Below are 115,343 nucleotides of genomic sequence, written 5' to 3' on the forward strand. Positions count from 1 at the left end.
TCATTAATTCATTCGCTTTTTGAAGAAAGGCATCTGGTTTTTCATCTGCTTTATCAACAAATTGCATCAATGACTTATGACAAGGAAAAAGAATTCTATTGTGAGCCAAAACCATTCTTGAAGCGAATAGTACTAAATTGCTTATTGAGTGCTTTTCTAAATAAGTGTTTTCCTGTTCTAATGATTGAATTGCAAAGTAATTTCCATAAAGTAGCACTTGTGCATAAAAATCAATAAGATTCTTTGATCTATTGGTTTCTTGGTAAATAGGGATTTGTTTTACAACCTCTTCCACGCCCAATAATCTTGAATAGACAACAGTTGCACCCATAAAGGACGCTCTTGTTGGTTCGCTACCTTGTAATGCTGCTTTTACTAAAAAGTTATAGCTGATGATCTTCCCGTCTATATAACCCCCAGGATAATCACAAATTTCACGATTGTAGAAAAATAAGTTATTCTCTTTTTTCCGAATGTTAAATTCATCGTCTGTCACAACAAGATACACATCGATATCTGAGCTATCTTTTGCTGTTCCCTTAGCTATTGATCCAGCAACAATAATGGCTAGAAATTCTTCTTTGCTTTTTAATAAGTCGATCAATTTACTTATTGCTAACTGATGATGTTCTTTCATTGAGTATTTTCCTTTCATATCAGAAGAAACCTCTATGGACTTTTCTGTTTTTTTTATTTCCGCCAAAACGTTGAACAGTCTGCTTTATCTATAATATTAAACTCGATCATTTGCTCAAGTAATGTGAAATCAACCGGACTATCCCATTTGATACGAACCAGCTCCTTAGTGTGATCATAGCCAGATTGTACAATTTTGTAAGAAAAATGTATAATCCCTGCCTTTTCTGGGGCAACAGCCAAATGATGTTTGGCCACGCTAAAGCCAATTATAAATGTGCCATGATCGGTAAACATAGGCTGATTCCACGCAACTTTTGGTATTAAGGATGGAAATTTATTCGTTACCCAAGCCAAAACCTCTTCCGTTCGGGTCCGGTGCTGCGGGTTTTTAATCTGCGCTAAATATTCAGCAAAAACTTCCATGTTGTTGCCTCCTAAAATAAAATTATACTGTTGATAGTTAGTCTCAAAAGAAGTAGTTCTTAAAAAGATATCATTGCCCCATATTCATTAAATATTGAAGTCGGATTCCACGCAACTTCCCATGAATTATACTCTGGATCCATAAAATGTCCTGTTCTTCCCCCCCAGAATGCATCACTTGGCTCCTTAACGATCTTACCGCCCTTGTTCTTTACTTGATTAATAATCAGATCTACGTCTTTGATTTCATCCACATTAATCGAGAGGGTTACACCTTTAAACTGAATCGGAGCATCTGAAATTTCTAGTCCTGCATCCTTCAGTAATTCTTCCATTGGATAAATAGACAGTAAAACGCCTGAAGTCTTAAAAACGGCATAGTTATCTGAACTTATTTCTGTTTCGGTCCACCCTAAGCCTTGATAGAACTTTCTGAGTACTGGGACATTCTTTGCTCCGATTGTAATGAGGCTGACTCTAGCCGGAATCATATTAAAATTCCTACTTTCTTTATTCTTTTTCCTGCAAAAAATACAATGTAACCTTTTTCTAAATTATGAATTGCTCTTAATCTAATATACGGTTCTGCAACTCTTTTGTACAAATACAATGAAAACACCTCCAGATATATAAAAAAACACTAAAGCAATGAATGCTTTAGTGTCTTAAAGGAACAAGAATATGAATGGATAAGATGAACGATTATTGCTCCTCTGTTTCTTTTCATACTCCCACTCCTTCCAGTCGTTTTTCCATTAACTCTTATTATACATAATTTGGTCATAAACAACAGTAATTCATTTCTATCCTCAATTCTGCATACTCTCTAAAGATGATGCATAGGAGGTGGGTACGATCATTACAATAACTGGCCAGCAGACAGCCGTTGATACTTCCTCATGGTCTCCCATTGCAATCGAGATCTATGAGCTGAAAAAGAATAGCGCAGTCACCTACCCTTATCAATCCGTTCAGCACTTGCGGTTCGAAATGACACTCAGGGCTGCCATGATTGCCGCGGCTGATGCTTTAAGCAATAGCGGATTGAGGTTTGCAGACTTCGATAAGGCGCAATGCAACGAGCAGTTGTGGAATTTAACTGATCAAGGTGGATTCCAGATCAAGGACAACAGTACACCAGCTGAGGGTATCCGGGATATTTTCGCGAACGGCAGCAAATATGCTACCGAATGCTCGACCGCCACCGTCATTGTCATCTACAAGGGAGTGCTTGATTCAATCAGGGAAACCGATTTCAACCGCCTCTTCTCCGGATTGCTCTTGTACGACTGGCACATTGACGATAATTTGCGGCTGACCACACAAACCGGATCCAACAATTCTTACCCTGGTGACATTCTTTATTTCAACAATCCTGACTTCTCGCCTGATACGCCGGTGTGGCGTGGCGAGAATGTGGTCAAGATCGGGGATGACAGCTACTATGGACACCCATTCGGTATCGTACCAGCAACAACGATCATTTCCGGCTTAAACGAAAACCGACGTCCCGGCAGCAATCAATTGGCCTACCTCATGGATAATGTCACTCATCCAGGTTATTTGTATCTCTCGCAGTTTGCACCTGACTTGAGATCCGTTATTTTTGCAAGGATAGGCCTTCACAATTTCATTAAATAGAAGGAGTAGCTGACAGCTTATAATATAGGCGACAGCAATCGAGAGATCGATTCCTTAACTCGAATCCATCTCGCTCTGTGACTATACTCGTCCAGTGTAAGAAGCTTGCTATCTTCGATGTCCTTTTCGAATATGCGCGCCAGACGCCTTGAGAACTCCTTATCGTACAGGAACGCATTCACCTCAAAATTGAGCTTGAAGCTTCTCACATCTATGTTTGCTGTGCCAACTGATGAAATTTCTTCATCCACGACAATTGTTTTCGCATGGATAAACCCTTTGTTATAAATATATACCTTTGCCCCTGCCTTCAACATCTCACCAACATGAGATAATGTCGCCCAATATACAAAGAGATGATCTGGTTTATTAGGAACCATAAGGTTCACTTCAACACCAGACATACAAGCAATCCGCAGAGCATCCAACAGGCTAGCATCCGGGATAAAATAGGGCGTTTGGATCGACACAGATTTTTTCGCTGACAAAATCATTTTGATATAGCCGATTTTGATATTTTCCGTTTCCGAGTCGGGACCGCTGGACACAATCTGTATCCCAACCTTCCCCTTCGCTTCAGGCTGAGGATAGTATCCCGAGTCATACCCTATATCATGACCGGAAGCTTGATTCCAGTCTAGGATGAAACGTGTCTGCAGCGCAAATACAGCTGTCCCCTCAACTCTAATATGGGTATCCCGCCAATAGCCGAATTTCTTGCTCACTCCCACATATTCATCACCGACATTGAATCCACCTGTATAGCCAATTTTCCCGTCGATAACGACCATTTTCCGATGATTTCTGTAATTTAATCGGAGATTGATGAGACGGAAGCGAGACGGAAAGAAGATGGCGATTTCACCACCTGCATCAAGAAAATCCTTGAAGAAGCTTCTCGTCAATGCTCTTGAGCCCATTTCATCATAGAGGACTTTTACTTTAATACCACTCTTAGCCCTTTCGGTTAATGCCTCCATCAACCTCTTCCCCGTCGAATCCCTCTTGATTATGTAATATTGAACATGAATATGCTCCTTAGCTTCACGAATATCCTGATACAGCCGATTAAACTTCTCTTCTCCATCAATAAGCAGCTCAACCTGGTTATCTTCTGCATATACTGCGTGATTATTAATCGCATGCAAATAAATTAATTCCAAATTGTTCGTTGCGCTTTCATTTGTAGGATGGAATTGTCTTGAGAATAACAGATTATTTTGCTGCTCCGATAATTTACTCGTTTCGCTTTTCTTAAAATCTCGCCACCGGAATAACTTCGAACGGCTTAAGTTTTGCGCAAACAACAAATAGACCACAAATCCAAGAAGAGGGATAAAGAACAATACGAGTAACCATGCCCACGTGGTTCCGATGTCCCTTCTCTCTAGAAACACGATAGCTGCTGCAAAGATCATGTTAAGAACGAGAACAATGCTCAGTAGAACCTGAGTGATATCCATTTATGTATTCCTTCCTGTTCGTGCATTAAGTAACAACTAAAAACTGAACCTCACTATTATGACCCTATTGCTCCTGCGAGCCATTATAGATAATAACCGCATCAAACTCAACACCTTTCACTAAATATACTGGGATATAATGAATTTCTTTAATATAAAATACCGATTTCGATCTTTTTTATTGCCAAATAACTGTTTACTTAATATACTGTTTACATAACACACAGTTTAGAAGCCTATGGAGGAGTGAAAACATGAGTAAATTGGCCATTGATGTAAAAGGATTACGTAAAAAGTTCGGCAGCCATGTCGTGCTTAACGGTATTGATATCTCCGTACCGGTGGGCACTGTTTATGCCCTGCTTGGTCCAAACGGCGCTGGAAAGACAACGCTAATCCATATCCTGTCTACGTTGGTCGCCCCTGACGAAGGATCCGTAAAGGTAGCCGGTTACGATGTTGTTTCCGAAAAGAATAAGGTGAAACAATCCATTAGTCTTACTGGACAATTCGCCGCAGTCGATGAAATGCTCACAAGTGAAGAAAATCTACAAATGATTTGCAGACTTTCTGGACTCACTATTGCAGAATCCCGTACTCGAACAGACGAACTACTGAAGCACTTCGATCTAACCGCCGCAGCCAAAAAACTAGTCAAAACGTATTCAGGAGGGATGCGCCGCCGACTTGATCTCGCTATTAGTCTTGTTGTAAGTCGCCCAGTGTTATTCTTGGATGAGCCGACGACAGGTCTGGATACGATTAGCCGACGGGCCTTATGGGAAATCATCCTTCAGTTGAAGGCACAAGGGATAACCATATTTCTCACGACTCAGTATTTAGAAGAAGCGGATCAACTCGCTGATAGGATCGCAGTAATAAACGGCGGCCATGTCGTTGCGAGTGGAACAGCCAATGATTTGAAGTCAAAATTAGGTGGCGAAGTCATTGAACTGCACAATTCCAATGAAGAATTGATCGGAACGGTTTCTACGACTGGAACAATCCATGATATACGACTATCACTTAATGAGCTCGCCCTGAAATACCCGCAAGAGACACGTGTTAGCATTCGAAAACCGAGTTTAGATGATGTATTTCTTCTCCTGACATCGAAAAAATTGGAGGAATCCCTATCATGACAAATATAACCCCTCGAGCGTTCACTAAGTCCTCATCCTTTGGCTTAACGAATGCCGTGTTCATTGGACGCAGCATTCGTCTAAGCCTGCGCAATACCGAGGCATTGATTATGGCCATTATGCTTCCCGTCATGCTCATGCTACTGTTCACATACGTGTTTGGTGGGGCTATCGATCCAGGTGGAAACTATGTGAACTACGTTGTGCCCGGTATCATTCTACTCTGCGCCGGATTCGGCTCTGCCAGTACAGCGGTTGATGTCGCTCATGACATGACGAACGGAATCATTGATCGATTTCGGACAATGCCGATCCAAAGTCTAAGTGTTATTACAGGTCATGTCGTCGCAAGCCTTGCTCGTAACTCACTAGCAACTGCCGTTGTCATTGGTGTTGCATTTCTAGTTGGTTTTCGGCCCTCAGCCAATGCGATCGAATGGTTAGCCGCATTAGGGATCATTATCTTGTTTATCCTTACCTTCACCTGGCTATTTGCCGCCATCGGATTGGTCTCGGGTAGTCCTTCCGCCGCTAGCAGTTATGGGTTTGCATTGCTATTCCTGCCCTACCTATCCAGTGCCTTTGTTCCAACGGACACGATGCCGAATTGGTTGCAAGGCGTTGCGAACCACCAGCCGATCACACCAGTTATTGAAACGATCCGTGGACTACTTACGGGTACCCCGATCCATGATCAAGCGTGGTGGGCAATCGGTTGGTGCTCGTTCATCCTCCTTACATCCCTCATATGGTGCTTCATCGCATTTCAGAAGAAAGCAGGACGGAGATAACAGTTATCAAGATACCAAAAAGAACAGCGATTAGACAATTGTCTAACCGCTGTTCTTTTTATACGGCTATACTTTTCGGTATTTCACGCTGTATCCGACGATATAGGCTTCTTGTTAACAAGAAAGTATTCGATTCCGTCAAGAATCCGTTCCATTCCAAAATCGAAATCATTGCCGACCGTGTTATCACTCTCATTCTCGTCTGTGTATGCACCGGACATGATGACCGGGTGCAGATTTGGAAAGCGCTCCGGCTTAACTAATTGCTTGAGCGCCGCGCTATAGTCCAATCCACTAAAAGTACTGGGACTCCCACCAGCTATGATGGCCCTATCCATATCCCGTTGAATCAACCCGCAAGAGCGTGAGTAACTACTTAGAAGAAGCAGGATTGACATCTTTTCATAATCATTTAATGAAAATTTACGCATGATCCGGAGCACCCAATCAATCATTTGTAGATTATTCGGTGTAACCGGGACACTCATGATCGGGATATCTCCATACCAGGGATGAATCCGAAAAACATCGATGACAGCATGCACGTATTCTCGCATTTCTTCGCGCCAATCCGCGTCCTCCTTCTCGGGAGGTATAGAAATCTCACATGCAGCGTCCTGCATAAGCATAAGCAGGTCATCCTTGCTGGAAATGTACCTATATAGTGACATCGTGGTAAAGCCCAAGGAACCAGCAACCCGATTCATCGAGACAGCGGAAAGCCCTTCCTTATCCGCGATTGAGATTGCTGCCTCTACTATCTTTTTGATGCTCAGTTCGCCTTTTGGACCTCTTTTGGGTTGTTTACCCAACCCCCATCCGAGCTTTGCACCGTTAGGCAAATTATTCAATGCCTCGTGATCCAGGTGATCCTTATTTTGCATATATCCAAGTCCCCCATAGTTCTACGCCATGAATGAATCTTGTAGCTTTGTTTTAAACTAGCCTCTGTGTAAATTGTTTACCTGATATACAGTATACCATAAGAAGCTATCTTCTCTAATGGCACTTAAACATTTCCTAGCTGTCTCCTATGCTTCTTAACTCTACTCCACACCAGTAACCCGACCGCAGCTATGATCGCCATACTTATCAACGAAACTAGCCATCCCTTACTCAAATAGGTGTGATACTTCATCCAATAGATATGAATCCAGCGCCCCATGAAAATAAAGATAGCTGCCCAAAACATAGTAGCCAAAGCATTATAAATAAAAAACAGCTTAAATGAAAATTGATTTATCCCGCTTAGATAGGGCACGAAAACACGTACCCCAGTAATAAACTTGGATAAAAAGAATACCGGAATTCGATACTGCAATAGCATCCTCTCCGCTACCTTTAGTCTTTTGTCGGTAACACCGACGTACTTACCATATTTTATCAAAACTGAACTACCGACTTTAGAGCCAATATAATAGGCAATCGTTGCACCTATCATATTTCCCAGAACTGCAGAAATAAACAATGGAAGGAATGAAAACGTACCATTAGATACACCTATTCCAGCTATCGTAAGCGTTGTTTCAACAGGAAACGGAAGCCCAATCATCTCAAGCGTAAATACGACGAAAATACCGATATACCCGTATTGCTGAAGTAATTCCTGGATATGAGAATGAATGATGTCTCCCCCTGCTCTTCCCTATGTCAAAAGAGATCGTTACATGTCGTTTAAAGTCATTGTTGGTCTTGTTTCTATCATAGATGAAAATCAGAAAAGATAATAGACCTGAAAGCTAAAGTAACTTATCTACCTGGACAATCACATTTTCAAACCAGCGACCATTGATTGTAACGATTAGCTTCCATACCCCAGCCGTTGGCAACATCATACTTGAAGGAATACTCGCATCTGCTCCGTTGACTTTACCCGGGCTAAGATAACCATCGAACACACGTAGAAACTCATCCGTTGATTGCTTTGCAGCATATATCACTAAGTTTCCTTTCACTTCCTCACTCGTACCCCAGAAGTGCCACAAATACTTATTCCTCTTCGCTTCAATAAACCCCATGCCAATAAAACCTAGCTTCTCCTCGATCCCCGTCAATTGGGACATTTCTGATTTAAAGGATGGACTTAACTGCCAATCCCCATCTGGAACGTCCAAAACGATTTCTCCATTATTAGATCCGTCAATAAACATTTGAAAAGTCCATTTTCCAGCCAATGGGATCGCCATATCTGAAACAATTTGTGTTTGAGTGAACGTTGCCCCCGATGTACTGCGAAGCATACCGTACTCTTGCGCATTCGTCTCATTAATCGTAATTTCTGGAAGCTCCTCTATCGTTAAACCGGTTTGTTCATGAATCCCAACAATCCTTACCTTACGATCAAGCAATTCAGCGATCGGTTTGCTAATCATCCATCTAGCACCTGCACGCTTACCCGCAACTTGATCACCACCGGGGAAAACCTCCCACTGAACGACTCCATTGGAACGATACTCATTGTGTGCTGTCTTTGACGGATTCTCATGCTGAACAATTGATCGCTCGTTCCCTATTCCTGAACGGTCATACATGATAGTCACAACAATTAATGTCGTTAATAGTACTGCAGTTGATATCCTATATGATGTCCGTCTACTCCTCTGCCTTATCCGAACTGATTGACTAAAGGTATTCAATACTTTATTTGTTTTCTCGATGGACCACTGAGGACGATCAAATGGGGTTTGTGAAAGTTCATCATACCAGCTAGGCTTTGAGTCTTTACTCATATTCAAGCTCCTCCCGCTCAATCTTTAGAATAGTTTCCATTTTTGCACGGGCTCTGTGCAATCGAGATTTGATTGTTCCCTCCGATACTTTCAACAACTGAGCTATTTCTGAATAGGAAAGCTGGTAATGAGCATCCAGTATTAATACTTCTCTTAGCTTAACCGGTAACATCATAATCGATTTCCAGATTGACTTAATCCCCATCTGTTCTAATACTTCTTGTTCTGCGGATCTCTGATTTGCCTTGTGAGGATTAAAGCCCACCAAGATTACCCGCTTGATAAAGGAGGATTTCAGCCAATTGATTGAAGCATGACGAGCAATCGTCAATAGCCATGTTTTCGGTGAACTCCTGCTTTCAAAACGATGCAGATTTCGATATGCATTCAGGAAAACATCCTGTGTGATGTCATCCGCTGCGTCTCGATTCTTAACTAGCATAAAGGAATAATTCCATACATCGTTTCCATACTGGGTCATCAGCGCCTCTATAATAGAGTTGACGTTGTCATCCGTGATCTCGACGCTTTTCAAGTACTCCAAATGGATCACCTCGTTTAATTAGACAATCAAAGTAGGATTTTGTTCCATTTTCAACAAAGAAAAGAGCAAATTGCCCTAAGCAACTGCTCCTTCTCTTTGCGATGTTCAATTCTATTTGCGGATAATGACAACGTTAATTCACCTTAACTCATGATTGAGTAACAAACCGGTAAGCCATAAGAGCATACACCCTCGCAGCTTGAATAACTTCATCCATGGGTACGAATTCATCCGGAGCATGTGCCACATTAATGCTGCCAGGACCGTAAAGCACAGATGGTATACCTGCAGCTGACAGCAACTCTACCTCAGCATAGCCGTTAAAGCCCATCAATTCTGGCTTCTGACTCGTTGCATCTTGGATAGAGCTCGACAAGCGGCGAACGACTTCTTCCTCTTCAGGGATAGTCCACGTACTGAAGCTTTGTCTAACCACTAACTCTACCCCTATTTGCTCACTCTCATTGATCGAAGCGGTCAATTTCCGAATCTCTATTTCAGCCTCATCCATAGATTCAGAAGGCAGAACCTGCCGATCAAACTCTAGCTCGCAATAATCAGGTACTAGTGTCACGCCTACTCCACCCTGAATTTTGCCAACATTCACAGTCGGATATCGAAGATCAGGATCGCTATAATCCTTGGCTAAGCTATCATTATAAGAGCGTAATGCTTCAATATATCGACTCATCTTGTAAATGGCATTCTCCCCGTTGAAAGCAACACCGGTATGAGCACTCTTCCCATAGGTTCTAGCCGAGAACTCTATCGCTCCCTTTAATCGGTTACCGATCCGTAGGCTTGTGGGCTCTGATACATACGCCATCACACAATCCGCTAGTTTGTTGTCAGAGAGTAATGCTGTTGTTCCAAGGAAATTAACCTCTTCATCTATAACAGCAGTAAATATTAAGCCTCTTATGAATTTCGTTTTGCTTTCCACTAAGGCCTTAATGGCATAGATCATAGCTGCCAAACCGGCCTTCATATCGCAAGAGCCCAGACCATACAAGCGTCCATCTCGGATCTCAGCTGCCCAGGGGTCAGAGCTCCATAATTTCAAGTTCCCTACAGGTACAGTATCTGTATGACCATTAAATAAGATCTTTTCCGACTGCTCGCCTTCCAAAATAACAATAACATTAAACCGATCGCCATCAACTGGCTGTATTTCCACCTGACAGCCAAAAGATTGCAAAGTATGTGCGATGAGGTTGGCAACTGCCATCTCCCTGCCTGGAGGGTTCTCACTGTTCGTACGAACCAACGCTTGGAGAAATCCGATTAGTTCGGCCTCATCGATAGATTGAAGCAATTCGTTCTCTTCTCTAGTAAGCATGCTTATCTGCCTCACCCTCTATTAAATCTTTCCCAGCAACCATATGGCGGACAATCCCCCATCCCCCATATAACGGACAATTGTAACGTAATAAAAAAAGCCACCTAGCTAATAGGTATGGCTTCTAATCATTTCACTTCTAATAATCGACTTTAGAGACTTATTCCTCAAGCCGTAGCTTCACGGAATGAGCATGTGCCTGCAAGCCTTCGAATGTGGCAAGTGCCGCTATTTTATGCCCATTGGCTACCATATCCGAACGGCTATAGCTAACGAGGCTCATTTTCTTAATAAAATCGTCAACGGATAAGGGTGACGAGAATCGTGCTCTGCCGTTAGTCGGTAGCACATGGTTAGGACCAACGAAATAATCCCCAATCGCAACAGGACTGTTGTTGCCGACAAACACAGCGCCTGCATGCTTTACTTTACCCAAGTGTTCAAAGGGGTCCGCGATACATAATTGCAGATGCTCGGTTGCTAGCTCGTTGACAATATCGAACGCTTCTTCCAAACTCGTCGCGATACATATTGCGCTCCACTGCGAAATGGACTGAGCGGCAATTTCCTTGCGATCTAGCTGAGGTAGTTGATTGCGTACCTCTTCCTGCACTTTCTCAGCAATTTCATCTGATGTCGTAATCAAGATCGCAGATGCCAACGGATCGTGCTCAGCTTGTGCAAGTAAGTCTGCTGCAATGTACGCAGGGTTGGCCGTTTCATCAGCTAAGATTACAACCTCACTCGGTCCCGCTATCATATCGATATCGACAGTTCCGAACACTTCACGCTTGGCCGCCGCTACGAATGCATTGCCAGGTCCGGTTATTTTGTCAACTTTACCGATTGTTTCTGTGCCATAAGCTAATGCTGCTATCGCCTGAGCTCCACCGACTTTATACACTTCTGTAATGCCTAATTCGTGGGCAGCCACGAGTACCGCCGGATTGATGCGGCCATCCTTGCCCGGAGGTGTCGTCATGATAATCTCTTTCACACCCGCCGTTAGTGCTGGTATTGCGTTCATCATCACAGAAGAGGGATATGCAGCAGTGCCGCCAGGAACATAAATACCCACACGCTCCAATGGCCGAATCAGTTGTCCAAGTATCGTTCCAGTCTCGGAGGTAGTCATCCAAGATTGCCGCAGCTGTCTTTCATGATAGTCTCGGATATTCCCAATCGCACTGCGTATCGCATCTAGCAAATGTGCATCTATAGCGTGATAAGCTTGCTGGAATTCATCAGGTTGAACAGCCAATTGTATGAGCACGACGCTATCAAACTTCTCAGTCAACTCGTGTAGAGCCTGATCACCTTGCCGTTTCACCTGTTCAATAATACTCAACACGGCTTCCCTGCGATCTTGACCTAAAGCAGCCTCACTACGATTAACCTGTAATTCCTGTCGTTGCATTTTCTTAAGCATCATTCCACGCTCCTTCAAGCCAAGCTACCCATTCGACAATTTCTTCAATGACTTCTGGCGTTCTAATTCGGAAATGATTGCTCTCTTATATTCCAGAAATTCGATTGATAATTGGTCATTGAAATCCCTTGGCTTCGGAATCTCAATCGTTAATTCTTTGGCAATTTTACCTGGATGAGCGCTCATGATGTATACACGATCAGATAAATAAATCGCTTCGTCAACGTCATGTGTTACGAATAGAACACTACACTTTTCCTCAGACCATACCTTCATGACAAGGTCTTGCATTTCTCTACGGGTTTGAGCATCTAATGCCCCGAAAGGTTCGTCCATTAACAACAGCGAAGGATGGAATACTAAGGCCCGGGCAATCGCCACACGCTGCTGCATTCCCCCAGACAATTGAGCGGGGTAAGAATTTTCGAAGCCCTTAAGACCAACTAAATCGAGATAATGATAGGCTTTTTCCTTTTTTTGCGCCTTGCTTAATTCATCCACATTTTTCAAAGCAAAGGCAACATTCTCCCATGCATGCATCCACGGTAGCAGGCTGTATTGCTGGAACACGACTCCCCTGTCTTTACCTGCACCAACAATAGGATCGTTATGTAGCAGTAGCTCACCTTCTGTCTTAGGATCAAGACCTGCCACTAATCTGAGAAAGGTAGACTTCCCGCAACCGGATGGTCCAAGTAATGAAACAAACTCTCCCTTATGGATCGTCAGATTCACATTTTCCATAGCAGTAATTACTTTTTTATGACTAACAAAGGTTTTCGTCACATTCCTGGCAACTAACATCTCTTCCAGCTTGTTCTCATGTTCTTTGTTTGCTTGCATTGCTAATGTCCCTCCTTATCCCTTTGCTTTCTCGAGCGCTTTCCAAGGGAACATCTTTTTGTATACGAGTGAAAACAGCAAATCTGTAATCAAACCTAATAACCCAATGACCAGAATCCCCAGAACAATTCGATCGGTGGCTAGATAACGTTGTGCTTGCATAATTCGATAGCCTAGTCCTGAGTTAGCAGCTACCAATTCTGCGACGACGAGATAGGTCCACGCCCATCCCCAAGTGGTGCGGAATGTATCCATCATACCTGGAAGTGCAGCCTTAAATGTGATGTTCCTTAGCACTTCACCCTTGGTAAAGCCTAACGTCTGACCGACTTCAATTAATGATTTATTTACGGTTTTGCAATTATCTGCGATCATAATAACCTCTTGAAAGAAAACGCCCAGAAAAAGAATAAAAAACTTCTGAATGTCAGAAGCACCAAACCACAAAATCGACAAAGGAATGAAAGCAACTGCAGGCATGTAACGAATCAAGCCAATTAGTGGCTCCCAGATCGCCTGCCAAGTGCGGGACGTCGCAATCATCATCCCAATTGGAACCGCGAATACTGTAGAAATAAGGAAACCGAACGAAATCCGATAAAAGCTTGTTCCAACATCCTTAAAGAAAATGCCTTCTTTAATTTCTTCACCCAAAGCCTTAACGGTATCTCCAGGTGTAGGTAGGAATAGACTATCTACCATATTTGAATATGTAAAAATGGACCAAACTGCCAGCACGAGTAGGACACTGGATATCGAATAAATGGTATACCGCGACATGATCTGTCTCCTTTCCGAATCCACTCAACGCTATGCTTCAAGATCCCAGCTCAATAACATGCGAACGATAATACGCTACCGGATCATGAAGCATAGCAGGTGGAATATAACCTATCAAATCTAGTAATTCACAATTCTATTACTTTGTTGGAACAACTTTATTCAAATCAACCTCAGCTTTAAGTGCGCCTTGATCGATCAGAATCTGTTGGATGTTCTGAACTGTTTTCAATAGCTCGCCGGAATCCAGAAGCTGGCTCTGCTCTTCCGATGTGAAATATTTCAATCCATCTAGAATAACTGGAAGCTCCTCAACAGGAATACCACTTTCCTTAGCTACAATTGCGTTACCTGCATCTGGGTTAGCTTTCCAATATTCCATTGTTTCGTCCCATACTTGCTGCAGCTTTTGTTTCACTTCTGAATTTTTTTCTAAGAAGTCTGTGCGAACAACAGCAAGATCACTGATCAGCCCAGGTGCATTCTCACCAGAGTACAGCATTTTTGCTTCGCCTTTGCTTGTAATCGCTGAGATATATGGCTCGTATGTAACTGCAGCGTCTACTTTTTTGGCCAATAGCGCCATACCCGCATCAGAAGCTGGCATTAGTACAAAGGTAACCTCGTCAGCACTAATGTTGTTTTCTTTTAACGCTCTTCTAATAAGTAGATCGGAAGTTGTACCTTCCTCGAAAGCTACCTTCTTACCTTTCAATTGCTCAATGCTAGTGATGTCTTTCCCGCCAAGCACAGCATCCGCTTTATGAGATTCATCGAGGAATAGAACTCCACTCATCTTAATCCCATCAATCGCTGCTAGTTTAATAGCCGTATGCGTCGCAATATTCGAGACTTGAATAACGTCTGCAGCAAAAGCTGCATTCAGGTCTGCATCTTGGTTAAACATTTTGATTGTGACATCCAAGCCATGCTTCTTGAAAATCCCTGCTTGATCAGCAATCCACCAAGGACCATTCCCTACCCAAGGCTGTACGCCCATGCTTAAGGAGATAGGTTCAGATGAGGGCTCAGACGATGCTGAAGCAGAAGCTGTCGGGGATGACGTCGATGAAGATGACTTTTCCCCATTGTTATTAGAATTTGATCCGCACGCTGATAGCAATCCTACAGTAAGACATAGAACAGTAAACATAGCCCACTTCTTCATTCTCGACTACACTCCATCTCAATTCGTTTTTTTTCTAACATAAGAAATATTCATCCTGCAAGCCAACCAAGCACTCAACACTCATTAAGTTCAATCTAGGAAAATAAAAATAGAATGAGTTTCGAAAAAGGAAATAAAAACTCCCTGTTCAAAGCTTCATTCTATCAACAAATACCTATATTGAGCTTTGATCTATAGCTACATCATTATGAATGGAAGAGCAACTTGGCGAGTGATGTTGCTGACATCGATCAAAATTTACTTTGATGCTTTAGCTAACAAAAGGAATATCCTTATATAATATCCGTCAAATCGATACTCTTTGTCAATGACTTTTTCAATGAAACGATATAATAGATTTCACTAATCTAGAATGATCATTTTAGTCTTTGACCATAATGATACATAAAAGGAAAGAACACTTAGGGGGATATTAAGCGAATGAACCCAGAAGGGCAACCGAAGACCGGCTTTATGCAACTTATTAAGAAAGGAAATACTTCTTCTGGTGTTGCAGCATTAGGGAATACGATCATTGCCATTGCTAAGGGGTTAACAGCATCTGTAACCGGGAATGGGGCTATGTTCGCTTCAATGATGCATTCCATTGCGGATGCAATCAATCAAATGTTCGTGTTCTTCGGTAGCGTGTTAGCAGAGAAAAAGCCAACCAAACGTTTCCCCGTTGGATTTGGTCGTGTCATTAACATTTTCTGTATGATAGCGGTAATTGTAGTTACATTGATGGCATACGAAACGATTCGAGAAGGCATTCACTTAATTAAACATCCTGCTGCATCACATGGCTTCTGGTTAAATGTTTCCGTATTAGTCTTATCCATAATAATAGATGGATACGTTCTAGTTAAAGCAATGAAAGAAATCCTTAAGGAATCACGTGTTGAAGCGCAGGGTTCGGCGATTTTTTCCGCTGCTTTCCGTAACGTTAAACGTGCCGCCCCCCCTACTCGGCTCGTATTTTATGAAGACTTAGTTGCCACCCTCGGTGCTTTCTTAGCTCTTGTAGCGGTTGTATTCACGGCTTTTACCAATGCAAGCATACTGGATGGTATAATGACGATCTTAATCGGGCTATTAATGGTCTTAGTCGCCTTTAGAGTTGGATATGATAACATGGTTGGATTGATTGGTGTCTCCGCTCCACCGGATGTGGAGGATAAGGTGGCTAAGATTATTTTCTCTGAAAAGCTTGTGACTGACATTGTTCAATTACGGGTTCTGCAGGAGGGGCGTTATTACCATGTTGAAGGGCTAATTGAGTTAAAGCCTGGTATGACCTTAGCCGATGCGGATGATATCAAGTTCAGGATTCGTGATCACTTGCTGAATGACCCTGATATTACAGACGTTACATTAGGCATTGCGGAAGACGCCGGCGTTCAAGATTGGAAGCCACAAAAAAACGAGCTAACTCCTTAAAAGGGTTGCTCGTTTTGTTTGTTATATCCGATTCTGTTGGTACGAACCAATACGAGCCGAAGCGAATACCGCTTCATTGTTCCCACGCATGTTCTCGTACGCTTGAACGGCCGCTGTGGCCACTTCTATATCTTGGGCACTTGAGCCACCACTCACGCCGATACCGCCAACGATCCTACCTTCGTTCAAGAGCGGAATACCACCACCTAGAATAACTATTCGCCCTTCGTTAGTCGTATTGATGCCAAATGTCGGACCACCCGGTTGAGCGGATTGTGCAAGATTGGCTGTCGGCATCTGCATGGCAACGCTAGTCCAAGCCTTGTTCTGCGAAATAACGATACCCGCGATCTTGGCGTTGTCCATCCGGTGGAAGGCAATGAGGTTAGCACCTTCATCAACGATCGCGATATCGCATAAGAGCCCCATCTGTGTGGCTTTCTGCTCCGCGATCGCTAGTAACCGTTTGGCCGTTTCCAAAGTAAGCTTATTCAGTAGGAACACCCCTCTGCATAGCGTAATATCAGCAGGGTATGATCAGTCACCCAGAATGGTGAACGTCCTACATTAGAACTTAAATGTTCTCACAGACGCTTGCAGATCCTCGGCCATCTTAGCAAGGGTTTGAGAAGCCGCTGCCACCTCTTCCATCGAAGCGGTTTGTTGTTCTGCTGCTGCAGCAACCTCTTGAGTGCTTCCTGAAAAATCATTAGAGATAGCTTTCACGGACTCAATAGATTTAAGCACATCTTCTGAGCCTACATTTAATTGTTGTATGGCATTGGAAACCTCCTGAATTTGAGTGAACACTTCACTAACCGAATTTGAAATCGTTTCGAATGAATGTCCGGCTTGTTCAGTTAATCTTGTCCCTTCCTGGACGGAAGTGATCCCATCCTGCATCCCAACAATCGAAGCTTGTATGTCATCTCGTACCTCACGAATGATTTCGCTAATTTGCTCTGCTGCGTGACCCGATTGCTCTGCGAGCTTCCTGACCTCACCAGCGACAACTGCGAATCCACGCCCTTGTTCACCCGCTCTAGCGGCTTCAATAGCCGCATTAAGGGCTAGCAAATTCGTCTGTCTAGCGATATCTGTTATGACTGAAGTAATGTTTTCTATTTCTGCTGATTTATTACCTAGCTCATTAACCGTCTGTGAGGCTTTATTTGTTTTTTCTTCAATCTCATTCATCTGACCAATCGAGAGAGAAACAACCTGATTTCCATTTGCCGACGCTTGAACAGCATGATCAGATAGTGAGGATACCCGTTGAATAAGTGATGAAATTTGTGCAACACCTTCGGACATATCAGTGGCAATTTGCTGTGATTCATTCGTATTCACAACCTGCTGTTCTGCACCAGATGCAATTTCTTGAGCTGAGTTTGATATTTGCTCCGTAGCTCTGCTAGCTTCTTCTGCACTTGCTGTCAATTCTTCGGATGATGCTGCAACTTGCTCTGATGCCGATGCCACCTTGTGAATCAGCTCACGTAGATTTGTCGTCATGCTCTGAACATGTCTACCCAGCTCACCAATCTCATCTCTTCTATTAGATGCAAACGTAGAGTTCGTTAAATCTCCATCGGCTACACGCTTAACCTGCTCTGTAACTCTCTTAATAGGCTTAGCTATCGCACCACTTATATAGAAGGCGAATAATACGACAATGATTGATGCAATGATCATCACGATAATCATCTTCTGTTGCATCGCATTGGCGCTTTCCAGAATGAGATCCATACTGATGGTATAGTAGATTTCATAATTCGTTTCTTTAAGCGGTGCATAAGCGACTAAATACTCTTTCCCCTTATCTGTATAGGTTTTAGTTCCGACTGCTGTTTTACCTTTATTAATAATGGAGACATATTCAGCGTCGATTCCGGACTCGTCAATGGATTTACCTAGTATCTCTTTATTAGATGTGAGCTGAATGCGGTTCAAATTATCCACCAGCATAATATCTACACCCGTTGTTTGTTCTAGAACAAATGCTTGTAAGAGTTTCTCAAAATCTACAACACCGTAAATAATTCCGAGAACCTTGCCATTGTCACCTTGAATCGGAGAACTAACAACAATAACTCGATTCCCTGACCCTTTAGAGGTTAAAATATCGGAATAGGAGGATTGACCAAGCATTCCTTTCTGGAAGTATTCGCGATCATTAATATTGATCCCAATCACCCCTTCACTGGAAGCTCCTTCAATAATCCCACTCGCCCCAGCAAATATAACATCCTCATAGACATCTGATTGCTTCTTGATTTGTACTAAATACGGCGAAATGCGCTTGGGGTCAGTAGAGTGTGCGGTTTCAGTTGTTGCTGCTAACTTGATTTCATCCAACCGACGATTGAGCCAATCATCCATACCGACGGCTTTCGTTTCTACTAAACTTTGAGCCGTTTCCTTCTGCTTCTTAATCAATTCTTGTGAGTTTTGTTTGTAGGAAACCAAAGACGAAATCAATAATGGAACGAGAGCAACGATTAAGAACCAGATGACTAATTTTGCACGAATACTTTTCGATAATTTTCCCATAAATCCTCCAGGTGATATTTATTTTTTGGTACTAAAAAAATCCAACCGCTTCAGATTGGATTTCCCAAAAATGCGGCAGCTCGGCTGTCATAGGTTTCTCCTTAGACCCGTGGCTTTGCGTCCCAGTCTTTCGAGTTGGTTTGCCCTCATATTTAATTACATAATTCGACATAATGTGACAAAAATCACACTCCTTTTTATACCATTTCGCTTAACTCCATGCAACAGATTAAGAAATTATCATATTATTTTACTAATCCGCTAGGCAATCCAAATAAAAGCCAAAGTGTTATCACCACCTCTTTGGCTTTTATTGCAAGATTTAGTTGTTAATCGGAATTTCTTTTTCAAAAAACTTCTGGTATTGAGCTAAGGAAAACATTCTTAGATTTACAACAACAATAACATATGTTACTTTTAACCTATGTTATTTGTATAGAGGTGTGATTATTTATGTCAATCCAATTAGCAATATTAGGAATACTGAGCTGGAAACCCTCAACAGGATATGAACTAAAAAAAATGTTTGAGGATTCCTCCTTCATGTATTGGTCCGGTAATAATAATCAAATTTACAAAGCTTTAATGAATTTGGAAAATGAAGATTTTGTTACATGTGAAGTGGTCCATCAGGATAACTCTCCTTCAAAAAAAATATATACCCTAACAGAAGAAGGATCTAAAGAACTAACAATTTGGCTCTCATCATCACCAGAAGCTCCTGAGATAAAAAAAACCTTTTTAGTACAGTTTGCATGGTCCGATATGTTAAGTAATCAAGAATTAAGTGAGATACTTTCAAAATATGAATATGAAATCAAGCTGCAATTGATTATGCAGAAGGAGAAATATAGGCGTGCTCTTCATTCACCTAATAGAAGTACTAGGGAAAGCTTAATATGGGAGATGATTTCAGAAAACATTATTTCAACCTATAACAATGAACTTAATTGGGTCCATGAAACCCGTCAAAAGCTGTTTGAAAATGAAGTTATGGAGGAAAAAGACAAAATGAACTATCAAATTAGAGAAATAGAAAATAAAAAATATATTGAACTGATTTCTACCACTGAACCTCTAAACACAGAGAATGATGCACTAGATCTAATAGCTTTATGTTGGGAGCATGAGACAAATGCGCTTATGATACACTATGCAGCCTTATCAGAAGACTTCTTCAAACTTAAAACCAAATTAGCTGGAAATATGATTCAGAAATTTACAAACTACGGTATAAAAGCTGCTGCTATTATTCCTCAGGATACAATTCAAAAAGGCAGATTTAAAGAAATGGCCATGGAAACGAACAAAGGCAATCATTTTAGATTGTATGAAAGTAAAGAAGAAGCTGAAAAATGGCTTTTGAAATAGAAAGATGTCTGGATCAAAAGACCATCTCCCACTGATCCTCATGCATGGAAGCGAAACGAATTCGGCGATGTCGCTTCTCTTTCCAAAACCCACAATGTCTATGCCATCGACTTTATTGGAGAAGCAGGATTATCAGCGGCAAGCCGGCAAAGCTACGCAAGTGATGCATATGCTCTATTAAATTAGTGGGTAGCAAGATTTCTTCATCATCGTTATCCTAATTGGGAGAAGGTTTTACATTTGCATCACTTACGTTCAAACATTTTCAAACCACGAACGGCAAAAATGCCACTAATTCGTGATCAGTCACTTGATCAGTTAACCAAGCCAATTTTAATACTTTTTGGCGATTCTGATCAATTAACTGCTGCCTGATACGGGTCACCTAATTGTCAACCAAGCAGATAGAATACTAAATTTTTTGAAAAATAATGAGTTACATACTCGCCGATTAGGGTTCTCCACACCTTGATCGGCGGCTATTTTTTACTTGCAATTCTGTATCCATATCAAGACCCGGTTTGAATTCAACGATCAGCTTATTACAAAAAAGCCCAGCCATATTGTGTCTGAACTTTAGTCTATTAGGTAAATGCTGCCCCTTAAATTACTCCCTTATCAACAACACACAGCACTCCATATGTGTCGAATGCTTATTATTGATATATTGGAAGGGGGGGCATTCTAAGCCCCCAGCGACAACGGATTTTTGAAACTATTGTGGATTTCTATGCTGCTATCCTCAAATACCTCGACCTTGTGAATTAATCGATGAAACACTTCTCGAAGGATTTCTTCATCCGAAATTTCCAGTTGAGTAAAATGCTGAACTAATTGAGGCCTCACTCATTTTAACTGTCCGTCAACGCCTAACGCTGAACCGTTTGATTGCTTCCTCGGTCACTGGCTCGAAGAGGTTAACGAGGTTGCCGTCGGGATCGCGGAAAAGCACAGAACGGTTTCCCCACGGCATCGTGGTCGGTTCCTTTACCCAATCATCGACAATTGGCTTCAATCGCGCGTATTCGGCTTCGACATCGTCGACGCGGAACTCGATGATGACAGTGTGATTGTTGGCCGCCACTACGGAACCAGCGCCGAATAGTTGCGCCGTCTGGGAGTGGCCGATTGCCAGGGTGCAAGATGGCATTACGAATTCGGCAAAAACGGGCGCGGGGCGCTCCGCCGAAGCACCCATGACTTTCTCATAGAACTCGACGAGACGATCCACGTCGTCGGTAATGATGCGCACAGAAGCGAAATTCACAAGATATCATCCTTCCTATAATAAATGAAACAATACCGTATCATATCGTGGGCCAGAACCAGCGAAGCTTCCTTAATGGGCAAAGTTGCTGTGAAAAATAGATTGGCTATGTCCCCCAGCCGATGCAAGACGTACTTCGCATTTATCTTACCACTCCTTTACGATTACATACCCGATTATAAAACAACGCTACTGACAACGTTATGTCAGTAGCGTTTTAACATTTTTTGGGCTTCCTCACGAATCCAATTTCGGAATGATTCAGGTTCCAATACTATCACACCCGCTCCCCAGCCAAGCACCCATTGGAGCAATTCATCCAGTTGACGAACGCGTAAGACCACATGCAATCCATCTTGATGCTCTTCCATATCCTCCATGTAATGATAGTTCGATTCCTTCACCTTATCTGCGATGTCATGGTTAAATCGAAGGCGAACTCGCAAGTGGCGATCATCCGGAGGGGTGTACTCCCTTAAGTTAAAATGCGCCGGCAGTTCGAATCGTTCTTCCAGATCGATAAGTTCGGTCATTCGGGACAAACGGAAATGGCGAATGTCTTGGCGTAGATCGCAACGGGCCACGAGCATCCAAGATCCTTCAACGAGTACCAGACCATAGGGAGCGACGGTACGATCACTATGGTGATTCCCCTTGGAATCCCCAATCCCTTTCGAATAATGAAATCTGATCTTTCGTTCATCTAATATCGCTCGACGGATCTTTTCGAAATATTCCCTTTCTTTTGACAGCGCGACCCGTTTACCGGGAGTGAGCAAGCGCAGCGCCTTGCGCACACGAGAGGTCTCATTGCGAACGCTCTCCGATAGAATGGCCTCGATTTTCCTCCGAGCGGCTTGAGCTCTGACACAATACTCATCATCAAATCGTTGCTCGATAAAGTCCGTTCCTATAAGCAAGGTCACGGCTTCTTCTACCGTGAAACTGATCGGCGGCAGGAAATAGCCTTTCATCAAAGAATATCCTGTGCCTGGGGCACCTATAATCGGCACGCCCGCTTCACTAAGTGCCTGAATGTCACGATAGATGGTCCGCACACTGGTTTCGAATAGGTCCGCTAAATCTTCGCCCCGTACCACTTCTCTGCTTTGCAGCTCCAGAACGATAGCTAATAAACGGTCTGTTTTGTTCATTGGCTGCCCCCCTTGAAACTTAATGCTGTTCACCAAAAACTTGCCATCACTTGTGGTAAGGTTTACCGCGATTTACCTTAACTGCTCGTTTGTCTAATAATACACCTAAGTGTACAGAGACATTAAAATCAATGCATTTGAGCGATAGTTTCACATCTCATTTTCGAACCATCAATATTAAACACTCCACATGTGTGGAGTGCTTAGACAAATCACAAAGAACTAACCCTTCCCTAAACCTTCATTCGCTGAAGCCGAAGTGCATTTAACACAACGGATACGGAGCTGAGAGCCATTGCCGCTCCGGCAACCCAAGGAGCTAATAAGCCGATGGCTGCAATAGGAATACCAAGAGAATTGTAACCTAGCGCCCAGAATAGATTTTGCCGAATATTACTCATTGTTTTGCGGCTCATATAGATCGCATCTGGAATGCTATTCAAGTCACCACGCATTAAGGTAACGTCCGCTGCTTCCATAGCCACATCAGTTCCTGTTCCGATTGCCATTCCGATATCCGCCATTGCTAGTGCTGGAGCGTCATTAATGCCATCTCCAACCATCGCTACCTTTTTCCCTTGTGCCTGAAGCTTCTTTACTTCTTCCGCTTTACCTTCCGGAAGTACTTCTGCCAGAACTTCCTCGATGCCAACCTGCTTGGCGATCGCTTGAGCTGTACGCTCGTTATCTCCGGTTATCATAATAACCTCAATACCCATCTGCTTCAGTCTTGCGACCGCTTCTTTGGACGTTTCTTTAATCGTATCCGCAACTGCGACAAGGCCAGCATATTGACGGTCAACCGCAATCAGCATCGCCGTTTTCCCTTCTAGCTCCAGCTGGGTCATCTTATCCACAGCGTGTTCTACCTGTACATCATATTTCGCCATTAGCTTACGGGTACCCGCTAATATTTCTTTACCATCTACAACTGCGCGAACACCAAAGCCCGGAATCGCTTCAAATTGTTCAGTCGATGGGAGATCAATTCCTTTAGCAGCAATACCAATCACAATGGCTTCCGCAAGTGGATGCTCTGAGTCCTTCTCCGCAGCTCCAACTAAGCGAAGGAACGAACCCTCATCAATCTGCTCAACGATCACATCGGTAAGCTCTGGTTTCCCCTTCGTCACAGTACCGGTTTTGTCAAGAATGATCGCATCAATCTTATGGGTCGATTCCAAATGCTCCCCGCCCTTAAATAAAACACCTAACTCCGCTGCGCGACCCGATCCAGCCATAATCGACGTTGGTGTTGCAAGTCCAAGCGCACATGGGCAAGCAATAACGAGGATAGCAATAGCTATCTCCAATGCATGTGCGAAATCTCCTGGCGTGACCCAGAAATACCAGACAAGAAAGCCAACAATTGCAATCCCGACGACAATCGGAACGAAAATACCGGATATCACATCAGCTACCCGCTGAATAGGCGCTTTTGAGCCTTGAGCTTCTTCGACGACTTTAATGATTTGTGCTAACGCCGTTTCTTTACCAACTTTGGTAGCCCTTAATCTCAGCCTGCCATTTTTATTAATTGTCGCTCCAATGACGCTGTCTCCAGCTTTCTTCTCAACCGGTATACTTTCACCCGTTAACATCGATTCATCTACAGCAGATTGACCTTCGAGTACTTCTCCATCTACGGGAATCTTCTCACCTGGCTTAACGATCAATTCATCGCCGGTAAGAACTTCTTCCACTGGGATGATCATTTCCTGCCCCTCACGGATGACAAGTGCCGTCTTAGCCTGCAAGCCCATCAGCGTTTTGATCGCTTCAGATGTGCGCCCCTTAGCCAGTGACTCGAATAGCTTTCCAAGAAGGACGAGTGTAATAAGAACTGCACTTGTTTCGTAATACATCGCAGGACCATGGTGGACCATGCTTCCATCCGATGCCCATTCAATCGTTAGGTAAAGGCTGTAGAAGTAAGCAGCCGAAGTCCCAAGGGAGACAAGCACATCCATATTGGCGCTTTTGTTACGAAGTGCATTGAATGCCCCCATATAAAACTGTTTCCCGATATAAAACTGAACAGGAGTTGCCAATGCCAGTTGGAACCACGGATTCATGAACAGCTCTGGCATCCAGATCCATGATAAGAAGGAGAAATGACTGACCATGGACCATAGTAAAGGTAGAGATAGGATTGCGGATATAAGTAGCTTGCGCTTTTGCTGTGATATTGCTTTCTTACGGTGCTCCGCTTGGTCCAACTGCTCTTGCTTGAGAATAGCTTTATAGCCCAGTTTCTCAACTCTGGATTGGATGTCAGCTATCGTTAGCTCATCATCGTTAAATTCAACTCGAGCCGTCTCTAATGCAAAGTTAACAGTTGCACTCGACACTCCATCCATCTTGTTAAGTACTTTCTCAATCTTCGTTGCACAAGCGGCGCAGTACATACCAACTAACTGTAGATCGACGACTTCTTTGGTCGTTCCGTAGCCTAACTTCTGAACCTGCTGTTCCATCTTGGATACATCCACGACACCAGGATCATATTTGATCATAGCTCGCTCCATAGCAAAGTTCACATTAGCAGCTGTGACCCCTTCGAGCTTATTTAATCCTTTTTCAATCCGATTTGCGCATGCAGCACAGGTCATACCTGTAATTTGCAGTGAAGCTTGTTTTAATTCCTTATGACTTGTATCCATAACCTACACCTCGATTTATCGTTAATCTAGCTGATGGATTTACTTTCACCTACAACAACTAAATCCTAATCATTACCACACCTCAAATATACCCCCCCACCCTTTATTTTGTCAACAGTTACTTTACCCCCCCACCCTTTATTGGGGTGTAAAAGAGAAGGATTCTTTCGAATCCTCAACTTTCGTTATGACTCAAAGCCTCTCCATTCCCTTTAATTTATCGACCCTACTGACATAATCCTTATCTTTACTTTAACGTTTACTTCTGCCTTGGATAAGGCTTCTCCCCAATTGTCCTGTACCTTTTTCCATTGCTTGTATTCCTTAGCCCGCGCATACAACCCGAGTCCTATAGGATCGATTTTTGCTGTTTGAATTTTATTAAATAGCAGTTTGTATTGCGCCTCAAGCTCTTCCCCTATTTCTTTTTCAATTTTTTTGGCGTTTTTATCTAGATTGATTGGATATAGACGTTCACTTAATGTAACTCTCATATTTACCTTGATATCATAGCGGAATTTATTATCTTCGTATTTCACCTTTGTTTTTGTAGATATATCCGTTGCGGTTATGCTTAATTTATTTAGCTTATAGAAGCTATCTTCATTGTGGGAAGGCATTGTGAGCGTAATCGGGAATTCGCCAGAACGGTGCTCTCTTAATGTACTGAAGAGTTTATTCGCCAATGGATCAAGCATTAATGCGTAACGCCCATCTTCTTTAAGTAGAGCCGTACCCATCACTAGTAAATTCTTGTCTTTACGTACTTCCGAAATGCTCGGTGTTATTCCCTTATCATACATTTGCCTATGTAACTCTTGGATCGTTGTATTCACCGTAATATTCCTTTTATGAGACGTGCGGAGAAGCTCAGTTAAGTAAGTAGAGAGACGAGGCTTATCTTTGGGAGCGAAATTAATAAGATCGGAAACTTTGCCGTCAACTAGTACTACAGTAGGAAGAACTGTGTCTTTGTTGTCGCGGTAAAATACATCCATAAGCTGGAACCAATCTTTGTGTTCAAATATACGTTTACCAAGCAAGATCACCTGCACTTTGCCTCCCAAAGTAGAGGCAACCACACTGCGATCGAAATTCTCTCTCGCATTCCTCATCGTCATCGCACGAACTTCAAGCTCCTCCTCCTTCTTTTTGGCTTCTTTACTGAAGACAGGACTGGATAAGGAGTAAACAACATGATCTTCCTCGTCTACGTCGATTCCAACGAGTAATATGAATGTGACGTTTTCAACACTTAGACGATCCGTGCAACCTGTAAGGAATAACATCAGCACGAGCACGGTACAGCACAATGTACGTTTCATCGTGTATCTCCCTTATGGAATCTTATATAGACCTGAACATATGCCCATAAGAGCAATGGCAGCGCATAAGCAACACCAATTCCCATGCGACTCGACCATTTTTGCCATTCGTTCGCTTGATTCCATGAAGGATGTATGACAAATACCATTACGATGATCAGAACGGCAATTATCGCAACATAAGGACTATGATCCTGCTTCCGTACCATTTGGCTTACGCCAAACGCGGCCATGAACATAAAAGAAATCCATGAAGAAGATACCACGAATAAAAAGAAAGCCAAAAAGATCATGTCAAAACGTTCCAAAAAGCTGAATTCGATCATTTTTAATAAGCTGAGTAAGGGTTGATGGTAGCTTGTAATCTCATCCGGACTAAAAAATGCGAAACAAATAATAGTCGCCATGATATAAGCAAGTATCGTTATGGAATTAGCAATAATAACTCCTTGCGTTGCCTTTTCCTTGTACTTTAAGAAGGGATAGATTATCCATAACACTTCAAACCCGAGTATAGAATATATAGACGGTTCCACGCCTCGAATAACAGGCATAATCCCATCTTTAAACAACGGTAACAAATGAAGCCAATGACATTCCTTTAAGACAAACAAAAGAGTAAAAGGCATCCACGCCGTTAGGTAGAAGACTAGCTCATTATACCTTCCTAATATCCTCAATCCTTTGCCAGCTACCATATAAGTCGGAATAGCAAACAAGAACATGATGAGATAATCAGGGGTTTGCGGTAAGAACCATGCTTTAATATAGAGCATCGCCTTGATTTGTACTAGACAGCAAAAAATAGTGAAATACAATGTAATAGGTATTACGACAAGAAGGGATAACCATTTTCCAAAAAGACGTTTAAGCAGATCATATACCGTATCATCAGGGAAACGTTTAAACACTTGAATGATCAATAAGCAAGCGACTAGATTCAATAACCAACCGATAATGAGCGACATCCAGCCATCCGTTCCCGATGAGGCAGCTAACTCACCGGATAAGGACATTATCCCTGTGCCCACCTGAGCTCCATTAATAATGAAAATAAACTGCATTAGGCTGATTTCGTTCTTAGCATATTTCTTCATGGATTGCCCCCAGCACGCCGATTATCCTTTCCCCTTCTCGATTGGAGGGGGCTAGTGCTTTCCGGACGCTTGACCATCTTTGAGAGTGGAATCCGCACGAACGTATCCTTCATGTCACTCCAGCGGAAGGGTGCAAGCGGACTTCCATATGGCGTTCCGAGTGATTCTAAAGAAACAAGATGTGCAACTAATATCATCAAGCCGATAATAATTCCCACAATACCGAACATAAACGCAATGATCATCATCGGAAAGCGAAGTAACCGAATAGCCGTTCCCATATCATAGCTTGGGATAATAAAAGAGGCGATTGCGGTAGACGCAACTACAATGACCATAATATTACTAACAATCCCTGCCTGTACGGCTGTCTGTCCGATGATGATACCACCCACAATTCCGACCGTTTGTCCGACCGGCGCGGGTAGACGAATTCCTGATTCTCGCATCATTTCTAGCGTTATTTCCATTAACATCGCTTCAAGTAAGGGTGGAAAAGGAACACGCGTCCTTGATTCAGCAATCGACAAAAGCAGCTGCATAGGGATAACTTCATAATTAAATGAAATAAACGCAATGTAAGTAGCGGGTAATATTAAAGCGATAATGAATGCCAAATAACGCAGTAATCGAATAAACGAAGCAATCATCCAGCGGGTGCTGTAATCATCTATACTTTGGAAAAAGGTAATAAATGTAGCTGGAGCAACTAAGACACTTGGAGAGCAGTCCACAATAACAGCCATTCTCCCTTGAAGCAGCTGGGATACGGTCGAATCCGGTCGTTCAGTCAAGATAAACTGAGGAAAAGGTGAATAGGGATTATCCTCGATATATTCGACCAATTCTCCCGTGTTTATGATGGAATCAACATCTATTGCCGCCAGACGTGATTCAAGTACCTTCAACAAATCCGGATTCGCCACATCGGCCAAATACATGATCCAAACCTTTGTCTTACCCCTAACACCAATGGTAAGCTCTTTGATTTTCAATTCGCGATCCGGAAGATACCTTCGGATTAAAGCGATATTTTGCGTACCTGTTTCCAGAAAACCTTGATGTGCACCTTTAAGAGAAGTTTCGATTTGAGGATCCTCGATTGCCCGCTTAGGCCACCCCTTCGTATCTAGGAAGAAAGCATCCGGATTCCCATCTATAAGCAATACCGTATCTCCAGAAAGAATTGCACTTTCTAGATCGGCCCACTCTGTTCCTTTGCGGATATTGCCAACATTCGTATGAAACGGATGCTCATCTTTATTTACCGGGCCTTCACTTAGCAGTGGGTTAACAATATCATTGTTAATAACCTCGTTATCCGTTAGCGAATCTAAATACACAAGCGCGGCTTTTGTACCCGTGGCTTGGATCGTTAAGTGCCTGACAACCAAATCCGGAGTCAGCTGAAACTGCTTCTGGACTTCTTCCAATTTAGTAGATAATTCGTTCCCCATGTTGTTTCCTGATGATGACTTCTTATTAGATCGAGTTTGTACGGGTTGACGTGAGCCCAAAGAACGCGAGTTTCCAAATAATTTACGAAGAAGAAAAAATAACATGTGCATCCATCCCGATTTCTGTGACTTTCATATCTTTCTATAATGTGGCTACTTTTTCGAAATTTATCCAAGTCACTCGAGCCATTGAATACGCGAAATAGCCCCCCTGATCAAAAATGATCTGGAGGGCTCTAAGTCTAGGTTTAAGATTCTATTTAGGTTTTGCTCACAATTTTGAAGCTAAAATTCGGGTGACCCACTGCCCCATACACCCTAGAGGATAGAGCGAGCAACATTTCCGTACCGCGCGCGGAAGAAATATCTCCCAAATCGATAATACTCCTCCAACCGAACCATTCCTTTAGATAGCCCATGACTTTGCTTTTCGCATCTGTATCATTTCCACTTATAAAAAGATCATGCTGACCATCCGCGAGGCTTAGTGGATTCACCATTAATGTAGAGTTGACCGTATTCAGAGTTTTTACTACCTTTACTTCCGGAAAAGCGCGTTGAATCTGTTCCCCTAAACAATCGGTGTTAGCTACGGACAAGCTCAGTTCACCATTTAAGAAGTTAAGCGGAAGTGCAACATCAATCAAGATTTTACCTCGTAATGCATTGTGACCTGCTACAAGTAGGGCATCGAGCGATGCTGTGCCTGGAGTTGCATTGAAAATAAGCTCGCCATGCTCCGCAGCCTCCTGAAAGGAACCCACGCTTGCACGCTCACCTTGACCAAATTGCTCCAGCCATGTATTCAGTTTCTCCGGACTTCTTGCTCCCAATTTGACATCATGACCTAATTTAATAAGGGAACTACCAAGCGTTTGCCCTACATTACCCGAGCCAATAAAACCGATTTTCATCAACTTCATCTCCTCTTGTATACATACAGGTCTGTATAGTTTGGATTACATTGACAGTATACTTTACAGATCTGTATAATGTCAACAGGTGAGGTGACGTTTTCTATGAGCAAATCGATTGAAAAAAAATCAGCTGCACGAGAACAAATACTCGTAACTGCAAGTAAGTTGTTTTTTGAAAGAGGCTTCCATGCTGTCGGAGTCGATTTGATTGCATCTGAATCAGGAATTACGAAAATGACAATGTACAAGTACTTCCCATCCAAAGATCATTTAATTGTTACCATATTGCAGCGATCGGACGAGCTATATTGGGAATGGTTTGAGAACACCATTCAAGGAATAGCTGATCCAGAAGCTCAGCTCATCGCTATATTCGAAGCAGTCGCACGCCAGCATTCTTTATCCCCAATGTCGACCTTCTGTCTATATCAGGCCGTTGCCGTTGAATTCCCGTTTCCCGAACATATCGTTAACCAAGCAGCTGTTGAACATAAGCAATCTATTTTGGATCGATTGGTATCTATTTGCGAACAAGCTGGATCGAAATCATCCACCTCTCTTGCCCGGCAACTATTTGTCCTGTCGGAAGGTTTTTGTATATCCACTCGATTTATTGGTGCCAACAGCCCCTCAGCAGATACTGTTCAAGCCGCAATAACGCTAATCAAGTCTCACCATTAACTAGTGCTATGCCCCTCCCCTCACGGGAAGGGGCTCTCCCCCAATTTGCGGTTACTCCACTACTCGATCCCTAATCGTATGCCCTTGCTCTAATTCAACCTCAATACACTCGAACCCAACCTTATCCCCTCGCACGTGAAAATCGATAGGCTTATTACTTCCAATCACAATCATATTCCGTTCGTCAGACTCATGCGCTGCGGGTAGAGTAAATACTCTTATGAAGGTGTACGTTTCCTTGAGAGTTGTATGAATCGCGTTAATGAGTCGGTCATTTTTGATTTTCCCAAACAAATTCATCATAATAGCTCCACTGGAGTCCAGCTTATCCAACATCAATTCGAAAAATTCATGTGTTGTAAAGTGAAGTGGAGTTCCCTTGCTATTAAAGGCATCCAAAATAATGAAATCAAATTGATTGGATTGTTCATGACTGAGAATCTCACGCCCATCTCCGACAATGACATTATTGTGACGATAGCCAAAAAACTGTTTGCTTAGCTCCACAACCTTCCCGTCTAGCTCAGCAACAGTCATTTTTATGTCTGGATAATGCCCAGCAATTGTCCCAATGCCATGCCCAATAACAAAAGCCCTTTCGAATGAGGGATTAAGTAACTCCAATAAATGAAGCATCGCCCTTTGATACTGAAGCACGACGCGCTTCGTATCTTTTAAGTCCATCGCTCCTTGGATCGCCTCATCTGCAAACTGTAAGCAACGAAACTTTCCCAATTCCCCGTATAATTCTGTCGTTTCAATTACCCTAATCTCGTTAAACATGCTTAACTCTGTAGCTATTAAATGCAAGTCGACGACTCCTTTTTAATAAAAGAGAGCAGTATAGAACTGTTTAACGAGTTCTACACTGCTCATGATCATTATTCTTGCTCTAATCCTTGCTCTAGTTCTTGATCTTCTTCTTTCTCAGCCTGCTTAACGAACAATAAACTAACCGTAATGAGTACGAACGCAATTAAAGCTAAGAATGGGATTGTGATAAATCCAAGCCAATCGATGTAGTCAACATTACAAGGAACCCCATTGGTACACGGCTTAATTTCCTCAAAGCCCGGTACCTTCTGAACCATATAATGATAGAGAGAAATGATGCCACCAATAATCGAGAGCGGTAACACGTACTTCTTAATCGTTCTCTCCCCATGATAAGCCGCTATACCCAGAATAATGCTCAAGGGATACATGAATATTCTCTGGTACCAGCATAATTCACACGGGACATATCCAAGTACTTCACTAAAATATAAGCTTCCTAGTGTCGCAACAACAGCTACAAGCCATGCGAAATATAAGAGGTACTGTGAAGATGACGATTGTACCGGCTTCATATTATCCAACCAGCTCCTGCTCCAACACGGATTTAATCGTATTCATATCAAATGGATTTTCAATAATAATTCCATTAATCATAACGGTAGGAGTTTGATTAATCCGATATTTATCAATTAGCTTATTATCGATCTCAACCTCAGGTAACGTTATTTTATTTTTAATATCGTTTTGCAGTTGCTGCAAATCGATTGCTGGAGTGATTGTCTTAGCAAGCTCCATTATTTTCTCTTCGGTTATCCATGCGACATCATGATTCGCTGTTGGTTGAGCTTCAAACATCGCTTTATTAAATGACCAGAATGCATCTACATTTTGTGCAAGCACAGCTTCCCCGGCAATGGCTCCAAGCTGAGATTCTGCACCATGAAACAACGTATTAATGTATACCATCTTCAGTTTCCCCGTATCAATATACTGCTCTTTCAGCTCCGGATAAACGGTCTGAGTCCACTTCTTACATGAAGGACATTTGTAATCACCGAATTCAATTAGGGTAACTTTAGCATCTGCATTCCCGATTACAGGTTGATTTACGATAGAAGGCAATTCGCTAACGCGGGTAAGATCCTGTTCTTTATCCGTACTTGCTTTATTAATTAGAAAGATTGCAACTAGTAATACAATGAATATCCCCGTATACAGCACTAAAGTTTTACCTGGATTTTTTTTCTGAGTAGAGACTGATTTTCTTTTATTTCCGGATTTAGACAACTCTACAACCCCTTCTTATATTTATTATACTTTTTGTCCATTTTATCAAATCTCTGACTAGCAAGTATAGAACCCACTGTCGGGAACATGAGTAATCGGCCTACTAAATAGGTAACAGAAGCTGTTCCGTTCGCAATCAGATCAACCAAAGTAAATAGAATCGTAAGAGACATACCGATATAAATGACACCGTACCGTAGCACATACTTTTGCTTACCCAAATTTCGATTTTTTTCCCATTTCAAAGCAAATTGCTCCACGCTAACACACCAACATTCTATAAGGATTTGTGAATTCAAAGTTGTCCAAGCCTACAGTTCCTCATATATTATGTATCATCTTTCTGCGTTAATCAAATAGAGCCACCTTTCCCCCTTGTTAGAGGAAAGATGGCGTGCTTTCTCATTCATTTGATTCTTTTGTCACCTTAGGTGCATGTTCTTCACTTTGGATTAATTCCCGCGTGCCCGCTTTAAACTCCCTAAGAGTAGAGCCGATAGCTTTACCAAGTTGGGGTAGCTTAGATGGACCAAAAAACAATATAGCAATCAGAATAATGATTAATAATCCCGTTCCACCGATATTCAATGGCATTATTCACTCACACCCTTCTTCTCTTCAATCCTAATCCTATACACTAACAAATAGTGCAGTTACGTACATCAAGACAATACCAAGGGTCAGACTACCAAGATTAACCCACGAAACAGCTGGACTCCCACTCTTAGCAGCCTCGCGAATGATCATTTTACTAATTACAAAAATGACTTGAACAATTGCACCAGCTCCGATTCCAAAGAACAGAGCCGCTAACGTATCATTAAACACGAAGCCGCCTATCCAAGTTCCCATAATTGCAGGTCCGCCCCCAACAACCGCTAATCCCAGAAACGTTCTCCATCTCGGACTTTCCTTCAGAAGAGGGGCAGCAATACCCACACCTTCAGTGATGTTATGAAGTGTAAATCCAATAATTAAGAATGTTCCTAGAGCAGCTTCTCCCGCAGCGAAGGCGGCCCCGATTGCCAGCCCTTCACCCAGATTATGAAGCCCGATACCACCAGCGATTTTATAAGAAACTTGTTTACCACTCATCACACCTTTCTTATCGTTCACTTGGTCTAGTGCAAGTAAGAATAAGAAGCTGAGTAGTGCACCAAACCACACTAGCCCCGTACCCTGAAAGAGTCTTGGAGCTTCAGCTCCCAATTCAAGGCCCTCCTGAAACGTATCGATAACAAGGAAAAACAACAAGCCAACTGTTAGTGCAAGAACCCCTTGCATCCCTTTATCTGAGAATCTACGCAAAAACGGGAACCATAACAAGCCAAGACCAACGGGTACAACGCCAACATAAAACCCGATCAAAGCGAATTGTAGAAATCTGTTAGCATCCGGAACAGGTGTTGTGGCCGCAACTGCTACCTCTCCTGTAAAAATAAGTCCATTTGTCGTAATCAGCTTAATACTATACGGATCCCCTTCAACCCAACCATAAGGAATCGTAATTTGAGTCTGATTCAATCGATCAATTGTTGCACTCGGTTGGAAGCTGGCATTCCAAAATGCATCGTTAACGATCACTTGGGCAATCGTTACAGATTCCGGACCCGAGTTTAATACCTTCAGCGTAAAGCCTTCATCCGTAAGTGTAATTTTCTCTACATCCAACACTTCAATTGGAGCAACAGGGTCATCTTTGATTCCCGTTCCGAAGCTTGAGATCAAATACACAAGAATGGCTAGTAAGATCAAGGGGATAATCCCCCATATCCACACTATTTTCGATGGCTTACGTTTCATTGAAACTGCCGTTTCTCCAAGCATTTCTTATTCCTCCTCTCTTATGCTTTAGCTTCAAAGAATCCCAACCATCCAAGCTCCGCGAACTCACTTTGATGGGCATGAAACATATATTTACCAGGCTCGGGGAACACCATTTCCATAATTCCTCGCTGCCCCTGGCACTGCATGACCGTATCTGTAAGGACGGGTCTTGCGTCAGGATCAGCCCCAACTTCATAATATTTGAAGAAGTTTGCATGCAGATGAAAGGAATTGATGAGATCGAATTCTGTTAAATTGCTTAAGTAGATGCGAACAAGCTGCCCAACCTTGACCTGAATGGGTGCTGCCTGATAAGCAAAAGCATAGCCGTTAACCGTATAAATCTCATTCTCTCCGTCCAAATCCAGATCAAAGCCGTTCATAACCATACTTAGCTCATGAGCTGTCTGTCTTGGCTTTTTCGGATCGATAATAAAATTTCCGTATAAGCCTTTGTGAATATGTTTGGCAAGGGGTGGGATATGGCAATGGTAAATGTGCATGCCCGCAGGCTTGGCTTCAAACTCATACGTAAATTCTGTGCCGGATGGCACAGGTTCAATGCCGTCCATGTTCGTAGGATGAATACCATGAAAATGAATCGTATGTGGGTGCATGGATCCGTTCCAGAACTTAATACGAACAATATCTCCCTCCGTACATCGAATTGTTGGGCCTGGTATTGTTCCGTTAAAAGTCCATCCTGGAAATTTGATACCTTTGGCGATTTCGACTTCCGTGTCAATGGCGACAAGCTCATACTCCCTCACCGTGCGTCCATCTTCACGGGTACTCACTTTGCCGTAATCAAATTGGGTAAGAGCTAAGATTGCCGCTTCCAATCCCTTTGTTTTGTCAGTACCAGGATCGTATCCATGGGCCATCATTGCATGTTTTTGTTGCTGTAGCGTCGAATGTAGCTCGTGTTTATCCATGGCCTTTGCGGTTTTACTAAACCATGAGGTGGGATTCAAAAGACTACCACCGAAAATCCCCATTGCACCGACAGTTCCCCACTTCAGGACTTCCCGTCTAGACATAGGCCGTTTTGCATTAAACGACATGGACAATACCCTCTTTCTTTTTTAGATTAGGGAAAATAAGTTTACCTTGTGCAAAATAATGTATAAAAAAATATAGTGTGGTATAGGGACAAACTTTTGCACAAGGGCAAAAATAAAGATTAACCTAAATATATGTTGTTTTTGAAAATTTGTAAACTAAAAAATGTAAGCAATGAGTTGACAATCCTCACTCATCGGAATAATATATGAGCAAGTATTCATTTGTTTTCGGGAGATGATTATTTTGGTGGAGTATCGGGTTAAAGGACTATCCTGCGGGAATTGTGCCCTTGTTCTTGAGCATGAGATCCGTCAACTGGAGCATGGGCAGACAGCAACCCTAAGTTATAATAGTGGAAAATTGAAACTAGATGAACGAGTCGCCTTGGATAAGGTAAAGCAAATTCTGAAATCCGACCGCGCTTATATTGCCGTGCAAGGCAATCCGTCGCAAGATGAGCACGAGCATGGACATGAAGGGCACGAGCATGGGCATGACCACGAACATGGTAGCAATCACAATCATGAGCATGGAGACGAGCATGGACATGATCATGATCACGATCACAGTCACAGTCAGGGGACTAAACAGATTATCGGAACCCTAGTCGCATCTACGGTCATCTATTTAGGTGCGATATTCATGGAAGGTCAAGTCGCATCTTCTACTGTCATCCTGCTTTACTTGATCGCTACAGCGATGAGTGGCTACTCCACTTTCTGGAGAGGCCTCAAAAATATAGTGAAGCTCAAGTTCAACATCGACACCTTAATGACAATAGCATTAGTGGGTGCCATCTCCATCGGGGAATGGAAAGAAGCCACATTAGTTGCGATATTATTTGGTCTGAACGAGCTACTTGAAGGTCTCGGCATGGAAAAGGCTCGCCGTTCCATGGAGACACTGCTTAAAGTCGCTCCTAAGGAAGCGACAAGACTTGAAAATGGCAAAGAAACCATCGTTCCGATTGCATCCTTACAGGTTGGGGATACGGTTATCGTTAAGCCAGGCGAGAAGATTCCGTCGGATGGATCGGTATTGGCTGGTAAAAGCTCTGTCAACGAATCCGCAATAACGGGTGAATCCCTTCCTGTCGAGAAGGCTGAGAGTGAGCCGGTATTCGGGGGTAGTATTAATAATGAAGGCGTTCTTCATATCCGGATTGAAAAGGCGTATCAAGACTCTTCTCTTGCCAAAATTCTGCATCTTGTAGAAGAAGCCCAAGAAACGAAAACACCTACAGAGCTGTTCATCAATAAGTTTGCCAGGTATTACACTCCACTTATTATGATCATTGCAGCTCTTGTCATTGTGGTCCCTCCCCTGTTGCTAGGTGGAGATTGGAAGACATGGTTGTATCAAGGACTTGCAGTACTCATCGTAGGCTGCCCTTGCGCACTTATTTTATCTTCACCAATCGCTATAGTTGCCGGGATAACACGAAATGCTCGAAACGGTATTCTCATTAAAGGCGGCGTATTCCTTGAGCAGCTAGGTAAACTAAACACACTCGCATTTGACAAAACAGGTACGCTGACTAAGGGCGAACCTTATGTTGAGCAATCCGTTGTTTATGATGAACCGCGATTCTACGCTGTTGCAGGTGCTATTGAGAGTTCATCTACCCATCCCCTTGCAAAAGCCATCATGAAGGAGGTTGCGCTACGTGGAATTGAGATCAAGGCTGCAGACGACATTCAAGCTGTTTCCGGTCGAGGAGTCGAGGCAACGTATGAAGGCATTAAATATTGGCTTGGTAACGAGAAAGCGATGGAGCATCTCCATATCCCAAATGAAATTCGTACGACAATCGACCAACTGAAAGAGAGTGGCTTGACCCTCGTTCTCGTAGCAGATGAGACACAAGTATTAGGGATGTTCGGAATTACAGATGAAATCCGTGAGGAAAGTAAAGACGTCATTGCAGCTCTCCATAGGAATGGCATCCGTCATACGGTCATGTTAACGGGTGATCACCAAAAGACAGCTGAGAAAGTGGCTAGAGCTGTTGGCGTAACGGAATATTTCGGAAACCTGCTTCCAGAAGATAAAGTAGCCAAAGTGAAAGAGCTTGCTCATAACGGTGTTGTAGGTATGATCGGTGATGGGATTAATGACGCCCCTGCTCTTGCTTCCGCCCAGCTCGGTATCGCAATGGGTAAGGGAACGGACAGTGCGATTGAAACTGCAGATATCGTATTAATGCAGGACCACCTAGGCAAGCTTCCTGATGCGGTGAAGGTTGCGCGTCAGGTTAACCGAGTCATTCGCTTTAACATCAGTGTATCATTAGGTTTAAAGCTGATTGCCCTGCTGCTCACAATTCCAGGTTGGCTGACTTTGTGGGTGGCCATCCTGTCCGATATGGGAGCAACTATCTTCGTCACCTTAGTTAGTTTGACCGTTCTCATTCAACGCAAGACCTAATCGGATATTGAACAAACACACAAAAGACCTTAACCACGGCACAGTTATCAGCCGATGTTAAGGTCTTTGTCTATCAAAGCTCGCCCTTGGCGAAGGGTCCAAATATACACTTATAATTCCTTTGTCATAAACACACTATTAGGGTCCTCGATGTAATCCGCAAAGGGTAAAGAATTTTGAAAACCAAAGCTCTCGTAAAGTCTAATTGCAGGTTGGAAGGATTCCATAGATCCTGTCTCCAAGCTTAGCCTTAAGTAACCACGTCGTTTAGCTTCTTCAATAATGTGTGCAAGCAGCTGCCTTGCAGCACCCTTACGTAAATGTAAGGAAGAAGTCCGCATAGATTTAATCTCACCATGCTGACTATCAAGCTCCTTTAATGCTCCGCAGCCCATTAATTCATCCTGCTCCCATGCACTCCAGAACGTAATTTCTGGTTTTTTCAACCCTTCTAGATTTAAGGCATGCATACTTTCTGCTGGGGATTGTTGTTCCATACTCTGAAAATGCTCCCCCACTAATCTCACTACCTCAGGTCCAGTTAAATCGTCAACTTTAATTTCCATCTCAATTACTCCCCCTGCTTAAGCGTATAGGTATAGTAATCTTGTGTATGAACAGATTTGAAACCAACAGACTCATATAACCCTAAAGCATGGTCATTTTTCGTTTCGACTTCGAGGTGTACAGAATGACCTGCTGAGCTTTGATCTATTATGACTTGACGCAATACTTTTCTACCGATCCCTTTGCCCTGCTGCTCCGGCAAAATGCAAAAGCCGTATATCCACGCCTGTCCGTCCTTAACACTCACACGAATTTTTCCTATCGTTTCTCCGCCCACATTGATCATTAACATTTCTGTGTCATTTTCCTTATTGAACATGTTTTCCGTCTCTATTGCATCTGCTTCTTCTTCCCCGAATGCTTCAATAGACAATCGTATTCGCATGTCAAAATCAGCTGCTATTGCAGGTCGAAGTGTTACCCCTTCAACCTTAAGAATGGGCACTTCTTGCCACTCCATTTGATGCTCTGAAAATGCATATGCTGCGCCTTGTTTGAGCAGAAAGGCTTTTCCTCCATCCGATTTCGAAGGTGAGTTTAATAAAATTTTCTTGTATTCGTTTTGTTTCACTCTTTCCATTCCTTGTTGGAGCAGTTGCTGGAAATATCCGTTCCGCCGTTCACTTGGTTTAACCATACCACACACCTCAACTGTAGAACCAAAAGCATATAACCCTAGAAATGCGACTAGCTCGTCATTTTCATAATGAAGGAAATCTAGTTGATTAGATCCGCGGTCTTTAAGCATTTCCCAGTTGAGTTTCAGTTGGATAGGTTCGAAGCTTTCGCACTCTTTTTGCAATTGCTCAATAGCTATCAATTGTTGTTCCGTTAACATATTTGTCTCCTTTGCGCTTAACTGATTGATCCAGCGTTTGCTATTTACGGATTCTCACGAACAAAGATATTTAGATTATACTACTTAAGCCTACCTCGCAAATACAGCTCTAAAAAATATCATTCGAAATCCCCCATGATCATCTGATCCAATGTCGTACCTGCCAGAACCATGGGATATACATTCTCATCCTTTGAAACGACAAACTCAACAAGTACTGGTCCAGGGGTCTGAAGCGCTTCTTGCCAAATCAGTGATGCCTCTTCTTTATTCTTTGCCCTTAATCCCTTAATTCCATATGCTTCAGCAAGCTTTACAAAATCAGGACTACCAGCAAGATCGATATGGCTAAAGCGCCTTCCGTACATAAGCTCCTGCTGTTGTTTAACCATACCCAACACTTGATTGTTAAGCACGACGATTTTGACAGGAATATGATAAATAGCACAAATAGCCATCTCTTGTGCACACATTTGCATGCCCCCGTCACCGTTAATAGCAATAACAAGGCGGTTTGGATTACCTATCTGAGCACCTATCGCAGATGGGAAGCCGAAGCCCATTGTACCAAGCCCTCCTGAAGTAATCAGTGAGCGGGGATGCTTAAATTTGTAAAATTGTGCGACCCACATTTGGTGCTGACCTACATCTGTTGTAATTATTGCATTTCCTTCTGTTGTCTCACTGATCATTTCTAGCACATATTGAGGCTTGAGCTCCGTATCGGAATCTTTGTATCGCAAAGGATACATTGATTTGTTTTCCAGGACTTTTGTGATCCAGCTACCTGAAAGGGAAGGCTTTGCTTTTGTATTTGCATATTTTAAGACTGCTTTTATATCTCCGACACAGGCTATATCCGTTTTGATATTTTTTCCGATTTCAGCTGGATCAATATCAATGTGGGCAATTCGTTTGGCATTTGGAGCAAAACCATCCAGCTTCATCGTTACCCGGTCATCAAATCGTGATCCAATCGAAATAACCAGATCTGCATTTTGAATTGCCGTATTCGCCGCATAGGTACCATGATGACCCAACATTCCCAGCCACAGATCGTGATCGCTTGGAAATCCGGACAAACCAAGCAATGTCGTTGTCACTGGAATTCGGGTTATTTTTACGAACTCCATTAGCTCCTGAGATGCATCTGAATAGACAACCCCTCCTCCAGCAATAATGATCGGATTTTCTGATTCGGCAATAACTTGAGTTAATTTATCTATCTCCATTTGATCCAGATTCAGACTCGAATTGTAACCTGGTAAGTTCATTTGGTTAGTAGGTTGAAAAAGGATTGTATGATTAGAAACGTCTTTCGGGATGTCGATTAAAACCGGTCCTTTCCTTCCTGTGTTCGCAATATGAAATGCTTCATTTATCATTCTTGGAAGGTCATGTACGTCGCGAACTTGGTAGCTGTGTTTGGTTATCGACATTGTCATGCTAATGATATCTGCTTCCTGAAAGGCATCAGTTCCCGTAACTGTTGTTGGGACATTACCAGTAATGACTACGAGAGGTACAGAATCCATATGAGCAGTAGCAATTCCAGTGACTAGGTTTGTAGCACCAGGACCAGATGTGGCGATACAAACTCCCACCTTTCCTGTCGACCGGGCATAACCGTCCGCCGCATGGATCGCACCTTGCTCGTGTCGAGTCAAAATGTGTTTAAAATCTGGATTACTCACCATAGCATCATAGATGTAGAGAACATTTCCTCCTGGGTAACCAAATACACAATCAACACCCTCCGTCAGTAATGCACGTAATAGAATCTCCGATCCTGTACCTCTTTTTGATTTTTCCATTTGAAATGCCCCCTTAAATAGAAATATCCCCTTTCATCCTTAGGCGACAGCAAACTACTGCCATGCCTAGGGACGAAAGGGGTAAATTTTCGCGGTACCACCCTGTTTTACTGAAATTTTACGATTCCAGCCTCATGAGGTAAAGGAATTCCTTCACCTTCAGCACGGTAACGTGTGCCATTCCGTTTGAGTCTACTCACTACTCCCCAAGATAGAGATTAGGTTTCGCTTTCCATCAAATGCTCCGAGACGACATCATACAAAGTTTATGGCAAAGGTTGCAGCATTCCCTTTGCTCTCTGAACATAAGTGCTTTGTATTTTTTCTCTTCATCGCTTTTTTATAAAACACAAAAACCCTCTCATCCGTAGGCGACAGAAAACAACTGTCAACCTAGGGACGAAAGGGGTAAATTTTCGTGGTACCACCCTGATTTACTGAAACCTTACAGTTCCAGCCTCATGAAGTAAGGAAGCCTCCTTACCTCCAGCACGATATCGTGTGCCATTCCGTTTGAGTCTACTCACTGAACCCATGCTGGGTCAGTTTTCGAGCAAAAGCTCCGAGATGACATCATACAAGGATTATGGCAAAGGTTTCAGCATTCCCTTCGCTCTCTGAACATAAGTCCCATTGTATGTTTTTCTCTTCATCGCTTATCGCTTATATTTTTTATTGATAACATAATATCACAAAGATATGCGCTCATCCACCAGTAAATGACACTTCACCATTTTCTTATTACGAAGTGGATAACTTAAACAGAGACCGTTTCGCGTTCTCTCTGTAGTTGCACGTTTTCGCCTAGACCGAGTGCCCTAGCTGTTGAAGTATGAATTTCATCGATAAGCTCTGGGTTTTCCATTAATGACACGCCATAAGAAGGAATCATTTCTTTTAATTTCGGTTCCCACTCTTTAATATGCTGCGGGAAACATTTTTTTAATACCTTAAGCATGACGGAAACGGCAGTCGAAGCACCAGGAGAAGCGCCGAGCAATGCTGCTATCGAGCCATCAGCGGCACTAACAACTTCCGTACCGAATTGAAGTGTGCCCTTGCCACCTTCAACAGTATCTTTGATAACTTGCACGCGTTGGCCTGCTATCACGATATCCCAATCCTCGATTTTGGCGTTCGGAACAAACTCACGTAATTCTTCCATGCGTTTTTCCTTTGATAACATAACTTGCTGGATCAAGTATTTAGTCAACGGAATGTTTTTTGCACCTGACGCCAGCATAGTGATGACATTATTAGGCTTTACGGAAGTTATCAAATCAAACATTGAACCCGTTTTTAAGAACTTAGGCGAGAAACCCGCGAACGGTCCAAATAGCAATGATTTTTTGTTGTCGATAAATCTTGTGTCGAGATGCGGAACAGACATCGGTGGAGCACCAACCGAAGCTTTTCCGTATACTTTCGCATGATGCTGTTCTACAATATCCGGATTGTTACATACCATAAATAGTCCACTTACCGGAAATCCTCCAATACGCTTCCCTTCAGGAATACCGGATTTTTGCAGCAAATGTAGGCTTCCTCCGCCTGCACCGATGAAGACGAATTTGGCAGTATGGTGCTCGACAGAACCGTTATCGAGATTTCGTACTTTCAAATCCCACGAGCCGTCACTTGTACGTTTCATATTATCAACACTATGGTTGTAATTAATATCGACATTATTGCTCTTTAAGTGGTCAAACAACATACGGGATAAAGCGCCAAAGTTAACATCCGTCCCGGAATCAATCTTTGTCGCCGCAATAGGTTCATTTAAGGTTCGGTCTTTCAACATCAGCGGAATCCATTCCATCAGTTTTTCCGGGTTATCGGAAAATTCCATTCCTTGAAACAGCGGATTGTTTGAAAGAGCTTCAAACCTTTTTTTCAAAAACTTTACATTTTGTTCCCCATGTACGTAGCTCATATGAGGCAATGGCTTAATAAAGTCCTGCGGATTACGAATCAAATTGTTATTCACAAGATAAGACCAAAACTGTCTTGAATCCTGAAATTGTTCATTAACATTAATAGCTTTGCTAATATCTATGGATCCGTCCGGTTTTTCGACGGTGTAGTTAAGCTCGCACAGTGCAGCATGTCCGGTTCCCGCATTGTTCCATTCATTAGAACTTTCCTCGCCTGCGCTTGCGAGCTTTTCGAACACTGTAATTTTCCAGTCCGGTACTAATTCTTTAAGAAGTGCCCCCAAAGTAGCACTCATGATTCCGGCACCAATTAAGATAACGTCTGTTTTAGTTTGTCTGTTGCTCATTTTTTACCGTCCTTATACCCTAAAATTTGCAAAAAAAAAATGTAGTTGCTCCTGCTTAGGCGCTACAGCAAGCCAGCGAGCGACATAATCATACAACTTTTCTGGATCAAATAAACCTATCATCTTAGTGTATCACTATTATCTATTGTTTATAATATAAATTTGCTATATAGATGATAGATATAAGTTATTAGAAAGCTTATTCTCACTGTACAGGTGTATTTTGGACATAAAAAACACCCTTTACGCAATTTGATGCGATCAGGGCGTTTTTGATTTGAAAAATAAGTTCTATTCCTTCGTTTAACCTACGAGTCTCTCACATGCGACCATTGCTATTTCTTCTTACGCTTCGATGTCATGCCATCAGGAACGATCGATTTGATAGGTATAGTTAGGTTGAATCGGTCATTATCAAGAGAGACCTCTCCCGAGTCACTTGGATTAGATCCAGTGTTGCTTGTGGGAAGGCTACCGACATCTCCAAATATAATTGTACCTTCGTTTCTTACAATAAGAATACTACCGATATGACAATCCATGAAATGATCAACTTCCTTTGATTTATTTCTACAATGTCGGTACATGCTATTATTTTATGTGAAGAACGTAGCTTCGGCATTGGCTTTTCCCATAGTAATAATAGCCCTATCTTCACCGAGACTGGAACTAACCAAAGGAAATACCGCCATTAGCATCGGCCATGGCGGTATCTCGTATGTATGATAATTCGTCGAAATAATCAGTCTCAAGACCGAGCGAACTTTCGTTCTGGCGAACCTATTGGGTAATGGGAACGTCAAGTACTATTTATAAGGAAGACAAAGGTATTTCTTATAAATTTGGTAAATCGAAAGGGAGAAAAATATGACTGCCAATCAAACTTCTTCAGCATCATCCTTACTGAGCAACCGATTCGTACAAGCGATTTTGATGTCCACGTTGTTTCTGCAGATCGGGATATGGGTGCGAAATATTGCCATCCTGTTTTATGTCAAAGAAATGACTAATGACGATGCATTCGCAGTATCGCTTATCTCGGTCGCGGAGTTCGCGCCGATCTTCGTCTTTTCGTTTATTGGAGGGACATTCGCAGACCGCTGGCGACCAAAAATGACAATGGTGTGGTGCGACCTATTGAGCGCATTATCCATTCTCGCAGTGCTTTACGCCATGGTAAACGGTTCTTGGAAAGCAGTATTTTTTGCAACGTTAGCATCGGCAATATTATCTCAATTTTCACAGCCCGCCGGTATGAAGCTATTTAAGATGCACGTACCTGAGCATTTCGTACAAAAGGGTATGGCGATGTACCAAACGTTGTTTGCTGTATTTATGATTTTCGGTCCAGTTGTCGGCACGTTTGTTTATCAGAGCTATGGCATAAAGACCGCTATCGGCATAATGGGCGTAGCCTTTCTCTTGTCTGCTGCTTCTCTGGCCTTCCTACCACGCGACCGCAAAAATGACGACGAGAAACAAAAAACGCAATTGTTGGAAGACATTAAGGCAGGCTTCCGCTACGTATGGTCCAGCATCATACTCCGTAAACTCGGCGGAGGGTTCATTGCTGCAGGGCTCGGTCTCGGCCTTATTCAACCGATGGGCATCTTCCTCATTACAGAGCAGCTTGGGAAACCAGAAGGTTATTTACAGTGGTTCCTATTAATCAACGGAATAGCGATGATTATCGGCGGTGTGCTCGCGATGAGCTTATCGAGCAAAGTATCTCCACAAAAACTACTGGCGTTCGGTATGGCTGTCGACAGCTTGACCATGATCGCTATCGAGTTCTCAACGGATTATTGGTTCACGTTGGGTCTACAATTCATTAGCGGATTCGTACTGCCTTGTATTCAGATCGGGATCAATACAATGATTTTGCAAAATACGGAGGAATCGTTCATCGGCCGAGTGAACGGCATTCTGAATCCGCTATTCATAGGTTCAATGGTCGTTACGATGACGCTATCCGGCGCGATCAAAAACGCGATATCACTCGCACCGATGTACGTAATCGCAGGTTTATTTTTCATAATCGGTGTGGCGGTTCTCGCCCCTCTGTTTAAGTTAAAGAGCGGCATTCAGCATGGAGAAGAGAAAGCAGCAGGATAACAAGCTGTTAACCTATTTACATTATTCGCAACTTAGCGCCGCGGAATTTTAGCCATATGCTTCTCAATCGCTCCATCAAAAGGGAAGCCTTTCCGCGCTATAAGTTGCTGTAAACCTCTGAGCTCCTGCCAAACTCTGTCGATCAGATCTGAAGGATATGAGAACTTGATTGAATGGACGGCGAACTCATCCTCGTCTACAACAATCCATTCTCCATTTTTATAAATAAGATCGATATCCAAATCTACAAATGATACCGTGCTCCCGTCCATCTGTGCGGGTTTACAAATATTACAGTAGTACTGTGTAATCCTACCGTCGACGATATCCGCACTTACCGTAAACCAAGAATCAAAGGAGAAAAACTCAATTGTCCAGTTATCTATCGTAAAGATTTTACCTTTGGTATAATGTTGCAGCTCACGTCCATAATGACCTAGAACAAAGACATACCCTTCTGTCTTCTCAAGAAGTGTAGTATTCCATTCATAATGACGATGATTACCGTACTTCAATGCTTGTATGCTTATCTGCTCGTTGTTCATTGCCTTACCCCTTTATCAGTACCATTAGATTTACGCAATTGGGGTACCATTCTCGACAAGCTCATCAGGTTTTAAGAGCACTACGTCACCCTCTTCGGGAGTACCACCAATGACAAGCACCTCTGATTTATAACCTGCGATACGTCTAGCTGGAAAGTTTATTACGGCAACAACTTGCCGACCAATAAGTTGTTTTGGAGTATACCTTTGTGTGATTTGCGCCGAAGAGCTCTTAATACCTAGCGCTCCAAAATCGATTTCTAATTTTATAGCCGGCTTTCGAGCTTCTGGAAAAGGTTCTGCTTTAATTACTGTACCCACACGAATATCTAATTTCATAAAATCCTCAATTGTTACCACGAATGTTACCTCCAAGCACCTTAAGATTGATTTTTATTTTGAGGAGCATCAATATAAATTCTCATCAAAAAACAACAGGCTGTAATTGAATTGTACCAGAAGCTTGCTATCGCCGAAAAAGAAAGTGCAAATCCAAATATCAAAAAAGTTAATCATGCTGAGTTAATGAGTAAATTAAGGGGCCGTATACCGGCGGCATTAACTCTTCTTAGCCCGTTTGATGAATCAATCTCATTGTTAGCGCATTCTCCCCATCGCGATCATTTTTTATGTTGTACTATTAGATAGTGTAGAGATTCGCAGAGTTCAGCATGCAAATAGAAAGTATGATTTCTTGCTTTAGTTTCATGTCCTGCTCTATGTTCATCAAACAAAAAAGGAGCTTTCATGAAGCAAGCTCCTCTTTCGTTTGATGTGAGAAAATTCGCTACGACAACAAGTCATTTGGAAGACTCGGCGGACGGTGTTGCGGTAGAAACTGGACTTGGCGATGGTGTTATTTCCTCACGTTTAACGAGATGATAAGCAAAAAAACCAACGGCAGCAAAGCACAGTAGAAATACAATGATCATCTGCTTTTTGGTCATTAACATCCCCCATTCTCGTACGGATATACGTTTAAATGACGTACACCATCGTTTATTTTATTCTAGCTTAACCCAATCCATCACACCGTTTGAATCAGAATTCCAGACATCAATCGCTCACCTTGACGAGCATTTTACCGAGATTCTTACCTTGGAACAATTGTAGGAATGCCTCAATCACGTTGTCGAAACCATCTACAACTGTTTCTTCAACCTTCAATTTACCCTCTGTTAGCCATTTTCCAAGCTCCTGAAGCCCTTCAGACTGTCGAGCTGCATAATCACTGAGAACGAATCCTTTAATTAGAGAACGGGTCTTGATCAATCTAGTCTGAATACGTGGGCCGACGTCCCCGTCTGTACTGTTGTAGGAGGAAATAGCTCCACAGAGTGGAATACGTGCATAATCATTCAGTAAGCTCATCACAGCGTCTGAAATCACTCCACCCACATTGTCAAAATAGACATCGACACCCTTCGGGCATGCTTCTTGCAATGCCTGACCTAAGTTTCTCGTGGTTTTATAATTAATCGCCGCATCAAAACCAAGCTCTCTCTTCAAAAAGTCGCATTTATCATCAGAGCCTGCGATTCCAACAACACGCCCCCCTTTGATTTTGGCAATCTGTCCAACAAACATCCCTACGGAGCCCGCTGCCCCAGACACGACGACCGTCTCTCCTTCTTTCGGCTGGCCGATATCAAGTAAACCAAAGTAAGCTGTGAGGCCTGTCAAACCAAGAACACTTAAGTAAGCCGATACAGGAGCAATCGAATCATCGATCTTAGTTACTGTTTTTGCATCCACTGTATTGTATAGCTGCCAGCCCAGCATACCGATAATTTTGTCACCAGCTTTGAACAGCTCCGATTTCGATTCCACAATTTCTCCGACAAGTCCACCTGCTATAACCTCATTAAGCTGGTAAGGTGGAATATAAGATTTGGCATCGCTCATTCTTCCACGCATATAAGGATCCACCGATAAGTACAAAGTACGCACAACAACTTGTCCCTCTTGCGCATTAACCATAGGTACATCTCTAAACTCGAAATTTTGCTGTGTTGGCATCCCTACAGGGCGAGAAGACAACAGGACTTGTCTATTATTTGGCTGATTCATATGTTCACTTCTCCAATCTATTTTTAGTCGCTCTAAAACTCACGTATTACCCTCGAAAAAAATGGGTTTCTGGACATCTTATAACTTGTCCAAGAAACCCTGAAAAATACTCATCTGTTCCTCTACTGGATTAGCTTAACATTGGATGAATAGACACAAAAAATGGTGATGCAGGTCAGGGATTACCCCCTCCTGCATCACCACTTCTACGTTCTTATACCGTCTTACACATGAAAGTCTTGGCCAGAACGAACTTCTTTCACATGCCCTGCACGGATTACGAAATCACCGAAGTGCTCGCCTTCCTGACGTTCCTTTGAATATTGGTTAATAATCGGCTGCAATGACTTCAGAATCTCATCTTCACCGATGTTTTCTTTGTATAGCTTGTTAAGACGATTACCGGCAAAGCCGCCACCCAAGTACATATTGTACTTGCCAGGTGCTTTCCCAATGAACGCGATCTCTGCTAACGATGGACGGGCACAACCATTCGGACAGCCGGTCATACGAATCGTAATTTCTTCATCGCGAAGGCCCGCTTCCTCCAGCATGGGCTCCACCTTATCCAGGAACGAAGGGAGGTAACGCTCTGATTCAGCCATTGCCATCCCACAGGTCGGGAAAGCTACGCAAGCCATGGAATTTCTGCGCAACGCGGATAACTGAATCCCGTCAGTCAGGCCGTGCGCTTGCATCAATTCCTCAATCTTTTTCTTCTTCTGACTGCTAATGTTACCGATGATTAAGTTCTGGTTTGCCGTCAGGCGGAAATCCCCGGTATGCACCTTAGCGATTTCCCGTAAACCTGTCATCAGAAGATTGTCGTCTTCATCTTTAATTCTACCGTTCTGGATAAAGAGGGTATAATGCCATTTGCCATTGTCCCCTTTCACCCATCCATAACGATCACCATTATGATCGAAATGGTACGTTCGCGCCGCTTCAAGCTTCCAGCCTAATCGAGTGTTTAGCTCATTGCTAAACCATTCAATACCGCGATCATCGATCGTATACTTAAACCGAGCATGCTTACGTACGGAACGATCACCATAATCGCGTTGAATCGTAACCGTCTTCTCGGCTACATCGACAACTTGCTCTGGTGTACAGAACCCAATGACTTGAGACACTTGTGGATATGTCTTCGTATCGCCATGCGTCATTCCCATACCGCCGCCTACCGTAACGTTAAAGCCAACTAAGCGACCCTCTTCAATAATGGCAATATACCCTAAATCCTGGGAAAATACATCAACATCATTAGAAGGAGGAATAGCCATCCCGATCTTAAACTTACGAGGTAAGTAAACATGTCCGTAGATCGGCTCTTGCTCCTCGGAGCTGTCTACGAGCTTCTCCCCGTCAAGCCAAATCTCGTGATAAGCTCTCGTTTGCGGATCTAGGTGCGTACTAATACGACTTGCCCATCCGTAAACCTCTGCATGAATATCCGACTGATAAGGATTCGGGTTACACATTACGTTACGGTTAACATCACCACAAGCGGCAAGCGTGCTTAACATGGCATCGTTTACTTCACGAATCGTATTCTTCAGGTTCCATTTAATGACACCGTGTAGCTGGAAAGACTGACGAGTCGTTAGACGAATCGTACCACTGCCGTATTTGTGTGCGATTCTATCCATCATTAGCCATTGATCAGATGTAACTACTCCGCCAGCAGCACGCACACGAAGCATGAACTGATACGCAGGCTCTAGCTTTTGCTTATTCCGCTCATTACGCAAATCCCGATCATCCTGCATGTAGCTACCATGAAACTTCATCAAACGATTTTCGTCTTCGGGGATAGAAGAAGTGATTACACCTTTAAGAGTCTCTTCAAGGGTACCCCGCAAATAGTTGGTTCGGCGTTTAATATCTTCTACATCGCTATGTGGTGCACTATTGGGGGATAGTAGATTATTTTCTGACATTTCGATAGTCTCCTCTCGTAATCATTGGGATCAAGGCTTAGTATACATCCCGCTGATAACGTTTTTGCTGTTGCATAACACTCAAATACTCTGCTGCCGCTTCTGGGCTTAAGCCGCCTTCTTGTTCGAGAATCGCAAGTAATGTCGTTTGGACGTCATGTGCCATTTTCTTCTCGTCACCGCAGACATACACATGAGCGCCTTCCTGTAGCCATTCATATAACTCACGGCTATTTTCCTGCATCCGGTGCTGTACGTATACTTTCTTATCTGTATCGCGGGAGAAGGCGACATCCATCTTCGTCAGAACACCATCCCCAAGCCAACGCTGCCACTCAATCTGATAGAGGAAGTCAGTAATGAAATGCTGATCACCGTAGAAGAGCCATGATTTCCCTGGTGCTTGAGTCTCTTCTCGCTCTCCCATGAAAGCCCTGAATGGTGCAACACCCGTACCAGGTCCAATCATTATGATCGGAGTTTCAGGATTTTCAGGAAGCTTGAAGTTCATGTTCTGTTGAATATACACAGGCAGCTTATCACCGGCAACTACGCGGTCAGCAAGATGAACTGAGCAAACACCGTAACGGTTTCTTCCGTGGGCTTCGTACCGCACGGAACGAACCGTCGCATGCACTTCATCCGGAAATGCCTTCGAGCTACTGGAGATCGAGTATAAACGTGCTGGCAGCTTCCGCAAGAGCGATACGAAATCATTTGCAGGCACACCCTTTAAGGCGTAATCCTGTACCAGATCCAACAAATCCCGTCCATTAATATATGATCTTAGCTCCTGTTCGCGTCCTGCTACGAGTAGCTCATTCAAGCCCGCGTTCGCAGTCAGCTTAGCTAATTGCTCAATCAACGGCTTAGTCAGCACAGTGATTTCATAATAACGAAGTAATGCCTCCTGCAAAGAACCTTTATCACCATTCTTATTGAGAGTCACAAGCTCAGTCGTCGACCAGCCCATGGCATCAATGATTTCTTCGACAAGTCGAGGGTGATTTTCTGGGTAAATACCTAGGCTGTCACCTGGCTCGTATTGTAGATTAGAGCCTTCAAGAGAAATTTCAATGTGGCGCGTTTCACGGTCTGAGCCACGGCCATTCAAACTCAAGTTCTCCAGAACCTCAGCTTGGAATGGATTCGTCCGAGAGTATTCAGATTCCGTTTCGTTAACATCCGTCGCATTCACACCACTAACAACAGTCGCCGCTACGGACGCTACACTAAGGGAGCCAATCACTTGTTTAAACCATTCCGCGGCAGAATCGTCATAATCCACATCACAATCGATACGTGGACTAATACGTTTAGCTCCTAGTTCTTCTAAGCGCTTATCAAAATCTTTGCCTGTTTGGCAATAAAACTCGTAGGAGGTATCTCCAAGCGCGAGCACGGAAAAGTTTAATGTGTCTAATTTAGGTGCTCTCTTACTATGAAGAAACTCATAGAAAGTGATGGCATTATCCGGCGCATCTCCCTCTCCATGAGTACTCACTAAAATAAGCAGGTTTTGGACTGTCTTAAGGCTATTCGGCTTGAAGTCTCCCATAGCGGAGAGCGATACCTTAAGTCCTTTAGCTTCGAGCTCTTTGGTCAATTTTTTGGCGAGTCTATTACAGTTACCCGTCTGTGATCCGAAAAGCACGGTCACTTCCTTTGGTGCTGCTTGTACAGTTGCTGCCACATCCGCAAGCGGTGTTGCGCTAGATGTTACCGGAGACTTTGCTCCTTGAAGGGCAGTTAAATACCCACTCAGCCAAATTCGTTGTGAATCTGCCAGACTAGGTAGAAGGCGATTAAGTAGCTCAATTTGTTCCTGATTAAAAGGACTGTTTGTGACTTGAAGTTCCAACGATATCCACCCCACGATTAATTCGTTCATTCCGCATACCTAGAAGTTAATACCCAGTATTCATGTATCATTAATTTATTCGCTCTATTGAACCTACCATAGCAGACGTTTAGGGTCAATTAGAATGATCTTATAGGTTTAATCAGTTATATTGATAATGGAGTAATACCTGTGCAATTAGCACCAAAAAATGTGCGATTAACCCTATTATCCAATTAAAAGCGTTCAACTTTGAAAAATAGGTGCTCGTGGGATATGATTAATTAACAATTGTAGGATTCTATTGGGAGTGATGAACATGTTATTTTTACGAAACGAAACCTTTAGAGGCTATATCCGCATGTACCCTATTACAACATTAATACTTATAATCAACCTATTGATTATGATCACAGACACTCTGATTATGAACGATGAGTTGACGATCCGAGGGATGTTCTATATAGAGCCCGTGTTTAATCGATATGGACTAAGCGAGCCTTGGAGGTACATTACCTCCATCTTCCTACATGCGGGTTGGGAGCACTTATTGTTCAATAGCTTCTCTATTTTGGTATTCGCGCCTCCATTGGAACGAATATTAGGACATTTTCGATATGTATTCTTTTACTTAGCGGCAGGTGTTGCAGGTAACATCTTAACCACTGTCGTCCAAGCAGGCTCAGAATATGGATCTGTTGGTGCTTCGGGAGCCATTTATGGTGTCTTTGGTGCATTCTTGTATCTTGCGGTGTTCCGCATGTCAAGCTTAGACGATGCGACTCGCAAAACAATTTTTAGTCTCATCCTATTTGGACTTGTCTATTCCTTCATTGCTCCAAACATTAATATTTGGGCTCACTTAGGCGGCGCTATTGCAGGGTTTGCGATGATGAGCTTGGTCGCTCTACGAAAAAAATAAGCCATGACAATAAGAAAAAAACCGCTTATCGCGGTTGATTTCATTGGTATTTCCACGAAATAATATTATTAATAATAGGACATTGTAATGCCGTAATTCCTGAATCAGCAGGATTCAACGGTTTTATTTTGACAAGCGTACATGTCGCTGTATCAAATGAGGCTGAAGATGAAATTTCAAAGGGGTGTAATCCACCTACACCTGGATCAAAGGTAATGATGATGGAAGTAGCCCAACTCGGACGACTGCTCCAAGCCTGTTGCAATTCGATAAATTTACTGCAGCAGGTTGACCCTCCACCGCTACCACCTGATTTGGGAGGTTTCCCTGGATTTGAAGGCTTGCCAGGCTTAGGCGGTTTTTTCGGAGGCATATAATCACCTCCTTTCATCTTAATCCTCTATTATATCAGTCGAGTGCAATATGGCTTGTACGATTGTCTGCTAGTCTCGCAAATATCTAAAGTTCCTCCTTCATCAACCAAACAAGTAGATGTCCGTTATACACTTGAATAGATGTTACTTCAAACCCTGATCTCTCCGCCAGAACCGAACATTTCATCTGAGTCAAGGTTAAGAATCCAATTCTGATCGGATTGAATCGTTTCTTCCCATTGCTGCTTACGTAAATCGATCTCGTTGTTAAATTTAGACGAGGTGTTCTCTATGAGACGAATAGGTACGCCTTTGAGCATATTTAAGATCACTTCAACGGTATTGTCATTGCTACCATCATCAATAATAACGGCCTGATCGATATATTTGCGATGTTCCTCTAGCACTTAAGTTAAATAGCGACCGGACTCGTTCTTGACGACCATGCTCAAGGTCAGTGTTGGTCGATTAAAAATAATAGTAGGAAATAAAGGCTCACTCTTAGCCTCAATTGAATATTCCATTATTACTTCCTTGCCGATCTCAGCAAGAAATTCGTCCGCGCCTTTAAGATCTGAATCCCGATAAATGTGATAAGCCGGATAATGGGTATCTCAGAAATAATGTCTTTTTCCGCCGCAAGTAGTTGATCTACTGTACCGGGATGCAGCAGTACATCGGAATCAATTAACAGAATATAGTCATACTTGAATTCGATCGCTTTGCTTATCAAGCTATTTTTGAAGTCTGCGACCTTCCAAATCAGCTGTTCGTTCCAATAATGTGTCGTTTCATTACGAGCGTAGTCATCCTGCTGCCCTGAATTCTCAATCAAAATATAATTAACGGGATTAACAATTTGGGCAAATTGCTGGAGAAGCGCACTTGAAGTTGATTCTTGATTATCGTCAATAAAGCAATATCCAAACTCCACACCCCACATTAAGAATATTTACTATGGAGTTGTCGAGTTGAGTCCTTCAACTTGAATAGATAATGATAATCACTTCTGTTATCCATAAAATGTCCATTTGCGCACATCTGACGACGATATGTATATTGATAATAGGATTTAATAATTTGTTAGTCAGGGGGTTAATCCGATGCTAGATGCTGACTACCACCATCTGGATCACGTCAAGGAACAGCAAAAATCAAAGAAGACATTATGGATTACCTTAATATTGACCTTATTCTTTACTGTCGTTGAGGTGATCGGCGGTTTACTCTCACAATCACTAGCCTTATTATCCGATTCCGCACATATGATATCCGATGTTCTTGCCTTAGGACTAAGCATGTTCGCCATTTTCATGGCCACACGCAAACCCAACAATCACTATACATTCGGATATTTAAGGTTTGAGATCATCGCTTCCTTTCTTAATGGACTGACGCTCATTGTCATAGCCGTATGGATATTTTTTGAAGGAATTAAGAGAATGATCCACCCTCAAGAGGTGGACTTGAAGCTGATGCTGATCATCGCCGTAATCGGACTAATCGTTAATATCACGTTAACTTACGTACTATCACGCAGCATGAAGGAAGAAGAGAATCTAAATGTGAAGAGTGCTCTTTGGCACTTTATCGGGGATCTCCTAAGCTCTATTGGTGTCATTGTTTCTGCAATCTTAATCCATTACACTGGTTTGCAAATCTTAGATCCCTTGATCAGTATGGTGATCGGAGCAATCATCTGTATCGGTGGGTCAAGAATTGTACGCGAAGCGTATCTCATCCTTATGGAATCCGTACCGCCACAATTCGATTTAGATGAGATTCGCCAAGACATCGGAACAATCGAAGGTGTTGAGGACGTTCATGAGATGCATCTATGGGCAATATCAACCCAGCACTATTCGTTAACCGCTCATGTTTTCATTCGAGCCGACATCCAACCGTTCTGCGTCATTCTAGCTGTCAACGAAGTGCTTAAGAACAAATACAAGATCGCCCATTCCACAATCCAAATCGAGCACGCCACCATCCATGACCATGGAGAGTATGGCAAAAAGTTTTTACTTACTCATAGCTAATAGGAATAAACCATGGGTAGCAGTTAAAATGACTGTTACCCATGGTTTAATTAATCGCATTAATCGTTTATCAAATCCGCTTCATGCTCATTTTCTGATTCTTAATGTACAGTTGCCGTCGTATTGTATCGATAAGCGATAATCTTACATTACTGATCTCTAGGAAGAAGGAATGAGATGAAAAAATTATCCCTCCCCCTCATCATCCTACTCGTAATCTTCGCAGTCGTGTACTTTCAATCGTCCCCCGCAGAGGTAGCCGCACAGACCAAGTTCCAAGACGAGTCCGTGCAGATGATCGTTTCATCGAATCAGCCTACCGCCTCCAGTATGCATGAAAACTCCTTTGCGCTGACTCTAAAGGACACATCGGGTAATCCGATCCAGCATGCTGATCTTCAAGCAACTCTAGTTATGCCGAACATGTATTGCGGAATCATTCCTACTGAAATTGTTGAAGATGAGCCCGGAACGTACCAAGTGAAGGGTATACCTGTCATGCAAGGCAAGTGGGAGGTACAAATTACACTAAAAACAACGAGTAAGCTCATCCATGTCAAGCATCCCTTTATTGCCGATTAATTAATGCTATTAAATAAATTCACCACAACCAGGGGTGAATGGACGGAATCCATCCGTTCGCGACAAAGCCTTTCATCAGCGATAAAATCCCCATCATATAGGCCATCGTCGCGCCGACCGTTCTCATCCCTTTTCTCCATTTTTTCTGAATCCCACTTGCAAAGAGGCCCGTCAACAGTAATATCGGGAAGGTGGCTAACCCAAAAACGAACATAATGAGAATCCCATCGGTCCAAGATCCAGTAGCAGCGGCATTCATCTGCATCGCATAGGTGAGTCCGCACGGAAGGAAACCGAGCATTAAGCCTGTCATATAAATACCGGTTAGCTCGTATTGTTCTCTGATACGGGCAATTTTCTTACTCCAATACCGATTTCCGGGGAGAAGATTATGAGGAATAGGTAACGTGTAACGAAAGTAGGTCCACAACAGAATAAGAATTCCCCCAACAATACTTGCAATGCTCTGAACGCCGACAAACCCACCCGCTACATTTAGGAATGAACCCGCGAAACCCATAAATCCACCGATCAACGAATAGGTTGTCACCCTTCCTGCATTGTAGCTAAGCACGGACTTCAGTGGGGATTTCTTCGCATTAAGTGCAAAGGAGGATGCTATCCCACCGCACATGATCAAACAATGAGGAGCTCCTGCAATACCCGCTAAGGCCACAATAACTAAAGAATTCCCAGAAATCATTCGCTAGCGCCCCCTTCTCTTACCCCCGACGCTTGCCGTTCCTCTGGAGTCTTAACGCATTCGTAACGACGGTGATAGAGCTCGCTGCCATTCCAACGCAAGCGACTCGTGGATCTAAATATCCTAGGGCAGCAAAGGGAACAGCAATAAAGTTATAGACGACAGCAATACCTAAGTTTTGTTTAATATTTCTCATCGTTGTTCGACTGATCGCTATCGCTTCCAGTACGCTAGATAAACGATCATTGACGAGAATGATATCTCCAACTTCCTTCGCAGAGTTCACCCCACCCCCCATCGCAATGCCGATGTTCGCAGCGGACAAAGCCGCTGTGTCGTTATTGCCATCACCGATCACAGCGACAATACGCCCCTGACTACGCAGATCTCGTACCGTACCCAGCTTCTGTTCGGGGCTCATCCCCGCATGCACTTGCTCAATTCCCGCTTCATCGGCTATCTTGCTGGCGGGTAGCGGCTGATCTCCCGTTACCATCCATACCTCTGCCTGAGATTTCAACCTTCGAACGACTTCAGAAGCATCCTCCCTAAGTGGATCACTTAAAATGAACCATCCTGCTAATTGTGAATTGATCGAGATATAGAGAATTGTTCTACCAACTTCTTCAGAAATAGGTGCGGCCTTCTCTGTCATCTGAATACGTTCCGAACGTAGCCATTTCAGGTGGCCAACGCGAATGATTTTCCCTTCCACTTGCCCAGACATTCCGTTACCGGGGATTTCCAATACATTCGAGGATTCCGGTAAAATCAATCGGTGTCTTTCCGCTGCTTGGAGTATCGCTTGTGCCAGTAAGTGCGAGGAATGCTGTTCGATAGAGGCGGCCATACGAAGCAAGTACGTATCCGATACTCCTAGTGAACAGATGGTCGTCAGCTTAGGTTTGCCTTCTGTTAACGTCCCTGTTTTGTCGAGCAGCACGTGATCAATAAGGTGGAGCTCCTCCAGAGCTCGGCCGTCTTTGAACAAAATGCCTGATCGTGCAGATTGTGCGGTTGCGATGAGGATAGAAACAGGCGTAGCAAGGCCTAAGGCACAAGGACAGGCGACTAGAAGCACAGATAAAGCGTAGCTGATCGCCTTTTCCGAGGCTCCTTCATTCCCCGGAAGATACCATGCCAGAAATGTACCCAAAGCACATAGGATCATGAACGGGACGAAATAGGCTGCAACACGATCTACTTTGCGTGCAATCACGGGTTTGTTGCTTTGTGATTCCTCAACCATCGCGATCATCCGAGATAGACGCGAGCCTTGCCTGTCGCTGCTCGCTTTAATATGAAGCTTCCCATTCAAGCACCGTGTTCCGCTGTACACCTGATCTCTAATCGACCGCACTACAGGCAAGCTTTCACCCGTCAGTAGGGATTCATCGATTTCCGATATTCCGAAAACAACAATTCCGTCTGCTGAAATCCACTCGCCTGCTTGAACGCATACAATTTCACCTTGTATTAACTCTTCTGCCGGTATCCATACCTCTACATTCCCTCGAATGACACGAACGAGGCGGATCTGGAGATCATACAGCTCGTTAAGATCCTTTAGGGCCTTCCCCTTCGCGATTGATTCAAGCAGCTTTCCAAGCAAGATAACCGTCAAGATCATAGCAATTGCATCGAAATATAGAGCGATATGAGGGATATGCCCCCCATGGTGATTTCCGCGGAAAATCTGATAATGACTATAAAAATAAGCAGCTGTAGTGCTTATGACAATCAATACATCCATATTGGCACTTCGTTGCTTTAATGCCTGATAAGCGCCAAGGAAAAACGGATATCCGATATAAAATTGCAAGATCGTCGCGATTAGCCATTGAAAATAAGGATTAACAAAGAAAGGGGGGACATACACGAATGAGGAAAGGATCGGAAAATGCATAAACATCCCCCAGAGGAGAGGGATGGAGAGGACGAGTGCTGCTATGAATCGAATCAGATAGTTCCGGATTTCCGCATCATTAGCTGCTCTCGGCTGAAGTCCCTTTTCAATTCCATAGCCTAATTGTTCGATCTTCCGACAAATATCGGATTCACTAACCGATTTAGGCTCTAATTGAACTGACGCTTGAGCAGTTGCCAGATTAACTGAGACCCCAAGAACACCTTCGACACGCCCTACGGCCTTCTCAATCCTCGAGGAGCATGCAGCACAAGTCATACCTGTGATATACAATCGTATCGTTTGCAAGACTATCCCTCTTCTCACACATCGGACTTAAACGGATTTCGCTTGTCCTCTAATCTATGTGTAGGGATAATCATTCAGAATTAGTTCTGGAAGTAACCTTGTTCGTAAGCGTATCGCGTTAATTGAACCCGGTTATCCAAATGCAGCTTTTGCAAAATATTTTTGAGATGGTTCTTCACCGTATGCTCGGAAATATCCAGCTTGTCCGAAATATCGCGATTGGATAAACCCTTTGCTACCCATCTTAATATTTCCTGCTCCCGTGGAGTTAGCGGACTGTTATCTGACTTAGGCGCCTCCTTCTGAGCGAATTCCAACAAGATACGTTGGGCTAGTTCTCTCGAGAAAGGTGCTTGATCATAAATAACAGCTCTTAAATACTCATGCCAGGTCGAAGGGTTTAAGTTCTTAAGTAAATACCCTTGCGCGCCCTTCTTCAATGCTTCGAACAAATGTGTAATATCGTCTGACACGGTTACCATAACGATTTTAACGTAGGGATATCGAGACTTAATTTCTTTAGTCGCCTCAAGTCCACCCATGTCCTTCATATTAATATCCATAAGAATAAGATCCGGCATCCATTTCTCTGTGAGTTGAATGGCTTCTATTCCACTTGTTCCCTCTGCGACAATGTCGAAAATCGGGTCAGAGCTGAGAATGGTTCTAATCCCTTCTCTAGCGTGAATATGGTCGTCAACGATTACAACACGGATAGATGAGTTCATAGTTATGTCACCCCGTTATTTCGATTTGTTTATAAGGCTGCTTCCAGTAGTGTCTTAATTTGTTCCTTATCGGTCAATTCACCTAATTTGATCTGCCGGAGCTTTCCTGAATGATCGATGATAAAGGTCGCGGGTAGCCCAACTAACTGATACGCTTCTGAGATTGTGCCCGTTACATCAATAATAACGGGAAAGGAAATGTCATGAGCTTTCAGAAACTCGTTTACTGTGCCTCTTGATTCTCCCACATTTACGGATACAAGTTCAAAATCGATTTCATTGGATTGATACATTTCTTCAATGAGGGGCATTTCCTCTACACAAGGATGGCACCAAGAGGCCCAGAAGTTAAGAAATACAACTTGATCTTCATAGCCACGAAGAGTAACAGACTGTCCCACAGTATTCGTTGCCGTAAAATCTGGTGGAGCAGCTCCGATACGAATCGAGCTTGTTTCCTGATGTGTATCCGCTTGTTGATCCGCCACAAACACCCATACTAATGCGACGACGGAGAGGATGGCTATTAATGTACTTAGGATGCTTCTTCTCGTCCAGCTTCCCGGCTTCATTGCAGTGCCTCATGGAATGCGGCATGAAGAGCTTGAGCACCAAATTTCATCCGGTAGTTGTCGACTGTACCTTCTCCTCTGTTAACCCCATTATTAAGAAAAATGACGTAGTCTGCAACCTCTTCCGCTACCTGCAGCTGATGAGTCGAGAAAATAACCGCATGTCCTTCTTGTTTAATCCCCTTGACTAATTGTACGAACTCATTCATCCAGAAAGGATCTAGTCCATTCGTCGGCTCGTCCATGATCAAGAGAGGAGGCTTAGCTAGAATCGCTTGAGCAAACAATAAGCGTTGGCGCATTCCCTTGGAGAACGTATGGACTTTGTTGTTTTTCTTATGTTCTAACCCCACCAAAGTTAGCACTTCAACGATACGTTGCTTCGGTACACATCTAAGTGCTGCCCAGAAGGATAACGCTTCATATGCGGTCAACCCGTTGCTGAATTGGTAATCATCAGGCATATAGCCGATTTGCTTGGCAAAATTCGCTCTATCTTTTCCCCACTGCATTCCATTAATTTGAATATTTCCATGAGTAGGCTGCATAATACCCGCAATCATTCGCAAGATCGTGCTTTTCCCTGCACCGTTCCCTCCACACAACGCAAGAACTTGACCAGAGGCGATGGATAAGTCGATATTATCGACAATTTGCTGCCCTTTGATTGATTTGCTTACTCCTGAAACCTTAACGATAGTGTCATCCATGAGAGCGCCCTCTTTCCCATTTCCAATAAACGAGGCCCATAGATATGCCAATCCAAGCTATGCACACTCCTAGGAATAAGAGCGTTCCGCTAGGCTGGTGGATCCAGCTTACCCATTGATAATATTCCGGACCTAAGATGGAGCCTCCTCCAAGCTTTATGACGACGAATAATCGAACTAGCTCGGCCGGGTTAAAGAAGGTTAGCACAACTAATATCGGCTTAATCCATAAATAAGGAAGATTATCTAATATGGAGATCAGAATGGTTGGCCAGCCTATAATGAAGAAGAACCATATCGAGACACTGATCGTCAACGCTTGCCATCGATTTCGTGATAACGAACCCACGATCAAGGATATGGATAGAAATAATAGCACGAGCCCGACTGAGAACGATAGAAAGAGGATGTAAGTATTTAGATCAAAGCTGGTGCCCGTGAGCACGCTTGCGATCCCCATCAGTCCGTAGCCGAACCCAACTATCGTTACTAACACGACTGATAATCCTAAGTATTTACCAATGACGAATGACATCGTTCCTAGAGGATAAGTAGATAATAATTGCCAGCTCCCCTCCTCCTTCTCTGACGTTAACGAGAAAGAGCCTAAGAACAGAGTCATCAAGGGCAATAAGTATAAAATCAAACTTAGCATGGAGCCTGTAATTCCCGAATAGCCTTGAACGATATTTTGCGAGTTTATGAGCAACAAGCTAAGGCTGAATATCGAAAATAGAGCGAGGTAAGAGTAGGCCCACGGATTTCGAAAGCCGATCTTAATCTCTCTTCGCGCGACTTGCAACAAATCTCTCATCGTTACATCCCCATATCATTCTTTTTGTCGCCGTCCATCTCGCTATGCATGTTCTCCTCGTTATGCTCGTCCATATCACCCATCTTCATCATATCCCGATTCTGCTCCCATGTATGGGAAGACAAATCCTCTGAGCTCATCAGCTTACCTACACCTTGCTCTGCAATGAAGGCTTCAGCGGACTTCTTGTCCTTAAAGCTAATAATTCCGTAAGCCATCGGTGTACGTAATGAAGCATCATACACATAAGAAGCTTTCTTATATTCAATCCAATCCTTATCGTTATAGTCGCGGACGTAGTCCATTCCGATGTTATCTGCTCCATTTGATGACTTCCATTTGTTCATGCAGCCAATATCATCGAATTTGAGCGTTTTACCATCCTTTGTTGTCAATTGCGTCGCATAGGCATCATCCTTCACCTGCATTTTACAATTCGCGCAAATATCAACCTCTTCGTTGATCGGAACCGCCTCATACTTCTTTCCACCGCAGCCCGCTAATACCGTAATCGCCATTAAGATTACCAATGCCATTGTCCATTTTCTCATTGTTTTCTTACCCCCAAGAATAGAATGATGAAGATTGATACAAATAGTAGAAGAGCTCCAACAAGACCGATCCATACACTTGATCCAGTGGATAGATTAGCGTTGTCGTCAATGCTTGAAGCTTGACTCATCAAGGGTGAGTGATCCTTAGCCCAGCTTTCCTGATCATCCGAGAACATACTACTTAAGAACGTCATGCCTGGCGATTGGAAAAAGATCTGGTACGCAGATGTCTTCGAGATAAGCTGTTGATAGAAAGGGTTGATGGTATAAGCCATATCGCTTGTTCCGTTCTTGTCCACGTCTAACCCTTGAAAGGCGTCCCAATAGTTACCGTCCATCCGATTCCCACTGCTATCCAATGCCTCTGCTTCGATTACATTGGATATAAAACGATTGTTGTTCAATTCATTTCCTTCAGATTCAAGAAATTGAATTCCCATGAAATTACGTAGGATTGAATTATCTCTAAGCTGATTGTTTGAGGATTGCTCTACATAGATCCCCACTCGATTACCTTCAACAATATTGCTCTTAATTACCGAGGTCTGAACATCGAACAACAGAATCCCCTGAGAGTTCACGTTCTCGCTCTGCTTACGAAAGGAGTTCCCGGATACAAGGGCATCCTTCACACCCATGACCATCGCTCCAGTGACGTTAAATTCACCTACATTACCGACCAATGTTGTGCCTTTGGTATACATCGAATGAAAGCCATATCGTGATCGATAGAGTTTGTTACCTTCTACGTTTACACGATCGCTATTCTCCAAGTAGATTCCATCACGCATGTCGTATATTTCGTTGGCTTCTATACGATTATCATGGGAGTTATACAGATCGATCCCATTCTGCTTCTTAGCCATGCTTGTTTTCTTGTCTTTCTTAGTCTTAAACCACGTGATCGTATTCTCTTTAAACAGTCCCCTATCCGCGTCTCGAACTAGAATTCCGAAGCCACGAGTTTCTATCGTCATCTGTTCAATGACAGCCCCATCTGCAGTAACGAGTATGGCAGATGATTCACCTGAAGGGCTGTGCTGTATAGAGAATTGACTTAGTTCAACCTGTTCGGAACGTATTTCTATAGCAGGTTGATTACTTTCATTACGTACGCTGACAGCTGCTCCACCTATAATCGTAAGCGGCTTGTTGATGATAGCAGGACCTTCATACTCTCCCGCGGGAAGCTTGATTACATCTCCCGATTTGGCCGCATCAATGATCTGCTGTAAGTGTTCAGCTCCGGCATTCCTATTTGCCGCCGAGATAGAGTCTTGTATTACGATCGTAGAATAAGTAAGTAATAGCAGTCCGCAGCAGAGGAAACGAGCAATTGAGTGGCGAATCATTCGACCACATCCAGCTCTTTCTTCTTAGTGATATGGACATCATCATGATAGAGATGGATAAACACCTCATATTGGGCTGCTGCCTTAAATGTGTAGGAGGTCTCATATTTCCCTCCACCAAGGTTGTCTAGATCGATAATCTCCGCTGGGATATTGAATGCGCGAACCTCAAATTGCACTTCCGTGTTCTCTGCGTTAATTAATCCAGTTACATTAGCTCCAAGCTTGATTTCTTGACCCGCTTGAGGAGGAGCTGGTACGGTAACCAGTTCAACGGAAACATCCTTGGGGTCTTCTCCAGCTTGATTAGTGGAGGTTCCACAAGCAGTCATAATAATCATGAATACACTAAGCAATAACAGTAGATTCCACTTTGAGATTTTCATTAGATCACTCCGACTCGTTAATATGTATCTTCCTAACTACTATATCTCGCCAATGATTAACAAAAAATGACTCTAAGGGGCTATTATGAGCTTGATATTTGACTATTTTGTGTAGAGTTGTGTCCATCTAAATAAGGAAAAGGACACCTGTTTGGGTGCCCTCTTGCCGTCATTATTTTTAATTGGACTCAACTACATATGAGCAACTCCGGACTGAGGCTTCTTCGTGGATGCGAGTCTACTCGCTCCAACGAACATCGCCGTAATCAAACCAATTCCCCCGACACAAATGCTAAGGATAAAACCATGATTGATTGCGGTGCCGAGCGACTCTTGTAGGAACTTACGGATTTGCGGATCAAGCTTGTCAGCTCCTCGCATTAATAGCTCCGGATTAGCTAGCGTGCTTATTTTATCCGCTGGAATTCCGACCTTAGTGGCACCATCCGCAATTAAAGTCGTCAAATTATTATTCACGATGGTAGCCATAATAGATGCGCCCAATACGCCGCCGATATTGCGCCAGAAGCCAACGATGGAAGAGCTGACCCCCATGTATTTGGGATCAACATTTGCAGCTATTGCGCTCTGAGCGACACTCATCAAAGGACCAACCGCACCAAAGCCAAGTATGATCATTAATAAAATCATATAACCACTAGAAGCCTCGCTGCTGACTACGTACAGCAAGCAGGAAACCACGATAGACATGAGCATTGAGACCACCATCAACGTGCGAAAAGCAAACTTGGACTGCAAGAAGCCAAACAATACAGCCCCAGCTATTAAGGAAGCCATCATGGGCGTTAAAGTTCCATTGGAGTTAGAGTGTCCCAGCACTCCAACCGTAAAGCTAGGCAAATAAGTAATCGCTGAAAACATGAGCACACCTTGACAGAAGCAGAGTATGCTTGTTCCAAGAACCATCTTGTTCTTAAAAATCCGCAGCGGAAGCACAGGTTCGGCAGCACGCAACTCGACCCGAAAGAACAGAGTACCCATGATAACAGCTGTAGCAAACAGGCTAATGATCTGCCAAGAACTCCAAGCGTAATCCTTGCCCCCCCATTCCAGTGCAAGCATTAAGGATACTGTTGTAATGATTAGCAATACTGTACCGATATAATCAATTTTTGGTTTACTTTCCGAACGAGTTTCCTTTAACGCAATCATAAGAACAATCATCGACGCCAGACCGATCGGAACGTTAACATAGAAGTTCCATCTCCAACCGAGATGATCCGCAATAAAACTACCTAATTGGGGGCCAGCAACAGAAGAAAGACCGAAGATTGCTCCGAACACGCCAGCCATTTTCGCTGCATCCTTCGGATCCTTGAATATCGTGTAAATAATTGTGAAGCTGATCGGGAATAACGCACCTGAGCCAATGCCCTGAATAACGCGGAAGAAAATGAGCTGATCCACGCTTTGAGCCACTCCGCATAACGCTGACCCGACTAGAAATAATCCGATTCCGATTAAGTAGAACAGCTTTCTACCGAAGATATCCGACATTTTACCGAACACGAGCATCGTACTTGTAGCCGCTAACATATAGGCCGTAAACACCCAGCTTATTTTATCAAACACATTAAAGTCTTCACTTAACTTACTTATACACGATGCAACAATCGTATTGTCTAATGAAGACATCAGCAATCCAAGAGCCATTGCTATGACAATAAGACCTTTTTTTGAGCCTGTTCCCGTCATTCTATTTCCTCTTCTCTTGTTCTAATTGTTCCATCTGCACTAACCCCTCAGCGATCGCCTCCAAATTGGCACGATATCCTTTAAGTCCGATTTGAATACAAATGATTTTCGTCAGAGGCAGATAGTCCTTCTCGTGTTCAAACAGATCATTTAATCGGTCTAAATTCATTTGAAATGCCCTTTGTGCCTCGTGAAGCCAAGCGATGACCTTGTCATATCCGACATACTCCCCAAAGAAAAGCCTCATTAAGAAATCAGACTTGAAGGAATCATTCTCCACAGGGCTAAGCATGTAGGCGTTAAACTTGGCTCTACCGAACTCAGTGATCGTATAGACGTTCTTATTCGGTTTTCCTTCCTGCTGGACGTTCTCCTTCGTGATGAGCTCCTCCTGCTCCATCCGACTGAGAGTGGGATAGATCGTCCCATAGCTTGATTGATAAAAATAATTAAACAATCCTTCCAACGATTGTTTAATTTCATAACCGGATGACGACTTCTTCATAAGCATCCCTAAGATCACATCTTGGCTGTTCATTCCCAATTCCCCCGATAGGTTGCAACTTCTTACATAGGTGTGTACCATTGTTTTCCATGAATAATATATCAGTCCGATATATATCGAGTCAATATATTTTTCGCCTAATAAATAGGTTTTAAAAGAAAAAAATGGTGACACAGGAAAAGAAACTCCTGCACCACCACATTTGATTGGGTCAATTGCTCAGCTCTTCGCATTTTCTATCTCAACTACAGTTACTTTTTCTTCGGGCTCGTCATCAACGATGCCTTTGGTTGAATTCCGGAACTCCCGTAACGTATCACCGAAAGCCCGGCCTAATTGTGGCAGCTTGGCAGGACCAAATACAATTAACGCGATGGCTAATATAATAATTAACCCTGAAATGCCGATATTGTTAAACATTGCAGCACCTCCCTCCTCGACGAATTTCACTTGAATGCATATAGAAAGGTAAGCCTGCAGCGCTGGAAGTCCTCATCGATTAGGTCGGACGAACAGAAAGAATCGTCCTCCTGCGATGATACCTCGACGAGATGAATGCGCTGATTTCAAATAACACAATGAGAGGCACCGTAACCGAAAGATGGGAAACGAAATCCGGAGGTGAAATTAACGTACCTAGGACAGCTAGCCCCACATAAGCGTATTTCCGAATATGTTTTAGCTTCTCCGGCGTAAGCATTCCAATCCGCGTTAGAAACATCATCACAAGCGGCATCTCAAAGGCAATTCCCATCGGTAACAGAAAGCTGACCAGGAACGAAACATAGTGCTGTATCCCGTAAACCTCTGAAGCTCCGAGACCTTGATTAAGCTGAACCATAAATCGAATCATCATCGGCAGAGCAACGGTATAGCCGAAGCCAACACCTGATAGGAACAACAAGAGTGACATTGGCACATAGAGTAATGTCGATTTCGCTTCCGTGTCTGTCATACCTGGCCGGGCAAAAGCCCAGAGATGGTAAAACAGCATCGGCAACGTCAACACAACTCCAACGAGTAGCGCACACTTCATATACACGACGAGACCGTCTGAAAATGCAAAAACGCTCCATTCCACCCGTACTGAACCTAAATGTTCTTTAATATAGGTCAATATCGAGGATGAAAGATATAAACCGAAGCTTAGCGAGACAATGAAAAAAGCACCAACGTACATGAGACGCTTGCGGAGCTCCGACAGGTGGACGACGAGGTCACGATCAACAACCTCAGAACCTTTTGCCTTGCTGTCAACGATATCCTCCGTCATATAGATCTCTCCTTTACCAGTAGCATCGAAAAAAGATATAAGAAAAGCATTTCCCTGATAATGGATTTTCATCCAAACAAAAAAACTTCCCCAACAAAAGTTGGAGAAGCCGTAGTCCGATTAACTAATTATGTTCAATTACCCGACATTCATTTTGTAACCTACCCACTCATGATGACGATAAGGTAGAAAGTTGATTTTAAAGTCAGAGCTTACTCGTTCAAAGCGCTCCTTCACTAGCCTATCAACGATAACTGAGCCGCTTGACATATTCGCATATTCAACTGCGCTCTCTATAGCTTCCCCATAATATAAGCTGTTTAGGGGGACTTCCAGACCGGTTTGGAAGCCATACACAGATCCTATGCTGATCCCGACGCCACATTGAAAGCTCATATCAATTCCATCTCTAATCAAAGACGGGTTAATAATCTTCGTTATGGCATTAAAAATTTGTAGCCCGCACATGCAGCTGTAGCTCCCCGCATCCGGCTCTGAGATCGGGAATGTTGCAGTAACGGAATGATGATTCGCTTCAATAAGCGTTCCTCCCCAGCCGGACACGATCTCTGAGATAACGGTTATAAATCGGACGATGCCAACTTGGGTTAATTCAAGATCTTGGTCATGATTCTGCTTCTCGCTGCTTAATGTCTGTGCTGTCAAATTCAAGACGATATATTGGTCTTCCGTAGGGGGCAACTCAAGTTCTGTTGTCTTCATTTCAACGAGGAGCTTTGATTTCTCCATAATATGCTCGTAAGTGGCTTTAACGGTTTCAGCATAGTGCATAAGACACCTCCCAAGAGATTATTATTGATAAATTCAAACAAAAAAAACCCATAACCTACCGTGCATACGCACAAGCGCACTGATAGTTAAGGGCCTTAAATAAACACAAAGACCCCTTGAAAGGGTCTGAAGGATTCCAAAAAAGTGAGATACAGACCCATCTACTGCTGACGAGGTTAGCTGACGGACTCGGGTAAGATGGTACCCTACATTCCCAATGAATGATTCGCCCCTAATAAACTGGTTCCCCCGCTTCTCAACCTAAGTAGATCGAGAATTAAGCGTAATTTAATACTAAGCGCATAATAATGTATTGTCAAACAAACCTCACATGACTTACTAAACATGTATGTTGACTAAGTTAGGATGAAAAGCTAAAATTATAAGGTAATATGAAATTTTAAAAATCCGCTACGAAGTGACCTATCGCTTAGCGGAAGAGCAAAGGATTTTCTTTCTCTTCCGCTATTATTTTTATTCTTACAAGACAGAAAGGTGTTCGATGATGACCACAGATTACCGTATCCTTCTTTACTACAAATATGTACCTATCGATGACCCAGAAGCCTTTACTGCAGAGCATCTGCAATTTTGCAAAGACCTTGACGTTAAAGGAAGAATCCTTATTGCCAGTGAAGGCATTAATGGAACTCTCTCTGGCACAATAGAGCAAACGAACAAGTATATGGAGGTTATGCACGCCAACCCTCTATTTCATGACCTTCTCTTTAAGATCGACGAATCCAGCGGACATGCTTTTAAGAAGCTATTCGTACGACATAAGCAAGAGCTCGTCACATTGCGCTATGACACTAAACTAAACCCGCATGTCGATGGTGGTGGAAGACTGACGCCTAAGCAGTTCCATGAGGTGATGCAACGAGATGACGTCCTCATCCTTGATGGAAGAAGCGATTACGAATATGATCTCGGTCATTTCCGCAATGCGATCAAGCCAGATCTGGAAACGTTCCGCGAATTCCCAGAATGGATTCGTAACAATCTTGCCGAGCATAAAGATAAACAAATTCTAACGTATTGTACCGGTGGAATCCGCTGTGAAATGCTAACCGCCGTCCTTAAAAATGAAGGCTTCCAGGATGTCTATCAGTTGGATGGAGGCATCGTCACCTATGGTCAAGACCCCGAGGTTCAAGGTCGTGGCTTTGACGGAAATTGTTATGTGTTCGATGAACGCGTCTCTGTACGGATAAATCAAACCAATGAACATATCCTCGTTGGCGAATGTCACCATTGCGGTACGAAAACGGATCGCTATATTAACTGTAAGGACGATACTTGTCATGACCAGCATCTAGTATGCGACGAATGCGAAACGACTAAAAATGGGTATTGTTCCACCGAATGCGAGAGTCATGATCTTGTACTTCAGTCCTCAAATCATTAGTCGTTATCTGGAGGTCTTATAATGAAAGATGATTTGGACTTATCCACTCGCCACAAAATCATGCAAATGCTAAAAACTTCAGGAGAGCATACGGCCAAAGACCTCACTGACAAGCTTGGAATTACCGGCATGGCTGTCAGACGCCACATCTCTATCCTGGAACGGGACGGCTTAATCGATTCTACAACGGTCAAACTTCCGATGGGAAGACCTGCAGCAGTTTATCGCTTGACGGATCAAGCCGATGATTATTTTCCGAAAAAGTATCACTCGGTGGCGCTCGACCTGTTAGCTGAGCTAGAAGGTCAAGCTGGTGAACCGATGGTGAATCAACTGTTCGATCTTCGCCAAGCTACCTTACTCCAAAGGTACGAAAGTAAGATGGCGAATATGAATTTAGAGCACAAAGTTGCTGCCCTGTCCGAGATCCAGAACGATAACGGCTATATGGCAACTTGGGAAAAAAATAGCGAACAAGATTATACGTTGACCGAGTACAATTGTCCGATCGCTAAGGTCGCCAATAAGTATAACCATGCGTGTAGCTGTGAATTAAAGCTATTCGAGTCACTGCTTGGCGCTGAGGTCAGCCGTACCGATTGCCTGGCCAAAGGGGACAAAAAATGTGTGTATCATATCCGTTCCCAACAAGCATAAAAAAACGCTTCTTTCCTCAAGCTAATTGGAAAGAAGCGTTTTTGTTTTGGGTGCAAGTGATTGTCTGATTGTCAGCTTTCTAAGTGTTTCGCGTTGATTCGAAAGGGACTGCCGATAAAAATCAGCATTCAAGCTTACCTCGATTAGCGCTCTCTTCGTCGCATCGATGGCTAGCCCTTCATCTTCAAGGATGAAATAGGCTACCTGATAGCTAAAGGTTTCAAGCCTTCGTAAGATCTCAACTTTGTAATCCAGATTCACGATAGGACATTCTTTACGATTGAACATCGATATTCAGCAAGCGTAAATTTTTCATCTGCTCTTCAGAATTCGAGGCCGGACCTTCATAGGTTGCCTGACCTTTATACAAGACAGTCCCTGTCGCTGTGTCTAGAACCGCAAGCTGCGGAATCGAATCTTTGCGAAGTAGCACGTAAACTCGGTTTTGACTCAACCTTAAGGATCCAATGTCATCCGCTCCAAGCTGCTGTGCGGATAGGGAAGTGATTCCCTCGAGCTTCTGATCCAATGATAAATCGTAGCGTGACAAAGTTATGGCATTCGTATTATTTCTCAAGTTAGATAGAATGTTACCATTAAGTGTAAAGTCATTTGAATCATCTTCGAGCTTGTTCTTATTTTTATAAATTAGTAGTTCGTTCAGCTTGCCTGTCTTATAGGAATAGGAGAATAAGTCCTCGGATACAGAATCTAGTCTATAGCTATTGGAGGATTCTTTCGTTCTCCGATCCTTGCGAACGCTTAATACAACAAACTCTCCTGGCTTTGAACGTATTTCATTCGTAATGGCAAATAAATTAAGCTCCTCGTTCTCACCACTCCTAATTCCATGGTTTAACATCTCATTTCGAATCAACTGGCCACTTTTCAAGTCAACAACGTAGTCGTGTAACTCAGAAGAGGCTTCTACGTGCTGACGGACTAAGAGGTGAATTTGATCATCAACCCTCTGAACGTCTAAGATATCAATCCAAGAATAGTTAGCTTCATCACTAATATCAACCCTATACTGAGTAACATTTCCTGTCTTCTCGTTCAATAAGTCTATTTTCAAGTTCGCGTCCAACATGGAGTTATTGTTACGATGTACGATCCCTTCCGCATAGATTAGCCATTCCTCGTCTTTGTAGAAGCTGTCCATTAAACCTTTTCCTCTCATGAAATTGCGATGTTCCTTCTTTAATGCCTTCATGTCCGAATCCCTAAATTTCCAGGATTGATTATTGAAGAGAGATTTAGCAAACTCTGATCTGTCTTTTCTGTAGATACTCCCATCTGTGTCCACAGTTAAAGATTCCCACAACATCCTACCGCCATAAGATCCGCTCAACTTCACCATTTGGGCTTCATCGGGATTGCCTTCCAACGTACTTAGCTTATATTCAGGCAAACGGTCCATCGCACCGTTCACGTAGTAGGCACCGATTCCAACAACAATAAATACACCCAGTATTACCGAAAGCAAATAACGTTTCATTACTACTCTCTCCTCCCTTCTTACACTGCTATTTTTTTACTCAGCAATCGGAAGCCGAGCCATACAGAAGCTGCCAATAATACTGCGCAGATCCCAAATACGATTCCGAATATTTCTTCTGGATAGAGATACGCATTTGATCTATCGATTCCAAGCGAGAGCAGCGGAAAGACGACAGCGAACACGCAGACAAATACATAGAGCGCGGCATATACAATACCAACCATACGATAACTTCTTTCGATCAATATAGCTGTGAAGATGATGATTAAAGCCATGATACCTAGCCCATAGCTGAAGACAAATTGATCAAATGCTCTTGGAATTAATTCCTTGAATGCCTGATTTGCCGCAATCACGTCAGAAAAGTGTGAAGATTGGATGCGATCTGCTGGGACGATCATGTTGAATATTAATTTCTCAATAACGAGCAGCAAGAGCTGAAACGCAACTAGACTGAAAACGAACGTAAGAATAGCTGTAAGCTTAGCTAAATAAATATGTCTTCGTGCAGTGGGTAGCATAAGTAACCGATAGATGAACGTATTCCGTCCAAACCAATCTCGGTACCAGATCAGAAATACATAGAGGGAAAGCACGGCGATACTCACTAGAATTGGAATAATAAACCAAAATTGTATACTGAACACTATCTCGTGAAACGATATTTGAGAAAATAAACTTTCAGGAAATTGTTTTGCTGTTTCTCTATCCATAGACAACTTACTGTTCACTTGCCAGATCAAAGCACTGATTTGAAAGATCATCGTGATCCCCATTAAGCTGCCAAGGACATAGCGGAATCTATGAATCTCCATATGTACAAGCTTTAAGTAGCGATTCATGAACGATACACCTCCCTCATGACATCAACGATGGACTTCCCTTCTGCACTGCGAACCTCTTCACAGTTAAACTCGCGGACGATCGTCCCCTTTTGCATAATGACTGCTTTATCGATGAGTTGTTCGATTTCTCCAATTTCATGTGTCGTGAGAAGAACGCCACGATCCTCGATTAAGTGACTGGAGAATACCTCCGCGATCAGTTCTCGACTAAATAGATCGATTCCAGAGAACGGCTCATCCATGAGCACATATTCCGTTTTTTGCGCGAGACCCAGCACCAAATTGTATTTAGCAGCAGTCCCTTTGGACATATTCCCGATTTTCTCTAACGCATCAAGCTGAAAGAAATCCATTAATTCTTCAGCTCTGCTTGGTTCCCAATTCGTATAGAAATCAGCCATAAATTGCAGCCCTTCAGCTAATTTCATTCCTAAAGGCATCGTCAGGTGATCCGGAATAAAAGCTACTTTCTCATAAGTGAGCTTATCCAATGGTTGTCCATCAACTAGAATCTGTCCCTTCTTAATCGGCGACAGGCCCATTATCGATTTTAATATTGTAGATTTACCAGCCCCGTTAATTCCGATTAAGCAAGTAATTTGACCTTTCTCAGCGGTAAAGGAGACATCCTTCAACACATGACGGCGAAGATAGCTTTTGCTCATGTTTTTGACTTCAATCATACTTGTCTCCCCCTGCATCCGATCTAATTTCCGTCGATCTTTCCTCTACATACTTAACCTTTACCAGATCAAGAAGCTCTTCAACTGGAATATCGATCTTGCGAACCGATGCGACGAACGCATCAACCGCTACCTCCAGAAGCTCCGATCGGATTGTATGTAGAATACTGGCATCACTTGTAATTCGACTTGGAGAATTCCCTTCCGTAACGATCAATTGCTGTTCCTCCATCTCTTTATAAGCTCTCTGCGCCGTATTTGGATTTATTTTGAGCAAAGCTCCTAGCTCCCTCCGTGAAGGAATGACTTGACCCGCTCCTAGCTTGCTGGTAACGATTTGCTCTTTGAAATGTTGTACCACTTGCAGATAGACGGGGTCTCGATTGTTGAAAGTGACCTCATCCCAACCATCACCTGTTTTCATTCCTCAACCTCACTTTCGAGTGTGTGTATTATTTAGTTCATACACTCAATGTGTATTATCCCCGTAATACGCTGCCTTGTCAACCACATCCAATAATATGTCATAAATCGGTTTTTTTTCTATTTAAGAGATAAAGTATTTTGTTCAGGCATAAAAGAAATTTTAATTTGCTAATGTTTAGTGTATAATCTACAATCATTAAGTATAAAAATGCATGTTTTAACTTGCAAAATGCAAATTAATTGAAGGAGTGTTATGAAATAGTGACAACTATTACTGCAGAACAATCTACAGCGGCCAAGCAATATGTTCAAACGGTATATGAAGCCGTAATCAAACGCAATCCCCACGAGAGTGAATTCCACCAAGCCGTTAAAGAAATTCTGGACTCCCTCACACCTGTATTTGCAAAGCACCCGAAGTATATGGAGCATGGTATACTAGAACGTCTTGTAGAACCTGAGCGCGTTGTCTATTTCCGAGTTCCATGGGTTGATGACAAAGGTAAAACTCAAGTTAACCGGGGTTTCCGTGTACAATTCAACAGTGCAATCGGTCCTTATAAAGGCGGTCTTCGCTTCCATCCTTCCGTTAATGCAAGTATCATCAAATTCCTTGGATTTGAACAAATCTTCAAAAACTCCTTAACTGGCTTACCAATTGGTGGCGGTAAAGGTGGATCCGACTTTGATCCTAAAGGCAAATCCGACAACGAAATTATGAAATTCACACAAAGCTTTATGACTGAATTATACAAATATATCGGGCCAGACGAAGATGTACCTGCTGGTGATATCGGCGTAGGAGCTCGTGAAATTGGTTATATGTTTGGGCAATACAAACGCATCAGAGGCGGACATCAAGCTGGCGTACTTACAGGTAAAGGCATCATCTACGGTGGAAGCCTTACTCGTACAGAAGCAACTGGCTACGGTTGTGTTTACTTCGTAAATGAAATGCTTGAATCCAAAGGCTTAAGCTTCGAAGGAAGCACAGTTGTCGTATCCGGATCCGGTAACGTATCTATCTACGCGATTGACAAAGCTAGCCAATTAGGCGCTAAAGTTGTTGCTTGTAGCGATTCTAATGGTTATATTTATGATCCTAATGGAATCAACCTCAACACAGTTAAACGTTTGAAAGAAGTAGAACGCAAACGGATTAGCGAATATGTGATTGAGCATCCATCTGCTGTATACACTGAAGGCTGCGCTGGTATTTGGTCCATTCCTTGTGATATCGCTCTTCCTTGCGCAACACAAAATGAGATTAACGAAGAAGCTGCGAAGCTACTCGTTTCCAATGGTGTTAAAGCTGTCGGCGAAGGAGCAAACATGCCTTCTACTTTGGAAGCTATCGAAGTGTTCCTGAATAAGCAAGTATTGTTCGGACCAGCTAAAGCTGCCAATGCTGGTGGTGTTGCGGTTTCCGCTCTTGAAATGTCCCAAAACAGCATGAGAATGTCTTGGACTTTCGAAGAAGTTGACGCTAAGCTTCACAGCATTATGAAAAACATTTATCAAAACAGCGTAAGAGCAGCTGAAGTATACGGCAATCCGGGTAACCTTGTTGTTGGTGCTAATATCGCTGGTTTCAAACGTGTTGCTGATGCTATGTTAGCTCACGGTATCGTATAAGATATCTCTTATATTATGAGATCCTATAGAAATACAAAAAAAGCAAAGCCTTTTCAGGGCTTTGCTTTTTTGTAACTTCCATAACTATTTCTTTGTTATTTTAGACGGATTATTGACTTTGTATAGGATTTCTTTGTTAAATTTCTTATCCACGACTTTCCCCTCGAATTCAATCGAGTCGCCTTCTTCTAAACCGATAGCCTTAAGCGTATTGCTATATCCACACCAAGCATCACCAATGACAAGCGAAAGCTCACCAGTGATGACAACTTCTTCGAGAAGAATGACTTCATCATCCCGATCCGAGAAAGGATTAGGCTTTGTCGCAAATTCCTTGACCTTAGCTGTAAACTTTACCTTCTCAAGAGGTAATTCAAGCTTTTCTTTTTTCTCCTTTTTCTCTTTGGGCTCCTTCGGCTTTTTCGGAGCAGCTTTATCTACTGCTGTCTTTTCCTTCACCTTAGATTCCTTCTTAGTTGCTTCTACTTCAGTAATTAATCCTTCGCCGTCTTCCACACCTTCAATTTCCATGCTCATTTGTTCCTTGCCGAAGCCGCCACCTTGCATCTCTTTCAAGAAAGAGGGGTGAATACACGTTAATTTCCCATCTTCAAACTCAACAACAAGCACATTTAGATTTTTGTATTCTTCGTAGCCTTTAATTGTAACCAAGCTTTGCGATGACGCAGTCTTATACCAGAATTGTTTCTTGGGTGACTTCGCGAACAATCCCCAGCTTCTCCCTTTGTCGGCGTATTCTTCTTCACTCGTGAACGTTATGTACTCTCCCTTAGGAGCGTAATATTTAATGACATTCATTTTCGTCGCTTCCACTTTCCCACTCCTTCTACATAGATCAGCTTTGATTATGTACTTCATAAGCTAGTCCATTCCTTACTTGATAGTATAACGAAAGAGCGCAATTATACAACTTGCTATTCTAGAGATGATGATTCAGGAAATCCTGAATTCGATCTAAGGCCTCATCTAATTGTACCTGTGACGACGCATAAGAACAACGGATAAACCCTTCGCCGACTGAACCGAATACTAGCCCAGGTACCGTAACAACCTTAGCTTCCTGCAGTAGCCTTTGAGCGAAACGTTCTGAGCTCAAGCCAGTATGTGCAATCGACGGAAATGCGTAGAAGGACCCTAGCGGCTCGTGACAAGGCAATCCAATCTGTCTTAAGCCATGGACGAATGCTCTTCGCCGTTGGTTATAGGACGCAATCATGAGATCCTTCTCCTCCATCCCCACCTGGAGCGAAGCAAGTGCCGCTACCTGGCTAATATTCGGCGCGCACATGACGGTATACTGGTGAATCTTAAGCATCGCTGAGATGAGTTCGCGGTGACCGCAGGCGTATCCGACTCTCCATCCTGTCATGGCAAAAGCTTTAGAAAATCCACTGATGAGCAACGTTCTGTCCTTCATACCTGGGAGTGAAGCAAAGCTGACATGCTTATCCCCACTATAAGTCAACTCTGCATATATCTCATCCGAGATGACAATGAGGTTCCTTTCCTCGACAAGCTTAGCAATAGGAAGCCAGTCGTCATAGGTCATAATTGCTCCCGTCGGATTGTTTGGATAACATAATACAACTACCTTGGAACGACTAGTTAGCTTCTCTCTCAGTGCCTCCGCCGTGAGTTTAAATTGATCGTGAGCACAGGTTTCCACAGCTACCGGCTTACCTCCACTTAGATACACAATCGGGGAATACGAAATATAGCAAGGCTCAGGAATAAGGATTTCATCCCCTTCCGTAATTAGCGCCCGAAATGCAAGATCGAGCGCTTCACTGCTCCCTACTGTAACGAGCACTTCATTTGAGGGCTCGTAGGCGACCTCGAATTGGGTATGAAAATATTCCGCGATCGCTTCCCGAAGCTCTGGAATTCCCGAATTAGAAGTATACGATGTTCGCCCCTTCTCCAAGGCGACATTACAAGCATCTCTTACGATTTGTGGAGTGACAAAATCCGGCTCACCCACACCAAGAGAGATCACATCTTTCATTCCCGAGGTGTAATCAAAGAACTTGCGAATGCCGGAAGGCGGCATAGCGAGAACTTGCGGTGATAATAGCTCTTTAAAGCTCGGTTGATTCATTTTTCTTCCTCCTTTTTTTAAAAACAAAAAAACCCGTCCTCAAGGGACGAGTTTTTACCCGTGTTACCACCCTAGTTCCGCTTCTCAGAAAGAAACGGCACTCTACAACGTATCCAACAATACGTGTTCCCGCTAACGCTGGAAATGCGGCAGAGCCTACTGAAATTCAGCCTGCGTCTCGGAGATGGCTTTCAGTTAATGCCTAATCGTTGGTTTTCACCTAGCCCAACTCTCTGTAGATCAGATCCATAACTTACTCTTTCTCTTCATCGACTTTTAATCCTACCTATTAAGTTGAAGTAATTATACTCACATCTCTTCGAGAAATCAATACATTTTCTATTCACTCCCGTCTCTCTTTAACGAGCAACTCTCTGGATAAATAGGAACAAACTTGCTCATACTGCATACAATCAATTTGAATAAGGAGGCTTTGTATATGAGCGTAGAGGAAAATACACTCTCTGTCGTCGCATTAGGTGGCGTAAATGAAATCGGTAAAAATATGTATGTGATTCAATATGCTGACGATATTATTGTGATCGATTGCGGCTCCAAGTTTCCCGATGAAAGCCTTCCGGGCATCGACGTTATCGTCCCTGATATCACTTATTTGCTTGAAAATCAGGATAAAGTCAGAGCCTTGATTGTCACCCACGGACACGAGGATCATATCGGGGGGATTCCTTATATCTTTAAGCAATTAACAATGCCGATATATGGAACACGACTCACGCTTGGTCTGATCGAAGGCAAATTGAAAGAGCATGGTCTGCTTACGAATGCGCAATTGAATCCGATCCAAGCTGACTCCAAGATCACTTTAGGTACCCTGTCTATTAGCTTCTTTAGAACAAATCATAGTATCCCAGATTGCTTAGGAGTCGCCCTTCATACCCCCGAAGGTACCGTAGTACATACAGGAGATTTCAAATTTGATTTAACACCGGTTAATGAGCAATACCCCGACATACATAAGATGGCCGAACTCGGTACGAATGGGGTATTAGTGCTATTATCCGAAAGTACGAATGCAGAACGACCTGGCTTTACCCCTTCCGAACGGCTAGTAGGCGATCATATTGAAGAAGCCTTTACCAAAACTACGCAGAAAATTTTTCTGTCAACCTTCGCATCCAACGTCCACCGCTTACAGCAGGTTATCGATGCCGCACTAAAAACAAAGCGTAAAATCGCCTTGTTGGGAAGAAGTATGGTGAATGTCGTTCATATTGCCTATTCGTTAGGCTATTTGAGATTGCCCGAGGGAATGTTGATTGAAGCCTCTGAAGTGAATAAATACGCTCCACATGAGATCGTTGTCCTCTGCACCGGAAGTCAAGGAGAGCCTATGGCGGCACTTTCCCGCTTAGCCCGATCGGACCATAGGCAGGTTGAAATCTTGCGCGGTGACACGGTCATTATTGCAGCTACACCCATACCAGGAAATGAACGTAATGTTGCTCGAATCGTGGATAATCTATATGAACTGGGAGCTAAAGTGATTTATGGGTCCGGTACGGTAACAGGTATGCATGTTTCCGGACATGCCAGTCAAGAAGAGTTAAAGCTAATGTTGACGTTAATGAAACCGAAATACTTCATCCCCATTCACGGTGAATATCGGATGCTTCACCAGCATCGCTTATTGGCGGAAGCTGTTGGTGTGGCTACGGAGGACATTTTCATTGTCAAAAATGGAGACGTCGTCGATATTAATAGCCAGGTGGCTCGCCAATACCGTAAGGTGCCGAGCGGTAATACCCTTGTAGATGGCTTGGGGGTAGGCGATGTCGGAAATGTCGTATTACGAGATCGCAAGCATTTGTCCGAGGACGGCATTCTTATAATCGTCGTTACACTGAGCCGAACAGATGGTAAAATTCTGTCCGGCCCAGATACGATCTCAAGAGGCTTTGTATATGTTCGTGAATCGGAAGGGTTAATCGAAGAAGTTAATCGAATTACGGTCACCACGATCAACAAATTACTGGAAGACAATACCGTAAACTCCTGGAGCATTTATAAACAAACGATCAAAGAATCAGTTGGGAGATTTCTATTCATGCAAACGAAACGAAGACCGATGATTCTTCCGATTATTATTCAACTCTAAGTCAATCTTAGCTTAGCAAATAAACGCTGCAGTCCGCTCCATGCGACTGCAGCGTTTTTCGTTTTCCCCTTGCTCATTACATGCGTACCCGCTCCCCATCCAAGATCGGCTCGCTCGACTCCACAATCACCTGCTCTTGCTCGAACAAGCCTTCGCTGATCGATGTAGTGCCCTCACTGGCGTCGGAAACCGTAACCTTTCTCCGCACCGCATAGAAAGCATTACCCAGTGGCCCTTTGCGCTCCTCAATCGTAAAGACATAAGTACCTTCACTGTCCTTCCGGATTGCTGTGCTGGCTAGGTGCAAGGTGCCTTCTTGCCCCATCTTCACAAGGTTCAGCTCGGCCTTCTCTCCTCCCTGAAGCGCCTTATCCTTAAGACTAACAGTCAACAGCATTGCACCTGCATCCACGGGATCTCCCTTCGATAAGACTGCTCCATTGTCCAAGGCAGCGGCTTTTTCCATCTTTGCAATGTGCCCTTGGATCATTCGACTATCCTTATCGACTATTCTAACCTCGACAGCCTCTCCTAAGTTAAGGCTGCTCCCGATTCCATCAGGAACCTGAAGAACCAACTGAAACCCTTCTTGCTTACTCGCAAGACGAATATCCGGAACACCTGTTGTCGGACCAGACAAGCCTTCTTTTGCACCGACAGCCATCACAATCGCATCGTATGGAGCCGTCAGCGTCTGGTTAACCAACAGCTTTTCCTGCCCATACGCAATGTGCTGTTGCTGGAGGTCAATGTCTATTTTCGTGCTTTCCAACGCCGCTTTTACGTTCAATTTCGCCGCCGCGTCTTCACCTTGTGCAGCTTCAATATATTCGTACTGCAGCTTTTCAATAGTTAGCTTGAGTTTCTTCAGCGCTGCTTTCTCGTCCTCGATTTGCTGCCTAGCCTCCATACTGTCATACCTCACAAGTGCTTGTCCTTTATGCACAGTAGCTCCTTCATGAACGAGCACTTCTTTAATCGTCCACCCCACCGGACCTGTTAAGTCCCTTTCCTCCGATGGCTTGATAAAGCCGCTCCCCCGATAGGTCTGAGTATATTTACCTGCCCCAACTTCTACAGTTGCTACCTTCGGCAATGTTAATGCCAGCATTGTGTTACCTAATAACGTACAAGTGATAATAACAGCTACAAACAAGCCAGCAATCCATTTGATCTTGCGTTTCCGTCTAGCCTCTCTTTCTTCATCCATATGAATCATCACGTTCATTCCTCCCTCCCCCTCTCTAGCCTTTAATCCCGGAGAGCTGAACTCCTTCAATGAAATAAGATTCCGCATATAAGTACAGCAGCACCATCGGAGTCATATAAAGTACGGAAGCAGCGAAAATGACTCCACGCGCTTCCGTGCCAATCTGAGACAAATACAGCGACAATGGCTGCTTAAATGCATCTTGTAAGAAAATGAGCGGCTGCTCGACCATATTCCAATAATCGACGAATAGCAGAACGATTAACGCAGCGAGACCCGGTTTTACAAGCGGAATAATGATTCGGAAAAAAATCATGAAATGACCCGCTCCGTCGATTTTAGCCGCTTCGACTAATGCGTATGGAATATGCAGCATAAATTGCCGCAGCATGAATACTCCGAAGGCGCTGAAGATACCAGGCAGAATAATCGCTGCCGTTGTATTCATCAGTCCGAGCTTATCCACGATAATGTAGTTGGGAACCAGCGTAACCTGAAAGGGCATCAGCATCGTCAAGAGATAAACCATGAATAACGGATCTCTCCCCCGGAAACGAAGCTTCGCAAAGGCGTACGCCGCCAGCGAGGCGACGAGAGTTTGTCCCGCAATAATCGGTATAACCATCCCCACAGAGTTCCAGAACATCAATAGAAATTTCGGATTCCAAATTAGCACCTGCGCATATTGATCAAAGGTCAGCCAATCCGGAATGAGCTTCAGGTTTACGAAGGCTTCTTTTCCCCCGGTGGCTACATCCGTCATTTTCCCGATCAAATCATAATTAAAGCTAATTTCCTGTTCCGTCGTAAGCGAATTTGTGATCGTGATCAGGATAGGAGCCATGACCACAATAGCGATCACTCCTAGTAGTACAGTTAATCCTAACGTGGGAAGCTGTTTTGTTCGACTCATATGCTCTTCCCCTTTACTCCATAAATGCCTGAAACCGACGCTCTGCCGTGAGCAGAACGGACACCAGAATCAGGATACTAACCACCATCAGCGTGGCGGCGGCTGTCAGCTTCTGAATATCTAAAGAAAAAAACATATTGTTCATATAGTGCTGCAGCGTATAGATCCGGTCGTATGGATATTCGCCAGCTAGAAGGTACGTCTCTCTGAAAATCTTAAACGAATTAATAATTGAAATGAGAATAACAAAGATCATCGTAGGCGTTAAATAAACAAGAGTGACATGGAACAGCTGTTTAAGCTTCCCCGCGCCTTCAATCCGTGCCGTTTCATAAAAAGTGCTCGGAATGGCTTGCAAGCCAGCAAGAAACAGAATCATGTTATATCCAATATTTTTCCAAATGTAAACAAGGATTAGCACACCCATGGACCCATCTGACTGCATCCAATCGATTCTTCCCCAGCCGAAGCCTTGCATCCATGCGTTTAAGCTGCCATTCCAATCGAAGAAAATTTGCCAGACCATGACAATCGAAGCAACGGGTATAACTAGCGGTAAAATAAAGGCAGTTTGCAGCCAATTCCGCAAAAACAAGCGCCTGTTTAGGAAAATGGCCAGCAGTAGCGACAATACGATGAGCAAGGGTACACTTACACCTGTGAACAGCAGCGAATTCTCCGCCGCTTTACGGAAAGACCCGCTGCCAAGAAGCGCAGAATAATTGTCAAAGCCGACGAATTTCCCGCCAATTGTACGGTCCGTGAATGAATATACAATTCCCATCCCGAACGGGATAACGAAAAATAGGATAAAGCCCGCCGCGCTAGGAGCCAGAAAGAACAGTGCGGCCACACCGTCCCTTCTAAGCCAAGCCGTAAATCGAAGCTTATTCATTCAGATAGGTCATAACCTTGTTCTGAATAAGCTTCGCGACTTCCTGCGCCGTTTTCTGACCGCTAAAGAAAGCTTTGCATTCCTTGGTTACGATTTCCTCAATCTTGGACTTCTGAAAGGTGCCCGGATGCACAGCTTCAGTCAAATAGCTCTCCAGCTGCTGTAACAGCTGTTTATCTACTGGGAACGACTGTCCCTGAAGTGGACCTTCCTCGTACGTTTTAAAGGTTCCATCGCTGAGCAGCTTTTGTACTTGCTTCTCGTAAACCTTTTTGTTGATGGGAAATCCAGCACGCTCGGGGCTAATCTGCAGCTCCTCCGACATTAAGAACTGAAGAAATTCCCATGCTTCCTCTTTCACAGCAGACTTCTCGTTGATCCCAATCGTCTTGTAGGTGTAGAAATAACCTCCGGCCTTCGTGCCTTCCGCTTGCGGTTTTGCGTATAGCTTCGCTTGCTCGCCGAATTCCTTCAATGAAACGAGATAATCCCAAGACGAATTAATATTACGAGGGGCAAAATACGTATCAAACCGCCCTTCGGCGATGATGCCGTCCTCTTTCATTGTCTTCACCTGCTGCATCATATCGGTAAAAGCCGCCGTATCAAAGCTGGCCTTCCTATTCTCTTCATCCACGAACCGGGTATGGTTTTCCTTGACCATCTCACCAAGCAGATATTCAGGAGAGGTGCCCAGTGCGCTAGTGTAGGGCCCTTTCTGAGCAAGCTGCTTGGTCGTTTCCGCGAGCTTTTCCCAGGTCCAGGTTTTATCGTCAATGGGGACGCCGGCTTGCTTAATCGCCGCTTCATCGCCAAGTAGAACGTTCAAGAAGAAATTTAAAGGTATCCCATACAGTCCACCACTAGTTTGGCTATTTTCCAAAATGTTATTGAAATATTCGCCGTTCTTAAATGATGGGTCCTGCTTCAGCTTATCGCTAAGATCGGCAAGCAAATGCTGACCCACATACTTCTCGGAAGGCAGCATGTCCAGCAGAAGGATGTCAGGTCCTTTGCCTGACAGCATCGCCGCATTCGTCGATGTTACGTACTTCTCTAGTTCAGCCTCCGTGTGAGCATCATCAGCCTGCACATCATGCAGCTCAATCGTAATATTCGGATGCTTCGCTTCATACTTCTTCTTGGCTTCCTTAAACGTATCATCAGGCCAAAAGGTAGAAAACACGATAGTGGCTTTCTCACCCTTAGAAGGCGAATTTCCTGGCGCTTTTGCCTGTTCCGTGGACACGGCTCCTCCCGTTTTCCCTGTCTCAGGAGCGTTCGTCCCCTCCACCGCATTATTCCCCCCACCGTTGCCGCTGCTACAAGCCGTCAAGCCGATTAAGCTCACACTCAAGCAAAGACCCATCCAAAATTTCGTTATCTTCATTTTGTTCACCATTCCTTTTTTGTAATTGTAACTATCCTACCTCTACAATCTAATCCATGAATGTCGCCAGAACTTCATCGACTTGTCAACAAGATGTGTCCGAATATAGAGGGGCAAGATCACAAAAAAAAGAACCGAGAGGCACGAACGACTCTCGATTCCTTATGCAAATTTATTCAAACTCAATAATCAAGCTCTGATTACCCATAGGCGCGACAACTGCGGGACCCGACTGTAGCGGCACCTCCCGTGCGTATGGCTTCGAGCCGCTCAGGAGCAGCTTTCCGTTATCTGGACTCCATACCAGCTGGGAAGGAACAATTCCGCGATAGAGCGACTTCTTGTTAAGGATGTTATTCCCGTACATGACTGCGGCATAAACGGTATCCGCCCCCTGTGTATAGGCGATGTATTTTCGGTCTGGGGACAGCCTGAAAGCATCTATTTGCTCCAACAGAACCGAGAGTGCTGCATTTCGTCGATCATAACCATACAAAGTGCCTTCGGGCCCCGCAAATGCGATTTGGTCCTCATGAATCCATTCCACCCAGCCGTCAGGGCTGATGGCATGCTCGTATTGACTCGTGAATTCGCTTCCCTTCATGCCTCCAAACACGACATAGTATTGGTCGAAGGACCTCTTCACGATAACAGCGCTTTGACCGTCATCGGCAATGTGCACTGCTGTAATGATATCCTTCTCCTGCCAATCCCGAATGGAGTACTCTTTTGTTTGTCCGCGAGCGATATCATAGACACAGATGCTTACTTCGCCATTCGTATCATTTCGTAAAGTATAGGCGAGGAATCTGCTATTACTCGCCCAGGCCGCCCGCAGCGACCGGATTTGCTCGTAGGTAATCATCGCAATGTCCGTCTCCTGCTGATCAGACATGGAGACAAGCTTAAGAGAGTATGCATCCTTCCCCTTTTCCTCTGTTAGTGTAGAGAGATAACGGCCATCAGGTGACAGCGTTGCAAACCCGGCCAGTTTATCCGCCTTGCTTAGCTTAAGACGGGTTTCATAGGGATAGTCTATACGCTCGAAACTTGGCGCACGACTTTGTTCACCGAACAAGCCAAGAATCGTCTTCCGATCGATCCAGCCTAGTACATTCACGTCTTCCCCTGATTTGTCCAATAATCGATAGATCGTCTTAACCCCAAACAATTCATTCTCATCGCCGGAGATAAGCTCTTCCTCCGAATCCGGGATAATAAAGGTTTCGGATCGGGATTGCCTCATGCAGCCCGCCAAAACGACAGTTATTATGACAATTAAGATGAGCAGCGTTGCCATTCGTTTCTGTTTCATAGGCTTATCGCTCCCTCGCCTCATTCGTATAAGGAATGTTGATATACACGTTGATTTGCTCAAGCTCGCTGGCAATACGAATGCTGCCTTTGTGCTCCTCCACAATCTCCTTGCTAATCCCAAGGCCCAATCCGATGCTATCCGCTTCTTTAGAATGGAGATCCGCCCGGTAGAAGGGTTCGAAAATTCTAGCCAAATGATCGGGGCTAATTGTTTCCCCTTGATTCGAGAAGGTGAATCCGATGCTACCCGAATCGCGCCTAGCTTGCACGTGAATTTCCGAATGGGCATAGCCATATTTAATGGCATTATCCAACAGGTTGATGAAGAGCTGCCGAAGCTTGTCCGCATGTCCAAGGACAAGAAGACCGTCCTCGACCTCGTAGTGAATCGTTTTCCTGTATCTTTGCGCTTTAATCGTCATCGTTTCACATACGTCTCGAAGAATTCGGCCTGAATCTGTAAGTACGAGCGATTCACTACCTTCCGTTTCCATCGAACGTTCGAGCAGCTTCAATACCATATCATGTAGTCGTTTGCTTTCATCAATGATATGGTTCATGCCTTTATCGAAAAAAATTGGATCTTTCTCCCCGTTTTTTCGTATGATCTCGGCGTAGCCCATAATTGTGGTTAGAGGAGTCTTCAGCTCATGGGTAACATTATCGTAAAATTGCTTTCGCGTCAGATTTAATTGCTCAAGCCGGTCCCTATCCTTCTCGATTTTAGTAAACTGGCTCCGGATCTTCTCGATCATACTGCTGAAATTAGTAGCTAGCCTGCCAATCTCATCCTTACGTCTGAAGGTAATGCGAAGATCCAGATTTCCGTTCATGACCTCTGTTGAGGCTTTGGTCAATTTGATTAAGGGAACAGTGATGTGTCGGGACAGTAGATATGAAAATAAGAAGGCAGCCGCAAACACGGCCAACGCGATCGTAATATTCGTTCGCTGAATATGATTGCTTTGCTCGTATAGCAGAGTGAAATCTTTAACGAAACGCATAATTCCAACCTTGGCGCCATCGACAACGACTGGATATGAATAATGTACCGAAGCCTGTCCATCCGGATACGAAAGCGTATATGCCGTCTTGCCCTCTATCGCCTGCTTCAAATCATCTCCTGCTGTGGCGAAGAGCGTTATATCCGAGGAATAAAGCAATTCGCCGTCCAAAGAATACATCCCGATCTCGCTGGATGTGTCATATTGTAAATCCTTGACCATTTCTTCGGCAATTTGTCCGAAATATACCTCGTCGTTGGCAAAATGGTGAATCATGAACGATTGGCGCACATAAGCAGTGCTATTTTTTTTGAGCCCGATCAGATTATCGTTAATGATTTTATGGTTGCTCGATTCAATATTCTTAGTCACCATTACATTCAGAATGAGGAAAAAAACAGAGAAGATCAAGAAGAACCCGACAATCAGCTTCGCTCTGATCGTATGAATCATCATGAATCCACCTGTTTTTGAAATTTGTAACCGATGCTGAATACGGTGATGATCTGATCGCTTATGTCCAGCTTTTTGCGCAAGCGTTGAATATGGGTATCCACTGTTCTTGTATCTCCGAAATAATCGTAGCCCCATACGCTATCCAACAATTCCGTACGGGTGAAAATTTTACCTCTATATTGATAAAGCATGATGAGCAAGTCGAATTCCTTAGGCGTCAGCTCGACCACTTCACCGTTTTTGTGGACGACCCTATCATTTCTATGAATCTCAATCTCTTTAAAACGAATAATAGCCTCTTCTGTATCATCGCCGCTTCGGTTCGCTTGAGCTACTCGCCTTAGTATTGTTCGTATTCTGGCGAAGACCTCTCGCAGATCGAACGGCTTCGTAATGTAATCATCCGCCCCGAATTCTAAGCCTAAAATCTTATCCGTGATATCAGACTTCGCCGTAATCATCATAATCGGAATATTGTAATCCGCAGTAACTCTCTTGCAAATATCCAAACCGTTTATATCTGGTAGCATCCAGTCAAGTAATAGCAAATCGGGTTTGAATAGCTCGATAGCCTTCAACCCCTCGGTTCCTGTATGGGCTATTTTCACAAGATAGCCTTCCGTAATCAAACCGTACTCCAGCAAATCCGCAATCGCCGCCTCATCCTCGATGATGAGAATTTTTGCTTTTTCCATTTGCCGCTCCTTTAGTTATTGCATATCCGTATGATACCTTTGCGACAGTCTTGGAGTCCACTACTATGATGCTCCGAATAATCGTATGTTAAGCCATACACAATCGCTGAACACTACCTAGTTATAACGCAATGACGTTGCGACAATGTCTACAACTTGTAAAATTTTTGTGTCCAAGTATAAACGTCCGGATCAACCTCCAAAACATGTGTACTAAGCCAAGAGGTTATCCTGCCAAGAAAGCAGCAATTGACCAAAGACGAAAAAAAGTTGATATAGGAATAGACCCTCCTGCACCAACTTTTTTTGTTTTGGGACAGCCTCTCAAACATAACCTGAGCTTTTACGTGGAATATCTTTCATTTGGTCGTCTAAGCCTCTTAATCATCTCAGGAAGCGCTACACCCATTATGACCAATAGCACACCCATCCATTGGAGCATACTCACATGCTCATGCAGAACGATTGAAGACAGCATGACGGCAACGGGCAACTCAGAAGCCCCAAGAATTCCGGTCATCCCCTCACCGATGTGAGGAACTCCGATCGCGAACAGAACGGGCGGTAAGAAAGCTCCGAAAGTGCCAAGCATCAAGCCGAACAGAAGCAGGTCTCCCCCTAGAAGTCCGTTGAACAGAAAATAGGGTGGGAACAAAATAAACACAAGGAGCATCCCTCCGGTGATCATCCAACCACTACGATATGCCGGATGAACTGAAGGTACCGCCTTCCCGCTTATTAGAATGAACAGCGTATAGCTCACGGCAGAGAGTAAGCCTAGAAGAACACCCGTCCAATTAAACTTAGATAAGCCCTGCTCTGCTATTCCTGCCGCAAGCAAAGTACCCCCGAATAATACAGCTAGCGTAAGTAGCATGATGCCATTCGGTCTTTTACGTTGGCTTATAGCGTGAATAAGTACCCCCATCCATGTAAATTGGAACAGCAGAATAATTGCCAAGGAGTTCGATATATAACGAAGTGATTCGTAATACAAAAGTCCTGTAATGGCTGTTGGTGTTCCAGCTGCCATGAGGAAAAGTTTTTGCTTCCATGTTAATTTCGAGGAAGCTGCAACTTGGGTGGCTCCCTCAGCTGAAGCTGAATTCACTTGAACTTTACGTCTTTCTCTCCACTTCGTTAGCAGCACCAGCCCCCACACGAGTATAAATCCGACGAAGAGCTGGCTACCGACAACTTCACCTAGTGTATAACCTTTACCATAAGCTTTAACGACAATGGTTGACAGAATACCGTAGCACATCGCACCCAATAATACGGATAATAAATATTTCATCTCTATGTTGTCCTCCCTTAACGTTCGCAATCGATCGTAGAAATCAAAAAACTTCCTAACCAGGAATACAGAATCATCTAAACATGATCCCATATTCGTAGTTAGGAAGTTAAGGCTTCCTGTAGATACCCCCACCCTAATGTCGTGAGGTTATACGAACGAGTTATATGAATGATTAAAACGCGACATTTTGAATATTACAGTGCGATCCGATTTAAGTCAATGGGTAATGCTCCTTATTGCTGTTAGCATTTATTTCTTTAACGCTTGAGCAAGTAGTGATGCGTAGAACTCAGATCCCTCTTTTTTGAGATGTACACCGTCTTTGTAAAAAAATGAATCTTTACCTTTGCTTGCAGAGAACCAGTCTACTAAAGTGGCATTGCTGTATTCTGCTGCTACTTTAGACAACGTAGAGTTCACGTTATTTTGCCACTTTCTCGGAACCCGTGTATTGACAATAAGGATCTGCTTCACCTCACTTAGGGAGTCGAGCAACTTATGCAGTTGCTTCGAATCGAAAGACCCGTTCGTACCCAATTCAATAATGATACGATCGTCCAGCTTGCCATTCGCTTTAAGAGTGTCGACCACTACTTGTGCTTGTGAAATCTGTCGACCTATTTTTCCATCTATTAAGATTCCAGGAAGAAGCTCCTCTAGATAGGGCGCTGCGTCAAGAATGACCGAATCCCCAATCGCCGTAACCCCTTCTCCTGCTCCTATCTTCTTGATTTTATCGTCTGTTATATTGGGTTGCTTGTTTATAGGCGGTGCTTTTACTTTCTTGACTGGATGATCAGGCTTTATCGCAGGCTTCGATAAATCGATTTCGATTTCCGTTTCAACAGGAGTAAACACTTGAACAGCAGCTGATTGATTCGTGCTTCCGTGGACTGACATGGCCAATAGAATGACCGGAATGAGTGTTGCAAAGAATAACATACGCCATTGAAATCGAGGTTTTGATCTCATCCCGCTCCAAGTTCTACTCCATGCTCCGTTTCGAATCGGTTGCTCGATAAGCTTATAAGATAGCGTCGCTAATACAATGCTTGCTCCAAGCTGGATAAGGATCCGAAACATATTGAACCCGTCCGTGTTAACCGTTGAGCTAGTCAGCACGATAACCGGATAATGCCAAATATAAATACTATAGGAACGCTCTCCAAGCCAGCGCAGCGGGCTACAACCCAATATTTTGGCTAGTTGACTAGCTGGATGTGCAAGGACGGCGATCAATATTGCAGAGAGAATGGACAGGAGTAACAATCCCCCATAGTATAGGAAATTTCCATATTCACTCGTGCGTCCAATCATGACCAGAATCGAAACGAGACTTATCGTTCCGATCCAATCCATAAGATTGCGTGAATTGCGAGCTACATTCGCAGTTAAGCTCTGGCTAGGCCAAGCGATGGCAAGAGCGGCACCTATAAGTAAGGCGAACACTCTTGTATCCGTACCATAATAAACGCGACTTGGATCGCTACCCGGTTCATAGATCAGCGCCATCGAAATAACCGATATTACAGCTCCAGCTAACATGAACAAGATCAATTTGCCGCGTTGCCGAACAAATTTCAGCCCAAGTACGAGAACAATAGGCCATAGGATGTAAAATTGTTCCTCAATGGCTAACGACCAAAGATGCCCTATCGGTGATGAGGGTCCAAAGCTTTCGAAATATGAAACCTTGTGGAAGATTAGCCACCAGTTGTTAAAGTACAACATGGCTGATACGAAGTCACCTTGTAATCCTAACAATCGCGATCGATCGATTAATAACAGCCATACGAATACGCACGCTAACATGACCAACATGGCAGGTAATAACCTTCGCGCTCGTCTGATCCAGAAATCCTTGAGGTCTATCTTCCTATCTCTTCTCCACTTCGCGACGATTTGATCCGTGATCAGGTAACCTGAAAGCACGAAGAAAACCCCAACACCTAACAGTCCTCCAGGCAACCAATTTCGATTAAGATGGTACGCGATTACGGCTAATACGGATAACGCGCGTAGGCCATCTAGGCCAGGCATATAGCGCCCGCTCCGATTGAATTTCTCAGGCATAGGGGTTCCCCCAACCAGATTGATCTGAGTATGTACTCTTGATGTGTTTCATGCTGTCCATTCCTTTAACTCAAGAAGTCTGATTGCTTGCATAGGGTAGACGTAAAGGGCAAACTTAAAGTTTTGTATAATACTAATTATTTATGAAAAATTGAACAATAGCTTGGACTTCCAACACAAGCACGGGCAAATTTGTACTCCATTTCGCTATTCCATCAAATCATATTCCATCAAATAATAAGAAAGACCGTCAGCATAACCTGACGGCCTCAAGCATTAACCCAATTTTATTCCACCGTTAGACTCATTTCTGTACTTCTGGATGAGCTGTTTTCATTGGTGATTTCAGCCTGATATTGATAGATGCCTGGTAATTTCCCTTTTATTACTGTTGTAGCGGACTGCGCATTCGGTGTATTGGCTGTCAATTGCTGCGTATCAATCAGCACCCCGTTCTCATACAACCGATAACTCGTGCCATTCGTCCCCCACCACATATTCATAGTAACGGTATAATCCCCCTTACGACCCCAATTGTTGTTCGACAATTCCGGTTTACCTGGAGAAGCATCCGTTACTGTGACTGTAAGTGGATCACAATTGGTCGTTCCAACGGAATTAATAAGCTCGCAAGTGTAACTATAAGCACCGTTCTCTTTACCTGATACCGATTTAATCGATGTCTGTGGATCGGGAGAATGATCGGATAGATTCTTGGTTTCGATTAACGCTCCATTTTCATATAGCTTATAAACAGTGCCATTATTCCCCCACCACATATTCATACTCACATGGTACTCACCATCATGTAACCCCGTCTCAAACCCATTATCATGTGATAAAAGTGGCTTTCCTGGCTTAGAAGCAAGCTCGTTACCTGGTGCAATATAAGTGATGAGCGGAACAACGGTTTCTGCACTTCGCTCACCAATCGAATTCGAGGCCGTTACCAGAAAACGATACTCACCGAAGGAAGTAAACGGAACCTGAACTTCGAATGCGACCTCCCCGTCTGACAACTGCGTCTGTGTGACTAGTGTATCTAAGTTATCCAGCCAACCGTTACCATTTTGATCATTCCACACTTGGATCTTTGTACCTTGAGTAACACTTCCTGTAATCGTATAGGAATGTTCAAGCGTTGTTGACGATGCTACCGGATTAGTAACTACAGGCGGTGACATAACGGGTTCCCTTAAGTGAAGACCTACATAACGGTAAGGGAGATCAGCATTAGTAAGTGAGAATTGAGGCAACCTTTCCAGACTTGTCCAACGGTAAGGATCCGCTGCTGGTCCTCTTATCAACCCTTTTGGACGAACCTCTACAATCATTTGAGCCCTCAGAGCACCCATATCCGCTTGAACGATGGCGATTCCTGGTTTAAGTCCCCTTATCGTCCCATTAGTATCTAGTGATAGGATATCAGCTTGCTCGGTACTCCAAGTAACAGGCAACGAAGGCATACGATAATTCCCCGTGTCCGTCAGTTCTGTAACCGTTAAGCTATCCTCTCCGTCGATGCTTAAGACGATATGCGCTCTATCCAATGAAATAGCTACTGGGTTTGAATCATCAGGCATTTTGTAGCGGAACTGCAGCTCTACAAGACCGATCTCAAGATTAACGCCAATAGGCTTCAAGAAATAAATATCCGTATCCGTTAATGTTTGACCACGAAATGCTGACAAATCGATATCAAAAGTTTCTAACTTTCCGTCATAAGCAACATCATAAGAATTGTAAAAGGGTTGTCTCGCATCCCATGAGCGCATGTAGAAACTAGACGATTGATTGACAGGTTCAGGATCTACGTTTGCAGTATAGCCAAGCTTGCCAATCAAATGAACTTCCGCAGCGTCTGGAATTTCCATCGCGATACGACCATTCACTCCTAAACCGGTATCACTACCGCTGAATACAATCGGATGATTATAGATCAGTCCGTCTTCCATTTGCACTGACGATGGTCGTCTAGCCCCTCCATATGGCGTCGATGTACCGAATGGGAACGAGGCATACGTAGGTTCGATCGTCCAAGCTCCTTGCTCCGCATAGGTCTGAATCAGATCCTGGTAGATATACTCGTCTCCGATAACATGGACGTAAGCTCGGGCTAAGTACTCGTTCGTCACCAGAGTGATCGCTGCTGTTCCTGTGCCTAAAGCCTCGATATGACCTTGATTTGAAATAGTCACCAAATCCGGTCGATCACTGTAGAAGTGTGCATCCACTCCTGGCACCCATGCTTCGCGGCTGCCGTCACTGTATACCTTCTGAACTGTAAGCACATCTGAGGTACCCACTTGAACAGTTTTATTCACTTGGACAAAGTCCAAATGACTGACCTCTCTCTGTGGCGCCTCATCTTCATAAACAAGCTTAAACTCGGTAAGATCAACTTTTCCATAAGTAATATTCGTAACCGAATTGTTTCTAACATTTACGTCGATTCTGATTTTTTGGCCCACATAGGCGGATAAATCCGCTTCGATCGACGTTCCTGTTCCCGTTACTGACAAATCCTTCTGAACTACAAATATATTTCCTGCGCCGCCCTCCCTATAGGCATCGAATATTACCGAGTTGTATGTCCCTGGTGGGGTCCCTTCAGGGTATCGGAAGGTCGCAATTGCCTTCACCTTGGATTTATTCGGAACGAGTATCGAATCAACAGAGGCACTCACCTGCTCTCCCGATTGAAGGGGCTCATAGCGATAGACATTGCTGTAAGATTGCCCGTCTTCCGATACAACCTCTTGCATCGCAGCCGCCGTACCATAAGCGCTACCTGTGCCTAAAGCAAACGGATGCCAACCGTTAGCCAAAGACCATGTGCTCCATGTTGCCTGCCCCACTCGTGGCAACAACGATTGCCCCAATGACTGCTTGACCGCGATCTCCATTGTCGCGCTAATCTGGCCTACCCTTGCCGTAATGGTCGCCGTACCAGGGGCTAGAGCTGACAGCTGACCATTAGAGGATATAGCTGCAATAGCTTCATCGCTACTGGACCATAGGGGTGCATCAGACATTTCATCCTGATAGAAATAGAAGCCTTCCGGTGTAATGCCAGTAACGTCCAAAGCGTAATGGGAACCCACCGTCACATCCAGCTTCCTAGCTTGCATGGACTCGAGCTTTTGCTTCTGAAGGGTCTCACCCGATTGACGAACGACAAGCCGACTAAGCTCAGTGGTATAACTGCCGCTTCTATCCAAACCCAATGCCCCTTCTTCTCCATTGAAGAATACGAGTGTTTGAGGCCCAGTTGTCGTAATAACCAGATTTCCATCTTGATCCGGATACACGATACGGTCGTTCGTTACATCATATCTGGGCTGTCCATCCGGAAAGCTTACCGTGTCCGTCATACCTTCAGGAAACGTTATAAACAGGAATGAATCATTCGCGTTCACCTGCTTGCCGCTTCTAGAATACAGATGAACTCCTGCCTTATCCGCCAAGTTACGATATAACTGAACAGAAGATATGGAGGGAGAGCTAATCCAAATATCACTACCTTCAGCATGATCTTTGTATGCAGCGGTTGCTAATTGTCCGGTACGTCCGAATACCTTAGCCCCTTCGGATTGTAATGCCGAGAATAAGGGAATTGGAACACTTCTTGATCCACCCAAAGCTGACCCTGGTTCTATGCCTTGCAACAGTGGCTCAAGCGCAGAATCAATAGCCTCTATTGTATACGTTTGCGGTTCAGCTTCAGTAATCGGAATGCCGATGACTTCTTCCATCTGAGTTGCCGATCGAGTATCTAGACCCTCTAAATCCCTTTTCCAATAACCCGAAGCATAGAACCAGACCAGCGTCTTTCCCGTACGTTTCCATAGCTCCAGAGAGCTTCTCTGCGAATCGTTCAAAGCATATGCATTGGCGAATAAATACAGCTTATACTGATCTGCCCTTCCTTCAAGCACATCCGACATCAACACGATATCATACGGAGCACCTGCCTGGGATAGCTCGTCTCGTATGAGTCGAAGTCTTTCGTTCACGTGAGAGGATGAGGATGATTGTATCATCTGGGAGAATTCGTCCACGACAAGCGCGATTTCCGCACCTGATTGTCTTGGTAATTGAATGGAACCCTCTGCTAGCTGATTCATTAAACGAATTTCGTTTATCATACGAGCATTGTTAAAGCCGCCATAGCCTGTATCATCATACCAATGCTGGCCATATGATTTCGTCAGCGTCAATCCGAAGTTTCTCCATAACAGAGCAATCGAACCTTCCACATCGTCCGATAATGGAGGAGCGCCATGTGTATCCGTACCTATGTGCGTCGCATAATCATCTTCTGCGACATACAGCTTGCCATGTAGTCTGGCCGAATCCATTGCTCCGTGAACGCTAGAGAACCCGTCGGATAGATTACGATGTGTATAATCCAGAGGTGAATAGATCAAGTCGATATCCGGACTCTCTAACAACGCCTCAAGATCAAGCTCACCTGATATAGGCCCAAATTGACCAAAGGCCATCGTATAGCCACTATAGACGGACATGAGCTTATTACGTCCGGCTTCTTCTTTGACAACACTAGACAGGTCGACAATGAATTTCGAAAGCTGTCCATTCTGATATTGGACGTAATCGATTGCTGATCGATTCATATTCGGATTCAAAAAGGGGTCCCCGTTTGCCTTAGACGGAATGGATGCGCTTTCAAAAGTGACATTGTCTTCTCCCCAAGCAGCGCGTAGCTTCTCAACATCCCCTTCATAGGCTTTCTTTAACCACTCCCGAAAAGTCGCTACATTGCTCAAGCCGTGATCAAAGTCACGATTAGCCCAAGTATCAACATTAAACCATTCTCCAGTGCTACCGCCGCTTAGCATGTATCCCAGAATATGGTCGCCAACAGGACTAGATTCATATCGCCGGATCTGTTCTCTTAGGAACAATTCTGCACGATTTTTCCATTCCATAGAAGCTGTGGAATTTACACCCCAGCTCGAGCCTTTATCCCCGTTTACTTCCGCACTATTATTACGGTCGAAACCAAATGGCGTATCCGAACCCAGCCAGAGGATCGGAAGGAAATAGGCATTTGGATCAGTCTCTATGATTTTCTCCATCTCGGGTAACCATACTTCAAGCGTAGGGTATCCAGTCGTCAGTCGTGGCTGATAAATATGAATACCCGCTTTCTTAGCCGATTTAGTCATTTGTGGGTACCACTCCCACTGAAACCAAGCAACCAGTGGACGTGGATTTCCATTCAAGTGAAGTGTAGGTATACCCTCTAGATTTTCAACAGTTGCGGACTCAACAGCTTCAAATTCCCCATGTGTGGGTGTCACCTGCTCTGCATAAGCCCGATTCGTATCTGGCGCTATTATGATTACGCTTGTCAAAAGCATACAAAAGCAGAGCAATCCGGATAATAACCGATTCATCTTCCTACCTCCACAATGTCAAATAGCTATCCTTTAATAGAGCCAGCAGTCATCCCCTCAATAAAATAACGAGAGAAGAGCAAATAGACGAGCATGGATGGAATCGTTACAATGGTTAAACCCGCCAACAGAACACCATAATTGGTATTATACTGGGATTGAAAGTTAAGCAAGCCTAGCGGCAATGTTTTTAACCGATCTTCCGATATCGTAATCAACGCCCAGAAGAACTCGCTCCAAACCCCTACGAAGCTCATGATGGAGACAACTGCGAGAACAGGAACAATGAGCGGAAGATCGATCGACCAGAATATACGTAACAACCCGGCTCCATCTATTTTTGCTGCCTCTTCCATCTCTTTGGGCAGGGTATCGACGAAATTCTTAATCAAATAGATGGCCATTCCAATCCCTCCGCCTACATACGCCAGGATTAAACCCTGATGTGTATTCAGCAGATCGAATTGGCGAAGCATCAGGAATACAGGAATAGTCGTCATCTCAGAGGTTATCATCAACGTAGCTAGAAATAAAAAGAACAGGATCTGATACCCCGGCGGTTTCCATTTGCCTAACGCATACGCGGCAAGCGTTACGACGATTAATTGAATAAGCAGTGTAGCGCCTGTAACCGTTACACTGTTCAGAAAGTAGACAGATACTTTACCAATATGGAATGCATCTGCGTAATTCATCCATTGTAACTTTCCTGTAGGCCATAACCGTGTAGGAAACAACATAATGTCTTTAGTCGATCTCAGTGAATTCAAGATCATATAAAGCATAGGATACAGAATAATTAAAGTAATTAACGACAACAACACATAGTTACTCCACTGCGCTAGTCTGTTTCTGGACATCTTCATCCCTCTCGATTCGCCATTAGTTTTCTACTAATCAACGTCAGCACAAGGATGATGATGAACAATAGAATTCCCATGGTAATAGCTTCGCCGAATTTGAAGGACAGGAACGCCCTCCGATAAACCATAATTCCAAGCACCGTCGTACTGTCGCCCGGTCCGCCTCCCGTCATCATATAGATGAGGTCGAACGCTTTAAGACCACCGATTAACGATAAAATGAAATTCACTTCCGTTATACCCGTTAATAATGGGCGAAAGATATTCCACATCATCCTGGTTTTTCCGGCACCATCGATTTTAGCACTCTCTATGACTTCCTTAGGGATAGTCAACATAGCCACGATGTAGAACGTAACCGTCAGACCAATATATTTCCACGTATTGACTGCCATGATCATATTCATTGCCGTACTGGGATCACCCAGCCATCCCCTGGCAAAGGAGCCGAGCCCCAGCTTGTGTAACCATTCGTTCACCATGCCGAAATTCGGGGAAAGCATATTGACCCAGAGGAGGGATACGACCGCCCCAGGCAAGATGACCGGAGTATAGATGGCCACCCGCAGTAATTTTTTCCAACGCTCTGACACGAGAGAATAGATAAAAAATGCAATTAGAAATCCAAGGACAGTTTGTGCGACTGTTGTTATAAAAGCGAATTTAAGCGTACGTCCAGTCGATTCCCAGAAGTGGATATCGCTCCATATCGTTTCGTAATTTCTCCATCCGACCCATCTGAATGCTGCATTGAAGCCATTCCAATCGGTAAAGCTTCTTACGATGCTGGTCGTTACCGGATAGAGAAAGAAGGCTACGAATAACAACAAAGCCGGTAATAAGAATAAGTAAGACATCAGTGTTTTACGTTCTGTCATGTGGATCTCCTCGTCACAAACGTGAGACTGGCAATATGGATGACCTCACCAGTCTCTGACGTTTGGAAATGTAAGACTATTGTTTACCTGAATTTATAGCATTGCGATGATCCTTCTCCATCTTCTCTGCAGTGCTTTTCACATCTGCATCACTCTTGAGCAAATACTCGGCAAAGCTTGCTTGTAATAGCTTAGCTAGTTCTCCTGGATTGTAGCTTAGTTGTTGTTTAGGATAATCTGAAGCGCTAGATGCAACTTGATCGATCAGCGTATCAATAGTCTCGTTTCCGGTCTTCAGATCCTTCAAAACAGGCATGGATTGCGTTGACTCCGCCCAGAGCTTCTGATTTTCCTGGCTAGTCAAGTATTTCAAGAAAGTAACCGATTCTTCTGGATGTTTGCTCGCCTTCAGCACGAAGAATCCATCTGCGGTAAGCGGAGCTTGAGCTTTCATACCTTCGGGAGCAGGGAACAAGAAGGCTCCCAGTTCATCATCGATTTGAGGCTGAAGCGCAGAGATCTGATTGTTGTTTCCTAACACCATAGCTGCTTTTTTGCTAAGTAGTAGATTAGAAACCTCGTCTCCACCAACCGCGAAAGAATCCTTACCGAAATACCCCTGATTAAACCATTTTTTCGTAAACTCCATAGCTGCGAGATATTCAGGTGAAGAATAGCTTTCCTCGCCCTTTAACCAATCCCCAGTCGCTGTTCCGTTACGGTAGAAGTTCATACCTGCGAATGAATCCTTAAGAATATCGAGATTTCCATCCTTACCGCTGGCAGCAAGTGGAATGATATTCTTCGAGGCTAATGTCGACATGATCATTTCGAATTGCTCCAACGTTTGCGGAATTTGTAACTGGTTATCTTCGAATATCTTTTTGTTATAAATGACGACCTGGAAGGAGAGCTTAAACGGAATATTGGAAACATACGGCTTCTCTGGACTTACAATACTTGTTGCTAGCAGATCGTTACGAACAAATGAATTTTTCCAAGCCTCATCTTTGTTCAGATATTCATCTAGAGGAAGTGCTGCATCGACCTCATTGACGAACGGTGCCATCCAGTGTGTCCATCCGAACGAGATGTCTGGCTCTTGCTTTGAAGCTACTTTGGTTTGTAGAACCTCGATGACCTTATCCCATGGGACGATTTCAGGTTTAATTTTAATATTCGGATTCGCTGCTTCAAAATTTTTGATCGTTTCGTTCATCTTATCTTCGAACTCGGGCCAAATATAGAGAAATTTAAGTGTTACCTGCTCCGTTGAACTGTTCGACGCTGATGCCGCTGGCTCCGTTGCATTCGTTGCAACTGGTGATTCCGTGGCACCTGTTTCTTTATTTCCAGACCCACAAGCTGCTAGCATTAAGATTAGAGCTGCACAAATCGACCAGACTCCCCAGACCTTAGTCATCTTTTTCATTTTCTTTGCTCCCCTTATTCAAATTAGTTTATTTTCAATGTTTACACATTAAAAAACTTACCGTGATGACGTACTCCAATTTCCTCCGTTTATACGTTCATGGACGCTACCATCAGGCAATTCAATACGTGCGGGTATACCTTCCGGACTACATAACGTGAGGTTAAAATATCCATTATCCTCTTTGCGCCAAGCGACCTGCACATCACCTACGGGTGTTGCCACCGTGCCCTCTGCCCAAGTGAGGCTACCTGTAATCGGCTTAATAAGAATTCCGCGGTAACCGTTATCAGCTGGCTGTACTCCGAGAATTTGATTCGTAAATTCATAGATCGGAACAGCTCCCCAGCCATGGCAGTCGCTTCTTTGCGATACCGGATCCTCGACCCAAGTCGTTAATCCCTGCGCGGCAAGCTTTCTCCAGATGTCCCACAGCTCGAAGGATCGTTCATATCTCCCCGTCTTCTCTAAAGAACGGAACAAGAAAAACGACATCGCGTACGAGACAGTAGGCAAGTGTTGATTGAGCAGCATGCGATCCATCAGCTGGCTTGCTTCTTCTCCCTCGATCGTTTCAGAAAGCACCCCCCAGATTTGTGCATGCTGAGAATATAATCCTGTACCTGGACCATCCTCAAACATTCGTTCCTCCTCAGACCAGCAATGCTGCCGAACTGCACTCTTAATGATTTCGGAACGGGATATGTATTCCTCCGCTGTGGAGTGACGCCCGACCTGTAGGTTAAGATCCGCTGCCGTCTGAAGAGCACTTACATAAATAAGACTATAATAAGTTAGAGGACCGCTCTCATTCGCTGTGGGTATACCTTGACTATGACGCCATTCCTCTACCCAATCCACGAAGGACCATACTTCCGCAGGTAATTTACCGACCAGACCATTCTCAATGACTTGAGCATCAAACCAACCCAAGATCGCATCAATCGTTGATAAATATTTGCGAACAAGCGACAGGTCTCCGAAATAGCGATAATGGTCTGCAACCATCATGATCCAGTACACAGAAAAGCCAGGAATAACTTGCGGATACAGAGATGGATAGCGACTCTGAATCATGCCGTCCGGCATAAGTGAGCTATGAAAGTCGAAAATGGCTTTCCTGGCGAGTCGGTCATCCGCACTAAGCTGGAATGTAAAAAGGGCCTGCAGACGAGTATCCATAATATATTGAAGCTGCTCGTAATAGGGACAATCTTCGTACGTTTCGTGCATGCACCTTTTCAGTGTGTTGATGCTGATATCCCATAAGGGAGTGAATGATTCGTCAGAGCATTGGAACGTAGCTTTCACTTTCAAGGGGTAACCCGTCTCCCGATAGTTGAAGCGGTGCAGACGAAGCTCTTGCTCCTGTGCTTCAATCGTCAGTTTGACGTATCGGAACGTACGAAACTCGAAAGGTTCATAACATTCCAGCTGACCCCGCTCAACATTCCCTACCCCTGCTGCAACATAGAGATCTTTCTCCCCATATAGTTGACGACCATTGGGATCATCGCGAATATCTTTGTTTCTCCTGATCGTCGATTCCGGCTCCTTCTCATAGCACTCTGAGCATAGAATCTCAATATTTGCAGCCTTTCCTCCAGAAATCTCTAGAGTTAAATAACCTGTCAGCAATTCCCCAGCATCAAGCTCAACCACGAACTTTTCTCCGGGTGCAACGACCCAGAACTGCGATTCTGTTGGATTGCTTAACAAATGGAACACAGGCTCGGCCTTTGACGAGCTTATGCGTTTAACGCCCACAAATCCTCTCTCATGTTCATACAAGGCTGGAATCGTCCTTGGAGCAAGTGGCCACGGGGTTAATTGTCCGAATAGGGGATCCATGATATTCGAGACAATAACGGACGGCTTCCATCCCATTGCGACATCTTGATTCCGCTGCCATCCGAACGGTAGCTTCTCACCGTCCACACGCTCTGTTCCACCAACGTAGAGAGTTTCCTGCTCGCCCGATTCAAATCGAATTGCATGATCTACTAAACATTCCCACTGTTCATCACTAGAAAGGCAAATGGTTGCGTTACCATTTTGTTGCGTTAAAATACCTTCGAATAAGAGAGCGCCCTTGTTTGATCTCCAAACCGATGCGGGTCCTCCATCTCCTAGGCGGAATGGTTCACAGGGGGTGTAATGAACAACCTTGACCGCCAATGTATTTAGTCCAGTAACTAGCAGATTCGTCAAGTCAACCGTTTCATAATAATGAGTAAACCGGTCTCCCTTAGAAGGGCCAACACTCGCTGACACGCCGTTTAGATATAACCGATAACGGCTGTCAGCGGATATGTGAGACACAAGCTTAGCGGATTCAATATCCGTTACGGTGAAGCTTCTACGAAAATAAACAATTTCATGTTTTCCTTCGATCAGAGTTGTCGGTTCTCCCGAACTCCATATCCATTTGGCTTGCCATTCTGATCTGTTGCTCATGTATTTCCTCCGGCTGCTATAGTAAAGGGCCTGTGCTTTCGTTTACTTGCAGTGTACAATTAACCATTTGCCTTACAGTATCCTCCTTCCCATTAATCAAATCAATCAGCAGTTCCGCTGATAACTCCCCTAATTGGTAACGGGGGTGTGCTACCGTCGTCATTCTTGGATAGCTGTGCTTAGCAATGTCGTTCCCGTCTACACCGATAATAGATATCTCCTCCGGGATCTTAATCCTCATCCGATGAGCTGCCTGAAGTGCTCCTACAGCTAATACATCATTAGCAGCGAAGATAGCTGTTGGCCTTGGAATGGCTCGGAGTAAGGAATACGCGGCCTCTTCTGCCACCCGGACATCTTCCTTCTCAATAAGTGCGACGTGATCCGTGTTAAGCTGAATCCCCTTATTCGCTTGAGCATCTCTGTAAGCTCGAAAACGATCAATCCAAACATTCGCATCCCTATTCAAGTTCAAGTGCGCAATGACTTCGTGTCCTAATTCGTGGAGATGCTCCATCGCCAAAGTTCCTGCCATATAGTTATCGATCAGAATCGATGGAAGTAACGTCTGCTTAGGGAAAGGATCCACGAGCACGAACGGAACAGTTTGCTTTCGGTTCTCATTAATCTCTTCTAGTTCTCTGAACAGCTGCTCTTGCAGAGCAATAGAGTCGAACTCTAGAGAGGTAAAGATCATACCATCCACTCGTTGCTCCAATAATAGGTTGACATTACTCTTAGCACTCTCATAGTCCATGGCGTTGCAAATAATAATACTCTTCCCAAGCTGCCTTGCTTTGGTCTCTACTCCTAGAATGAATTCTGAAAAGTAAGGATTAGCAATATTGGACAGCAGTACCCCAATAATATTCGTACGATTGGTCACCAGACTTCGCGCAATATTGTTAGGAGAGTAATTTAATTGCTTGATCGCACGTTCTACTTTCAAACGAGTCCTTTCCTTAACGGATTGAGGATAGTTAATTACTCGCGAGACCGTGATCGGAGCAACTCCTGCCAATTGTGCTACATCTTTTAAGGTTACCATTTGTCTTCTCCATTCAAAATGGTTGCGTTACCATTTCAATATAAACAATTAATTTGGAAAATTCAAGTCCCTTTATTCGAAAATATTTTTTTCCTCCTCTCACCCGATTAAAAGCTCGGCTAGTAAGCGAAGAAACCGCCCGACTAGTCTTCGGACGGTCCCCGGAAAAACGGCGCAGGGATTGTTGAACCCGTCTTGCGCCTCGGTGTCTAATGGTTATTTGCCGTTGATTGCTCTAAACTCCTCAAGCATCTCTTGCATAGCTTTGTCATAAGTTTTGCATATCCGCATACGCATTCAGTTTAATCGGATAACTTAGCATATAGGATTTCAAATTGTGTGGCGGAGTTGGCGCATAAGCGAATGCCTTACTCGTCCATTGTCTAGGAGCAAAATAGTCAATCAGACCGTAGTAAGATGCTCCTTTACCATCAGCTGTCGTCTTTCCCGTACTAATCGCTGCTTAATCGTTCTCAGTATAGATCAATATAGCATCTCTAAGAAACATAGCTACTCCGGGCTGATCCTTATCGTAATAAGAGGTGAACCGTTCGTCCTCCACGTACATTTGAGCAACACCAGCATGAGCTTCTTTGCTATAGCTTGCCCAGTAGAAGCTTAACCATTGACGGTGAAGATGTGCGGCTTTCTGTGCGAGATCACCAGCCGAATCTCCTGTCACGAAAGCTTCCGCCAACACGTTGTGAATTTCGGCAGCTAATTGTTCGACTTCCGCGTATTGCTTCTCCGTCATGCCTTTAATTTTATCATTCGATTGATCGATTTGATCCGCACCGTACTTCGCTCGGATTTCTTCACCGTATTGCTTCTCATTGTCCGCGATTAGCTGCTTTTTGAAGCCTTCGAACCTTTGTTCATCGCTCATCGATTGACTTCCCTCTCTCTGTAATAATGTCAAATCAATATTGGCGATAAGTGTGTCTAGCTGCTCCCGTTTCTCAAGTAGCTTAACGCGATGCTCCCTAAGGGCAATATCCGCATCAAAGGCTGGGGAAGTCAACAAAGCTTTAATGTCCTCCAAGCCTACGCCAAGTTCACGATAGAACAGGATCTGCTGCAACTGATTAACCTCTTTCTGCCCATAGATTCGATACCCTGACGAATTGATTCTAGCCGGCTTTAGAATGCCAATTTCATCATAGTACCTGAGCGTTCGAGTACTTACGCCTGCCAGAAGGCCAAGCTTCTGTACTGTATATTCCATGTTTGTGCCTCCTGACAAAATAAGCGTACTCCTTTCCGCAACGTCAATGTCAAGCGCAAGTTCATTTTACAGCTTTAATAACAGAGGAAACGATGTAATCCTCGATGTTAACTCCCTCAACCCAATCCTTGATAAACACTCTCGACTCGTCTTTAGGTTCGATAGCAATGTCCTTAAACCCACTATTTATCAACATTTGTTCAATCTCTCCGATGGAGGATGCACCTGAGACACAGCTGGCCAGGGCATCCATATCTTGTTTGATAAGTTCTGGTAGCACAGCAGTCGTAACAACATCCGAAATAGCCAATCTACCTCCAACCTTTAATATCCGATAAGCTTCATTGAATACTTGCTGCTTATCTGGTGAGAGATTAATTACACAGTTGGAGATAATGACATGAACACTTTGATCAGCGATAGGCAGGTGCTCAATTTCCCCTAAACGGAACTCCGTATTCTGATATCCACTTTTTAAGGCATTTCCACGAGCTTTGCTTATCATTTCTGGAGTCATATCCACCCCAATAACCTTTCCGGTCTCTCCAACCTGCCTCGAAGCCAAGAAACTATCGAAACCGCCGCCGCTGCCAAGATCCACAACAACTTCTCCTCGCTGAAGAGAGGCAATTGCTTGCGGATTCCCACAACCAAGTCCAAGGTTCGCTCCTACCGGCACAACAGTTAACTCTTCTTCCGAATAACCAAGCTTTGAAGACATCTGATCAACAGAAGGGGATGACTCCTTACAGCAGATTACTGGTTCACAACAGCTATCTGATGATGTATCCTGCAAAGCAATTTTCTTGTAACGATTCCTGACGTGCTGACGAATTTCATCATTTTCTACTTCGTTCATCATTTATTCGCTCCTTATGTCCTCTTTACGGAAAATACAGCACAATTCCGGTGACAGCAATCTATTTACTTCCTTATCATTAAGCTGGTAGTAGCTCCAAGTTCCTCTCGTTTCACGCAAAATGAACCCGGCATCCAGTAAAATCTTCAGATGATACGAAAGCTTGGATTGAGGCATGTCGATCCATTCGCATAGATCGCATACACAAACACTCCCTCGCTGAGTAAGCTCGTACATGATTTGTAGACGTTTCTCGTCCGCGAGTGCCTTGAACTTTTTTTCGTATATCGTGAAATCAACTGTTTCCGTTGGCTGACTATACATGGGAAGATCTTTGACCATATTTATACTGCTCCTTTTGCACAATAACTTTGGATAATTTGATTAATAAATCAAATTATTTTGATTTAACAATGATAGCATATCAAATTTGAATAAATCAAGATTAAATCAATTTTTTTCGATGAATAGTAAACGTAGGCTCAGAGAAGCATTCTTCCCAGGACAGACAGCTACACCCTAAGCTTTTTGATAAAATAGCTTTCATCTTCAAGATTTGTTCCATTTGCTTATCAAGGTCCTCTTGCTTCTTTATCGCCATCATTCTCCAGCGCTCTGAGGGTGGAATATTAGAATCAAAGCCATCCATTAGCTGTTTAATTTCATCGATCTGAAATCCAGCGCTCTGGGCTAATTTAATCGTATCCATGCGACTAAGGATATCATCCGAGAAGCATCTTCTCCCCTTAATCCGCTCAGGTGAAGGGATTAGTCCAATCTGCTCATAATAACGAATGGCTGAGGTTGCCACTCCGCATCTCTCTGCTACTTCCCCAATAGATAACATGATGCTCCCCCTTGACTTAAAGTTAACTTGAAGTTGTATGGTGGAGATAAGTATAACGAATCATGAGCGTACTGACCACTAGGGGGGCTATTAGAGAAATATGTTATTCACTGCGTTTATCGTTTTTATCGTCACCTTAGTCTTCGTCATTTGGCAGCCCAAAGGTTTGAATATAGGCTGGTCTGCATGTGGGGGTGCTGTCATTGCTCTTCTGTGCGGAGTCGTTAACTTTAACGATGTTTGGGATGTCACACACATCGTCTGGAATGCAACGCTAGCCTTTGTCGCAGTGATCTTGATCTCGCTTATTCTGGACGAGATTGGATTCTTTGAATGGGCTGCCCTTCATATGGCACGATTCGCCAAAGGAAACGGACTGTTGATGTTCTTATATGTCATTTTACTCGGTGCTGCGGTCGCTGCATTGTTCGCTAATGATGGTGCTGCATTAATCTTAACCCCAATCGTTCTTGCCATGGTTCGTGCGTTAAAATTTGATTCCAGAATGATTCTCCCCTTCGTCATGGCTAGTGGATTCATCTCAGATACAGCATCTCTTCCACTCGTTGTCAGCAACTTGGTTAATATCGTGTCTTCAGACTTTTTCGATATTGGATTTGTACAATATGCTTCTCGTATGGTTGTTCCCACACTATTTGCCATTGCTTCAAGCCTGTTAGTCCTCTATCTGATGTTCCGCAAGAGCATTCCTAAGCAATATGACTTAAGTCAATTGAAACAACCAAGCGAAGCGATAAAAGACATTCGTTTATTCCGATTATCTTGGGTTATTCTTTCGATGCTTCTGATTGCTTATTTAGCAAGTGAATGGATCAGCATTCCCGTATCTATCCTTGCTGGAGCAGCCGCTATTGTGTTCCTGCTTCTCGCCAGACGAAGTCAAGAAATTCATACTTGGAAGCTGGTCAAAGGTGCTCCTTGGTCGGTTGTTTCATTCTCGATTGGGATGTATGTCATCGTCTACGGATTGCGCAATGTAGGATTAACTGACAGGCTGAGTACGATCTTCGATTGGGTCGGTGATCAAGGCCTCTTCATCGCAACTATTGGCTCAGGTTTTATCGCAGCTATACTCTCTTCGCTTATGAACAACATGCCTACAGTCATGATTGATGCTCTAGCTATTCAAGCGACGGGATCATCCGGAGTCGTTCGGGAAGCTTTCATCTACGCCAACGTCATCGGATCGGACTTGGGACCGAAAATAACGCCAATTGGCTCATTAGCAACACTGCTATGGCTCCACGTGTTGTCCACGAAAGGTGTCAAAATCAGTTGGGGCTATTATTTTAAGATCGGTATTGTACTCACAGTTCCGGTATTGTTCATCACTCTTACCAGCCTCTATTTCTGGTTGAGAATCATTGGTTAACCTTAATCCATCCCTAAAGGAGCGTCATTCAATATGGCTAAACCACTCATTTATTTTCTATGTACAGGCAATTCTTGTCGGAGTCAGATGGCGGATGGCTTCATGAATGCATTTGGTGAATACAAGTATGAAGTGAAAAGCGCTGGCTTAGAAGCTCATGGACTGAATCCTCGCGCAGTGAAGGTAATGACTGAGGTCGGTATCGACATCTCCAATAACCTCTCCAATGTTATTGACGCAAATACTTTGAATCGCTCAGCTTATGTTATAACCCTTTGCGGTCACGCCGATGAGCACTGCCCCGTCATCTCTAATCCTAATGTGATCAAATTACACTGGGGGTTCGACGACCCCGCCAAAGCAACCGGTACAGAAGAAGAAATCATGGAACAATTCCGAGCTGTGCGTAATTCCATTAAAACAAAAATTGAGGATTTTATTCTGGATGGCCACTAATCAAACAAAGGAAATGCACCCAATAGCAACTGGGGGCATTCCCTTTGGTCTCTAATGCTAAAATGTTAATGCTGTAATTGATGAACATCTACCTTGTTACCTTCTAAATGCTGCTCAAACATATCAATGATGAAGAGAAATCTCTCTGCTTCACGAAATACATGATCCGCAAGCAAGGGATGAATAATGCTCTTAATCCGGCAAGCATTAATCAGATCGCGAGCGGTTTGTTTAAAGTCCCGCAATGATTTCACAGACACTCGATTGTCATCAAGGAATTGATCAAGCAGCGGAACCGTCTGGGATTGCGGCTTCATATGCTCCAAATCTTGAGCTTGAAACAATAGCTTATCAAAATCATCACTAAAGCCCCGCGCTTGTTCAACAAGCTGTCTCTCGGATGGATCTAGAAGATGGCTAATAAATTTAGCGTGATCCGCCATAATCTTCAGGAAAAATACATTTTCAGTAATGATCGCATCGGGGAGTGGCTCTAGCTTCCCCGAATTAAGCTCCTCTAGGCGATTCCTGAAGTAAAAGGCTTCCCGACTGGTATGATCCACTAGCAAAGGAAAGTTATTCGCCCCAGGTAGTTGACATCGCAAAATGAGACCTAATATTTTCCTCTTAAATACCCATATATGAGAAGTTGCGGTATGAACCTCTGAATTAAAATGTTGAATGGTCCGAGGGTCTGTATTTGTATTAAAGCCATTTGCTTTATTCTCAATTGCTTCAAATAAGGCATAAAACTGATTAGCCTCATTTATTAATTGGGTATCCTCACAACGAAATCCTAGCTTAAGAAATAAAGAATGCTCCTTCATAATCCGCGACCAGAATCTAACTTCATCCAACGAACGCGCCACAAATTCAATAGACACATCGCTTCCCCTTTCACCTTAACATCAATAACACAACATATGTGCTAAGGCTTCGATGGGTGATCGCCTATTCCAATTGAGACTTAACGGTCCGTCGGCTTTGCTTACACCTTAACTGGCATTAACTGCTCCTCCGTGTGTTCTTTTGTTTTTCTCAAGAAGTAGATGAGGGTCAATGCCAGGAAGACGATCAAATAAGCAGCTAAACGGGCCACTTGATGCCACATGTCGCTGTAATCGCCGCTGTTGATGACATCCCTGAAGCCACGAATACTATAGGTCATCGGAAGCAAAGGATTCATCGCTTTAGCCCAGCCGGGAAGTAGTTCAAGCGGGAATGTTCCTGCACTTGAAGCTAGCTGGAAGATCATAAGTAACAGCACGACAAACCGCCCGGGTAAATCCAACCATGTCACAATTGCCTGAATAATAAACATAAAGGTGAAGCCCACCAGCACCGTATACATATAGAACAGGGGGATACTCTGGACCTTCATCCCGAGTAGAAACACAAGAATCGTAACCGCAACTAGCGATTGAGCCAAACTGATTAAACCAAAGGTTAACGTTTTACTTATAAAGAGTGGAATTCCCCTTGCCCCATCGACAATCGTGCTGCGAGCCGAAACAATCGTCGTAAACACGAGAGCCCCTGCAAATAAAGCCATGGAAATAAAGTAAGGTGCAATGCCGTTCCCATACAGCGACACTTTTCGCTCATTATTCGAAACGATCGTAACAGGCTGTGCGAGCATGCTTATCATCTCATCATTGGCTTTCACAGAAGACTTCTCTGCGGCGTCTTTTAATTTGCTAGCCAGTTCATGAGTCCCATCGACCAGCTTAACAACACCATCCACTAGCGGTACTGCACCACTGTTTAATTGTGTCGCTCCATTCGCTACCTTCTTGATCCCATCTGCCATTTGCCCCACGCCGGTATGTAGCTGCGAAGCTCCTCCATTGACTTGACTAGCTCCTTGAGCTAGCTTGCTACTGCCGCTCACGATCTGAGTAAAGCTGGTATTAAATTGCTTTAAGCCTGTCGTTAGTTGCTTCTGACCCGCTTGTAAATCTGACACCCCTTGAAATAACTGACTTTGGCCTGAGCTTAAGGCTTGACTGCCTGCCTGTAATTTCTGTTGCCCTGTAACAACAGCTTTACTGCCCGTTAGTAGTTTTTTTTGCCCCGTTAACAATGCCTTGGTTCCCTTCGACACTTCTTGGCTAGCCGCTAACAGCTTCTGTAATTCTGGATCAGCAGCGAGATCGGCATTGGAATCCATCACTTTTTTCAAGCCTGCTGCAACCTGAGCGCTTCCAGTGGATAGCCCGTCGTTTGCCGAAACAGATGCTTCTAACCCGCTTTGAAGCTGCTCCAAGCCTGATACCGAGCTCTTTAGACCTGCAGTTAATTGGTCCGCCCCCTCTTTGGTAGATTGTATCCCAGAGCGCAAAACCGTTGACCCTTGCTCCGCCTTCAATGCCCCCTCCTGAAGCTTTAACCCCGCTGCTGACAGCTTCTGAGCTCCCGCTGATAAATCAGATGCCGCAGATTTCACTTGCGAAGCTCCTGATCCTACCTTAGTTGCACCATCCAAAAGCAAACTAACCTTGCTATTGATTTGATTAGCCCCACTTGCGAGATCACTAATGCCTCCCTTAAGCTTGGTAACTCCATCTCCTAGCTGGATAGCCCCCTTGTTCAAGTCCAACGCCCCATCACTTGCCGTGCTTAACCCGCTAGATAACGCTTCGAATTGCTTATAGATACTGCGGGAATAGGTTTCCGTCATATTTTGTGAAAGCTTATCCTTTAGCTCCCTAGTTGCATTCTCACTGATCTGCCCAGCCACGTAGTTATAATAACTATTCGATTCAAAAATAATTTCCGCTTGCTTTGGATGCTCACTTGTCAATGAAGCCGCTTCCTCTGAGAAGTTAACCGGAATGGTGAGTGATGCATAGTAATGGTTGCCCTTCATCCCTTGCTCCGCTTCATCTGCACTGACGAAATCCCATTCGAAACTGGTATTTTTTTTCAATTCCTCCACGAATTCTTGACCAACATTCAACGCTTTACCATCAGCGGTTGCACCTTGATCCAGGTTCACCACTGCAACTGGAAGAGAGCTCAGTTGGCCATACGGATCCCACGCCCCCTTGATCAAGAAACCGCTATATAACGAGGGAATTAAAGCAACCGCGACAAAGGAGATCACAAGCATCGGTTGCTTGACAAAAGAGTTAAAGGCTTGCTTAAACACTTGAAATGGCTGCATATCGTACCTCCACCGATCTAATGAATTCGATTAACATTCTGGTCTGCAGGAACCTCTTCAGGTAATCGTTTCGATGCGCTTGGAACGCCACGTTGCTTGACATGAACCTCGTCTGAGGTATAAATGATAATGGTCACTTGGCCGCCATATACAACACTCCGAATAAGGATCGGTTGGTCGTACTTGTTCTGAAAAACAAAGTCAGGACCGTACCAGCTTACAGTGGCATCGCGTCCAGGAGGGACATAGGGAACACTTCTGCTATGGGAGTAGCGCTTGATGATCTGAAGCCCGGCCCTGTCGACTGCATTAAACAGTGTCGATGAGATTTGGCATATCCCACCACCAATCCCCTCAGCCACTTCCCCCTTCACGATGACTTTTGCTCGTAAATAACCTTTGCTCGTTGTACGTTCACCAACAATCCCATTAAACGAGAAGGATTCTCCGGGAAACACATATTGATTGTTGATCGCTTGGGCAGCGAGGTTAATATTTTTCGAGCGGTTCTTATTGCGAGAATTAAAGTAAGTCGTATATTGACCAATCTTCTTTTCCCTAATCGAAGTAAGAAGCTCACTATCTACCTTCGGATGAATGATTTGCTGTGGAGCCTCTATGTTAGAGGCTGTCCCCTCGACTATAAATTTGTAAACCTGATCCATGAATGCGCGACGATCCAACTCGCTCCCCATTTGCTCAGGTATGATTCCCTCATATTCGTTAAGACCCGCATTGATTGGAGCATGATAGAGGCGCCCATACACCTCATCGATGAGCTTATTTAGCTTAGTTTCATTGGTGAACGGCAAGCCCACATATGGAAGTATGTAATCGGAACGCTTTATGTTGACTATGGGTTGACCCTGCTCCGCAATGACTAGGCTATCTGGATGAAAAGCTTGTTGAATTAACATAACGATACTGACGATCCAATTCAGTCCCAAAAGTCCTGACCTCCATTCATGAATGGTTCATAATAAGTCCAACAAACTATAATATCCCCCAATTCATTACATAATTATTTGTCTCGTTGCCGAGAATAAAATAACTGAAATGGAGGGAAACAGGATGAAACAATTCAAAAAGGGAATAGCTCTGCTCATGGCGCTAACGATCTTTTCCATACTTCTGCAGCCAAGTTTCCCCGTCATCGCCGCTAAACCCGCTGAAGCATCCCCCACGTCCCAATTAACTATCTTGGTTCGCTCTAGCCAAACTGCCTTGATGTTCAGTAAGCTCGAAATCTCCAATCCGAAAATCACCAAAGCAATACTCAATGCCAAAAAGGAAGCCACTAACGAAGCTTCCTTGTTTACAGATATAGAGGTTTCTTTCATGCACGGTCAACAACTATCACATTATCGCATGGAAAAGTCGGGAGAACTATGGGATGAGGCAGCCTCTCAATCACTAATTGTCCCCCCAGCAATTACGGAATCCTTACTGAAATACACAGAGGCTTTGCGTAAGAGTCACTATGGGAAGCTGACAAAATGGGAAGATGCTAGGCGCTTAGTCGCTCGTAAAAGCATCTTTTCCATAACCGATTTGGAAACCGGTCTTTCCTTCAAGGTTCAACGCCGCGCGGGGAGTAGTCATGCAGATGTGCAGCCGATTACGAAAGAGGATTCGAAAATCATGTCACAAATATATGGTGGGCATTGGAGCTGGAAACGCAAAGCGATTCTTGTTCAATCTGGTGGAAAACGGATTGCTGCATCGATGAATGGCATGCCACATGGCGGAGATGGCATTCCGGATAATGGTTTCTCGGGTCATTTCTGCGTCCATTTCTTAGATAGCACATCCCATCGATCCACAGCCCCCGATCCCGCACACCAATTGATGGTTTATAAAGCGACGGGAAATCTCAGACCTTATCTCGATTCTGCTTCCCCAATGCTCTTGGCGGAGAGCTTCATTGAGGCGATGAATCAACAGGATGTGGAAATGCTACAGCAAATTGCAAATGGCATGACAAAAGAGAGACTCTCCTATTTCGTCACCGAATTGGGGTCTCTCTCATCCATTCGAATTCATCTCCCTAAGAAGTTAAAGCAAATCAATCCTTCAGGGTGGAATGAAAGCTTAACGACAGACCTTAACTTGCCCATTAAGGTTCATAAGAACAGTCAACCGGATCGAAATACGCATTACAGGTTTATTTTCAAGCGTGAATCTAACAAGTCACCTTGGAATATTGATGACTTAGAAACAAAAGGTGCAACGAATCACTCCAGCTTAATTCCATAAATTTTACCACCGCGAGAAGCCACGACAGCATAATTGTTAAATATCGCAGGGGATGATTCAATGTTAGTTCCAATGTTCAAGCTCCCCAACACTTTTCCATTACTCGCTGAAATAACAGAGACACTGCCTACAGAATTTGCCTGGATGAGATAGGCTTTGCCCGTGTTATCATATACGTCCACAGGAGATGACCACGCATAATTCGCCATCGGAAGTGTCCAAACTTCCTTTCCTGTCGCCTTATCTAATGCCACCATTAACCCTCCGCTGAAGGTGCCAACCCTTGCAATCGTAAAAATAACGAGCTTTGCGATTTCCTTCTTACCCATTACGGGTGTCGCCAATAATCCACCATTCACAGGATGTTCGCCCAATAAGGAAAAGCTCGCGTATTTGTTCTGCCAAACAATCGCGCCCGTTAATCCATTGATTTTCCGTATGAAGGAGTTGCCTTTCGTACCTTGCTTGTCTACTTCAGTTCCGGTATATAAATAGGGTACGCCGCCTTCCGTTTCAAGTACAATAGTCGCATCCGTGTCGTCAACAGGTGAAAGCGCCCATTCCGAAGAGTACGTCTTTAAGTTCAATGCTTGTATACTGCCGCCATTGTCCGCGAAATAGGCTAGGTCTTTATGAATAGCTAAGGAATTCTCAATACCTTGATATTTGTTGCCGGAGATTTTATAACGGTACTTGCTAATAACAGGATCAATCTTGATCGATTTGCGGGCTGGATCGAAGACGGTATTCAGCTTCAAATGATAGACGATTCCATTCTCACCACCGACAATTAGCGTGTCATTCAACCGATTAAACATCGCCGAGCTGTCGAAAGCCCCCCACGTCCGATACGCAAATGGATCCTTACCGTTCACACGAAGAAGTCTCTTCTGATCTGTTAAGCTATATAGATTAAATCCAATCGTACCATTCTCAGGAATCCCTTCTCCCACGTATAAGAGAGGGTATCCTCGAGCATCAACCGATACACTCCCTTTAATAGGATTTCCGACCTTAATTGGGCTACGTGTTTCCTCTCCGGTTTCCAATTCCATAAAGTACACATAACCATCGAGTGAAGCGTAGATCACTTCCGTAAAATCAGGCTTCGTGAGAAATTTTGCTTTGACATTCATCGTTCGTAGCACTTCAGGAGCCCACTTTACGATAGCGGGTTGTCCGGTCCAGCCTGCACCGCCGCCCCACGAGCTCGACTTTGTTTTTTTCTCCCAAACAATCTTTGGCTTAAACGTCTTCATATCTGTCGTTCCATAGGAGGGCGCGCTACGTTCGTTCGTACCTCGAAAGGTCAGTATCCCTTCTACTTCGGTATAGGGTTCAGGGAATGTCTGTGGCTCAGTCGGCATTGACTTCCACTGATTGGAAATAAGACTTCCGGCTTGGGCGATTTCCTGGTACAAACAGACTAAAATGAGTGCTAGAATAAGAGTCTTTATTCCACGGGACATCTCTATTAATTCCCTCCACCTTCAGGATAAATAGATTGTACCCACTAGGTTTAGAGAAGCTTGTCAAACGATCAGCGAGTATTACAGGAATATTTGTCACATCTACAGATATCCCATCGGAACCCCTCATTTTACAGGAGATACCTCTTAAACCGCACAAAAATACCGCCTCTCGGCGGTATTCGTGATCTAACATATTCGGAAGTTAGGCTTATTAAAGAGCAGCTACTTTTTTCGTCCTCCCTTGAGGAAGCTCTGGCAGCTCGTTCACAGAAACAACAGCATCCGTCTTTTTCTTTGGCTTCTTCCAGTGGTTCTCACTTCCTGGCAGATCGTCAAACCAAGATGCATGGTCAGGACAATCCAGTATCATAAATTTTCCATATTGATCCTCTCTGGACTGATGATACTTCAAATAGGCTTTCCCATTTTCAATCGCAAG

At 43.7% G+C, this 115,343-nt stretch carries 106 protein-coding genes, 3 riboswitches and 2 other annotated features (2 of these 111 cut by a window edge); of the genes, 19 read left to right on the top strand and 87 right to left on the bottom strand.

Going from position 1 to position 115,343, the window contains the following annotated elements; all coding sequences use genetic code 11:
• The 3 genes in view from M1K58_RS06940 to M1K58_RS06950 are tightly spaced (at most 59 nt apart) and all read right to left on the bottom strand, a layout consistent with a single transcriptional unit that may run on beyond the window.
• Positions 1-703: the 5' portion of a nucleotidyltransferase domain-containing protein gene (locus M1K58_RS06940; protein WP_256757921.1), read on the bottom strand. Its footprint begins 152 nt before the window's first position; 703 of the gene's 855 nt are visible here — the first part of the coding sequence; it begins with the start codon at positions 701-703; its stop codon lies beyond the left edge, outside the window.
• Positions 691-1,062, bottom strand: a complete 372-nt coding sequence (locus tag M1K58_RS06945) for an iron chaperone (RefSeq protein WP_256757922.1) — start codon at positions 1,060-1,062, stop codon at positions 691-693. The genes M1K58_RS06940 and M1K58_RS06945 overlap by 13 nt, the downstream gene beginning before the upstream one ends.
• 59 nt (positions 1,063-1,121) lie before the next feature.
• On the bottom strand, positions 1,122-1,553 hold the full coding sequence (locus M1K58_RS06950) for a VOC family protein (RefSeq protein ID WP_256757923.1): 432 nt from the start codon (positions 1,551-1,553) through the stop codon (positions 1,122-1,124).
• Positions 1,554-1,908: 355 nt separating this feature from the next.
• On the opposite strand from M1K58_RS06950, the gene M1K58_RS06955 reads away from it, so the two are divergent.
• Positions 1,909-2,703 (top strand): protein-glutamine gamma-glutamyltransferase, encoded by a 795-nt coding sequence (locus M1K58_RS06955; protein WP_256757924.1) that lies wholly within the window; start codon positions 1,909-1,911, stop codon positions 2,701-2,703.
• A 17-nt stretch (positions 2,704-2,720) separates the two neighbouring features.
• Here M1K58_RS06955 and cls read toward each other — a convergent pair whose 3' ends face one another.
• Positions 2,721-4,166 carry a cardiolipin synthase gene (cls, locus tag M1K58_RS06960; RefSeq protein ID WP_256757925.1) on the bottom strand — a complete coding sequence of 482 codons (1,446 nt, stop codon included), beginning with the start codon at positions 4,164-4,166 and terminating at the stop codon, positions 2,721-2,723.
• Between the two features lie 254 nt (positions 4,167-4,420).
• On the opposite strand from cls, the gene M1K58_RS06965 reads away from it, so the two are divergent.
• On the top strand, positions 4,421-5,308 hold the full coding sequence (locus tag M1K58_RS06965; RefSeq protein WP_256757926.1) for an ATP-binding cassette domain-containing protein: 888 nt from the start codon (positions 4,421-4,423) through the stop codon (positions 5,306-5,308).
• Positions 5,305-6,099, top strand: a complete 795-nt coding sequence (locus M1K58_RS06970) for an ABC transporter permease (RefSeq protein ID WP_256757927.1) — start codon at positions 5,305-5,307, stop codon at positions 6,097-6,099. Before M1K58_RS06965 ends, M1K58_RS06970 begins: the two co-directional genes overlap by 4 nt.
• A gap of 83 nt (positions 6,100-6,182) precedes the next feature.
• On the opposite strand, the gene M1K58_RS06975 is transcribed toward M1K58_RS06970, so the two are convergent.
• The 9 genes from M1K58_RS06975 to M1K58_RS07015 all read right to left on the bottom strand — a co-directional run bounded on the left by M1K58_RS06975 (position 6,183) and on the right by M1K58_RS07015 (position 14,931).
• Positions 6,183-6,983, bottom strand: a complete 801-nt coding sequence (locus tag M1K58_RS06975; RefSeq protein WP_256757928.1) for a TetR/AcrR family transcriptional regulator — start codon at positions 6,981-6,983, stop codon at positions 6,183-6,185.
• A gap of 125 nt (positions 6,984-7,108) precedes the next feature.
• The gene (locus M1K58_RS06980) at positions 7,109-7,651 is read right to left on the bottom strand and encodes a DedA family protein (protein WP_256757929.1); all 543 of its coding nucleotides are present in this window, start codon (positions 7,649-7,651) and stop codon (positions 7,109-7,111) included.
• A gap of 187 nt (positions 7,652-7,838) precedes the next feature.
• Positions 7,839-8,828, bottom strand: a complete 990-nt coding sequence (locus tag M1K58_RS06985; RefSeq protein WP_256757930.1) for a DUF4871 domain-containing protein — start codon at positions 8,826-8,828, stop codon at positions 7,839-7,841.
• Entirely contained in the window at positions 8,821-9,381 is a 561-nt protein-coding gene (locus M1K58_RS06990) for an RNA polymerase sigma factor (RefSeq protein WP_372339114.1), read from the bottom strand. Before M1K58_RS06990 ends, M1K58_RS06985 begins: the two co-directional genes overlap by 8 nt.
• Positions 9,382-9,520: 139 nt before the next feature.
• Positions 9,521-10,711, bottom strand: a complete 1,191-nt coding sequence (locus tag M1K58_RS06995) for a M20 family metallopeptidase (RefSeq protein WP_256757932.1) — start codon at positions 10,709-10,711, stop codon at positions 9,521-9,523.
• Between the two features lie 160 nt (positions 10,712-10,871).
• Positions 10,872-12,140 carry a histidinol dehydrogenase gene (hisD, locus tag M1K58_RS07000; protein WP_256758273.1) on the bottom strand — a complete coding sequence of 423 codons (1,269 nt, stop codon included), beginning with the start codon at positions 12,138-12,140 and terminating at the stop codon, positions 10,872-10,874.
• A gap of 24 nt (positions 12,141-12,164) precedes the next feature.
• Positions 12,165-12,983 carry an ABC transporter ATP-binding protein gene (locus M1K58_RS07005; protein WP_256757933.1) on the bottom strand — a complete coding sequence of 273 codons (819 nt, stop codon included), beginning with the start codon at positions 12,981-12,983 and terminating at the stop codon, positions 12,165-12,167.
• A 15-nt stretch (positions 12,984-12,998) separates the two neighbouring features.
• Complete coding sequence (locus M1K58_RS07010) at positions 12,999-13,763, bottom strand: ABC transporter permease (protein WP_256757934.1); 765 nt, start codon at positions 13,761-13,763, stop codon at positions 12,999-13,001.
• A gap of 139 nt (positions 13,764-13,902) precedes the next feature.
• Positions 13,903-14,931, bottom strand: coding sequence for an ABC transporter substrate-binding protein (locus M1K58_RS07015; protein WP_256757935.1), 1,029 nt, complete (start codon positions 14,929-14,931; stop codon positions 13,903-13,905).
• A 441-nt stretch (positions 14,932-15,372) separates the two neighbouring features.
• On the opposite strand from M1K58_RS07015, the gene M1K58_RS07020 reads away from it, so the two are divergent.
• On the top strand, positions 15,373-16,371 hold the full coding sequence (locus tag M1K58_RS07020) for a cation diffusion facilitator family transporter (RefSeq protein WP_256757936.1): 999 nt from the start codon (positions 15,373-15,375) through the stop codon (positions 16,369-16,371).
• A gap of 21 nt (positions 16,372-16,392) precedes the next feature.
• On the opposite strand, the gene M1K58_RS07025 is transcribed toward M1K58_RS07020, so the two are convergent.
• Both M1K58_RS07025 and M1K58_RS07030 read right to left on the bottom strand, forming a co-directional pair.
• Entirely contained in the window at positions 16,393-16,866 is a 474-nt protein-coding gene (locus tag M1K58_RS07025) for a GlcG/HbpS family heme-binding protein (RefSeq protein WP_256758274.1), read from the bottom strand.
• A gap of 72 nt (positions 16,867-16,938) precedes the next feature.
• Positions 16,939-18,924, bottom strand: a complete 1,986-nt coding sequence (locus M1K58_RS07030) for a methyl-accepting chemotaxis protein (protein ID WP_256757937.1) — start codon at positions 18,922-18,924, stop codon at positions 16,939-16,941.
• Positions 18,925-18,995: 71 nt separating this feature from the next.
• Positions 18,996-19,079, bottom strand: a riboswitch (cyclic di-GMP riboswitch).
• Between the two features lie 298 nt (positions 19,080-19,377).
• Here M1K58_RS07030 and M1K58_RS07035 point away from each other — a divergent pair.
• Complete coding sequence (locus M1K58_RS07035) at positions 19,378-20,295, top strand: PadR family transcriptional regulator (protein ID WP_256757938.1); 918 nt, start codon at positions 19,378-19,380, stop codon at positions 20,293-20,295.
• Between the two features lie 4 nt (positions 20,296-20,299).
• The gene (locus tag M1K58_RS07040) at positions 20,300-20,476 is read left to right on the top strand and encodes a hypothetical protein (RefSeq protein WP_256757939.1); all 177 of its coding nucleotides are present in this window, start codon (positions 20,300-20,302) and stop codon (positions 20,474-20,476) included.
• Positions 20,477-21,157: 681 nt separating this feature from the next.
• On the opposite strand, the gene M1K58_RS07045 is transcribed toward M1K58_RS07040, so the two are convergent.
• The 7 genes from M1K58_RS07045 to M1K58_RS07075 form a co-directional block, all read right to left on the bottom strand.
• Positions 21,158-21,562: a VOC family protein gene (locus M1K58_RS07045; protein WP_256757940.1), complete on the bottom strand. Its 405-nt coding sequence runs from the start codon at positions 21,560-21,562 to the stop codon at positions 21,158-21,160.
• Positions 21,563-21,768: 206 nt separating this feature from the next.
• Positions 21,769-22,716, bottom strand: coding sequence for a helix-turn-helix transcriptional regulator (locus M1K58_RS07050; RefSeq protein ID WP_256757941.1), 948 nt, complete (start codon positions 22,714-22,716; stop codon positions 21,769-21,771).
• Positions 22,717-22,949: 233 nt separating this feature from the next.
• The gene (locus M1K58_RS07055; RefSeq protein ID WP_256757942.1) at positions 22,950-25,379 is read right to left on the bottom strand and encodes a heavy metal translocating P-type ATPase; all 2,430 of its coding nucleotides are present in this window, start codon (positions 25,377-25,379) and stop codon (positions 22,950-22,952) included.
• A gap of 212 nt (positions 25,380-25,591) precedes the next feature.
• Positions 25,592-26,704, bottom strand: a complete 1,113-nt coding sequence (locus M1K58_RS07060) for a Ger(x)C family spore germination protein (protein ID WP_256757943.1) — start codon at positions 26,702-26,704, stop codon at positions 25,592-25,594.
• Entirely contained in the window at positions 26,701-27,801 is a 1,101-nt protein-coding gene (locus M1K58_RS07065; RefSeq protein WP_256757944.1) for a GerAB/ArcD/ProY family transporter, read from the bottom strand. Before M1K58_RS07065 ends, M1K58_RS07060 begins: the two co-directional genes overlap by 4 nt.
• Positions 27,798-29,363 (bottom strand): spore germination protein, encoded by a 1,566-nt coding sequence (locus M1K58_RS07070; RefSeq protein ID WP_256757945.1) that lies wholly within the window; start codon positions 29,361-29,363, stop codon positions 27,798-27,800. The genes M1K58_RS07065 and M1K58_RS07070 overlap by 4 nt, the downstream gene beginning before the upstream one ends.
• A 155-nt stretch (positions 29,364-29,518) precedes the next feature.
• A complete protein-coding gene (locus tag M1K58_RS07075) occupies positions 29,519-30,172 on the bottom strand; it encodes an NADPH-dependent F420 reductase (RefSeq protein ID WP_256757946.1) in 654 nt (217 codons plus the stop codon).
• 105 nt (positions 30,173-30,277) lie between these two features.
• On the opposite strand from M1K58_RS07075, the gene M1K58_RS07080 reads away from it, so the two are divergent.
• Positions 30,278-30,856 (top strand): TetR/AcrR family transcriptional regulator, encoded by a 579-nt coding sequence (locus tag M1K58_RS07080; protein ID WP_256757947.1) that lies wholly within the window; start codon positions 30,278-30,280, stop codon positions 30,854-30,856.
• A 51-nt stretch (positions 30,857-30,907) separates the two neighbouring features.
• On the opposite strand, the gene M1K58_RS07085 is transcribed toward M1K58_RS07080, so the two are convergent.
• The 7 genes from M1K58_RS07085 to M1K58_RS07115 form a co-directional block, all read right to left on the bottom strand.
• On the bottom strand, positions 30,908-31,666 hold the full coding sequence (locus tag M1K58_RS07085; protein WP_256757948.1) for a spermidine synthase: 759 nt from the start codon (positions 31,664-31,666) through the stop codon (positions 30,908-30,910).
• Between the two features lie 71 nt (positions 31,667-31,737).
• Complete coding sequence (locus M1K58_RS07090) at positions 31,738-32,205, bottom strand: disulfide oxidoreductase (RefSeq protein WP_256757949.1); 468 nt, start codon at positions 32,203-32,205, stop codon at positions 31,738-31,740.
• Position 32,206: 1 nt separating this feature from the next.
• Positions 32,207-32,920 (bottom strand): thioredoxin domain-containing protein, encoded by a 714-nt coding sequence (locus M1K58_RS07095; protein ID WP_256757950.1) that lies wholly within the window; start codon positions 32,918-32,920, stop codon positions 32,207-32,209.
• A gap of 2 nt (positions 32,921-32,922) precedes the next feature.
• Positions 32,923-33,165: a hypothetical protein gene (locus tag M1K58_RS07100; RefSeq protein WP_256757951.1), complete on the bottom strand. Its 243-nt coding sequence runs from the start codon at positions 33,163-33,165 to the stop codon at positions 32,923-32,925.
• 157 nt (positions 33,166-33,322) lie between these two features.
• Entirely contained in the window at positions 33,323-33,514 is a 192-nt protein-coding gene (gene tatA / locus M1K58_RS07105; protein WP_256757952.1) for a twin-arginine translocase TatA/TatE family subunit, read from the bottom strand.
• A 36-nt stretch (positions 33,515-33,550) separates the two neighbouring features.
• On the bottom strand, positions 33,551-34,747 hold the full coding sequence (locus M1K58_RS07110) for a ZIP family metal transporter (protein WP_256757953.1): 1,197 nt from the start codon (positions 34,745-34,747) through the stop codon (positions 33,551-33,553).
• Positions 34,748-34,764: 17 nt separating this feature from the next.
• Positions 34,765-35,811 carry a multicopper oxidase domain-containing protein gene (locus tag M1K58_RS07115; RefSeq protein ID WP_256757954.1) on the bottom strand — a complete coding sequence of 349 codons (1,047 nt, stop codon included), beginning with the start codon at positions 35,809-35,811 and terminating at the stop codon, positions 34,765-34,767.
• 244 nt (positions 35,812-36,055) lie between these two features.
• On the opposite strand from M1K58_RS07115, the gene M1K58_RS07120 reads away from it, so the two are divergent.
• Positions 36,056-38,239, top strand: coding sequence for a heavy metal translocating P-type ATPase (locus tag M1K58_RS07120; RefSeq protein WP_256757955.1), 2,184 nt, complete (start codon positions 36,056-36,058; stop codon positions 38,237-38,239).
• Positions 38,240-38,349: 110 nt separating this feature from the next.
• On the opposite strand, the gene M1K58_RS07125 is transcribed toward M1K58_RS07120, so the two are convergent.
• The 4 genes from M1K58_RS07125 to M1K58_RS07140 form a co-directional block, all read right to left on the bottom strand.
• Entirely contained in the window at positions 38,350-38,805 is a 456-nt protein-coding gene (locus M1K58_RS07125; protein WP_256757956.1) for a GNAT family N-acetyltransferase, read from the bottom strand.
• Positions 38,806-38,810: 5 nt separating this feature from the next.
• Positions 38,811-39,644, bottom strand: a complete 834-nt coding sequence (locus M1K58_RS07130) for a GNAT family N-acetyltransferase (RefSeq protein ID WP_256757957.1) — start codon at positions 39,642-39,644, stop codon at positions 38,811-38,813.
• 119 nt (positions 39,645-39,763) lie between these two features.
• Positions 39,764-41,458 carry a biosynthetic-type acetolactate synthase large subunit gene (gene ilvB, locus M1K58_RS07135; RefSeq protein WP_256757958.1) on the bottom strand — a complete coding sequence of 565 codons (1,695 nt, stop codon included), beginning with the start codon at positions 41,456-41,458 and terminating at the stop codon, positions 39,764-39,766.
• A 65-nt stretch (positions 41,459-41,523) separates the two neighbouring features.
• Positions 41,524-41,800, bottom strand: a binding site (T-box leader).
• Between the two features lie 415 nt (positions 41,801-42,215).
• A complete protein-coding gene (locus M1K58_RS07140; protein ID WP_256757959.1) occupies positions 42,216-43,739 on the bottom strand; it encodes a malate:quinone oxidoreductase in 1,524 nt (507 codons plus the stop codon).
• 867 nt (positions 43,740-44,606) lie between these two features.
• Here M1K58_RS07140 and M1K58_RS07145 point away from each other — a divergent pair.
• Complete coding sequence (locus M1K58_RS07145; RefSeq protein ID WP_256757960.1) at positions 44,607-45,854, top strand: MFS transporter; 1,248 nt, start codon at positions 44,607-44,609, stop codon at positions 45,852-45,854.
• 32 nt (positions 45,855-45,886) lie between these two features.
• Here M1K58_RS07145 and M1K58_RS07150 read toward each other — a convergent pair whose 3' ends face one another.
• From M1K58_RS07150 to M1K58_RS07175, 6 genes are all read right to left on the bottom strand, one after another.
• Positions 45,887-46,399 carry a DUF402 domain-containing protein gene (locus M1K58_RS07150; RefSeq protein ID WP_256757961.1) on the bottom strand — a complete coding sequence of 171 codons (513 nt, stop codon included), beginning with the start codon at positions 46,397-46,399 and terminating at the stop codon, positions 45,887-45,889.
• Between the two features lie 30 nt (positions 46,400-46,429).
• A complete protein-coding gene (csaA, locus tag M1K58_RS07155) occupies positions 46,430-46,759 on the bottom strand; it encodes a chaperone CsaA (RefSeq protein ID WP_256757962.1) in 330 nt (109 codons plus the stop codon).
• A 440-nt stretch (positions 46,760-47,199) separates the two neighbouring features.
• Positions 47,200-47,346 (bottom strand): hypothetical protein, encoded by a 147-nt coding sequence (locus M1K58_RS07160; RefSeq protein WP_256757963.1) that lies wholly within the window; start codon positions 47,344-47,346, stop codon positions 47,200-47,202.
• Between the two features lie 109 nt (positions 47,347-47,455).
• Positions 47,456-48,469: an NADP-dependent oxidoreductase gene (locus M1K58_RS07165; RefSeq protein WP_256757964.1), complete on the bottom strand. Its 1,014-nt coding sequence runs from the start codon at positions 48,467-48,469 to the stop codon at positions 47,456-47,458.
• Between the two features lie 224 nt (positions 48,470-48,693).
• Positions 48,694-50,409: an assimilatory sulfite reductase (NADPH) hemoprotein subunit gene (gene cysI / locus M1K58_RS07170; RefSeq protein WP_256757965.1), complete on the bottom strand. Its 1,716-nt coding sequence runs from the start codon at positions 50,407-50,409 to the stop codon at positions 48,694-48,696.
• A 37-nt stretch (positions 50,410-50,446) separates the two neighbouring features.
• A complete protein-coding gene (locus M1K58_RS07175; RefSeq protein WP_256757966.1) occupies positions 50,447-52,270 on the bottom strand; it encodes an assimilatory sulfite reductase (NADPH) flavoprotein subunit in 1,824 nt (607 codons plus the stop codon).
• A gap of 298 nt (positions 52,271-52,568) precedes the next feature.
• On the opposite strand from M1K58_RS07175, the gene M1K58_RS07180 reads away from it, so the two are divergent.
• Positions 52,569-53,171 (top strand): rhomboid family intramembrane serine protease, encoded by a 603-nt coding sequence (locus M1K58_RS07180; RefSeq protein WP_256757967.1) that lies wholly within the window; start codon positions 52,569-52,571, stop codon positions 53,169-53,171.
• A 40-nt stretch (positions 53,172-53,211) separates the two neighbouring features.
• Here M1K58_RS07180 and M1K58_RS07185 read toward each other — a convergent pair whose 3' ends face one another.
• The 3 genes from M1K58_RS07185 to M1K58_RS07195 form a co-directional block, all read right to left on the bottom strand.
• Positions 53,212-53,544, bottom strand: coding sequence for a hypothetical protein (locus M1K58_RS07185; protein ID WP_256757968.1), 333 nt, complete (start codon positions 53,542-53,544; stop codon positions 53,212-53,214).
• A gap of 150 nt (positions 53,545-53,694) precedes the next feature.
• Entirely contained in the window at positions 53,695-53,952 is a 258-nt protein-coding gene (locus M1K58_RS07190) for a glycosyltransferase family protein (RefSeq protein WP_256757969.1), read from the bottom strand.
• Between the two features lie 119 nt (positions 53,953-54,071).
• A complete protein-coding gene (locus tag M1K58_RS07195) occupies positions 54,072-54,479 on the bottom strand; it encodes a glycosyltransferase family protein (RefSeq protein ID WP_256757970.1) in 408 nt (135 codons plus the stop codon).
• A gap of 169 nt (positions 54,480-54,648) precedes the next feature.
• On the opposite strand from M1K58_RS07195, the gene M1K58_RS07200 reads away from it, so the two are divergent.
• Positions 54,649-55,584, top strand: coding sequence for a cation diffusion facilitator family transporter (locus M1K58_RS07200; protein WP_256757971.1), 936 nt, complete (start codon positions 54,649-54,651; stop codon positions 55,582-55,584).
• A 177-nt stretch (positions 55,585-55,761) separates the two neighbouring features.
• Positions 55,762-56,166, top strand: coding sequence for a FixH family protein (locus M1K58_RS07205; protein ID WP_256757972.1), 405 nt, complete (start codon positions 55,762-55,764; stop codon positions 56,164-56,166).
• Positions 56,167-56,185: 19 nt separating this feature from the next.
• Here M1K58_RS07205 and M1K58_RS07210 read toward each other — a convergent pair whose 3' ends face one another.
• The 14 genes from M1K58_RS07210 to M1K58_RS07275 all read right to left on the bottom strand — a co-directional run bounded on the left by M1K58_RS07210 (position 56,186) and on the right by M1K58_RS07275 (position 68,486).
• A complete protein-coding gene (locus M1K58_RS07210) occupies positions 56,186-56,869 on the bottom strand; it encodes a sulfite exporter TauE/SafE family protein (protein WP_256757973.1) in 684 nt (227 codons plus the stop codon).
• Positions 56,870-56,888: 19 nt separating this feature from the next.
• Positions 56,889-59,084: a heavy metal translocating P-type ATPase gene (locus tag M1K58_RS07215; protein WP_256757974.1), complete on the bottom strand. Its 2,196-nt coding sequence runs from the start codon at positions 59,082-59,084 to the stop codon at positions 56,889-56,891.
• Positions 59,085-59,164: 80 nt separating this feature from the next.
• Positions 59,165-59,812 (bottom strand): response regulator, encoded by a 648-nt coding sequence (locus M1K58_RS07220; protein ID WP_256757975.1) that lies wholly within the window; start codon positions 59,810-59,812, stop codon positions 59,165-59,167.
• Positions 59,813-59,841: 29 nt separating this feature from the next.
• Positions 59,842-60,384, bottom strand: coding sequence for a TlpA family protein disulfide reductase (locus M1K58_RS07225; RefSeq protein WP_256757976.1), 543 nt, complete (start codon positions 60,382-60,384; stop codon positions 59,842-59,844).
• Positions 60,381-61,094 carry an ABC transporter ATP-binding protein gene (locus tag M1K58_RS07230; protein WP_256757977.1) on the bottom strand — a complete coding sequence of 238 codons (714 nt, stop codon included), beginning with the start codon at positions 61,092-61,094 and terminating at the stop codon, positions 60,381-60,383. The genes M1K58_RS07225 and M1K58_RS07230 overlap by 4 nt, the downstream gene beginning before the upstream one ends.
• On the bottom strand, positions 61,087-61,908 hold the full coding sequence (locus tag M1K58_RS07235) for an ABC transporter permease (RefSeq protein ID WP_256757978.1): 822 nt from the start codon (positions 61,906-61,908) through the stop codon (positions 61,087-61,089). The genes M1K58_RS07230 and M1K58_RS07235 overlap by 8 nt, the downstream gene beginning before the upstream one ends.
• A gap of 2 nt (positions 61,909-61,910) precedes the next feature.
• Positions 61,911-62,459, bottom strand: a complete 549-nt coding sequence (locus M1K58_RS07240) for a nitrous oxide reductase accessory protein NosL (RefSeq protein ID WP_256757980.1) — start codon at positions 62,457-62,459, stop codon at positions 61,911-61,913.
• Complete coding sequence (locus M1K58_RS07245; RefSeq protein WP_256757981.1) at positions 62,456-63,814, bottom strand: right-handed parallel beta-helix repeat-containing protein; 1,359 nt, start codon at positions 63,812-63,814, stop codon at positions 62,456-62,458. Before M1K58_RS07245 ends, M1K58_RS07240 begins: the two co-directional genes overlap by 4 nt.
• Positions 63,811-64,200: a hypothetical protein gene (locus M1K58_RS07250; protein ID WP_256757982.1), complete on the bottom strand. Its 390-nt coding sequence runs from the start codon at positions 64,198-64,200 to the stop codon at positions 63,811-63,813. Before M1K58_RS07250 ends, M1K58_RS07245 begins: the two co-directional genes overlap by 4 nt.
• Before the next feature lie 192 nt (positions 64,201-64,392).
• Positions 64,393-65,916, bottom strand: a complete 1,524-nt coding sequence (locus tag M1K58_RS07255) for a DHA2 family efflux MFS transporter permease subunit (protein WP_256757983.1) — start codon at positions 65,914-65,916, stop codon at positions 64,393-64,395.
• A 1-nt stretch (position 65,917) separates the two neighbouring features.
• Positions 65,918-66,454, bottom strand: a complete 537-nt coding sequence (locus tag M1K58_RS07260) for a PadR family transcriptional regulator (protein WP_256757984.1) — start codon at positions 66,452-66,454, stop codon at positions 65,918-65,920.
• Positions 66,455-66,640: 186 nt separating this feature from the next.
• Complete coding sequence (gene tatA, locus M1K58_RS07265; RefSeq protein WP_256757985.1) at positions 66,641-66,841, bottom strand: twin-arginine translocase TatA/TatE family subunit; 201 nt, start codon at positions 66,839-66,841, stop codon at positions 66,641-66,643.
• 79 nt (positions 66,842-66,920) lie between these two features.
• Positions 66,921-67,694 carry a twin-arginine translocase subunit TatC gene (tatC, locus tag M1K58_RS07270; RefSeq protein ID WP_256757986.1) on the bottom strand — a complete coding sequence of 258 codons (774 nt, stop codon included), beginning with the start codon at positions 67,692-67,694 and terminating at the stop codon, positions 66,921-66,923.
• A 138-nt stretch (positions 67,695-67,832) separates the two neighbouring features.
• Positions 67,833-68,486, bottom strand: coding sequence for a hypothetical protein (locus M1K58_RS07275; protein WP_256757987.1), 654 nt, complete (start codon positions 68,484-68,486; stop codon positions 67,833-67,835).
• Between the two features lie 150 nt (positions 68,487-68,636).
• A riboswitch (cyclic di-AMP (ydaO/yuaA leader) is annotated at positions 68,637-68,780 on the bottom strand.
• Between the two features lie 208 nt (positions 68,781-68,988).
• On the opposite strand from M1K58_RS07275, the gene trhO reads away from it, so the two are divergent.
• Together trhO and M1K58_RS07285 are read left to right on the top strand one after the other, a co-directional pair.
• Positions 68,989-69,894 carry an oxygen-dependent tRNA uridine(34) hydroxylase TrhO gene (trhO, locus tag M1K58_RS07280; protein WP_256757988.1) on the top strand — a complete coding sequence of 302 codons (906 nt, stop codon included), beginning with the start codon at positions 68,989-68,991 and terminating at the stop codon, positions 69,892-69,894.
• Positions 69,895-69,915: 21 nt separating this feature from the next.
• A complete protein-coding gene (locus M1K58_RS07285) occupies positions 69,916-70,551 on the top strand; it encodes a helix-turn-helix transcriptional regulator (RefSeq protein WP_256757989.1) in 636 nt (211 codons plus the stop codon).
• A 21-nt stretch (positions 70,552-70,572) separates the two neighbouring features.
• Here the strand turns inward: M1K58_RS07285 and M1K58_RS07290 are convergent, their stop codons facing one another.
• From M1K58_RS07290 to M1K58_RS07310, 5 genes are read right to left on the bottom strand one after another with little or no spacing between them, the layout of a single operon-like run.
• A complete protein-coding gene (locus tag M1K58_RS07290) occupies positions 70,573-70,812 on the bottom strand; it encodes a hypothetical protein (protein ID WP_256757990.1) in 240 nt (79 codons plus the stop codon).
• A gap of 13 nt (positions 70,813-70,825) precedes the next feature.
• Entirely contained in the window at positions 70,826-72,049 is a 1,224-nt protein-coding gene (locus M1K58_RS07295; protein ID WP_256757991.1) for a hypothetical protein, read from the bottom strand.
• A 20-nt stretch (positions 72,050-72,069) separates the two neighbouring features.
• Complete coding sequence (locus M1K58_RS07300) at positions 72,070-72,894, bottom strand: hypothetical protein (protein ID WP_256757992.1); 825 nt, start codon at positions 72,892-72,894, stop codon at positions 72,070-72,072.
• Positions 72,891-73,580 (bottom strand): ATP-binding cassette domain-containing protein, encoded by a 690-nt coding sequence (locus M1K58_RS07305; RefSeq protein WP_256757993.1) that lies wholly within the window; start codon positions 73,578-73,580, stop codon positions 72,891-72,893. The genes M1K58_RS07300 and M1K58_RS07305 overlap by 4 nt, the downstream gene beginning before the upstream one ends.
• Complete coding sequence (locus tag M1K58_RS07310) at positions 73,573-74,004, bottom strand: GntR family transcriptional regulator (protein ID WP_256757994.1); 432 nt, start codon at positions 74,002-74,004, stop codon at positions 73,573-73,575. Before M1K58_RS07310 ends, M1K58_RS07305 begins: the two co-directional genes overlap by 8 nt.
• Before the next feature lie 263 nt (positions 74,005-74,267).
• Here M1K58_RS07310 and gdhA point away from each other — a divergent pair, with 263 nt between their 5' ends.
• The gene (gene gdhA / locus M1K58_RS07315; RefSeq protein ID WP_256757995.1) at positions 74,268-75,641 is read left to right on the top strand and encodes an NADP-specific glutamate dehydrogenase; all 1,374 of its coding nucleotides are present in this window, start codon (positions 74,268-74,270) and stop codon (positions 75,639-75,641) included.
• An 84-nt stretch (positions 75,642-75,725) separates the two neighbouring features.
• On the opposite strand, the gene M1K58_RS07320 is transcribed toward gdhA, so the two are convergent.
• Both M1K58_RS07320 and M1K58_RS07325 read right to left on the bottom strand, forming a co-directional pair.
• Positions 75,726-76,475, bottom strand: a complete 750-nt coding sequence (locus M1K58_RS07320; RefSeq protein ID WP_256757996.1) for a hypothetical protein — start codon at positions 76,473-76,475, stop codon at positions 75,726-75,728.
• 106 nt (positions 76,476-76,581) lie between these two features.
• Positions 76,582-77,760, bottom strand: a complete 1,179-nt coding sequence (locus M1K58_RS07325) for an aminotransferase class I/II-fold pyridoxal phosphate-dependent enzyme (protein WP_256757997.1) — start codon at positions 77,758-77,760, stop codon at positions 76,582-76,584.
• Positions 77,761-77,799: 39 nt separating this feature from the next.
• Positions 77,800-78,039 (bottom strand) — a binding site (T-box leader).
• Between the two features lie 160 nt (positions 78,040-78,199).
• Here M1K58_RS07325 and M1K58_RS07330 point away from each other — a divergent pair.
• Positions 78,200-79,876, top strand: a complete 1,677-nt coding sequence (locus tag M1K58_RS07330; RefSeq protein WP_256757998.1) for a ribonuclease J — start codon at positions 78,200-78,202, stop codon at positions 79,874-79,876.
• A 76-nt stretch (positions 79,877-79,952) separates the two neighbouring features.
• On the opposite strand, the gene M1K58_RS07335 is transcribed toward M1K58_RS07330, so the two are convergent.
• The 19 genes from M1K58_RS07335 to M1K58_RS07425 form a co-directional block, all read right to left on the bottom strand.
• Entirely contained in the window at positions 79,953-81,104 is a 1,152-nt protein-coding gene (locus tag M1K58_RS07335) for an efflux RND transporter periplasmic adaptor subunit (RefSeq protein WP_256757999.1), read from the bottom strand.
• A 16-nt stretch (positions 81,105-81,120) separates the two neighbouring features.
• Complete coding sequence (locus M1K58_RS07340; protein ID WP_256758000.1) at positions 81,121-81,999, bottom strand: carbohydrate ABC transporter permease; 879 nt, start codon at positions 81,997-81,999, stop codon at positions 81,121-81,123.
• Positions 82,000-82,012: 13 nt separating this feature from the next.
• Positions 82,013-82,894: a carbohydrate ABC transporter permease gene (locus M1K58_RS07345; RefSeq protein ID WP_256758001.1), complete on the bottom strand. Its 882-nt coding sequence runs from the start codon at positions 82,892-82,894 to the stop codon at positions 82,013-82,015.
• Positions 82,887-84,284 carry an ABC transporter substrate-binding protein gene (locus M1K58_RS07350; RefSeq protein ID WP_256758002.1) on the bottom strand — a complete coding sequence of 466 codons (1,398 nt, stop codon included), beginning with the start codon at positions 84,282-84,284 and terminating at the stop codon, positions 82,887-82,889. Before M1K58_RS07350 ends, M1K58_RS07345 begins: the two co-directional genes overlap by 8 nt.
• Before the next feature lie 172 nt (positions 84,285-84,456).
• The gene (locus M1K58_RS07355; RefSeq protein WP_256758003.1) at positions 84,457-85,599 is read right to left on the bottom strand and encodes a WD40 repeat domain-containing protein; all 1,143 of its coding nucleotides are present in this window, start codon (positions 85,597-85,599) and stop codon (positions 84,457-84,459) included.
• Between the two features lie 4 nt (positions 85,600-85,603).
• Entirely contained in the window at positions 85,604-87,061 is a 1,458-nt protein-coding gene (locus M1K58_RS07360; protein WP_306220183.1) for a HAMP domain-containing sensor histidine kinase, read from the bottom strand.
• A complete protein-coding gene (locus M1K58_RS07365) occupies positions 87,058-87,756 on the bottom strand; it encodes a response regulator transcription factor (protein WP_256758004.1) in 699 nt (232 codons plus the stop codon). Before M1K58_RS07365 ends, M1K58_RS07360 begins: the two co-directional genes overlap by 4 nt.
• A gap of 343 nt (positions 87,757-88,099) precedes the next feature.
• Positions 88,100-89,053, bottom strand: a complete 954-nt coding sequence (locus M1K58_RS07370; RefSeq protein ID WP_256758005.1) for an EamA family transporter — start codon at positions 89,051-89,053, stop codon at positions 88,100-88,102.
• A gap of 78 nt (positions 89,054-89,131) precedes the next feature.
• Positions 89,132-89,231: riboswitch (purine riboswitch) on the bottom strand.
• Between the two features lie 74 nt (positions 89,232-89,305).
• Positions 89,306-91,129, bottom strand: a complete 1,824-nt coding sequence (locus M1K58_RS07375; RefSeq protein WP_256758006.1) for an acyltransferase family protein — start codon at positions 91,127-91,129, stop codon at positions 89,306-89,308.
• Between the two features lie 287 nt (positions 91,130-91,416).
• Positions 91,417-96,552: an Ig-like domain-containing protein gene (locus tag M1K58_RS07380; RefSeq protein WP_256758007.1), complete on the bottom strand. Its 5,136-nt coding sequence runs from the start codon at positions 96,550-96,552 to the stop codon at positions 91,417-91,419.
• A gap of 26 nt (positions 96,553-96,578) precedes the next feature.
• Entirely contained in the window at positions 96,579-97,412 is an 834-nt protein-coding gene (locus M1K58_RS07385) for a carbohydrate ABC transporter permease (RefSeq protein ID WP_256758008.1), read from the bottom strand.
• 2 nt (positions 97,413-97,414) lie between these two features.
• Positions 97,415-98,293 carry a carbohydrate ABC transporter permease gene (locus M1K58_RS07390; RefSeq protein ID WP_256758009.1) on the bottom strand — a complete coding sequence of 293 codons (879 nt, stop codon included), beginning with the start codon at positions 98,291-98,293 and terminating at the stop codon, positions 97,415-97,417.
• A gap of 76 nt (positions 98,294-98,369) precedes the next feature.
• Positions 98,370-99,725 carry an ABC transporter substrate-binding protein gene (locus tag M1K58_RS07395; protein WP_256758010.1) on the bottom strand — a complete coding sequence of 452 codons (1,356 nt, stop codon included), beginning with the start codon at positions 99,723-99,725 and terminating at the stop codon, positions 98,370-98,372.
• 57 nt (positions 99,726-99,782) lie between these two features.
• Positions 99,783-102,182 carry an alpha-L-rhamnosidase-related protein gene (locus M1K58_RS07400; protein WP_256758011.1) on the bottom strand — a complete coding sequence of 800 codons (2,400 nt, stop codon included), beginning with the start codon at positions 102,180-102,182 and terminating at the stop codon, positions 99,783-99,785.
• 16 nt (positions 102,183-102,198) lie between these two features.
• Complete coding sequence (locus M1K58_RS07405) at positions 102,199-103,230, bottom strand: LacI family DNA-binding transcriptional regulator (protein ID WP_256758012.1); 1,032 nt, start codon at positions 103,228-103,230, stop codon at positions 102,199-102,201.
• Positions 103,231-103,693: 463 nt separating this feature from the next.
• The gene (locus tag M1K58_RS07410; protein ID WP_256758013.1) at positions 103,694-104,455 is read right to left on the bottom strand and encodes a MerR family transcriptional regulator; all 762 of its coding nucleotides are present in this window, start codon (positions 104,453-104,455) and stop codon (positions 103,694-103,696) included.
• A gap of 61 nt (positions 104,456-104,516) precedes the next feature.
• Positions 104,517-105,314 carry an arsenite methyltransferase gene (locus M1K58_RS07415; RefSeq protein WP_256758276.1) on the bottom strand — a complete coding sequence of 266 codons (798 nt, stop codon included), beginning with the start codon at positions 105,312-105,314 and terminating at the stop codon, positions 104,517-104,519.
• 3 nt (positions 105,315-105,317) lie between these two features.
• On the bottom strand, positions 105,318-105,656 hold the full coding sequence (locus M1K58_RS07420; protein ID WP_306220184.1) for an ArsR/SmtB family transcription factor: 339 nt from the start codon (positions 105,654-105,656) through the stop codon (positions 105,318-105,320).
• A gap of 103 nt (positions 105,657-105,759) precedes the next feature.
• Positions 105,760-106,161: a MerR family transcriptional regulator gene (locus tag M1K58_RS07425; RefSeq protein ID WP_256758014.1), complete on the bottom strand. Its 402-nt coding sequence runs from the start codon at positions 106,159-106,161 to the stop codon at positions 105,760-105,762.
• Positions 106,162-106,261: 100 nt separating this feature from the next.
• On the opposite strand from M1K58_RS07425, the gene M1K58_RS07430 reads away from it, so the two are divergent.
• Entirely contained in the window at positions 106,262-107,554 is a 1,293-nt protein-coding gene (locus tag M1K58_RS07430; RefSeq protein WP_256758015.1) for an arsenic transporter, read from the top strand.
• A 33-nt stretch (positions 107,555-107,587) separates the two neighbouring features.
• Positions 107,588-108,010: an arsenate reductase (thioredoxin) gene (gene arsC / locus M1K58_RS07435; protein WP_256758016.1), complete on the top strand. Its 423-nt coding sequence runs from the start codon at positions 107,588-107,590 to the stop codon at positions 108,008-108,010.
• Positions 108,011-108,075: 65 nt separating this feature from the next.
• On the opposite strand, the gene M1K58_RS07440 is transcribed toward arsC, so the two are convergent.
• The 3 genes from M1K58_RS07440 to M1K58_RS07450 form a co-directional block, all read right to left on the bottom strand.
• Positions 108,076-108,894, bottom strand: coding sequence for a DUF2935 domain-containing protein (locus M1K58_RS07440; protein WP_256758017.1), 819 nt, complete (start codon positions 108,892-108,894; stop codon positions 108,076-108,078).
• Between the two features lie 104 nt (positions 108,895-108,998).
• Complete coding sequence (locus M1K58_RS07445) at positions 108,999-111,176, bottom strand: YhgE/Pip domain-containing protein (protein ID WP_256758018.1); 2,178 nt, start codon at positions 111,174-111,176, stop codon at positions 108,999-109,001.
• Positions 111,177-111,193: 17 nt separating this feature from the next.
• Positions 111,194-112,123, bottom strand: coding sequence for a VanW family protein (locus M1K58_RS07450; protein ID WP_256758019.1), 930 nt, complete (start codon positions 112,121-112,123; stop codon positions 111,194-111,196).
• A 124-nt stretch (positions 112,124-112,247) separates the two neighbouring features.
• Between M1K58_RS07450 and M1K58_RS07455 the strand changes: the two genes are divergently transcribed.
• A complete protein-coding gene (locus M1K58_RS07455) occupies positions 112,248-113,432 on the top strand; it encodes a hypothetical protein (protein WP_256758020.1) in 1,185 nt (394 codons plus the stop codon).
• Here the strand turns inward: M1K58_RS07455 and M1K58_RS07460 are convergent.
• Together M1K58_RS07460 and M1K58_RS07465 are read right to left on the bottom strand one after the other, a co-directional pair.
• Positions 113,411-114,901 (bottom strand): PQQ-binding-like beta-propeller repeat protein, encoded by a 1,491-nt coding sequence (locus M1K58_RS07460; RefSeq protein WP_256758021.1) that lies wholly within the window; start codon positions 114,899-114,901, stop codon positions 113,411-113,413. The two genes, M1K58_RS07455 and M1K58_RS07460, sit on opposite strands and share 22 nt — an antisense overlap.
• A gap of 214 nt (positions 114,902-115,115) precedes the next feature.
• On the bottom strand, positions 115,116-115,343 hold the 3' end of the coding sequence (locus M1K58_RS07465) for a KamA family radical SAM protein (protein ID WP_256758022.1). The gene runs 954 nt beyond the window's last position; 228 of the gene's 1,182 nt are visible here — the last part of the coding sequence; the start codon falls outside the window, past its right edge; the stop codon is at positions 115,116-115,118.

It is taken from the genome of Cohnella sp. WQ 127256 (assembly GCF_024519285.1).
Taxonomy (GTDB): domain Bacteria; phylum Bacillota; class Bacilli; order Paenibacillales; family Paenibacillaceae; genus Cohnella.

Excerpts from the sequence above, each read along its gene's own strand:
- M1K58_RS07425 (WP_256758014.1), bottom strand. The coding sequence starts at position 106,161 with ATGTTATCTATTGGGGAAGTAGCAGAGAGATGCGGAGTGGCAACCTCA.
- M1K58_RS07020 (WP_256757936.1), top strand. The coding sequence starts at position 15,373 with ATGAACCCAGAAGGGCAACCGAAGACCGGCTTTATGCAACTTATTAAG.
- tatC (WP_256757986.1), bottom strand. The coding sequence starts at position 67,694 with ATGACGGAGGATATCGTTGACAGCAAGGCAAAAGGTTCTGAGGTTGTT.
- M1K58_RS07115 (WP_256757954.1), bottom strand. The coding sequence starts at position 35,811 with ATGTCGTTTAATGCAAAACGGCCTATGTCTAGACGGGAAGTCCTGAAG.
- M1K58_RS07300 (WP_256757992.1), bottom strand. The coding sequence starts at position 72,894 with ATGAATCGCTACTTAAAGCTTGTACATATGGAGATTCATAGATTCCGC.
- M1K58_RS07030 (WP_256757937.1), bottom strand. The coding sequence starts at position 18,924 with ATGGGAAAATTATCGAAAAGTATTCGTGCAAAATTAGTCATCTGGTTC.
- trhO (WP_256757988.1), top strand. The coding sequence starts at position 68,989 with ATGATGACCACAGATTACCGTATCCTTCTTTACTACAAATATGTACCT.
- M1K58_RS07455 (WP_256758020.1), top strand. The coding sequence starts at position 112,248 with ATGAAACAATTCAAAAAGGGAATAGCTCTGCTCATGGCGCTAACGATC.
- M1K58_RS07445 (WP_256758018.1), bottom strand. The coding sequence starts at position 111,176 with ATGCAGCCATTTCAAGTGTTTAAGCAAGCCTTTAACTCTTTTGTCAAG.
- M1K58_RS07220 (WP_256757975.1), bottom strand. The coding sequence starts at position 59,812 with ATGAACTCATCTATCCGTGTTGTAATCGTTGACGACCATATTCACGCT.
- M1K58_RS07250 (WP_256757982.1), bottom strand. The coding sequence starts at position 64,200 with ATGAAAATCTCAAAGTGGAATCTACTGTTATTGCTTAGTGTATTCATG.
- M1K58_RS06970 (WP_256757927.1), top strand. The coding sequence starts at position 5,305 with ATGACAAATATAACCCCTCGAGCGTTCACTAAGTCCTCATCCTTTGGC.
- hisD (WP_256758273.1), bottom strand. The coding sequence starts at position 12,140 with ATGCTTAAGAAAATGCAACGACAGGAATTACAGGTTAATCGTAGTGAG.
- M1K58_RS07015 (WP_256757935.1), bottom strand. The coding sequence starts at position 14,931 with ATGAAGAAGTGGGCTATGTTTACTGTTCTATGTCTTACTGTAGGATTG.
- M1K58_RS07350 (WP_256758002.1), bottom strand. The coding sequence starts at position 84,284 with ATGAAGATAACGAAATTTTGGATGGGTCTTTGCTTGAGTGTGAGCTTA.
- M1K58_RS07420 (WP_306220184.1), bottom strand. The coding sequence starts at position 105,656 with ATGGTCAAAGATCTTCCCATGTATAGTCAGCCAACGGAAACAGTTGAT.
- M1K58_RS07375 (WP_256758006.1), bottom strand. The coding sequence starts at position 91,129 with ATGCCTGAGAAATTCAATCGGAGCGGGCGCTATATGCCTGGCCTAGAT.
- M1K58_RS07325 (WP_256757997.1), bottom strand. The coding sequence starts at position 77,760 with ATGAATCAACCGAGCTTTAAAGAGCTATTATCACCGCAAGTTCTCGCT.
- tatA (WP_256757985.1), bottom strand. The coding sequence starts at position 66,841 with ATGTTTAACAATATCGGCATTTCAGGGTTAATTATTATATTAGCCATC.
- M1K58_RS07345 (WP_256758001.1), bottom strand. The coding sequence starts at position 82,894 with ATGAATAAGCTTCGATTTACGGCTTGGCTTAGAAGGGACGGTGTGGCC.
- M1K58_RS06985 (WP_256757930.1), bottom strand. The coding sequence starts at position 8,828 with ATGAGTAAAGACTCAAAGCCTAGCTGGTATGATGAACTTTCACAAACC.
- M1K58_RS07225 (WP_256757976.1), bottom strand. The coding sequence starts at position 60,384 with ATGAAGCCGGGAAGCTGGACGAGAAGAAGCATCCTAAGTACATTAATA.
- M1K58_RS07200 (WP_256757971.1), top strand. The coding sequence starts at position 54,649 with ATGCTAGATGCTGACTACCACCATCTGGATCACGTCAAGGAACAGCAA.
- M1K58_RS07125 (WP_256757956.1), bottom strand. The coding sequence starts at position 38,805 with ATGGAAATTAAAGTTGACGATTTAACTGGACCTGAGGTAGTGAGATTA.
- M1K58_RS07010 (WP_256757934.1), bottom strand. The coding sequence starts at position 13,763 with ATGTCGCGGTATACCATTTATTCGATATCCAGTGTCCTACTCGTGCTG.
- M1K58_RS07365 (WP_256758004.1), bottom strand. The coding sequence starts at position 87,756 with ATGGAAAAAGCAAAAATTCTCATCATCGAGGATGAGGCGGCGATTGCG.
- M1K58_RS07255 (WP_256757983.1), bottom strand. The coding sequence starts at position 65,916 with ATGACGGGAACAGGCTCAAAAAAAGGTCTTATTGTCATAGCAATGGCT.
- M1K58_RS07005 (WP_256757933.1), bottom strand. The coding sequence starts at position 12,983 with ATGCAAGCAAACAAAGAACATGAGAACAAGCTGGAAGAGATGTTAGTT.
- M1K58_RS07090 (WP_256757949.1), bottom strand. The coding sequence starts at position 32,205 with ATGAAGCCGGTACAATCGTCATCTTCACAGTACCTCTTATATTTCGCA.
- M1K58_RS07150 (WP_256757961.1), bottom strand. The coding sequence starts at position 46,399 with ATGAACAACGAGCAGATAAGCATACAAGCATTGAAGTACGGTAATCAT.
- M1K58_RS07110 (WP_256757953.1), bottom strand. The coding sequence starts at position 34,747 with ATGCTTGGAGAAACGGCAGTTTCAATGAAACGTAAGCCATCGAAAATA.
- M1K58_RS07355 (WP_256758003.1), bottom strand. The coding sequence starts at position 85,599 with ATGAAACAGAAACGAATGGCAACGCTGCTCATCTTAATTGTCATAATA.
- M1K58_RS06945 (WP_256757922.1), bottom strand. The coding sequence starts at position 1,062 with ATGGAAGTTTTTGCTGAATATTTAGCGCAGATTAAAAACCCGCAGCAC.
- M1K58_RS07370 (WP_256758005.1), bottom strand. The coding sequence starts at position 89,053 with ATGAAATATTTATTATCCGTATTATTGGGTGCGATGTGCTACGGTATT.
- M1K58_RS07065 (WP_256757944.1), bottom strand. The coding sequence starts at position 27,801 with ATGAAGAAATATGCTAAGAACGAAATCAGCCTAATGCAGTTTATTTTC.
- M1K58_RS07240 (WP_256757980.1), bottom strand. The coding sequence starts at position 62,459 with ATGAGAAAATGGACAATGGCATTGGTAATCTTAATGGCGATTACGGTA.
- M1K58_RS07410 (WP_256758013.1), bottom strand. The coding sequence starts at position 104,455 with ATGGAATATACAGTACAGAAGCTTGGCCTTCTGGCAGGCGTAAGTACT.
- M1K58_RS07160 (WP_256757963.1), bottom strand. The coding sequence starts at position 47,346 with ATGACCAAAAAGCAGATGATCATTGTATTTCTACTGTGCTTTGCTGCC.
- M1K58_RS07205 (WP_256757972.1), top strand. The coding sequence starts at position 55,762 with ATGAAAAAATTATCCCTCCCCCTCATCATCCTACTCGTAATCTTCGCA.
- M1K58_RS07360 (WP_306220183.1), bottom strand. The coding sequence starts at position 87,061 with ATGATGATTCATACGATCAGAGCGAAGCTGATTGTCGGGTTCTTCTTG.
- M1K58_RS07415 (WP_256758276.1), bottom strand. The coding sequence starts at position 105,314 with ATGAACGAAGTAGAAAATGATGAAATTCGTCAGCACGTCAGGAATCGT.
- M1K58_RS07070 (WP_256757945.1), bottom strand. The coding sequence starts at position 29,363 with ATGTTATTTTTTCTTCTTCGTAAATTATTTGGAAACTCGCGTTCTTTG.
- M1K58_RS07185 (WP_256757968.1), bottom strand. The coding sequence starts at position 53,544 with ATGCCTCCGAAAAAACCGCCTAAGCCTGGCAAGCCTTCAAATCCAGGG.
- M1K58_RS06975 (WP_256757928.1), bottom strand. The coding sequence starts at position 6,983 with ATGCAAAATAAGGATCACCTGGATCACGAGGCATTGAATAATTTGCCT.
- M1K58_RS07330 (WP_256757998.1), top strand. The coding sequence starts at position 78,200 with ATGAGCGTAGAGGAAAATACACTCTCTGTCGTCGCATTAGGTGGCGTA.
- M1K58_RS07055 (WP_256757942.1), bottom strand. The coding sequence starts at position 25,379 with ATGGATACAAGTCATAAGGAATTAAAACAAGCTTCACTGCAAATTACA.
- cysI (WP_256757965.1), bottom strand. The coding sequence starts at position 50,409 with ATGTCAGAAAATAATCTACTATCCCCCAATAGTGCACCACATAGCGAT.
- M1K58_RS07385 (WP_256758008.1), bottom strand. The coding sequence starts at position 97,412 with ATGTCCAGAAACAGACTAGCGCAGTGGAGTAACTATGTGTTGTTGTCG.
- M1K58_RS06965 (WP_256757926.1), top strand. The coding sequence starts at position 4,421 with ATGAGTAAATTGGCCATTGATGTAAAAGGATTACGTAAAAAGTTCGGC.
- M1K58_RS07380 (WP_256758007.1), bottom strand. The coding sequence starts at position 96,552 with ATGAATCGGTTATTATCCGGATTGCTCTGCTTTTGTATGCTTTTGACA.
- M1K58_RS07390 (WP_256758009.1), bottom strand. The coding sequence starts at position 98,293 with ATGACAGAACGTAAAACACTGATGTCTTACTTATTCTTATTACCGGCT.
- M1K58_RS07235 (WP_256757978.1), bottom strand. The coding sequence starts at position 61,908 with ATGAGAGATTTGTTGCAAGTCGCGCGAAGAGAGATTAAGATCGGCTTT.
- M1K58_RS07130 (WP_256757957.1), bottom strand. The coding sequence starts at position 39,644 with ATGTTAACGGAACAACAATTGATAGCTATTGAGCAATTGCAAAAAGAG.
- M1K58_RS07260 (WP_256757984.1), bottom strand. The coding sequence starts at position 66,454 with ATGAACAGCCAAGATGTGATCTTAGGGATGCTTATGAAGAAGTCGTCA.
- M1K58_RS07165 (WP_256757964.1), bottom strand. The coding sequence starts at position 48,469 with ATGAATCAGCCAAATAATAGACAAGTCCTGTTGTCTTCTCGCCCTGTA.
- M1K58_RS07180 (WP_256757967.1), top strand. The coding sequence starts at position 52,569 with ATGTTATTTTTACGAAACGAAACCTTTAGAGGCTATATCCGCATGTAC.
- cls (WP_256757925.1), bottom strand. The coding sequence starts at position 4,166 with ATGGATATCACTCAGGTTCTACTGAGCATTGTTCTCGTTCTTAACATG.
- M1K58_RS07210 (WP_256757973.1), bottom strand. The coding sequence starts at position 56,869 with ATGATTTCTGGGAATTCTTTAGTTATTGTGGCCTTAGCGGGTATTGCA.
- M1K58_RS07400 (WP_256758011.1), bottom strand. The coding sequence starts at position 102,182 with ATGAGCAACAGATCAGAATGGCAAGCCAAATGGATATGGAGTTCGGGA.
- M1K58_RS07460 (WP_256758021.1), bottom strand. The coding sequence starts at position 114,901 with ATGTCCCGTGGAATAAAGACTCTTATTCTAGCACTCATTTTAGTCTGT.
- M1K58_RS06980 (WP_256757929.1), bottom strand. The coding sequence starts at position 7,651 with ATGATTGGGCTTCCGTTTCCTGTTGAAACAACGCTTACGATAGCTGGA.
- tatA (WP_256757952.1), bottom strand. The coding sequence starts at position 33,514 with ATGCCATTGAATATCGGTGGAACGGGATTATTAATCATTATTCTGATT.
- M1K58_RS07075 (WP_256757946.1), bottom strand. The coding sequence starts at position 30,172 with ATGAAAATCGGTTTTATTGGCTCGGGTAATGTAGGGCAAACGCTTGGT.
- M1K58_RS07140 (WP_256757959.1), bottom strand. The coding sequence starts at position 43,739 with ATGAGCAACAGACAAACTAAAACAGACGTTATCTTAATTGGTGCCGGA.
- arsC (WP_256758016.1), top strand. The coding sequence starts at position 107,588 with ATGGCTAAACCACTCATTTATTTTCTATGTACAGGCAATTCTTGTCGG.
- M1K58_RS07275 (WP_256757987.1), bottom strand. The coding sequence starts at position 68,486 with ATGCACTATGCTGAAACCGTTAAAGCCACTTACGAGCATATTATGGAG.
- M1K58_RS07080 (WP_256757947.1), top strand. The coding sequence starts at position 30,278 with ATGAGCAAATCGATTGAAAAAAAATCAGCTGCACGAGAACAAATACTC.
- ilvB (WP_256757958.1), bottom strand. The coding sequence starts at position 41,458 with ATGGAAAAATCAAAAAGAGGTACAGGATCGGAGATTCTATTACGTGCA.
- M1K58_RS07145 (WP_256757960.1), top strand. The coding sequence starts at position 44,607 with ATGACTGCCAATCAAACTTCTTCAGCATCATCCTTACTGAGCAACCGA.
- M1K58_RS07395 (WP_256758010.1), bottom strand. The coding sequence starts at position 99,725 with ATGAAAAAGATGACTAAGGTCTGGGGAGTCTGGTCGATTTGTGCAGCT.
- M1K58_RS07305 (WP_256757993.1), bottom strand. The coding sequence starts at position 73,580 with ATGATTGAAGTCAAAAACATGAGCAAAAGCTATCTTCGCCGTCATGTG.
- M1K58_RS07035 (WP_256757938.1), top strand. The coding sequence starts at position 19,378 with ATGTCAATCCAATTAGCAATATTAGGAATACTGAGCTGGAAACCCTCA.
- M1K58_RS07405 (WP_256758012.1), bottom strand. The coding sequence starts at position 103,230 with ATGGTAACCTTAAAAGATGTAGCACAATTGGCAGGAGTTGCTCCGATC.
- M1K58_RS07295 (WP_256757991.1), bottom strand. The coding sequence starts at position 72,049 with ATGAAACGTTATTTGCTTTCGGTAATACTGGGTGTATTTATTGTTGTT.
- M1K58_RS06950 (WP_256757923.1), bottom strand. The coding sequence starts at position 1,553 with ATGATTCCGGCTAGAGTCAGCCTCATTACAATCGGAGCAAAGAATGTC.
- M1K58_RS07340 (WP_256758000.1), bottom strand. The coding sequence starts at position 81,999 with ATGAGTCGAACAAAACAGCTTCCCACGTTAGGATTAACTGTACTACTA.
- M1K58_RS07430 (WP_256758015.1), top strand. The coding sequence starts at position 106,262 with ATGTTATTCACTGCGTTTATCGTTTTTATCGTCACCTTAGTCTTCGTC.
- M1K58_RS07335 (WP_256757999.1), bottom strand. The coding sequence starts at position 81,104 with ATGAACGTGATGATTCATATGGATGAAGAAAGAGAGGCTAGACGGAAA.
- M1K58_RS07245 (WP_256757981.1), bottom strand. The coding sequence starts at position 63,814 with ATGATTCGCCACTCAATTGCTCGTTTCCTCTGCTGCGGACTGCTATTA.
- M1K58_RS07040 (WP_256757939.1), top strand. The coding sequence starts at position 20,300 with ATGTCTGGATCAAAAGACCATCTCCCACTGATCCTCATGCATGGAAGC.
- M1K58_RS07310 (WP_256757994.1), bottom strand. The coding sequence starts at position 74,004 with ATGAAAACAGGTGATGGTTGGGATGAGGTCACTTTCAACAATCGAGAC.
- M1K58_RS07060 (WP_256757943.1), bottom strand. The coding sequence starts at position 26,704 with ATGAAACGTACATTGTGCTGTACCGTGCTCGTGCTGATGTTATTCCTT.
- M1K58_RS07230 (WP_256757977.1), bottom strand. The coding sequence starts at position 61,094 with ATGGATGACACTATCGTTAAGGTTTCAGGAGTAAGCAAATCAATCAAA.
- M1K58_RS07285 (WP_256757989.1), top strand. The coding sequence starts at position 69,916 with ATGAAAGATGATTTGGACTTATCCACTCGCCACAAAATCATGCAAATG.
- M1K58_RS07050 (WP_256757941.1), bottom strand. The coding sequence starts at position 22,716 with ATGAACAAAACAGACCGTTTATTAGCTATCGTTCTGGAGCTGCAAAGC.
- M1K58_RS06995 (WP_256757932.1), bottom strand. The coding sequence starts at position 10,711 with ATGCTTACTAGAGAAGAGAACGAATTGCTTCAATCTATCGATGAGGCC.